Raw genomic sequence first — 115343 nt, forward strand, 5'->3', positions numbered from 1 at the left:
TCTAAGTAATGGTTAAAATTTAATGTCGTATTTAATGCCAAAATTATTCAGCACTAAATTTAATTGTTCTTTGAGGTTTTTAAAGCATTTATAAGCATCGAAATCTAGCCATTGATATTTTATTCTTCGCCACAGTATTTCTATTAAGTTTAATTCTGGAGAGTACGGTGGCAAAAAGTAAATAAAGACATCTTTTTCTTTCCATTCTTGAATTTTAGCCATAAACTTCTTTGATTTATGGATTGGCGAATTATCGAGAATTACAATCGTTTTTTTAACGGTTTGTTCTACAAAACGATTCATAAAACAGATAATTCTGTCAGAATTAAAGGTAGTTTCAAGTACTTCGAAATAAAGCTTGCTTTTACGTGTCATCAATCCAACTACATTAAGATACTTGCCTTTAGCAGCTGGCAATAACATTGGATTTTCCTTTGTTTGCCAAGCATAAGGCACATTAGGGGTAAGCCCAAAATGACTTTCATCGCCAAAATACAAATCAATATATCCGCTATCTTCCAATTTTTTAAGGGTTTCTATTTGTCCTTGTTTAAATTCAAATTGCTCTTGATTGCGTTTGCCTTTTAAAGAGAGCCGAGCCCTTTTCCAGCTATAGCCCAGTATCTTTTAAAAAATTCTGCAATGTCTTTTTGCAGATTATAATATTATGTTGCTCTTCAAAGTAAACCAATACATTTTTTAAGTTTCGATTATGAAGTTCTAATTGCTCGGAAACCTCTTTAGAATAGCTTTTTAAACGAGTTTTCGCCCCTCTTCCTTCAGCTATGGCAAGAGAATCGACCCCAATTGAATCCCAACTATTATACCAACGTTCAATCGTTCTTCTGCTGACATTAAAAATAGAGACCAAGTCCTTAATCTTATGTTTTTGATGCGATAAAACAAGGCATTGGCTACGTTTTCTTACGGTAGCATTAGGGCTATTCCGATGAAGGTATTCCAATACCTCAATCTCTTCATTTTTAAGTGTTATATATCTCATAATGAGATAAATATACGAAAATTATTATATATACGCAATAAAATACGACATTATTTTATTCTTATTACTTACAATGTCGATTCTTATTTCAACATTGATATATTTTTTGATTCTTTTACGATTGACTATACTAGAACCTAAATGGATTATTGAATTTGATTTAACACAATATTCGCAACTAAAAATAATAGGATTGGTATTTGTTTCTGTCGGATTTATTTTAGGAATTTTAGCTTTGATTGCTATGAAAAATTCTTGGAGAGTTGGAATTAGATATGACCAAAAAACCGATTTGGTTACAACAGGAATTTATAGCGTTAGTCGTAATCCTTATTTTTTATCCTATAACATTCTGATTTTTGGATACATTCTTATTTTTCCGTCATCTATCTTGATGGTTTTGTATTTAATGCTTGTTGTAGTTTTTCATAAAATGATTTTAGAAGAAGAAAAGTATTTACTATCTGTTCATAATACAGCATATATGGATTACAAAAGAAAGGTTAATCGATATTTAACGATTAAGTAAGAAATGCACGAAAGTGCAACAATGGTAAAAAAATGCTCAATTATACTAAATAGAAAAATTGCATTTTCAAGCCCTTAATTTTCTATAGCCTATACAGCTAATCCAAATCAACATTATAGAATCCACCCCGATTTTCTTTTCTTACTTTAGAAAACCGTGTGATTAAAAAAGCGGTTGTAATCAAGTTTCTGAGTTCACATAAATCGACCGAAAGTTCTGAATGGTCGTAAAGGCGTTTGTTATCTTCATATAAAATTTTTAATTTTCTTTCTGCACGCAACAAACGCTCATTAGAGCGAACGATTCCAACATAGTTACTCATAATAGTTTTTACTTCATTTCTATCATGAGTTATTAAAACTTTTTCCATATTTTTTACAACCCCGCTATCATTCCAATTTGGTATATTCTTTGGAGCCTTAATTTTGTCAAATCGTATTGCAATATTTTCAAATGCATTATGGGCATATACAATTCCTTCTAATAAAGAATTAGATGCTAATCTATTGGCGCCATGAAGTCCAGTTCTTGTTACTTCACCACAGGCATATAAATTTTTAATGGTGGTTTTTGCTTTTTTATTAACATTTACACCACCGCATATATAATGTTGTGCCGTACAAACGGGGATATAGTCTTTTCGAATATCGATGCCCAAACTCAAACATTTTTCGGTAATGTTTGGAAAGTGTTTTTTAAATGAATCATAATCTAAATGAGTGCAATCTAGGTAAAGATGCGGCATTCCACTTTTTTTTAACTCGTGGTCAATGGCTCTAGCAACGATATCACGTGATGCTAATTCTTCCCTTTCATCGTAATTTTTCATAAAACGATTACCGTAATAATCTCTTAAAATAGCACCTTCACCACGAACAGCTTCCGATATTAAGAACGCAGGGTATTCGCCTGGGTTGTATAATGCTGTTGGGTGAAATTGAATAAATTCAACATCAGAAACTTCGGCCATTGCTCTATAAGCCATTGCAATACCATCTCCAGTGGCCACGGTTGGATTGGTTGTTGTAATATATACTTGACCAATTCCTCCTGTAGCGAGCATAGTAACTTTAGCTGTTATTGTTTTTACTATTTCTTTTTGTTCATCTAAAACATAAGCCCCATAACAAGTAAATTTTTCAAGACGCTTAGTTTGTTTCTTTTTAACCTGATGCTCTGTTATAAGATCAATGGCAAAATGATGTGATAAAAAGTGTATATTTTTGGTTTTTTCTACTTGTTCAATAAGGGCATTTTCAATAGCAGCACCAGTAATATCTTTATAATGTAAAATCCGATCGTGCGAATGACCACCCTCTCTCCCTAATGAATAATTTCCGATGTTGGTTTTATCAAATGCTACCCCCCAATCAATTAATTCTTGCAATCGGGCTGGTGCATTTTCAACCACCATTTTTACAACATCTTCATCACATAATCCATCTCCTGCAATTAAAGTATCTTTTATGTGTCTTTCAAAAGAATCTACTGTATTATCCCAAACCGTTGCAATTCCACCTTGAGCATATTTGGTGTTACTTTCACTTTTTTCGCTTTTGGTGATAATGGTAACAGAAGCATCCTTGAAATGAGTTGCAATTTTAAGGGCATAGGACAAACCTGCAATTCCAGAACCTATAATTAGAAAATCAGTTTTTATTATTTTTTTATCAGCATTCATTTTAAAACAAAATAATTAGGATAATTCTAACATTCTTTCAATAGAAACCAATGCTTTTTTGCTTAATTCTTCCTCAACTTCAACAAATGGAAGTTCGTGTTTTAAACATAAATATAATTTTTTCATGGTATTCATTTTCATGTAAAAACACTCACTACAATTACAATTATCATCATCCACAGGAGCCGGAATTAAAATTTTAGTAGGTGCAACTTGTCTCATTTTATGTAAAATACCTACTTCTGTTGCAACAATAAATGTATTTGCTTTACTTGTTTTAACATAGTTTAAAAGTCCAGAAGTTGAGCCAACATATTTTGCTACTTTTAATAAATGAGCTTGAGATTCGGGATGTGCAATAATTTCTGCACCTGGATTTTCGGCATATAATTTCAATATTTTATCTATTGAAAAAGCTTCATGAACCATACAAGCACCATCCCAGAGCAACATGTCTCTCCCAGTTTTTTTGATGAGCCAAGCCCCTAAATTACGATCGGGAGCAAAAATAATAGGTTGTTCTTTTGGAATGGAATTTATAATTTTTTCAGCATTTGATGAAGTGCAAACAATATCTGTAAGTGCTTTTATTTCAGCCGAAGTATTAACATAAGAAACTACCAAATGGTTTGGATATAATTTTTTAAAAGCTGCAAACTCATTTGGCGGACAAGAGTCTGCCAACGAGCAACCCGCTTTTAAATCGGGTAATAATACTTTTTTACTAGGATTTAAAATTTTAGCAGTTTCTGCCATAAAATGTACACCTGCAAAAACAATAATATCTGCCGATGTTTTGGCTGCTTCTTGTGCTAATGCCAAACTATCTCCAACAAAATCTGCAATATCTTGTATGGCATTTTCTTGATAATAATGTGCTAAAATTATGGCGTTTTTTTCTTTTCTAAGTTTGTTTATTTCTTCTATGTAGTCAATATTTTTAGAAGTTTTAACATCTAAAAATCCTTTTTCTTGTAAGTTTTTTTTCGCTTTTTCTAAAGTAGTCATAGGATTTTTTTTGTTTAATACGACCAAATATTATACCAAACAATCGGATGAAAATCCGATTGCTTAAGTAGTTGCAAGATATAATTTCTTCTAGGGTTAGACAAAAATTCTGTTATAAATTATTCAACTTTAAATCTCCATCCAAATTTATCTTCTGCTTTATTGGTTTGAATATCTGTAATGCCTTTTTTAATAACAGAAGCATAGCTATTTTCAAGTTTTGGTAATTCAAAGGTTTCTTCTTTGTGAGAAAATCCTAATATTGGGCTAATAACAGCTGCTGTTCCAGCACCAAACATTTCTAACAATTCGCCTTTTCTAGCCGCGGCTAAAATTTCTGTAACACTAACTCTTCGAACATCTACTTTTATTCCTAGACTTTCGGCCAATTGAATAATACTTTTTCGCGTAACTCCATCTAAAATTCTGTCGCTAGTTGGCGCAGTCAATAAGGTGTCATTTACTCTAAAAAACACATTCATTGTACCAGCTTCTTCCAAATATTCGTGTGTAGATGCATCAGTCCAAACTACTTGTTGAAATCCTTTTTCTCGCGCTAATTTTGCAGGATAAAAAGAGGCGGCATAATTTCCGGCGGCTTTTGCAAAACCAACACCACCGTCAGCAGCTCTACTAAATTTATCTGCAAAAACTACTCTAACTTCACCTGCGTAATACGATTGCACAGGTGAACAAATAATCATAAATTTATAATCTGTTGAAGTTGATGCAGATACACAATTTTCTGTTCCTATAATAAATGGTCTAATGTAAAGTGAATTTCCTTCTCCTTTTTGAACCCATTCACTATCCATTTTTAATAATGTAGTAAGGCCTTCAAAAAAATACTCTTTTGGAAAAGCTGGCATATCTAAACGTTCTGCACTTATGTTAATTCTTTTTTGGTTTTGATCGGGTCTAAACAACCAAATTTGATCATCATCATCCTTATATGCTTTCATTCCTTCAAATACTGCCTGACCATAATGAAATACTTTGGAAGATGGCTCAAACAAAATTGGCTGATAAGGTCTAATTTTTGGTGTTTGCCATTCGCCATTAATAAAATCACATTCAAACATGTGATCTGTAAAAACTTGACCAAATTTTAAGTTGTTAAAATCAACCGTATCAATTTTGGATTTTGTTATTTTTTCAATTTTTAAAGCCATGCTTAATCCATATTTAGTTTGAGCAAAATTACTTAAATTTTTTAATAATGAAATTTTAATTTAGAAGTGAGCCTTACTAACTTTTTAATACATTTGTCTAAAATCATTGATATAAACAAATTATAAAATAAAATGTTGCTTAATTGTTAAATTGCCAGACAGTTATTATTATAAAATGTAAAAAAAATGCTTTTTAAAGTGAAAAAATTAACATGAAACGGGAAATACTTATAACGTCTGACGGTTCTTCTACCATACATTTACCCGAATGGGACGAAAATTATCATTCAAAACACGGCGCTATTCAAGAAGCAAAGCATGTATTTATAAAAAGTGGATTTTCATTATTCAAAAATGAAAATATTTCAATTTTAGAAATCGGATTTGGAACGGGATTAAATTGTTTTATTACTTTTTTAGAAGCAATTAAATCTAATGTTTCAGTTAATTATGCTGGAGTAGAAGCATACCCAGTTAATAATCTTGAAATTGATGCTATGAATTATGTAACTCAGTTAAATGCTAAAAATTTTGAAAATCAATTTTTAGAAATGCATCGTTGTAATTGGGAACAAAAAAACGAAATTTCATCTAATTTTCATTTAACAAAAAGGAAACAATTTTTTAGTGATATTTCTGATAATGAGTCATTTGATTTAATTTATTTTGATGCGTTTGGGGCTCGTGTTCAACCTGAACTTTGGACTGTTGATATGTTCAAAATAATGTACAATGCGCTAAAGAAAAATGGTATTTTGGTTACGTATAGCGCCAAAGGAAGTGTTAGAAGAGCACTATTAGAAGTAGGGTTTTTGGTTGAAAAATTGCCAGGGCCACCTGGAAAAAGAGAAATGTTAAGAGCTATAAAAAAATAAAAAATATGGATTTTACAAGATTTAAAAAAAGGAAAAAGCCAAGTTTTAAACGAGGTTTATTTTTAGTGGTATTGTTATTTTTGATAATTTACCTATTGCTGAATGTGGATAGTATTATTGCAAACTTGTTTGGATAAAAATAGTATTATTTAAATTTTCTTCCCTTCCATTCGTAGTTTTTAAATTGTGAAAAAAGACCAATATAAACTATAAAAAAAGGGTATACTAAACTAATTATTAAAAAATATCGCAACGATTTTTTGTTGTTCAAAAATTGTGCTGTTTGGCGAATAATTAAAAAATCGATTAGTAGTTTTGAAAAGTAGATAAATAATGCAGCTATTAAATAGTAGTGATTACTAAAAGATAAAAGAAGCAGTAAAATAAGTGAAAAATTAATTGTAAAAACAAGTAATCCAACTCCTTTTGAAAAAATACTTTGATAAGAAGATGTTTTACTGGCCCATCTCAATTGCTGATTTATAAATTTATTATAACTAATTTCAGCATTAGTTTGCACCATTGAGTCTTTTGATTTTAAAAACTTCGTTTTTAATGGATAAACTGCATTGATTTTTTCCATTAAAAAAACATCATCGCCGCTTACAGTTTTTAAGTTTCCTTCAAACCCGTTTATTTTTTGAAAAATATATTTATTGTAACACAAATTTGCCCCATTGCACATTAATGGTTGCTGAACCCCAAAACTTCCAATAGAGCTTCCAATTAAACTTAAAAAATGAAGGTTTTGAAAATGAAAAAGAAATGAAGTTTTTGCAATAAAATTAACTGGTGCGCTTATAAAATAGGGTTGTTCGTCTATTATAAACTGATTAAATAATTGAAGCCAATTTTCAGGAACAATGCAATCAGCATCTGTAGTAACAATCCATTGATGGCTAGAAACAGTTATTGCGTTATTAATAGCATCTTTTTTAGGAGATGTTGAAAACCGTTTATTATCAATAATTTTAATTTGTAATATCGAATTTTCTTCAGCAAAATGATTAAGAATTGATTTAAAATTATCTGTTGAATCGTCATTCACAAAAATGATTTCAAATAATGAGAAAGGATAATTTATACTTTTAAGTGATTGAAGAATGGTTGGTAAATTTTCTGCCTCATTTCTAAAAGGAATTATTATAGAAAAAGAAGTTAAGGGAGCGTACTTTTTATTTATAACTTTTTTAACCTGTAAAAAACCATATAAATAATAAGATATTAACCCAAAATACAGGATGGTTATAAGCATAGCTACGGCTATCATACTTCTTTATTTAATTTAAAATTCAGCACAAAAACACTTCCAATTAGTGCAGGAATAGCAACATTTAAAATCCACATTAGAGTGGTTACAAAAATAATTGTAAGCTCACTAACTGAAGAAAAACTAAAAACATATAATGCTACAGAGCCTTTTATGGCCCAATCAAATAATGCAATACTAGGAATAATCGAAGCTAAAAAATACATACAAAAAATAAGGAATATCAATGTAAAATAACTTGCTTCGACATTAAATAATAGTAATAAAAAATAAAATTGATGAGAAAATATAATATAACGTAATAGAGAATAACCAAAAATGGTATATATGGTTTTGGAATCTATCTTTTTAATAAATAATGCAATTTTATCAATATAAAATCTGCCAATTTTTATAAGGCCAATTTTCTTTCTGAATAAAAAAAGAACAAACAAAAAAATAGCTAGATAGAGCCATAATTCATAGTTCAAAAAAGGGATGGAAGTATCAAAATAATTTCTGAAATAGCGCATTCCAATGATACCAAAAAGAACGGTAACAAACATTTGCATCAAGTTTCCTATAAGGTTTAAGAAGAGAATTTTTTTTCTTTCATTTTTCGAAAAATAGATGGCTTTTACACCATATTCTCCAATGCGGTTTGGAGTAATTATTGAAGCGGTTAAAGATGCTAAACATTGTTCATACGACTCTAAAAAGGTAATTTTTTTTATTACCGCTACTAATTTTTGCCATTTTAAAAACTCAAAAATTAAATTAAAATCGGTGAGTAATAAAATAAATAACAAATACCATAAGTTGGTGCCAAATGCCAAAACTAATTGTTCTTTTAGTTGAGATAATGAGGCAGTAGGGTTTTGTGCCAATTTTTGGTATATAAATAAGATAGCAATTAAAACAATTGCAAACTTAATTAACGTAAATAGCAGATGTTTGTATTTGTTCAAGTTATTGTACATTTGGTTTTACAAATTAACAACTAATTGAGTTCAGAAAAAATCATATTAGGAATTGATCCTGGAACCACTATTATGGGTTTTGGATTGATAAAGATCGTGAATAAAAACATGGAATTGATTCAGATAGGTGAATTAATTCTAAAAAAATATGACGATCACTATATGAAACTCAAAGTTATTTTTGAACGAACCATTCAAATTATTGAAGAATATCATCCTGATGAAATTGCTATAGAGGCACCTTTTTTTGGTAAAAATGTGCAATCCATGTTAAAACTAGGCAGAGCACAAGGTGTTGCTATGGCAGCAGGACTCTCTCGTGAGATTCCAATAACAGAATATTCTCCAAAAAAGATAAAAATGGCTATTACTGGCAATGGAAATGCAAGTAAAGAGCAAGTTGCAAAAATGTTGCAAAACTTATTAAAATTAAAAACCTTGCCCAAAAATCTTGATGCAACAGATGGCTTAGCTGCGGCTGTTTGCCATTTTTACAATAGTGGCAATATCTCAACCGATAAAAATTACACAGGATGGGATGCCTTTGTAAAACAGAATGGGAAAAGAGTAAATGGTTAATTAAATGAGCACGTCACACTCATAGGTTTCAAATTTTTTCTCGATGAGAATATCCCTATGTTCATGAAATAGATGATGCTCTTTTGATGCTTCCATTTTCAATTTATCTTCTCTAGAATTCCAATATTCTAATAAATAATATTTTTCCTCATCATTTCGGTCTTTAAAAATGTGGAAATGGTCCAAACCAGCAGGTTTTGCTTCTGTTAATTCTTCAAAGGTTTGTAACTCAACAAATGAGATTCCTTCACCTTTTTTTACCTTGAATGATACAATGTGTACGTACATATTATGTCTATTTTCTCAAAGTTACAAATCAATTCAATATAAAATAGTAACAAAAATCACTTTTTAAAGAATAATTAAAAAACGTACATTTATCACTTAAAATTCAGTAAAAAATGGCAGGCATATATATCCATATTCCTTTTTGCAAACAGGCTTGTTATTACTGCGATTTCCATTTTTCCACTTCGTTAAAGAATAAAAATGGCATGCTTAACGCCATTAAAGCTGAACTTTTAATGAGGAAATTGGAATTTGAAAGTGAAATAGTTGAGTCAATTTATTTAGGCGGAGGAACACCATCTATACTAACGATTGACGAATTAAGATTGCTGATTGCTACTATTTATGAAAATTATAATGTTTCAAAAAATGCTGAAATAACATTGGAAGCCAATCCAGACGATTTAACCGCTGATAAAATAAAAGCATTATCCCATTTACCAATAAATAGGTTAAGCATTGGAATTCAATCTTTTTTTGAAGATGATTTAAAATTTATGAATAGGGCACATAATGCCCAAGAATCAAAAAAATGTTTAACAGAAGCCATCAAGTATTTCGATAATATTACCATCGATTTAATTTATGGCGTTCCAAATATGACGAATGAAAAATGGCTCGAAAATTTAAAAATTGCATTTGAATATAACGTGCCACATATTTCGAGTTACGCTTTAACAGTTGAAGAAAAAACAGCTTTACATAATTTTATATTGAAAGGAAAAGTTTCCCCATTGGATGAAAATGTAACATTTGAACATTTTAATATTTTAGTTGAAGAAACTGAAAAACAAGGTTTTGTACAGTATGAAATATCTAATTTTGGGAAACCCAATTATTTTTCAAAACACAATACTTCATATTGGTTAGGTGAAAAATATATTGGAATTGGGCCATCTGCACATTCCTTTAACAGAATGGAAAGGGCTTGGAATATTTCTAATAACGCTAAATATATGGAAGCTATTGAAAAAAATAAATTACCATTAGAAGTTGAAAAACTCACTTTAAATAATAATTTTAATGAGTGTATTATGACTGGACTTAGAACTATTTGGGGGATTTCATACCAAAAAATTGAAACAGAATTTGGAGCGTGTTATTTACAACAATTAAAAGAAAATGCGCAGCCCTTTATTGAAAAAGGATTGTTAGAAGTTCAAATGCATTCTTTTTCAAGTAGCACTTTAGTTACCACTAAAAAAGGCAAATTTTTAGCTGATGGAATTGCAAGTGATTTGTTTATAATTTAATTTTTGAATAATGAACATCGAAGAATTTAGAGAATATTGTTTGTCAAAAAAATATGTAACGGAATGTTTTCCTTTTGATGAAAAAACCTTAGTGTTTAAAGTGGCTGGAAAAATGTTTGCGCTTTCCGGTTTAGAACATCAGCCTGCTACAGTTAATTTAAAATGTGATCCGGAAAGAGCTGTAGAGCTAAGAGAAGAATACAGTGATATCATTGAGGGATTTCATATGAGCAAAATTCATTGGAACACCATAACTATTGAAGGAGGTTTGTCAAATAAATTAATTATAGAATTAATAGACCATTCTTATAATTTGGTTGTAAAAGGAATGACTAAAAAAATGCAAAAAGAATTGGGTTTTTTATGGTGCTGAAAGGTTAAAGGTAAAAGTTTAAAGGTGAAAAGTAAAAGGTAAAAGTCTAAGAATAGAAATTCCCCTCTTGAGAGGGGTTAGGGGGTGTGTTTACTACGACTAAGACTTTTTTAACCCATTTCTTTTTTTTTCTTTCCTCTTTCCTCTTTTTTGGAATATGGAATTTATAACTGCTTTTTTCTAAAATCTGAAGGAGTGATTCCTTTAATAGATTTAAATTTACGGTTAAAATTGGCTAAATTGTTAAATCCAGATTTGTAAGAAACTTCTGTAATATTTAAGTCGTTGTTTTTGGTAAGTAATTTACAAGCACTACCAATTCTAATATCAATTAAAAAATTTACAAATGTTTTATTGGTACGCTGTTTAAAATACCTGCAAAACGCATTGGGAGTCATATTTGCAATATTTGAAACATCTTGAAGTGTAATTTCTTTATGATAATTGTTCATGGTATATTGAAAAATATCACTCATTCTTTTTCCTTCATCACCATTATATTTTTTTAAATTAATTAGGGAGGAAAGCGTTCTACGCTCACTATCGGCAATTAAATTCAATAGTTCTAAGAATGAAATAAATTGATCGTATTTTGTTAACTCGTTAATTTTTGCAATTTGGTAAGTTAAGGTAGATCTATTCGAAATTACTTCAAAACCAAGACCAATGTCATTAAAAAAGGATTGAAAATGTTGAAATTCGGGTAAATTAAAAAATACTTCGCCAAATGAATTTTTTGTAAAAAATAATGATATCATCTGAGTTTCTTCAACAAACGTATAGTCTCTTTTAAAAATGTGGGGTAGGTTTTCGCCTATTACAAAAACGTCATTTTCTTTAAATTCGCCAATGCAATCTCCGATAAAATAGGTGCCTTCACCTTTAAGAATTGCACAAATCTGAATTTCATCATGCTGATGTAATTTTTCGTAAAACGAATCGCCAATATATTCTTGAACGTATAAGGTTACGTTTGCTGGCTTTGGAATTTTAAATGGTAATACCTTCATTTTAATAATATTTAAATCAATATTATTCTATTATTTTGTAAAAGTATAATAAATAAGGTAATATAATACTACTAATTGTTAAAAAATCAGAACGATAGCCATTAAACTTATTCTAAATTTGTTAAAAGTACATTATTATGAGCATACTATGGGAGGGTGTAATGCCAGCGGTTACTACAAAATTTACGAAAAGTGATGAATTAGATATACCAAATTTTGAAATTAATATACGAGCGCAAATAGCGGCAGGAGTTAATGGAATAGTTCTTGGGGGAACATTGGGTGAAGCAAGTACATTAACAAATCTTGAAAAAAGGACACTTATTTTAAAAACGATTGAACTAGTGGAAGGTAAAATTCCTGTAATTATAAACATTGCGGAACAATCTACTAAAAGTGCAATTGAAGCTGCTAAAAATGCTCAAGAATATGGAGCTAATGGTTTAATGTTATTACCACCAATGCGCTATAAAGCAGATGCACACGAAACCGTAACATATTTTAAAAGAGTTTCTGAATCTACAAATCTACCAATTATGATTTATAACAATCCGGTAGATTATGGTATTGAGGTTACCTTAGACATGTTTGCAGCATTGGAAGAGTGCGAAAACATTCAAGCTGTTAAAGAATCTACTAGAGATATTTCAAATATTACCAGAATGAGAAATCGTTTTGGCAACCGTTTTAAAATTTTATGTGGGGTAGATACACTAGCCTTAGAAAGTTTAATAATGGGGGCAGATGGTTGGGTTGCCGGGTTGGTTTGTGCTTTTCCTGCCGAAACCGTTGCTATTTATAAATTAGCAAAAGCAGGAAAAATAAAAGAGGCAATTGCAATAAATAGCTGGTTTTTACCATTGTTAGAGTTAGATATAAACACTAAATTAGTGCAAAATATTAAATTGGCAGAAGTTGCTACTGGTATTGGAACCGAAAATGTTCGAGAGCCACGTTTGCCATTAATTGGTAAGGAAAGATCGCATGTTTTGTCAATTATTGAGAGAAGTTTAAAAACCAGACCAATACTACCAAACTATAAAAATTTGTAGTTTTTAAATTTGGGTGTTACCGCAAGCGGTCGTGCTTTTGGCTTTATCTTTTTACTATGTAAAAAGGATATCGCCGCAATCACTATCACAATACAAGTTAAAAGAATGATTTAATTGTCATAATAGAGCGTTAATTTTAATATACATCCGTAATAAATATCAAATTATGAAAAGAAGAAACTTTGTAAAACTAGGTGGTGCACTAGCTGGTAGTTCTCTAATTCCTATAAATGCCTACTCTTTAGGAAACGGATTAAATAAGGAAACGGCAGGAAATCAAATCGATTTTATTTATGATGGGATTAGATTATCTCCGATTGAATATACCCAATTGTTGTTGAGGTTGGTTGATGAAGGAAAAGTAAAGACTGATGATTACTCTAATGGTGGGGTTGTAGAAGAATTAGAAGAAAGTTTTGCTAAACAGTTAGGAAAGGAGGCTGCTGTTTTTATGCCCACGGGTACTTTAGCCAACCATATAGCAGTGCGAGAATTGGCTAAAGAAAGACGAAAGATAATTGTTCAGGAGCAAAGTCATTTATACAACGATTCAGGAGATTGCTGTCAAACACTAAGTAACCTAAACTTAATTCCTTTAGGAAAGGATACTGCAAATTTTACCATTAATGAAGTTGAACAAGTAATTACCAAAATTCAATCTGGAAGAGTAGAAACACATGTTGGGGCAATAGTGATAGAATCACCAGTGAGACGAAAAAACGATGTTATGTTTGGAATTGATAATATTAAGACTATTGCTTCGTATGCTCAAAAAAACAATATCAAAATGCACATGGACGGTGCTCGTTTATTCGTGGAGGCAGCACATACAGGAGTTAAGCCAGAGCTCTATAGTCAATATTTTGACACAATATATACTTCAATGTATAAATGCTTTAACTCCCCTTCTGGTGCAATTTTGGCGGGTTCAAAAGAATTCACTGAAAATCTTTTTCATACCAGGAGAATGTTCGGTGCAGGTTTACCGGCTTCATGGCCATTTGCAGCGATTGCTTTACATTATGCCGATTATTTTGAACATGAATATAAAAAAAGCTGGGATAATGCGCAGTTATTTTTTGAGGAAGTCACAGCGGATGAGCGTTTCAAATTAGAAAAATATGAGAATGGAACACATATGGTGCGTTTAAATATTAACCATTCTAATCTTAAAGGATTTATTGCCAAATTGAAAGAACATAATATATTTTTAACATCACCTGATGACAAAGGTGTTACGTTGAAAATTAATCCTACAATTAATAAAGAAGACCCCAAAGAATTAGCCTCGGTTTTTATTAAGTGTTTAAACCAAACCAATTAATACTAAAGACAACAATAACTAAAAAATATTTTGAGATTCAATAAAATGTTTTAAAAATAAAAATTTTAAAAACCTGATAAAACGAATAGAAGAACAACACATGATTACAGGGAAAAATTACATAGGAAATTTATTATCATCCATAGGAAATACAACTTATAAAACATTTAATCCACAAACAAATACCGAAAATGGCGTTCTATTTCATGAAGCATCAGGTATAGAAATTGAACAAGCAATTGAATTAGCTTCTGAAGCATTTGTAACATTTAGAGATGTTTCAGGAACGAAAAAAGCTGAATTTTTAAATGAAATAGCCAATGAAATAGAAGGCTTAGGAGATGAGTTAATTAAAACGTATTGTTTAGAATCTGGTTTGCCCGAAGGTAGAGCCATAGGAGAAAGAGGAAGGACAGTTTTTCAATTAAGATCGTTCGCTAATTTGGTAAAAGAAGGCTCTTGGGTTGAAGCAACTATTGATACTGCCGATTTAAACCGACAACCAATTCCAAAAGTAGACATTCGTAAAATGTTAATACCACTTGGGCCAGTGGTGGTTTTTGGAGCAAGTAATTTTCCGTTAGCCTATTCAACTGCAGGAGGTGATACTGCTGCGGCATTTGCAGCGGGCTGTCCAGTAATCGTAAAATCGCATCCAATGCATGCTGGAACAGGTGAATTAGTTGCTTTTGCAATTATAAAGGCAGCTTCAAAAACAGGAATGCCAAATGGCGTTTTTTCGAATTTAAATAGTAGTGGCATTGAAGTTGGAGCAAAATTAGTAAAACACTCAGGCATAAAGGCAGTTGGATTTACAGGAAGTATTCGTGGAGGTAGAGCCCTTTATGATATGGCTTCACAACGAGAAGAACCAATTCCAGTTTTTGCCGAAATGGGAAGTGTTAATCCAGTAATAATTTTACCAGAAGCAGCCAAAAGTAAGGGTGCTGAATGGGCAAAAACCTATGCGGGTTCAATTACATTAGGATCCGGACAGTTTTGTACAAATCCAGGTTTAATTTTAGGAATAAAAGGGAATGAATTAATAAATTTCATTGAAGTTTTATCTGAAGAAATTGTGAAAATAGAACCAACCTGTATGCTTCATCCTAACATTATTAGTGCTTATGAAATACATAAAGCAAAAATGTTAGCTCAAAAAGGATTACAAACAACCGCAACTTTTGAAAAAGAAGTTCCAAAAAATTATGGTCGTCAGGCAATTACAACTGTTGAAGGTATTACGTTTTTAAAAAATACAAATTTGCATCAAGAAGTTTTTGGGCCTTTTTCCATGATAGTTCAATGTGAAAACGTAGCTCAATTAGAAGAAATTATTTCAAAATTAGAAGGGCAATTAACAGGTACTATTTTAGGAGAGAATGATGAGGTTAAAAAATACACCAAAGTTGTAAGTGCACTTCAAAATAGAGTTGGACGCATTATTTTTAATGGGGTGCCAACAGGAGTAGAAGTTTGTGCTGCCATGGTTCACGGTGGACCTTATCCTGCTTCAACCGATAGCAGATTTACGGCTGTTGGAACTGAATCTATTAAACGTTGGGTTAGACCTTTTAGTTTTCAAAGTTGGCCAAATGAGTTGCTTCCAAACGAATTAAAAAATGAAAACCCACTTGGAATTTCAAGAGTTGTTGATGGCAAAATAACGACTCACAAACTATAAAAAAAACTCGCTTATGAATTATTTAAAATCGTTTCTACTACTAGGTTTCATTTTAATAATAAGTTGTAATTCAAAAGATAATTCATCAGAAGAGTTAACGAAAATTATTGCAATTATTGAAAATCATGAAGGTTATAATAAAAAGGAATATCCTTTAGGGTTATTTACAAAGGAATATTATAAAAATGAAGCTGATTTTGCACAAAGTCAACTAAATGAGTTGAGCGAAATTAAACTGGATAATTTATCAGAATCCGAACAAATTACGTTGGAGTTATTGCAATTTACGTTACAAGAAACAATTGATTTTTATAAGTTTGAGGCCTATTTGAATCCACTGTTATCAGATGCTGGTTTTCATACAAGTTTACCTTATGAAGTACGAAATTTTTCTACCCATAAACAATATGTAGATTATTTAAATAAATTAAATGCCATTCCTACATTTGTTTCTCAGCACATAGCGTTAATTCGTGAAGGATTGGAGAAAGGAATTTCACAACCTAAAATAATTTTCAACAATTTTGAAGATACTTATAATAGTCAAATTATTGAAAATTTTGAGGATAGTTTTTATTATTCACCATTTAAAAATATGCCTTCTATTATTTCTGTTCAACAAAAAGACTCGTTGTTAATGGCTGCTAAAATTGCCGTTGAAACCAATGTTATTCCACAGTTTAAAGTCATCAAATATTTTTTTGAGAATGAATATTTTGTAAAAACTAGAGCAACAGGAGGTGTTTCTAATCAGACTAATGGTAATGAATATTACCAAAACCGAGTAAATTATTATACAACTTCAACTATTTCAGCCGAGGAAGTGCATCAAATTGGCTTAAAAGAAGTTGCACGAATTAAAGCAGAAATGCAAAAAATAATCGACACATTAAATTTTAAAGGGTCATTTGAAAATTTTTTAGCTTTTTTAAGAACTGATGAACAGTTCTACGCAAAAACAGGAGATGAATTGTTAAAAGAAGCTCGAAATATTTCTAAAAAAATTGATGCTCAATTACCAAAATATTTTATCACATTACCTCGTAAACCTTATGGTGTTGCTCCAGTACCTGAAGTTATTGCTCCAAAATACACTGGAGGAAGATACAATCCACCAGGAGATAATAGTACAGAACCGGGGTATTATTGGGTAAATACTTATAATTTAAAAAGCAGACCACTTTATATTTTACCTTCATTAACATTGCACGAAGCCGTTCCCGGACATCATTTGCAAATGAGTTTGAATAGTGAATTAGGTGATGAAATTCCTAAATTTAGACGCAATTTATATTTATCTGCGTATGGAGAAGGCTGGGGATTGTACTCAGAATTTTTAGGTAATGATATGGGAATTTACACAACACTTTATGAAAATTTCGGAAAATATACCTACGAGATGTGGCGAGCCTGTAGATTGGTTGTTGATACCGGAATTCATGTTAAAAATTGGACACGAGAACAAGCAGTAGAATATTTAAAATCTAATACAGCGTTATCTCTTCACGAAGTTAATACTGAAATTGATCGTTATATTTCTTGGCCTGGACAAGCATTATCGTACAAAATTGGAGAATTAAAAATTCGAGAACTTCGAAAATTAGCTGAAAAAGAATTAGGCGAAAAATTCGATATTCGTCAATTTCACGAAATTATTTTAGAACAAGGTACTGTTACGTTGGCCATTTTAGAAAAAAGAATTCATAACTATATTGAAAAAACAAAAAATGGGTAGAGAAACTTTTTTTTGTATTGATGCCCATACTTGTGGAAATCCGGTTCGTGTAGTAACTGGTGGAGGTCCAAATTTAGTTGGTGCAACTATGAGTGAAAAACGACAACACTTCTTAAAAGAATTTGATTGGATTCGAAAAGGATTGATGTTTGAGCCTAGGGGGCACGATATGATGAGCGGGAGCATTTTATTTCCGCCACATAACAAGGAAAATGATTTTTCTATTTTATTTATTGAAACTTCCGGTTGTTTGCCAATGTGTGGTCACGGAACTATTGGGACAATAACAATTGCAATAGAAGAAGGTTTGATAATTCCAAAAATTCCTGGAAAAATAAAAATGGAAGCACCAGCTGGACTTGTCCAAATTGAATACCAACAAACAGGCAAAAAAGTAGATTGGGTTAAATTAACCAATGTAAAATCCTATTTGGCAGCTGAAAATTTAACCGTTGAATGTCCAGAATTGGGTGAACTAACTTTCGATGTTGCTTACGGAGGAAATTATTACGCCATTGTTGATCCACAAAAAAACTTTAGTGGGGTTCACAATTTCAGGGCAAGTAAATTAGTACAATATTCACAAGTTATCAGAACACTTATCAATGAAAAATATCCAAATATGTTTATTCATCCTGAAAATGACACTATTAGAGCTGTGAGTCATATTATGTGGACAGGAAATCCAATTGATCCAACTTCTTCTGGAAGAAATGCTGTTTTTTATGGTGACAAAGCCATAGATCGATCGCCTTGCGGCACAGGAACATCGGCGCGAATGGCACAATTGTATGCGAAAGGCAAATTAAAACTTGGAGAAGAATTTATCCATGAAAGTTTTATTGGCTCTAAATTTATTGGAAAAATAGTAGAAGAAACAATCTTGGATAATAAAATAGCTATAATTCCAAGTATTCAAGGCTGGGCAAAAATATATGGATATAATACCATCATTATTGATGAGGAAGATGATCCTTATGCACACGGATTTCAAGTATTATAAATAGATAAGATTGAAAGTTAGAAAGTTGAAAAGTCAAATAAATAATTATACGATTAAATAAGAAAAAATTGAAAAAGATCATTATTATTGGGGGTGGAATTATAGGATTGAGTTCTGCCTATTATTTATTAAAGGAAGGTTATACCGTTACTGTTATAGATCAGTATGATATTTCTTCAGGGGCTTCTTTTGTAAACGCAGGCTATGTTTCTCCAAGCCATGTAATTCCGTTAGCAGCACCAGGAATGATATCAATGGGTATTAAAATGATGTTTAATGCTGCAAGTCCGTTTTATTTAAAACCGAGAATTAATCTAGATTTATGGAAATGGGCGTGGGCGTTTAATAAATCATGTACCATTGAAAATGTTAAAAGGGGAGCGCCAGTAATTAAAGATATAGCCGTTTTCAGCAGAACTCTTTTTGAAGAAATGAAAGAAAATAAAGTGTTCGATTTTCATTTTGAAAAAAAAGGAATTTTAATGTGTTACCAATCTGCAAAGTTTGAAGACAAAGAAGCATATTTAGCTGAAGTTGCAACAGAACAAGGACTTGAAGTGAAGCATATTTCAAAAGATAAATTAAAGGAAATGGAACCGGAAATGGAGGCAAATGGCGCATATCATTATTTGTGTGACGCTCATACAATTCCAGATGATTTTATGTTAGAATTTAAAAACTATTTAACGAAACAGGGTGTGAAGTTTTATCTGAATCAACCCGTGTTGGGATTTGATAAAAAAGGTACTAAAATTAAAAATGTAAAAATAGAAAATAAAAACATTGATTGTGATGAAATTGTTATTGCCGCAGGAAGTTGGAGTCCCGCTTTAGTAAAAATGTTAGAAATTAATTTATTGGTTCAAGCTGGTAAAGGGTATCGAATAAATGTTGCTAGAGAAACAAATATTAAGTATCCTTCTATTTTAACCGATGTAAATACTGCTGTTACACCAATGAATGGTTTCACAAGGTTTGGTGGTACTATGGAAATTGTGGGTATTTCATCTCATATTAATAAAATAAGAGTCCATCAAATTGCGAAAAACGCAAAAATATTTTATCCAAATGTGAATATTAATAGAGCTGAAATGGAAAATGCAGCTTGTGGATTAAGACCTGTTTCACCAGATGGTTTACCATTTATAGGAAGAACAAAAAAATATTCAAATGTTTGTATTGCTACGGGGCATGCCATGATGGGCTGGACTATGGGACCAGCAACAGGTAAGTTAATTTCAGAAATTGTTTCAGAAAAACAATCAACTTTAAATTTAGAACCTTTTTCTGTTGACAGAAAATATTAAATAGAACGATGAAATTTTATAAACCCCTTATTTTATTTATTGCAATATGTTTTTCAATGGTTTCTTGCCGAGTTGTTAAGCTAGATTCCATTGAAATTTTAACTTTTGAGCAAAAATTGGAGAATCTTTTTCCAAATGCTGAAATTACTAAAATAGAATCAAAAGATCATTTTGTTCAGGATTTTCAGTTGGTTTTAAATCAACCACTAGATCATAAAAATATTGCTGCTGGAACTTTTAAACACTATGTTTATATTTCGCACCATAGCGAAAAGTCACCAACTGTTCTTGTAACTGAAGGGTATAATGCTGTTCCTCATACCTATGAATTATCTAAAATATTAAAGTCTAATCAGGTTCAGGTTGAGTACCGTTTTTATGGAAAATCTAAACCAGATTCCATTCCTTGGAACTTTTTAAAAAATGATTTGGCTGTTGAAGATTATCATCAATTGGTTACAAAAATGAAAGAATTATATACCCAAAAATGGATTTCAACTGGGATTAGTAAAGGAGGTGAAACCGTTTTAATTTATAAATCTAAATATCCGTATGATATGGATGTGGCTGTGGCCTACGTTGCGCCATTAATTAATACTCAGGAAGATGAGAGAACTCAAAATCATATTGAGACCATTGGAACTGAAGAATGTAGGGATAAAATACGTCAATTTCAACGATTGGTTTTAGAACAAAGAGTTGTAGTTTTAGATGAAATAATGCAATATGCTTCAGATAATAATAGGTTTTTTACAGAACTTTCCATAGATGAGGCTTTAGAATATGCAGTACTAGAATTTCCATTTTCTTTTTGGCAATGGGGTGGCAATTGCAATGAAATTCCTACAAAAAATGATACATCAAAAAGGTTTTTCGACTATTTAAATTCAATTGTTGGAATCGATTTTTATAATGATGCTACATACTTGGAGTTACTACCTTCTTATTACCAGCATTGGACAGAATTGGGTTATTATGGGTTTGATATTACTCCAGTTATAGATTTATTAAAAGTGGTTCATCATCCAACAAATGTGCGTTTTGCACCAAAAAATGTAGATTTAACATATAATCCAAATTATATAAAAGAAGTTCGAGATTTTGTTGAAAATAGAGGAAATAAAATTATTTATATTTATGGCGAATTGGACACATGGAGTGCTTGTTCACCAACAATAAAGCCACATGTTAATGCGTTAAAAATGGTTTTAAAAGGAGGATCCCATAAAACAAGAATTGCCGATTTTCCTGAAGAAGATCAGCAATTAATTTATGATAAATTACAAACTTGGTTGGGATATAATGTTACTATATACCCTTTACAATAGGATTATAAAAACAGAATTTAGTCTAACCTAAAGGCGTTTTTTATTTGATTTATATAATCTAATTTTTCCCACGTAAATAATTCAACGTTTACTATTTTTTCGGTACCATCTACATTGGTAAAAGTTTTTGTGACAGTTTCATTTTCACGACCCATATGACCGTATGCGGCAGTTTCTAAATACATTGGCTGACGTAATTTTAAACGTTTTTCAATGGCTGATGGTCTCATGTCAAATAGTTGCTCCACTTTTTCTGAAATTTCACCATCAGAAAGATTCACATTAGAAGTTCCATAAGTATTAATATAAATTCCCATTGGCTTAGCTTCACCAATAGCATATGAAACCTGAATTAATATTTCATCAGCAACACCTGCAGCAACCATGTTTTTTGCAATATGGCGTGTTGCATAAGCGGCACTTCTATCAACCTTGCTTGAATCTTTTCCTGAAAATGCTCCACCACCATGAGCTCCTTTTCCACCATAAGTATCTACTATAATCTTCCGTCCTGTTAAACCAGTATCTCCATGAGGTCCGCCAATTACAAATTTCCCAGTTGGATTTACGTGATACACAATAGAATCATTAAATAATGCTTTAATTGAAGCCGGTAATTTTGAAATAACTCTTGGAATTAAAATAGTAATTATATCACTTTTAATTTTAGCCAGCATTGCTTCATCGGTTGGTCCAAAATCGTCATGCTGAGAAGAAACAACGATGTCTTTAATTCTAAAAGGCACATTATCATCTGTATATTCAATGGTAACTTGGCTTTTAGAGTCTGGACGCAAATAGGTAATTTCGTTATTTTCACGTCTTAATTCAGCGAGTTCTTGTAATATTTTATGACTTAAATCTAATGCCAAAGGCATATAGTTTTCAGTTTCTCTGGTCGCATAACCAAACATCATTCCTTGGTCACCAGCTCCTTGATCTTCTTTGTTGGCTCTGTCAACTCCTTGATTTATATCCTGAGACTGTTCGTGAATTGCAGAAAAAACACCACAAGAATTTCCATCGAACATATATTCACTTTTGGTGTAACCAATTTTATTGATAACATCTCTGGCTATTTTTTGAACGTCTAAATAAGTATTCGATTTAACTTCACCAGCCAACACAACTTGACCAGTAGTTACCAAAGTTTCGCAGGCAACCTTAGAATTTTCATCAAAAGCTAAAAAATTATCAACTAAAGCGTCAGAGATTTGATCGGCTACTTTGTCTGGATGTCCTTCTGAAACGGATTCAGATGTAAATAAATATGGCATATTAATAGTTTTATTTTAAGATGAAAAACATATTAATTGATTTGCTAAAAGGCTAAAAGAAGTAAATACATTACTGCTTTAGCATTTTTTTATGAGGTTGCAATCAGTTCAAATTTTTCCTCTAATTATTTCGTGTGCAAAGTTATAAAAATTTAAAAATTAAATAGCCATTTAATGCTAAATAATTTATAATATTTTTTATAATAGGTTGATATAAGTTCCGACAAAGAGAACTAAAAGTAGATTTGAAATAAAAAAAATAGCAGTAATATTAATAAGTACAGTACTGTTCTTCAGTTGCTCAAATAGTGATGATATGGAAAATACAGATATGATAAATACTTTGAATCCTGGGTTTTTTGTAATGGGTGACTTTATTGCCGAGTTCACCCAACTTCTGGAAAAGCATCGGTTAATTCGGACAAAACAATACTAACTTTTACAAATTTTAAAACTGATAATGGGCCAAAATTACTAGTTTATTTAGCAACAGATACCAATTCAACCCAATACATTAATCTAGGCGATTTAAAAGGAATTTCAGGAAACTTTTCCTATACGATTCCTGCCAATACAGATTTCGAAAAATATAAAATAGTAAATATTTGGTGTGTGGATTTTTTAGTGAGTTTTGGTACTGCTGAATTAAAATAATTACTTAATTTTTTGGAAATTAAAAAAATGTGTTTACATTTGCCCTAACAAAACAAGTAAAAAATGAAATTTAATTTAAACATAATGTGTTGTTTGATGTGTAAAATTTACACAGAGGCTACTATTGTTTAAAATTTAATAATTTAAAATATATGTAAAAACCTCTGAAATTTCAGAGGTTTTTTATTTTCAAAAAAGAGGATAAAATGGATATTATTTTCAAAAAAAATAAAGTTAACTGTTGTTGTATGGCAATGCAAATGATGCATAACACAATGCAATGGTATTACCTAAATTGAATGGAGTAAATAAATCAATCCTGATTAAAGTCCCTTTGGTAATATCGAAACCAAAGGGACTTTTTTTACTTCAAAAACTTAAAATTTAAACAATAAAAAATAAAAAAATGAGCACACAAAAATTTTCAACAAAAGCGTTACACGCAGGACACGATACAACTAAAACAGCAGGAACAAGAGCAGTTCCAATTTATCAAACAACTTCGTATGTTTTTAACGATACGGAACATGCTGCAAATTTATTTTCATTAAAAGAATTAGGATTTATTTATACACGATTAAACAATCCAACAAATGATATTTTACAGCAGCGTTTGGCTGCCATTGAAGGAGGAATAGGAGCAGTGGTTTTTGCTTCAGGAACTTCAGCAATTTCGACAGGATTATTAACGTTATTAAAAGCAGGTGATCATATTGTAGCTTCAAGTAGTTTATACGGAGGAACGTTTACCTTGTTAAATGTTACGTTGCCAAGATTAGGAATTACAACTACGTTTGTAGATGCATCAAATCCTGAAAATTTTAAGAATGCTGTTAAAGATAATACAAGAGCCTTTTTTGTGGAATCTTTAGGAAATCCAAAATTAGATGTGTTAGATTTAGAAGCAATTGCTAAACATTCTAAAGCAGCTGGAGTGCCATTTATTGTCGACAATACTGTTGCAAGTCCGGCTTTATTAAACCCAATAAAACATGGGGCAAATTTGGTGATTCATTCATTAACAAAATATATTGGCGGACAAGGAAATTCGTTAGGTGGTGCTATTATTGATGCGGGAACTTTTGATTGGACAAATGGAAAATTTCCAGAGTTTACAGAACCTTCTGCTGGTTATCACGGACTTGTTTACAGTGAAGCTTTAGGTGCTGCAGCTTTTATATTTAAATTAATTTTAGAAGGATTACGAGATTTTGGTGGCGCTTTAAGTCCATTCAATGCATTTCAAATTATTCAAGGTTTAGAAACTTTACCAGTTCGTATCAAACAACATAGCGCAAATGCCTTGGAATTAGCGCATTGGTTAGAAAGCAGAGAAGAAGTAGCTTGGGTAAATTACCCTGGGTTAGAAAGTAGCAAATACAATACTTTGGCGAAAAAGTATTTACCTAATGGGCAAAGCGGATTAGTTACTTTCGGCGTAAAAGATGGTTTTGAGGCAGCTAAAAAAGTGACAGATGCGACTCAACTATTTTCGCTACTGGCAAATATAGGTGACACAAAATCTTTAATTATTCATCCAGCAAGTACCACGCATCAACAATTAAGTGTTGAGCAGCAATCAGCTGCAGGTGTAACTCAAGATTTAATCAGACTTTCTGTTGGGCTCGAAGATATTGATGATTTAAAGCAAGATTTACAAGAGGCTTTTAAAAATGTTAGAGAATTAGAGAATTAAATTTTGAAGAAAAGTATTGTGAGAGAAATTATTTAAACGTTAATTTGCCACTTAGTTCATAAACTTATTGACTATTGTTATCAAGAAAGGCAGAGGGATTAGACCCATTGAAGCCTTAGCAACCCTTTATATTGTAAAGAAGGTGCTAAATTCTACCCATTTTGGATAGATAACTAAACGTAATTACTTAGTTGTAATTTCTGCCATTTCTCATAACACTATTTTTTAAGAATTAACAAGCCAAAAATTTGATTATTGATCAATTATATTGTAAAAAATGAGTAAGCTTAAACATATAAACATTGCCAGTTTTATTCCTGAAAAAGGAATCAATAGTCAGGAAATTAACCTCTCGTACCAACTTTTTGGAAGAGAATTACATACAGCACCTATAGTTTTGGTTAATCACGCCCTAACAGGAAACAGCAATGTAGCTGGTAATAATGGTTGGTGGCAAGATTTGGTAGGTAATAATAAAGTAATAGATACTGAACAATATACCATTTTATCGTTTAATATCCCTGGCAATGGATTTGATGGTTTTGTAGTAGATAATTACAAAGATTTTGTTGCTAGAGATATTGCAAAACTTTTTTTAATAGGTTTACAGGAACTCCAAATAAATGAATTATTTGCAATTATTGGTGGCTCATTAGGTGGTGGAATTGCTTGGGAAATGGCAGTTTTAAACCCGCCTATTACAAAGCATTTAATTGCAGTTGCAACCGATTGGAAATCGACCGATTGGTTAATTGCAAATTGTCAAATTCAAGAACAATTTTTATCGAACTCTTGTAATCCTGTGCACGATGCGCGTATGCATGCGATGTTGTGTTACAGAACTCCTGAATCGTTTAAAGAAAGATTTCAGAGGTCAAAAAACGAGGAGTTAGAAATTTTTAGTGTAGAAAGTTGGTTGTTGCATCACGGTAAAAAATTACAAGAACGTTTTCAATTATCTGCGTATAAATTAATGAATCAATTATTAAAAACAATTGATGTAACCACAGGAAGAGAAGCGACCATTTTAGATACAATAAAAGCAAGTATTCATATCATTGGCGTAGATTCTGACCTGTTTTTTTCTGCTGAAGAAAATAAAGAAACACACAAACACTTGGCTTTAACAAATCCAAAAGTTACTTATAACGAAATAAATTCGGTTCACGGGCATGATGCTTTTTTAATGGAATATGAACAATTAGAAAAAATTATAGAACCAATATTTAAACAGAGTTCTAAAAAAAATAAGATGAAAGTAGTAAAATTTGGAGGAAAATCATTAGCAAATGGTATTGGAATAGAAAGTTCATTAAAAATCATTTCTAATAATATAAAAAAGGGTGAAAAAATCACAGTTGTTGTTTCTGCAAGAGGTGAAACAACAGATCATTTGGAATCTATTTTAGAAAAAGCAAAAAATAGTTTACCCTATATTGAAGAGTTTGAAGCGCTAAAAAAATATCAACTAGAAGTTGATGAAACGGCAAATTTATCTGTTGAATTTCAATTGCTTGATGAAATTTTTAGAGGGGTAAATTTGTTAGGAGATTATACTCCAAAAGTGAAAGACCAAGTTTTGGCCCAAGGCGAAATTTTATCAGGAAAAACAATTACTCATTTGTTAAATAAACAGGGGGTAAAAGCAAATTTTGTAGATTCTCGCACCTTATTAAAAACCAATAACCAGTTTGGAAAAGCATTACTTTTTGAAAGTATTTCAGAAGAAAATGTAATTGAGCACTACAGAAAAAATAATGGGGATGTAACTCAAATTATTACTGGTTTTATTGCATCAAATTTAAACGGGGAAACCACTACTTTGGGGAGAAATGGAAGTAATTATACAGCTTCTTTATTAGCAAATTATTTAAATGCAGCGGAATTTCAAAATTATACGCACGTAAGCGGAATTTATACTGCAGATCCTGCTTTGGTTGAGAACTCCAAAAAAATCGAGAAGCTTTCCTATCAGGAAGCCAATGAAATGGCAAATTTTGGAGCCAATATTTTACATGCGAAAACAATTATACCTTTAATTGAAAAAAATATTCCACTTAGAATCTTAAATACTTTCGACCCAGATAATCCAGGAACTTTAATTGGTTCAGAATCAGAAATAGGAGGGATAAAATCATTGTCGGTTGATGAAGATGTTGCTTTGGTGAATTTAATTGGGCGTGGTTTATTAGGGAAAGTTGGTGTAGATGGACGAATTTTTACAGCATTAGGAAAAGAAAATATTAGCGTAAGCATTATTTCCCAAGGTTCATCGGAAAGAGGAATTGGATTTATTGTGGATGCTAAAAATGGGTATAAGGCAAAAATAGTATTGGAAAATGAGTTTAAAAGTGAATTTGAAAGTAAAGATGTAAGTCAGATTTATGTTACCGAAAAAGTTTCAGTAATTTCAATTATTGGACAAAGTCTTCATTCTTTTAATCAACCTTACAGTGCATTAATTAAAAATAATATTACACCAATTTTAATCAATAATACGGTAACAGGAGAAAATGTTTGTTTGGTTGTAAAACAATCGGATCTTCATAAAGCGGTTAATGTAATTCACGGTGAAATTTTTGGAATTTCTAAAAATATTAACATCGCTATTTTTGGGAAAGGATTGGTTGGTGGAACACTAATTGAGCAACTATTAAAAAGTAAGGAGAATATAATTAAACGAAAAAACATAAATCTTAATGTATTTGCTATTGCAAATTCTTCAAAAGTTTTGCTGAATAAAAATGGTGTTTCCATAAAATGGAAGAAAGAATTAGAAAAAAGTGAAATAAATAATAATATTCAAAATATTATTGATTTTGCAGAAAAAAACCACTTAGAAAACTTAATTGCAATAGATAATACTTCAAGCGGTGAGTTTGTAAAAAATTATATTGATTTAGTTGAAAACGGCTTCGATTTAGTTTCTTCAAATAAAATAGCCAATACGTTAAGTTATTCATTTTATAATCAATTGAGAGGTAAATTAAAGGAGCATAAAAAAACATATTTATACGAAACTAATGTTGGTGCAGGCTTACCATTAATAGACACTATAAAGTTATTGCACGATTCTGGGGAAAATATTACACGAATTAGAGGTGTTTTTTCTGGTTCTTTAAGTTATTTGTTTAATAATTATTCGATTCAAAATAGACCATTTAGTGAGGTTTTACAGGAAGCAATAGATAGTGGATTTACGGAACCAGATCCGAGAGAAGATTTATGTGGTAATGATGTTGGTCGCAAATTATTAATTTTAGCCAGAGAACTTGATTTACAAAATGAATTTGAGGATGTAATTATTGAAAATTTAATTCCAACAAATTTACAGGAAGGTTCTATAAATCAGTTTTTAAATAAATTAGATAAAATGAATACCTTTTATCAAAATATAAAAGACAATCAAAAAGACAATCATGTGTTACGTTACATAGGCGATTTGTCTGGAAATTTGCAAGAAGACAAAGGGATTTTAGAAGTAAAATTAATTTCTGTTTCAGCAAATAGTGCTTTAGGGCAAATACAAGGAGCTGATGCTATTTTTGAAATATTTACAGAATCGTATGGAGAAAAACCAATTGTTATTCAAGGTGCTGGAGCAGGAGCTTCAGTAACAGCAAGAGGTGTTTTTGGAGATATTTTACGATTAGCGCAGAAAAATTAGCCCCCTAACCCCCGAAGGGGGAATGAAGTCGGGAGACCAAAGACAAAAGATTGATGGCTGAGCGTAGTCGAAGCCGAATACCAAATACAGGATACCAGATACTAAATACATAAAAAAATGAGTGATAAAAATTTTGAAACCAAAGCAATTAGAACGCAAATAGAGCGATCACAATTTCAAGAGCATTCAACTCCCTTATACTTAACTTCAAGTTTTGTGTTTGAAGATGCGGAAGATATGAGAGCTTCATTTAGCGAAGAAAAAGAACGAAATATTTATTCTCGTTTTAGCAATCCAAATACATCTGAATTTGTAGAAAAAGTTGTAAAAATGGAAGGTGCTGAAGAAGGTTATGCGTTTGCAACTGGTATGGCGGCTATTTTTTCAACATTTGCGGCTTTGTTAAATAGTGGAGATCATATTGTTTCAGTTCGTGCTGTTTTTGGCTCTACACATACCTTATTTACAAAGTATTTTCCAAAATGGAATATTGAAACATCGTATTTTGATATTAATAATCCTTCAGAAATTGAAGCTTTAATAAAACCTTCAACAAAAATTTTATATGCAGAATCACCAACAAATCCCGGAGTCGATATTATTGATTTAGAATTGTTAGGTGAAATTGCTAAAAAACATCATTTGTTACTGGTAATAGATAACTGTTTTGCTACACCTTATATTCAGCAACCTATATCGTATGGAGCCGATTTGGTGATTCATTCAGCAACAAAATTAATGGACGGTCAAGGTCGTGTTTTGGGAGGTGTGGTCGTTGGAAAAGCAGATTTAATTCGAGAAATATATTTATTTTCTCGTAATACGGGTCCGGCATTATCACCTTTTAACGCATGGGTTTTATCAAAAAGTTTAGAAACACTTGCTGTTAGGGTAGACCGGCATTGTGAAAATGCACTTAAATTAGCAGAATTTTTAGAAAATCATAAGCAAGTTTCAACAATAAAATACCCATTTTTACCATCACATCCACAGTACAAAATTGCAAAAAAACAGATGAAATTAGGTGGAAATATTATCGCTATAGAAGTGAAAGGTGCATTGGAAGCAGGAAAAAAGTTTTTAAATGCTATTAAAATGTGTTCGTTATCTGCTAATTTGGGAGATACGCGTACTATTGTTACGCATCCGGCATCAACAACACATAGTAAATTAACTACAGATGAACAATTGGCTGCAGGTATAACTCCTGGTTTAGTAAGAATTTCAGTTGGTTTAGAGAATGTAAATGATGTAATTAATGATATCAATCAAGCCTTAAATAGTTAAAAATATTAATGAATTTTACGAATATGTGAATTATGTAACGATAAGTGTTTTATAAGTCTACCAAATTAGTAGACTAATAAAAAAATATGTAATTTTGGTGATTATAAATCGTAGATTATTTAGTGTGATTGATCAGATAATACAATCAACAAACGAAGAACGTTTTGAAAATGCAATCAAATCAGAAAAACCAATTCGCAGTGTTGTTAAAGCAATAAGTTGGAGAATAGTTGGTACAATAGATACTATTTTAATTTCGTGGATAATAACAGGTGAAATTTCAATGGCATTAACAATAGGTTCAATAGAAGTAATCACTAAAATGATTCTGTATTTTTTTCACGAACGATTATGGAACATTATAAAATGGGGTAAATAATGAAAGAATTAGATATTGATAAATTAAATGAAGAATTAAAGGGGAAGTCACCTTTTGAAATTATTTTAAAGGTTTTAGAATTTGCTAAAAACCCTGTGGTAACTACCAATTTTAGGCCTTACGAAGTTGCAATTTTGCATGCATGTGTTCTAATTAAAAAGGACCTTAAAGTTATTTGGTGCGACACAGGCTACAACACCCCACAAACCTATAAACATGCATTTGAGCTTATTGAAAAGTTAAAATTAAATGTTCATTTGTATGTACCAAATGAATCATCAGCGTATAGAGATGCTTTTATGGGAATACCAGGTATTGAAGATCCTATGCATAAAATATTTACGTATCAAGTTAAATTAGAGCCTTTTAATAGAGCAATGAAAGAACATAAACCCGATGTTTGGTTTACAAATTTAAGAATCGGACAAACCGAATTTAGAAATAGTATTGATGTAGTTTCATTAAGTAGAGAGGGCGTTTTAAAAGTAAGTCCGTTTTATAATTGGACAGATGAACAACTTGATATCTATTTAGATCAACACAAACTACCAAACGAATTTAAATATTTCGACCCAACAAAAGTATTAGGAAATAGAGAATGTGGGTTACACAATTAAACAAAAATGACAGAGAAACTACATATTAACGCCCTCGAAAACGAGGCAATTTACATTTTTAGAGAAGTTGCCGCACAATTTGAAAAACCAGTATTATTATTTTCTGGCGGAAAAGATTCCATAACATTGGTTAGACTTGCTCAAAAAGCATTTTATCCGGCTAAAATTCCGTTTCCTTTGATGCACATTGATACAGGGCATAATTTTCCTGAAACTATTGAATTTAGAGACAGATTGGTGGAAGAATTAGGCCTTGAATTGATTGTTAGAAATGTACAAGATAGCATTGATCAAGGAAAAGTAAAAGAAGAATCGGGAAGATATTCTAGCCGAAACACTTTGCAAACTACTACACTTTTAGATGCAATTGAAGAATTTAAATTTGATGCGTGTATTGGTGGAGCCAGAAGAGATGAAGAAAAAGCGAGAGCTAAAGAACGAATTTTTTCAGTTCGTGACGATTTTGGACAATGGGATGAAAAAAACCAACGACCTGAATTATTTGATATGTTAAATGGTCAAATTCATTTAGGGCAAAATGTACGTGTTTTCCCTATTTCGAATTGGACTGAATTAGATGTTTGGACGTATATTCAAAATGAAGATCTTGAAATTCCTTCCATTTATTTTTCTCATAAACGCGAAATCTTTGTAAGAGATGGTCTTATTTGGTCGGCTTCGGAACATGTGTATAAAGATGAAGATGAAGAAATTGAAGAACGGATGGTTCGTTTTAGAACAGTTGGAGATATGAGTTGTACAGCAGCAGTAGATTCTTATGCAGCAACAATAAGTGAAGTTGTTTCAGAAATTAGAGATTCGAGTATTTCAGAACGTGGCGCACGAATTGATGATAAAAGATCTGAAGCTGCTATGGAAAAACGTAAACAACAAGGGTACTTTTAAGCCCCCTTACCCCCGAAGGGGGGATTTGTTAGTGGGTAGTAAAAAAAATAAAAATAATAATAAAATATTCCTCCCCTTTGGGGAGGTTAGGTTGGGTTTATGGAAGTTTTAAAAATAGCAACAGCAGGAAGTGTTGATGATGGAAAGAGTACTTTAATTGGACGATTATTGTACGATACAAAATCGTTAACCGATGATAAATTAGAAGCTATAGCACATAGTAGTAAGAAAAAAGGATATGATTATTTAGATTTTTCTTTGGCTACAGATGGTTTAGTAGCTGAACGTGAGCAAGGAATTACAATAGATGTGGCTCATATTTATTTTTCTACCAAAACAAGAAGTTACATTATTGCAGATACGCCTGGTCATGTTGAATATACCAGAAATATGGTTACGGGAGCATCAACTTCTCAAGCAGCTATTATTTTAATTGATGCAAGACATGGTGTTATTGAACAAACCTATCGTCACTTTTTTATCAATAATTTATTGCGAATTAAAGATGTAATTGTTGCCATAAATAAAATGGATTTGGTCGATTTTTCAGAAGAAAGATATAACCAAATTAAAGCAGATTTTGAAGTTTTAGTGGGTAAAAGTGATTATGAAGATCAGCACATTACCTACATTCCTGTGAGTGCATTAAAAGGAGATAATGTAGTTGAAAAATCAATTAATATGGATTGGTTTAAAGGGCAAACATTATTGGAACATTTAGAAAAATTGGATGCTATAAATATTTATAATAGAGGAAAAATGCGATTTCCGGTTCAGTTTGTCATTCGACCTAAAAAAGAAGAATTTCACGATTTTAGAAGTTATGCTGGTAAGGTTTATGGTGGAGAAATAAATGTTGGCGATGAGGTTATAGTGCTGCCCTCAGAAACAAAAACAAAAATTAAAGAAATTTACTTCTACGATCAAAAATTTGATACAGCGGCTCGAAGATCTTCCATATCTGTAACACTTGAAGATAATGTAAATGTAAGCAGGGGAGATATGATTGTAAAAGTAAATGAATTACCAAAAATTCAAAAACAGTTTACAGCAACGGTTTCTTGGATGGATGCAAAGGATTTGGTAACCGGTTCAAAATATGTATTACAACATGGAGTAAATAAAGTGTTGGCTAAAGTAAGTGCGATAAACAATAAAATTGAAACCGATTTTTCGGGTATAGAAACCAATGTTTCAAGTTTAAAAATGAATGATATTGCTTCAGTATCATTTCATTTAAATAAACCAATTTTTTTCGATTCCTTTAAAGAACATCGCACAAATGGAGCCTTTATTTTAATAGATCCACAAACAAATAATACAGCAGGGGCTGGATTTATTGAATAAGGAAATATCTTATTTTTTTAATTAACAATATCTATTTTATGATATCACCATTGCTAAGCCATTTACTAATTCCTTTTATAATTGCTATGTTTTTAGCAATTACCATGGGAGGAAGTGGAACAGGGCCAGCTTTTTCTGTAGCATATGGTTCAAATGTTATAAAAAGAAGTTTAATACCTGGGCTTTTTGGTGTCATGGTGTTTTTGGGAGCATTAATAGCAGGTAAAAATACGGCTTCAACTGTTGGAGGTGAGATTCTTCCTTCAGAATTTATGACTTTTACAATTGTTTCAATAATTCTTTTTTCTGTTGCGATTTCGTTATTAATTGCAAACTTAGCGGGTATTCCTCAATCCACAAGTCAATCAACAGTGTTCGCAGTAGTTGCTCCCGCTATCTATTTTAATGAGTTGAATACTGAAAAATTATTTACCGAAATTATACCCACATGGTTTATTTTGCCAATAATTGCCTTTGCTATTTGTTATTTATTTGGGAAATATTTGTACGAACCCATAAAAAACAATGGATTTATAAAATCTCGTTCCGAAAAAATAAATTTAAATCCAGTTTGGAATACCATAATTGTAGTGATGTCTTTATATGTTGCTTTTTCAATTGGCGCTAATAATGTAGCTAATGCTTCAGGACCAATAGCATCAATGACAGCAAATGAATTAAATGTTGATTCAGAAAGTAATTTCACGTTAATTTTAATATTATCAACACTAGTTATTGCTCCAAGTTTTGCAATTGGAAGTTCCATATTTGGAGATAAAATTGTTAAAAATACAGGTAAAGAAATATATTTATTTGGAAAATCAGAAGCTGTTTTAATAGCTTTTGTTTCAGCAAGTTTATTGATACTTGCATCGGTAGTAAAGGGAATCCCAACATCGTTAGTTCAATTAAATGTTGCAGCTATTTTAGGAATTGGAGTTTCAAAATTAGGAGCTAAAAATATTTTTAATAAAACAAAGGTTAAAAAGTTTTTTGTGATGTGGATAATTGCTCCAGTTATTGCATTTTCATTGTCTTTTTTACTGATATTTTTAACAGATAAATTTAAAATTTTATAAATAAAATAGGAAGATGCAAAATATATTTTGCGGATATATATACAATCAAAAACATACAACTAATTAAAAATCATGTTTCTATATGAAGTGGGAATTCTTTTTTACTAACTAAAAAAAATCAAAATCAATGCAAAGTTTTAGAACCGAGATCGAAAATCCGATCGTCGAAAAGGATATTATTGACTTAGAAAATAAAATAAGTCTTTATTACGAAGGTAAAATTGACGAACAACGTTTCAGAAGTTTACGTTTAGCGCGTGGTGTTTATGGCCAACGTCAGTTTGGTGTACAAATGATTCGTATTAAATTACCTTACGGAAAATTAACAAGCGAACAGTTGCACAGAATTGCAAATGTTTCTGATGAATATTCTAGAGGAAGATTGCACATTACTACCCGACAAGATATTCAAATTCATCATGTAAGTTTAGATAGAACCCCTGAACTTTGGGCCGAATTAGAAAAGGATAATATTACCTTACGTGAAGCTTGTGGAAATGCCGTAAGAAACGTGACAGCTAGTGAAACTGCAGGAATTGATCGAAATGAGCCATTTGATGTTTCACCGTATGCACATGCCGTTTTCGAATTCTTTTTACGTAATCCAATTTGCCAGGAATTAGGACGAAAATTTAAAATTTCGTTTTCTGGAACCGATGAAGATACAGCATTGAGTTTTATGCACGATTTGGGTTTTATTGCTAAAATTGAAAATGATGTAGTTGGTTTTAAAATAATGATTGGTGGAGGTTTAGGCTCACAAGCTCGTTTGGCAGATACTTTATTCGAATTTGTTGATGCTGCTAAAATTATTCCTGTTACCGAAGCTGTTTTACGCGTTTTCGATAGATTTGGAGAAAGAACTAAAAGAGCCAGAGCTCGTTTAAAATTTTTAGTAAAAGAAATTGGATTTGATGCATTTGTGCATTTGGTAGAAGAGGAACAAAAAGCGATTTCAAATTCAACCTATAAAATTGATGTTTCTAAATTTGAAAATGAAATTAATCTTCCAGTATTTGAAACTCCTGAAGTACTACTTAAAGATGAAAATCAATTCAACCTTTGGAAAAATTCAAATGTAATTCCACAAAAACAACAAGGATTTGTTGCAATTGGTATTAAAGTTCATTTAGGTGATTTTTATACTGATAAAGCTCGATTGTTGGCAGATTTAGTCAAAAAATATACAGGAAATGACATTCGATTAACATTAAGACAAAATATTTTAATTCGTCATGTGAAAGAGGAATTATTACCTTTTTTTTATGTTGAACTGAATAAATTAGGATTTGCGGAAATAGGGTATAATAGTACGTTGGATATTACTTCTTGTCCAGGAACCGATACGTGTAATTTAGGAATTGCAAGTAGTACCGGAATTACTACTGAATTAGAAAGAGTTTTAAAAACTGAATTTTCACAGTACGCAAATAATAAAGATATTACCATAAAAATTAGTGGATGTATGAACAGTTGTGGACAGCATTCAATGGCTCATATTGGTTTTCAAGGAATGACTATAAAATCAGGCAAATTGGTTGCACCTGCATTGCAGGTGTTATTAGGAGGAGGAATTTTAGGAAATGGTGAAGGAAGAATTTCAGATAAGGTAATTAAGATTCCAAGTAAAAGAGGGCCCGAAGCATTAAGAACGATATTAAATGATTACCAATCAAAAGCACTAGTTGAAGAATCATTTTTGAATTATTACGACCGCCAAGGTGAAATGTATTTTTATAATTTACTAAAATCGTTAAGCAACTCAACAAACTTAGTGCAAAGCGATTTTATAGATTGGGGTGCTGAGGAACAATTTGAAATGGCAGTTGGCGTTGGAGAATGTGCAGGTGTTGTAATCGATTTAATTGCAACCTTATTATTGGATAGTGAAGAAAAATTGGAAAACGCATCAGAATCATTGAAGTTAAATCAATATTCAGATAGTATTTATTATTCCTATACAAGTATCGTAAATACAGCAAAAGCATTATTAATTTCAGAAGGGAAAAATACCAATTCACAGGCTGTTATTATATCAGATTTTGAGGAATATTTTGGGTCTAGAATTGAGTTGGAAAGTTCATTTTCAGATTTTATATACCAGATTCAAAAGAATGAACCAACTAAAGAATTTGCTCAAAAGTATTTAGCCGATGCCCATCGATTTTATAAAAAAGCAACTGAATATAGATTAAATGCACTTACTAATGAATCCTAAATTAAATCATAAAGTTACGTTGATTGGTGCGGGTCCAGGCGATCCCGATTTAATCACAGTAAAAGGAGTAAAAGCCCTCGAAAATGCAAATGTTGTTTTATTTGACGCTTTGATAAATAGAGAGTTGTTGAAATATGCGCCAAATGCAAAACGAATTTTTGTTGGAAAACGAAAAGGAATGCACAGTTATTCACAAGATGAAATTAATGAACTAATAGTAAAAAGTGCTTTTGAATATGGAAATGCGGTTCGTTTAAAAGGCGGAGATTCATTTGTTTTTGGAAGGGGAGCTGAAGAAATAGAATATATTGAATCTTTTGGAATTGAAACGGAAGTTATTTCAGGTATTTCTTCTGCAATAGCGGTTCCCACAAGTATAGGAATTCCTTTAACAAAAAGAGGTGTTTCAGAAAGTTTTTGGGTATTAACAGGCACAACATCTGAGAGGAAACTTTCTAATGATGTTTATTTAGCGGCACAATCTACCGCAACTGTTGTAATTTTAATGGGGATGAGTAAGTTAAGTGAGATTGTTTCAATCTTTAAAAAATTTAACAAAAATGATGTTCCAACTGCCATTATTCAAAATGGAACAACGGCAAATGAAAAAATAGGAGTTGGAACCATCGATTCAATTTTGGAAGTTGTTGCGCAAAATAAATTATCTTCTCCAGCAATTATTGTTATTGGTGAGGTGGTAAAAGAGAGTAATAAATTACGTTTTTTCTATGAGAATATCATTCTAGAAAGCAAACAATTTCAACCAGTTTAAGTTTATTGTCATTTCTGCAAAGGTAGGAATAACTACAAAATTAAATTAGAACAAAAATAAAAACGTGTATTGAATTCTGGGTAGAAAAAACAACAAAGTAAAATGAATCAAAACGAGTTATATCCAATTTTTTTAAAAGTTTCTCAATTAAATGTGCTAATTGTTGGAGGAGGAACCGTGGCTTTGGAGAAATTATCATTTTTGTTAAAATCGAGTCCAAACGCAAATGTTATGGTTGTTTCCATTGATTTTGACGAAGCGTTGTTGGAACTTATAGCTAAATTTAATATTTCAATTGTTAAATCAAGTTACAATAAATCGCTGCTAAAAGATATGCAATTAATAATAGCCGCGACCAACAATCCCCACATAAATAAACAGATTTATGTCGATTCTAAGGCTGAGAATATTTTAATAAATGTTGCCGATACACCGAAATTGTGCGATTTTTATTTAGGCGGAATTGTTACTAAAGGAAATATTAAAATCGCGATTTCAACAAACGGAAAATCGCCAACGTTAGCAAAACGATTGCGTCAGTTTTTTGAAGAAGTTATTCCTGATAATATTGAAGAATTAGCCGAAAACCTGAATTTATATAGAAATACCATAAAAGGAGAATTTTCGAATAAAGTTTCAAAATTGAATGAATTAACCAAGAGTTTACTTTCAAAATAGATATAATTTGGAATTCACTTGTAATTAAACATCTTATTCCGTTTATTTGCAGTTAAGTTCATAAACACATTGATATTAGTTATTAAGAAAGGCAGAGGGAATAGACCTGTTGAAGCCTTAGCAACCCTTTAGAAATAAAGAAGGTGCTACGTTCTACCGCAAAATTTATTGTGGGAAGATAACATAAGAAAAACTTCATAAAGTAGATTCTTCTTTTTTAATAATTATTTGAGCGTTACCACAAGTGGTCGGGCTTTTTGCTATATCTTTTTTTCAAAAAGGATGTCGCTACAATCCCTAACGCAAAATACATAAGCTTAAAAAAATAAGAATGAGTAGTATACAAGAAGAAATAAAAAAGAGAATTTTAGTGTTAGATGGTGCAATGGGTACTATGATTCAGCAATATAAATTTTCGGAAGAAGACTATAGAGGAACACAATTTAAAGATTTTCATATTTCGGTAAAAGGAAATAATGATATGCTTTCCATAACTCAACCCGATTCTATCAAAGAAATTCATAGAAAATATTTAGAAGCTGGAGCTGATATTATTGAAACAAATACTTTTTCAAGCACAACCATTGCAATGGCCGATTATGAAATGGAGCAATATGTATATGAAATTAATTATCAATCAGCGAAAATAGCAAAAGAAGTGGTAGAAGAATTTACAAAATTAAATCCTTCAAAACCACGTTTTATTGCAGGTTCTATCGGTCCAACAAACCGAACAGCAAGTATGTCGCCTGATGTAAATGATCCTGGTTTTAGAGCGGTAACTTTTAACGATTTACGGATAGCTTATAAACAACAAGTTGAAGCATTAATTGATGGCGGAGTAGATGTGTTATTGGTTGAAACGGTTTTTGATACTTTGAATGCAAAAGCAGCACTTTTTGCGATTGAAGAAGTTAAGGATGAAAGAAATATAGCGATTCCAATTATGCTAAGTGGAACAATTACTGATGCTAGTGGAAGAACATTATCTGGTCAAACTGCTGAAGCATTTTTAATTTCAGTTTCTCATATTCCATTGTTAACTATAGGTTTTAATTGTGCATTAGGAGCAAGTCAGTTAACGCCTCATTTAGAAGTATTGGCTCAAAAATCTGATTTAAGAATTTCGGCGCATCCAAATGCGGGTTTACCAAATGCTTTTGGAGAATATGACGAAACGCCACAACAAATGGCAAGTCAAATTAAAGAATATTTAGACAAGAATTTGATAAATATAATTGGTGGTTGTTGCGGTACAACACCTGCACATATTAAAGCAATTGCAGATTTAGTGAAAAATTATAAACCAAGAAGCCCCCTAGCTCCCGAAGGGGAATTTAACGGTGTTTAAAAAGTTTTATTTGTTTAAAAAAGACACAATTAATGCAAGACGATATAAAAAATAATAAAAACAATTTTGTTCCCCCTTTGGGGGCTAGGGGGCTAAAACTTTCTGGATTAGAACCTTTGGTAATTACTCCTGAAAGTAATTTTATAAATGTTGGTGAGCGCACGAATGTTGCAGGCTCTCGTAAATTTTTACGTCTAATAAAGGATGAAAAATTTGATGAAGCCTTGGCAATTGCACGTCATCAAGTTGATGGTGGGGCTCAAATTATCGACATTAATATGGACGATGGTTTGTTAGATGGAAAAGAATCGATGGTTCGTTTTATGAACTTAATTGCTGCAGAACCTGATATTGCTCGTGTTCCTATAATGATTGACAGCTCAAAATGGGAAATAATTGAAGCCGGTTTACAAGTTGCTCAAGGAAAATGTGTGGTAAATTCTATTAGTTTAAAAGAAGGAGAAGAACAATTCATTTATCATGCAACATTGATAAAAAGGTACGGAGCAGCAGTAATTGTGATGGCTTTTGATGAAGTAGGGCAAGCCGATAATTATGAAAGAAGAATTGAAATTGCAAAACGTTCGTATAAAATATTGGTGGACATTGTCCACTTTCCTTCCGAAGATATTATTTTCGATTTAAATATATTTCCTGTAGCAACCGGAATGGATGAGCATAAACGAAATGCCATCGATTTTATTGAAGCCACACGTTGGGTTAGAGAAAATTTACCAAATGTTAGTGTGAGTGGGGGCGTTAGTAACGTTTCGTTTTCATTTAGAGGAAACGATGCAGTTAGAGAAGCAATGCATTCGGTTTTTTTATATCATGCTATAAAAGCAGGTATGAATATAGGAATTGTAAATCCTGCACTATTAGAGGTTTACGATGAAATTCCGAAAGATTTATTAGAACGTGTTGAAGATGTTATTTTAAATAGAAGAGACGATGCAACAGAACGTTTATTAGATTTTGCAGAAAGTGTAATAAGTACTTCGAAAGAACGCAAAATTGATTTGTCATGGCGTGAAAAACCATTACAAGATAAAATTACACATTCTTTGGTAAAAGGATTGGATGAGTTTATTGTTGAAGATGTTGAAGAAGCCAGAAAACAAGCTAAAAAGCCAATTGAAGTTATTGAACAAAACTTGATGATTGGAATGAATGTAGTTGGAGATTTGTTTGGTTCAGGTAAAATGTTTTTGCCACAAGTTGTGAAATCTGCTCGCGTTATGAAAAGAGCTGTGGCTTATTTGTTACCGTTTATTGATGCAGCAAAAAGCCCCCTAACCCCCAAAGGGGGAATTAAAACTACGCAACATTGGGAAACTGCCGATCCTTTGAATTACGGATTGTTAAAAGAGTTTGCCTTTAAGATGCGTAATGAACCGACTGATGCGGAAAGGATTTTATGGGGTGTTTTAAGTGGAAAAAAACTAGATGGTTATAAAATAAGAAGGCAACATATAATTGGGAATTACATTGCAGATTTTATTTGTTTAAAAACGAATTTAATTATTGAAATTGACGGATTAATTCATCAATTGCCAGAAAACAAAGATAAGGATGAGGTTAGGCAAAAATGGTTAGAAGATGAAGGATTTAAAGTTATACGTTTTACAAATAAAGAAGTTTTACTTAATCTTGATTTTGTATTATCAGAAATAACAAAAGCTTTAAAAGCTTCCCCTTCGGGGACAGGAGGGGCTGGTAAAATTTTATTAGCTACGGTTAAGGGTGATGTGCACGATATTGGTAAAAATATTGTTGGTGTGGTTTTAGCTTGCAATAATTATGAGATTATTGATTTGGGTGTGATGGTCTCTCCACAAAAAATAATTGAAACAGCAAAAGCTGAAAATGTAGACATAATTGGGTTGAGTGGTTTAATTACTCCGTCATTAGATGAAATGGTTTATTTAGCGAAAGAAATGGCACGGCAAAATTTTGAAGTTCCGTTATTGATTGGTGGTGCAACTACTTCAAAGGCACATACTGCTGTAAAAATTGACCCTCAATATAAAAACGCCGTTGTTCATGTTCACGATGCTTCAAGAGCTGTAACTGTAGTTGGTGATTTATTGAATAACAAAATAAATAAAAAATATATTGGTGATATTAAAGCGGATTATGTAAAAGTTCGTGATGGATATTTAAATCGGTCTAAACAGAAAGAATATTTATCGTTAGCTGATGCAAGAAAAAATAAGTTTAAAATTGATTGGAAAAACACAAATATTCCAACACCAAAGTATATTGGAACACAGGTTTTTGAAGATTTTGATTTAACTAAGTTAGTTGATTATATAGATTGGAGTCCGTTTTTTAGAACGTGGGAACTGGCAGGAAAATATCCTGCTATTTTAACTGATGAAGTTGTAGGTGAAGAGGCTACTAATTTATTTTCAGATGCAAAGTTGTTATTGGCAAAAATTTTAGACGAGAATTTACTAACTGCAAAAGCTGTTTTTGGAATTTTTCCTGCAAATACTGTTGAAGATGATATTGAAGTGTATGTAGATTCAACAAGAAGCGAGGTAAATGTTAAGTTTGTAACGTTGCGTCAACAACTAAAAAAGAAAGAAGGAATTCCGAGTATTGCATTGTCCGATTTTATAGCCCCAAAGGAAACGGGAATCAAAGATTATGTAGGCGCTTTCTGCGTATCAACAGGTTTTGGAACGGCAGAATTAGCTTCAGAATATGAAAAAGATCACGACGATTATAACTCGATTATGATAAAAGCGTTGGCCGACAGGTTAGCAGAAGCTTTCGCAGAATATTTGCATAAAAAAGTAAGAACCGAATATTGGGGCTATACTTCAAAAGAAAAATTATCTAACGAAGAATTAATTAAAGAAAGTTATAAAGGAATTCGTCCTGCCCCTGGTTATCCTGCTTGTCCAGATCATACAGAAAAGTTGACAATTTGGAAATTATTGAGTGTAAAAGAAACCATTGGAGTTGAGCTAACAGATAGTTTAGCAATGTGGCCTGCAGCATCAGTCTCAGGCTATTATTTTGCAAATGAACACGCTAAATATTTTGGTTTAGGAAAAATAACAGAAGAACAGGTTAAAGATTTCTCAATTAGAAAAAAGATGGTTTTAGCAGAGGCGAAAAAATGGTTAATGCCTAATTTGGCTGAATAAGCCCCCTAACCCCCGAAGGGGGGACAGAGCGTAAAAGAAATGTTCAGTGAACATTTTTAGCGATAGGGCAGCTGGCGAGATGGGTTTTAAAAGGCAAAAGAATGAATTCCCCTCTTGAGAGGGGTTAGGGGTGTGTTTTTATTGAAAGTTTTTAAGATTAAATGCAAGTATAAAAAAATAGGTTGCGTTAGCGATTGAAGTGGCATCCTTTTTAAATTTGACAAACGTCATTACGAGGAGTGTGTGACGAAGTAATCTTTTGATTTAAGCAGATTGCCACAAACTTAAAAAAGTTTTCGCGATGACAATTTTAAAAATAGTATTGGAAATCGAAGCCGTTGCAAATCATAATTCGTAATTATAAAATTTAAGATTAGTTTGCATTAGCGATTGAAGTGGCGTCCTTTTTTGGAGTGCAACAGAAAAAAAGATATAACGGAAAGCGCGACCTGAAAGGGAATGCCCAAAATAAATTATCAAATGATAATTAAAAATTTAAAACGTATTAATTTCCTTCCTCATTGGAAGGATTAAGGATGGGATAAAAATGAAAGTAACAGAACATATAAAACAAGCAAACGGAAAAACATTGTTTTCTTTTGAAATTGTACCTCCTCAAAAGGGGCAGAACATACAAGAATTGTATAATAACATCGATCCGTTAATGGAATTTAAACCTCCATTTATAGATGTAACTACATCGAGAGAAGAACATATTTATATTGAAAAAAGCGGATTGTTGGATCGGAAAATAACAAGAATGAGACCTGGAACTGTAGGAATTTGCGCATCATTAAAATATAAATATAATGTAGATGCAATTCCTCATGTATTGTGTGGAGGTTTTACCATGGAAGAGACTGAATATTTGTTAGTCGATTGTCATTATTTAGGATTAGATAATGTAATGGCTTTACGTGGTGATGCCATGAAACACGAAACGTATTTTACAGCAACAAAAAATGGTCATCAATATGCTTCTGAGTTGGTTGGTCAAATTAAAGATTTAAACCGAGGAAAATATTTGCATGAAATTATTGAAACACCTTATAATTCTGATTTTTGTGTTGGAGTTGCAGGGTATCCAGAGAAACATATTGAATCTCCTAGCTTAGATTCAGATTTGAGAAGATTGAAAGAAAAAGTTGATGCAGGAGCCGATTATGTGGTAACTCAAATGTTTTTTGATAATAAAAAATATTTTGATTTTGTTGAAAAAGCTCGTGCTATTGGTATAACAGTACCAATAATTCCTGGAATTAAACCTATTGCAATTCATAGACATTTACAAGTGCTTCCTCAGGTTTTTAAATTAGATTTACCTGAAATATTGGTAAATGAGGTTGAGAAATGTGAAACAAACAAACAAGTGAAAGAAGTTGGCGTTAGATGGGCAATAGAGCAATGCAAAGAATTGATAGCTAATAATGTGCCCGTGGTTCATTTTTATTCAATGGGCAAGTCAGATAATATTAAGGAGATAGCTTCAGCAATTTTTTAAGATTACTTTTGTTAATAGAATTATAAATAAAAGTAATGTTTAGTCGATGAAATTGGTTAATTATTTGTTTACTTTTGTATCAATTAAAATCGAAATAATAATTAAAAACATATAGTATGGCTTTAGAAGTTACAGATGCAACATTTGAAAAAGAAGTATTACAAGCAACTACACCAGTAATGGTCGATTTTTGGGCAGCTTGGTGTGGACCTTGTAGAATGGTTGCTCCAATCATGGATCAATTAACAGCTGAATATGAAGGTAGAGCTTCAATTGTTAAGGTTGATGTTGATGCTAATCAAGAATTTGCTGCAAAGTACGGTGTAAGAAATATTCCAACTGTTTTAGTGTTTAAAAATGGTGAAGTTGTTGAAAAACAAGTTGGAGTTGCTCCAAAAGCTACATACGCACAAAAAATAGATGCACATTTGTAAAATGTAAAATTTTACTAAATTTTTTAAGGCTTGGCAATTTGTCAAGCCTTTTCTTTTAAAATAGTATATTTACAATTAGTTGTCCGTTTAAATGAAAAGCATAGAAACTAAACATATATCTGATTTTAATAACTTAGAATTGCTTGCAAAACAGGTAGTTGAAGGGTTTATTACCGGAATGCACAAAAGCCCTTTTCACGGTTTTTCTGTTGAATTTGCTGAGCACAGATTGTATAATAACGGAGAAAGCACCCAACATATTGATTGGAAATTATATGCTAAAACCCAAAAGAAGTTTGTAAAACGATTTGAAGAAGAAACCAATTTACGCTGTCATTTAGTTATTGATAATTCGGCATCAATGAATTTTCCTATTATTAAAAATCAATCGATTAAAAACCTGTCTAAAATTAGTTTTTCAGTGCTAGCATCTGCGGCTTTAATGGAAATATTAAAAAGACAAAGAGATGCCGTTGGATTGAGTATTTATACCAATAAAAATGATTATTTCGCTGCAGCAAAAGGAAGCGACAGGCATCGGAGAATGTTATTGGCTCAATTGGAAGTGATATTAAATGAAACTTCAAAATTAACTACCGATACTTATAAAGCGTTGCATGAAATTTCTGAAAAAATACACAGAAGGTCATTAATTTTTTTATTTACCGATATGTTTCAATCAGATAAAAAAGAGGAAGAATTATTTGAAGCATTAAGGCATCTTAAATACAACAAACATGAGGTTGTTTTGTTTCATACATACGACGGAAAATTAGAATTGGAATTTGATTTTGAGAATTCACCGAAAAAATTCATCGATGTTGAGACTGGTGATGAAATAAATTTATACGCACATTCGGTTCAAAAGGAATATAAAATAGCTGTAGAAAACTATTTTAAACATTTAAAACTGAAATGCTTGCAATATAAAATTGATTATGTGCCAGTGGACATTCATAAAGGGTTTCATCAAATTTTAAGTGCCTATTTAATTAGTAGAAAAAGATTTTTATAATTAATTTTGAAATCTCTTTGCAAATACAAAAAACACAGTTATATTTGCATCCGCTAACAGCAACGGTTTGGTAGTTCAGCTGGTTAGAATACCTGCCTGTCACGCAGGGGGTCGCGGGTTCGAGTCCCGTCCAGACCGCTTTTAAGAGTAAATTAAAACCTTAACAATCTTGTAATGAGAACGTTAAGGTTTTTTTTATTTTAAATGAATATGTTATTGTATATGCCTTTATTGTGTAATTAATTGATAACTAAAAATTCCACCTATCAGGAATAGAATTAAAATTTAATGTGGAATTGTTTTAGTTATTACCCAATAATGCGCTGTTGACTTTTGTAAAAAGCATCTGCTTGCAATTGTAAAATTTCACGTGCTTTTTGTTTTTTATAGTTGTATAATTCTTTCTCTTCGGCTAAATCATTATAAATTGCCTGATTAACAGCGGTGTCTGTTGCTAGAACTTTTTCGCGCTGATTTTCATTTTGTGTCATCCAGGTTTTTACTGCATTTTCTATATCTTGTAATTTATAATCATACTCACCTTTAGGAGCAATTAATTTTGAAAAAATAGGTGATGTTTCAATTGCTAAGAACAATAAGAAAATAAAAAATGAAGGCAGCCAAGGCAATTTATTCAAGGCATTTATTCTTGCCATTAATCCATCAAAACTATCAATTATAGGTTGTGTGGAAACCTCTTGTTTTGATTGTTGCGTTGTTAATACAAGTATTTGACTTTCTTTTGCTGCAATTTTGACTTTGTTTTCAGTTTTTATTTGTTGTAAAGCGGCTAATGCAGCATCATGCTTTTCACGTTTTTCTTTGTAAACGGGTCCTTTTCCTAACAATTTAGTTCCTTTTCTTCCTTCTGCTTCAGCAATATAAGTTTCATATAATACATTTGTTTCTGCTTCTTTAGTGTCAATTTCCTTTTTTAGGCTTATTATTTCATTTTGCAGTGATGTAATTCCAGGGGTGAATTGGTTTGCTATTTGTTCGTTATTTGCCAGCGTTAATTTGTTTTTTTGGGTTAACAAAACGTGATTGATTTCTTTTTCAAATAGTTTCATTTCTAAAGGTTTTGATATAACCACCGCAATAATAATAGCCAACAAAATTCTAGGCGTTGCTTGCCAAATTTCTTTCCATTTAGAATCACTTTTTTTGATGGTAGACACAATAAATCGGTCTAAATTAAAGATTAACAATCCCCAAACCAAACCAAATGCTATGGCTACAAAGTAATTGTCAAATACAGTAAATAGGGCATAACTTGAAGCTATAAATGCCATAACTGCAGTAAAAAAAACAGTTCCGCCAATGCCAGCGAATTTAGTTTGTTCAGCTTTTGAGCTGTTTTGTAATATATCGGTATCCGCGCCTGAGCACATCCAAAAGAATTTTTTAAGCATAACATAGTAGTTTGTAATGCAAATAACGTAAAATATTAAATCTTATTTTATTAGAGTAGTGTTAAAATTTATAGAGTAAATAATTAATAACTTGTTTTATGATGGTTTATTGCGTTAGGGTTGGAAGTGAAAAGTTCACAGCAATGTACGAGAACATGCAACGAACAGCTCGCCTGAAGGGAACGCCCATATTTGAAGAAAGGCATTAAATTTTTAAAATGTAATTTTGTGCCTTAAAATAAATTCAATGAGTTTATCTAAAGAATTAGAAACAAGAAGCGGGGCTAAATGCGAATTATGTAGTTGTGCAGAAAGTTTAAATGTTTATATGGTTGAAGCTCCAAATGGAAGTGAAGGCATTGTTGCTTGTACTATTTGTGTGGCTCAAATTGATAATGAAAATAAGATTGATGTAAACCATTGGCGTTGTTTAAATGATAGTATTTGGAGCACTGTTCCTGCGGTTCAGGTAATTGCTTGGCGAATGTTAATCCTTTTAAAAGCTGAAGGTTGGCCGCAAGATTTATTGGATATATTGTACTTAGATGAAGAAACATTGGCTTGGGCAAAGGCAACGGGTATTGGTGAAGATAAAAGTGATAATGTGATTCATAGAGATTGTAATGGCGTTATTTTGGAGGCAGGAGATTCTGTTGTTTTAATAAAAGATTTACCAGTTAAAGGATCGAGTATGGTAGCAAAACGAGGTACTGCTGTTAGACGGATTTCCTTAGATTACGAAAACGCTGAATATATTGAAGGTAAAGTTGATGGCATGCAAATAGTGATAATTACAAAGTATGTGAAAAAACTGATTTAATTATTCTTCTTTTTACAATAGAAAATAAAAAAAAACTCCTCAATTTTGAGGAGTTTTTAACAAATAAAGTGTTTTAATAAAAGTTAAAAAATGGAACTAATTATAAATCCAAAAAAGGAATGTTAGCACGCCAAGCGCAACTGGAAATAGCGGTACGTTGTTTGCTAGTTATTTGTCTGTCTAATTTCCAATAATAGGTTAGTTGGGCAACACGAGTTACAAATTCACTATGAAGTTCTCTGTAATTATCACCATTGTATTGTGCATTAATTTCAGCAATTAAGGCATTTATTTCATCTGCCATAGTAGCCCCACAATTACGCGTTAATTTATTTTTTACACCTAAATTACAACCACCAAATTCAAGGTATTGTGAAAAATCAGAATATTGGTATGGATCTTTTGAATCTGGGCAACCGTCACAATCTGAGTCTAAATTAACTATTTTGATATCATCAAATTCTATTTGAGCAGGTCCTGAAAAATTTTGTGGAATTGATTCTAAAAAATAAATTCTAACAGTTGAATTAACATAACTTGAAAGATTAACAGTATGTTGCTGCCAACCGGTATCTCCAGTTGGGTTTTCATTTTCATCACCAGTAGAAAAACTATAAAGGGTTTCTAAAAGATTATTGTTTTCAGGATCTCTAATTTGCACTTCTAGTGTTCTAGAGATGCTAAATTGCTCTTCTAGATTTATATAATCCCATTGAATTCTATCCATCCAACTTAAACTAGGCTCACAACCATCTATATAAACATCTTGATACATAGTAAAAGTCATAGGTCCGCTACCATCAAAACCATTCATTGCCACATAATTACCATCTTGAGGCTGAGTTTCCTCAAATCCAAAACCTACTCCATTTTCATATCCAGTTACAACCCATGGGTAAAATGGTTCAGAATCTACATCCACATTCCAACCTGAAAAATCTCCAGATTCAAAACTTCCATTATAAATTTGATTGGAAATTTCAAAGATATTTAACAAATTGTTTGAAGTCATTTTTTTTCCAAGAATTTCTTTGGAATTTGTAGGTGGGTAATTAAAATTCTGCTCATTGAGTTTTGAATTTTCAGGCAAGGTAGTTGTTTCTTTTTCACAACTTACCATAATAGCTGCTATAAAAAGCAGGTAATACATTGTTTTAAAATGTTTCATAGTGTTTAATTTTTGTTAATATTAATTTTAATAATAATTGATACAAATTAGAATAAATTAAAAACAGTACTATTGTTATTTAACAATAGCAATTGAAAAAAATATATGGGGTTTAATTTGGGGTTAAAAAAATCAGGTAAAATAAAATTTTCACAAAGAAAATAAAAGCAATTATTTATATAAATAACTTAAATATACAATTATTTTATGAATTACAAAAAAAAACTCCTCAATTTTGAGGAGTTTTTAACAAATAAAGTGTTCTAATAAAAGTTAGAAATGGAACTAAATTTCCTCCCAAAAAGGAATGTTAGCACGCCAAGCGCAACTGGAAATAGCGGTACGTTGTTTGCTGGTTATTTGACGGTCTCTTTTCCAATAATAGGTTAGACCAGCTACTTTTTTAACAAATTCTTCGTGTAGCTCTTTGTAATTATCGCCATTATATTGTAAATTAATTTGTGCAATTAAATCTTCAATTTGATCCATCATTGTTGAACCGTTTTTAACCAGTACATTTTTAACATTAGGGTAGCAACCTCCAATATTTATAAATTCGCTCATATCAGAGTTTGGATGCGCATCATTTTCATTCAATACGCCATCACCGTCAAAATCAGTATTATTTACAAACATTAAATCTTTAATGCTTGAATAAGAGCCTGTTGGGTGTAATAATAAATTAGTTTCCTCAGTTGCTAAATCTATAGTATAAATAATATTACTTCCAAACGTTCCAGATGCTATTAACTTATCGTTCCCAACATATTCTATTGCTTGCCCATTGTAACCACTAAAAACAGGTGTGTCATATGAAAACATTTCGGTTACCAAACCTGTAGGGATGTCAATTGAAAACAATCTAACTGGACTGTTACCCAATGCATAAATTAATTGGTTGTTGTCATAGTCATAAGTTAAACCTACAGAACCACCTGATAGAACCGTGCTAAATGCGCTCATTGATTGAGATGTTATATTATAAGCATTAACTTCTCCATTTTTAAATACAAAATAGAGTGTGCCATCATTACCAAAAGTTAAATCTTGCGGTAAGCCATTAACGCCCACCGAAACAATTTGCCTAATTAATGTTGAAGCATCCGTGTTTTTATTATATGTATAAAGATACCTGCCTTCACCTGGTCTATCAGCTAATAAATAAATTAACCCATCTCTATAATTGAAGTCAAAACCATAGTTATTCGCAATACCGGTACTCCCTGTAAAATCTGAATTTAAAATAATCTCGTCAGTGGTTGGATTATAATTATATAAAGCAATATTGTTACTTGAATCCCAGGGGGCCAATGCATATAAATCACCTGCAGGAATATCTAATGACCTTGCACTTAAATTTCCTTTTAAGGAAGATTGAATAGAAGATTCCGAATTTTCAAGTAACGTAATTGTTTCTTTTTCACAACTTACCAAAATTACTGCTATAAAAAGCAGGTAATACATTGTTTTAAAATGTTTCATAGTGTTTAATGTTTGTTAATATTAATTTTAATAATAATTGATACAAATTAGAATAATTTAAGAAATGTACTATTTTTATTCAACATATAAATTGTTCTAATATAAGTTTAAAAATGGAACTATTTATCCTCCCAAAAAGGAATATTAGCGTTCCAAGCTGCGTTCGAAATTGTAGTTCGTTGTTTACTGGTTATCTTTCTTTTTAGTCTCCAATAATAGGTAATTTGAGCAACACCAGATACAAATTTTTTGTGCAAAGAATCATAATTATTACCTGTATATTCAGCATTAATGCTACGTATTAATACATCAATTTCATCTGACATAGTACTGCAAGATTCAAGTTTGTTTAAAACACCAGTATTAATACCTCCAATAATTATTGTTTCGGTCATTATCGAATGTGGAGAAGGATCTTCTTCGTTTAAGCAACCATCTCTATCAAAATCGGTGTTATTACATGTACCAAAAGATAAATTATCAAGAACTTCTGCATCTCCAGTTTGCGAGTTTAATGTTATTTTAGTAATTGGCTCAATAGATTGAACCCCAAAAAAAGCTTCTTCTCCAAAATGCGTATAAGGAGCTGAAATTGTAAATGAACCTATAAGTCCTGAATTTCCAAAAATTTGAATATCAATATTTCCAGAACCTGACCATAAGGATAAATTCATACTTACTGTATAAATGTATGGCAAACTAATGTCAATATTTAAATAATCGACATAGTAGTTTGCTACAATTTTAAAAGTAGAATTTATTGAAGGTATATATAAGGAATTTTCACGATTAACATCAGTATAAATTGAAATGCCAGATTGAATCTCACCAGGAGAGTACAAATCATTATCAGTATTTTCATTTAAGGGATTGCTAATTGTATTAATACCAAAAGGGTTTGTAGGTTCAAAATTTTCTAAAGTTAAATTGTCACAGCCATCGTTTAAAAATTCTTCACGATCTGTATAAAAAATAAGACCAGATTCTTCGTCAATGATTTTTGAATTCAGTTGATCGTTGCTGCTTTTTTGAGTTGGCAGAATCGCTCTGTGAGCATTAAAATCAAATCCAGCGTCAACCATTTCGCTCACAGATTTAAATTCTAAAATGTCTTTTTCCTGCTCATTGAGTTTTGAATTTTCAGGCAAGGTAGTTGTTTCTTTTTCACAACTTACCATAATTACTGCTATAAAAAGCATGTAATACATTGTTTTAAAATGTTTCATAGTGTTTAATGTTTGTTAATATTAATTTTAAAAATAATTGATACAAATTAGAATAAATTAAAAAAAGTACTATTGTTATTTAACAAATAAATTGTTCTAATACAAGTTAAAAAGGGCACTATTTATCATCCCAAAAAGGAATATTAGCGTTCCAAGCTGCGTTCGAAATTGTAGTTCGTTGTTTACTGGTTATCTTTCTTTTTAGTCTCCAATAATATGTAATTTGAGCAACACCAGTTACAAATTTTTTGTGCAAAGAATCATAATTAGCACCTGTATATTCAGCATTAATACTACGTATTAATACATCAATTTCATCTGCCATAGTACTGCAAGATTCAAATTTGTTTAAAACGCCGGTATTAATACCTCCAATAATTATTGTTTCGGTCATTATCGAATGTGGATAAGGATCTTCTTCGTTTAAGCAGCCATCGTTATCAAAATCGGTGTTATTACATGTACCAAAAGAAATATTATCTATTCCAATTGAACTATAAGGTATTTCAGAATGTAATATAATTTTTGAGATAGATTGGTTGGAAGAAACAGCCCAATAAAAACCATAATTAGTGGTAGGAAATACAGAAAATTCACCAATTAAGTTATTAGTTATCCCATAAATTTCAATAAACACGTTGCATTCATATCCATTAAAAACATACATGCTCGCTTCAGTAACATTATTTTCAGTAAAATTAATTACAAAATTTGTATCTAAATAGCCATCACCATTAGATCTTAGTATATAAGATGGACCGTATTGCGTAAAATAAGAATTTACATACAATCCCCAATTTGGTACCCAATTTATGTTTGGAGCTATTTCAAAAGTAACTCCAGAAATAATTCCTCCAGGTGAAAAGCCAGAATTAGAATATTGATTTAAGAAGTTGCTAAATCCGCTTTCTAAAATTAAAGCATCTTCAAAATCTTCAGTTGGTAAGTCATTACAACCAAACTCTTCTTGAGTAAAATAAAATTGCAATCCATCATTTGTTACCCTCTGAAAAAGTGGTTGTGAATTGTTGTTTATTTCTGAATTTTCTGGTAATAAAGTTGTTTCTTTCTCACAGCTTGTATGAAAAGTTACCATTAATAAAATGGCACAAAAAAAGGATAATCGTTTCATAGTACTTAAATTTAAAGTTTATATAGATAATTCTAGAACTTCGTAAGAAATAGAGGCTACAAAAAGAATTTTTGTGATAGAAAGTGATAATGGAAGTAAAATCTTTTTCAAAACAAACATAATCTTATTTTTTTTAATAATAATAATTTTAATAAAAACAGGGGTACATTACTAATTTCGATTTATTTCAATAACTAGTTAAATGAAAATTCAAAGGAGTTGTATTACAAATGTAATGTTGGAATTATTCATCGTAACATAGCTTAAATTTAGTTAATTATTTTCAGATTATTGTAACTTAAGGCACATATTTTTTTGGCTTTAAATTAGATTTTTTTATACTTGGTTATTAAAGTATATTCAAAATTGTTGATATTTTAACAGTCAAGCATTAATGCAACATCAAGCAATTGCCATTACATAATAATTAGTTATTTTCGCATATAATTATACAACAACATATTTTAGCAAATGAAAGGAATAATATTAGCTGGAGGTTCTGGTACTCGTTTATATCCAATAACAAAAGGCACTTCTAAACAGTTATTGGCAATTTACGACAAGCCAATGATTTACTATCCACTTTCTGTTCTTATGTTAGCTGGCATACGCGAAGTGCTTATTATTTCAACACCACAAGATTTGCCTAATTTTAAAAAATTATTTGGTGATGGAATAGCTATTGGAATGCAATTTAGTTATGAAGAACAACCTTCACCAGACGGACTGGCACAAGCTTTTATTATTGGAGAAAAATTTATAGGGGATGATGATGTTTGCTTAATTTTAGGTGATAATATTTTTTACGGTGCAGGAATGGATAAATTGTTAGAAAGTGCAGTTAAATCTGTAAAGGAGGAACGAAAAGCATCCATTTTTGGCTATTATGTGCAAGACCCGGAACGTTATGGTGTTGCGGGGTTTGATGCCAATGGAAATGTGAATAGTATTATTGAAAAGCCAACAAAACCAAAAAGTAATTATGCCGTGGTAGGATTGTATTTTTACCCTAATAATGTTGTTGAAGTCGCCAAAAGTATAAAACCTAGTAAAAGAGGCGAATTAGAAATAACATCTGTTAATCAGCATTATTTAAATGAAGGAAATTTAAAAATGGAAATGATGGGCCGAGGATATGCGTGGTTAGATACGGGTACACAAGATTCCTTATTAGAAGCCTCAAACTTCATTCAAACCATAGAGAAACGTCAAGGGTTAAAAATAGCTTGTATAGAAGAGGTTGCATATCAAAATAAATTTATTTCTAAAAAACAATTACTAACCTTAGCGGAAGCGTATAAAAGTAATGAGTATGGTGTTTATTTAAGTCGAATCGCAAAATCTAAATAAGTGAAATTTAAAAAAACAAACATACCCGACGTAATTTTGTGTGAACCAAAAGTAATTTTAGATGAAAGAGGTTACTTTTTCGAATCATTTAAAATGGATATTTTTGAAGCATTTATTGGTTATAAAGTAAATTTTTTGCAGGATAACGAGGCTAAATCTTCAAAAGGAGTTTTAAGAGGTTTACATTACCAAGACGAACTATTTTCTCAGGCAAAATTGGTAAGAGTAGTTCAAGGCAAGGTTTTAGATATCGCTGTAGATATTCGAAAATTTTCGCCAACATTTGGTAAGTACATTGCACTAGAATTAAGTGGAGAAAATAAATTACAATTATTTATTCCAAGAGGATTTGCTCACGGTTATTTAGTTTTAGAAGATGATACAATTTTTAGTTATAAAGTTGATAATATGTATAATAATTCCTCTGAAAAAGGAATAATATACAATGATAAATCATTAAATATTGATTGGAATTTCCCTGAAAGCGAAATGATAATTTCAGAAAAAGATAAAATTTTACCTTCATTTTTGGAGGCCACTTATTCTAAATAGTTTGAAAGAAAGAATAAACTTACTTGTAACGGGTTCAAATGGTCAATTAGGACAAGAAATTAGAGAATTGGCTTCAAATTTTCGAGGTTATAATTTCTTTTTTACTTCAAAAGCCGATTTAGATATTACTGATTTTCATGCTGTTGAAAATTTCATTTCTCAAAATAAAATAAAAGTTATTATAAACTGCGCTGCCTATACTCATGTGGATAAGGCGGAAGATGAAGCGCATTTAGCTCAAAATATAAACCACTTTGCAGTTAAAAATTTAGCTCAATTAGCTCAAAAAAATCAAATCAAGCTCATTCACATTTCTACAGATTATGTATTTGATGGAAATTCTGAAATTCCATATACGGAAAGTGCAGCAACAAACCCACAAAATGAATATGGTAGATCTAAATTGAACGGTGAAAATGCCATTTTAGAAATAAACCCAGCAAATTCTGTAATTATAAGAACTTCATGGCTGTATTCTAGTTATGGAACTAATTTTGTGAAAAACATCATTAAATTGGCAAAGGAGAAGGATGAATTATCGGTTGTTTCAGACCAAATTGGTTCTCCTACTTACGCAAAAGATGTAGCAAGTTTTATTTTAAAAATTCTTCCAACGATTTCTAATAATAACGTTGAAATTTATCATTACACCAATTATGGGAGTTGTAGCTGGTTCGAATTTGCATCAGAAATTGTAAAAAATACAGCTTTGAAATGTGTAATTGTGCCAATTTCAACAGTAGAATTTAATGCAAAAGCCTATCGCCCAAAATTCAGTTTATTAGCAACAACTAAAATTAAAAAAATAGGCAAAGTCTCTATTCCAAATTGGGAAACTTCTTTAAAAAATTGCATAAAAAAATTGAATTTAAGGTAGTGTCTTTTGGAGATTAGGATACTAATTACCTAACTGGTTTTTTGTATATTTGGAACTTTAAAATTAATAATCTGTAAATTAATACTCAAAACACTATGAAATCAATTTTAATTACAGGAGGTGCGGGATTTATTGGTTCAAATCTTGTTGAATATTTGGTTGAAAAATATCCAGATTATCAATTTACAGTGATTGATTCTTTAACATATGCAGGAAATTTAAAAAATTTGAAAGCTGTTAAAAAAGCACCAAATTTTACTTTTGTAAATGGCGATATTTGTGACAGAAGTTTGGTAGAGCGTGTATTTCAACATTATTACATTAATGGTGTAATGCATTTAGCGGCTGAATCTCACGTAGATAACTCAATATCTAATCCAGGAATTTTTATTGAAACAAACGTAAATGGAACGTTTAATTTGGTTGATGTTGCTTATAAATATTGGATGGAACAGCCATTTATGTTTAAAAGAGGATTCGAAAACAGCATGTTTTTGCATGTTTCAACAGATGAGGTGTATGGAACTTTAGGTGAAACAGGCTTATTTACTGAAAACACACCTTACGCTCCAAATTCACCATATAGTGCTTCAAAAGCAAGTAGTGATTTTATTGTAAGAAGCTATCACCACACGTATGGAATGAATACTGTTATTACAAATTGTTCAAATAATTACGGACCAAAACAACATAATGAAAAATTAATTCCAACGGTAATTAGAAAAGCATTGGCTGGTGAAGAAATTCCTATTTATGGAGATGGAAAAAATGTGAGAGATTGGTTATATGTTTTAGACCATTGTGTAGGTTTGGACTTAGCATATCACAAAGGAATAAGTGGAGAAGTTTATAATATTGGCGGAAATAATGAGCAAAATAACAATTACATTGCCAATAAAATTTGTGAGTTGTTAGATGAATTGGCTCCATTATCTAAAACGAGTTATAAAAATCAGATTAGTTATGTGAAGGATAGAGCTGGTCACGATTTTAGATATGCGATTGATGCTTCTAAAATTGAAAGTGATTTGGGATGGAAAGCAAATGAAAACTTCGATTCAGGTATTAAAAAAACAGTAGAATGGTATTTGAAAAAATATAAAAAATAGTTCTAGAAATCTATTAAGTTGAATATACTCTTGCTGATAAAAGGAGGTAAATTAATTTGTTTGTTAAAAGTAATTATTAAAAATGAAGTTTGAAATATAAAATGTCAAAAGAAATTAAAATAGCAATTATAGGTTTAGGATACGTTGGCTTACCTTTAGCACGTTTGTTTGCAACTAAATTCCCAGTTATTGGGTATGATATAAATGATGGACGTGTTGTTGAATTAAATAAGGGAATTGATAAAACTTTAGAGGTTGAAAAAGAGATGCTCTTGGATGTTTTGGTGCATAAACTCTCAAATGAAAATGGACTTTTTTGCACAACTGATATAAATGATATAAATGAATGTAATTACTTTATAATTACAGTTCCGACCCCAGTTGATAAAAATAGTAAGCCAGATTTAACACCTTTAATTAAATCTAGTGAGGCTGTTGGAACCGTTTTAAAGAAAAATGATATTGTAATTTATGAATCTACGGTTTACCCTGGGGCAACCGAAGAAGTGTGTATTCCAATATTAGAAAAAATTTCAGGTTTAATTTTTAATAAAGATTTTTTTGCAGGATACTCACCGGAACGTATTAATCCTGGTGATAAATTGCACACTGTTGAAAAAATTAAAAAAGTGACTTCAGGCTCAACAGTTGAAATTGGTAAAAAAGTAGATGCATTATATGCATCAGTAATTATTGCAGGAACTCATTTAGCGCCTTCCATTAAAGTAGCTGAAGCCGCCAAAGTAATAGAAAATTCACAGCGAGACATAAATATTGCTTTTGTAAATGAATTAGCTAAAATATTTAATATTTTAAAAATTGATACACAAGCGGTATTAGAAGCGGCAGCCACTAAATGGAATTTTATGCCATTTAAACCTGGTTTGGTGGGCGGTCACTGTATTGGGGTTGATCCATATTATTTGGCGCAAAAAGCTCAAGAAGTTGGCTATCATCCAGAAATTATTTTGGCTGGTCGTAGAATGAACGATAGTATGGGGCAATATGTGGCAAGTGAAGTAATTAAATTATTTGTAAAACACGATGTGAAAATTAAAAATGCAAACGTGTTGGTTATGGGTATTACTTTTAAAGAGAATTGTCCAGATGTTAGAAATACAAGGGTAGTTGATGTTATAAATTGTTTAAGAGGTTTTGAAACTAATGTGACCATTTTTGATCCATGGGCAAATCCTGAGGAGGTTAAACAAGAATACAATGAAATTACTGTACAACAAATGCCTTCAAAAAAGTTTGATGCCATTGTTATAACAGTTGCACATCAAGAATTTTTAAATATGGACTTAAATAAATTCTTACATAAAAACGGAATAATTTACGATGTTAAAGGAGTGTATGAAGGAGAGATTCACGGAAAATTGTAGTTAATTAAATAAAAAATCAACTAGAATTTTAAGAAAAGCACCAAAAATATTTTAAAATTAAGATTAAATAATATTAAAAGAAATGAACATTACAGTTGTAGGATCAGGATATGTTGGATTAGTATCAGGAACATGTTTTTCTGAAATGGGCAATAAAGTAACTTGTGTAGATATTGACGAAACAAAGATATTGAAGCTAAAGGAAGGTATAATTCCAATTTATGAGCCTGGTTTGGAACCAATGATATTGAAAAATGTAGCAAGTAGCAATTTATTTTTTACAACAAATATTAATGATGCTATAAAAAATGCCGAAATTGTTTTTATAGCGGTAGGCACACCAATGGGAGATGATGGCTCTGCAGATTTGCAATATGTGATTTCCGTTGCAATTTCTATTGGTAAAGTGTTGGAACATAGTATTGTGGTTGTAGACAAGTCAACGGTGCCAGTAGGCACAGCAGATAAAGTAAAAGCTGCCATTCAAAATGAATTGGATAAAAGAGGTAAAAACATTTCTTTTGATGTAGTTTCAAATCCAGAATTTCTAAAAGAAGGTGCTGCGATTATTGATTTTATGAAACCAGACCGTGTTGTTATTGGTGCCGATAGCGACCATGCAATTCAAAAAATGAAACAATTGTATGCGCCATTTTGCATGTCACATGATAGATTTATAACAATGGATGTTCGTTCAGCGGAAATGACTAAATATGCCGCAAATGCAATGTTAGCTACAAAAATTTCATTTATGAATGAGATCGCAAATATTTGCGAAAAAGTAGGTGCAGATGCAAATCAAGTTCGTATTGGAATTGGATCAGACAGTAGAATAGGGTACAGTTTTATTTATCCAGGCTGTGGTTATGGAGGATCTTGTTTTCCAAAAGATGTAAAAGCGTTGAAAAAAATAGCATCTGAACATAATTATAATGCTAAAATAATTACGGCTGTTGAAGATGTTAATGATACACAAAAACTTGTAATTGCAGAAAAAATTATAAAGCGGTTTGGAGAAAACTTGAACGGATTCACATTTGGTATGTGGGGATTAGCTTTTAAACCAGGAACCGATGATATGCGTGAAGCACCAGCCATTTATGTGATTAATGAACTTGTAAAGCGTGGCGCTAAAATTATTACTTTTGACCCAAAAGCTATGGATGAAGCAAAAAGTTTTTATTTAAAAGGATTAGAAAAAGTTGAATATGCAACTTCAAAATACGAAGTCTTACCAAACTCTGATGCCTTAATTTTACTTACAGAATGGAAAGAATTTCGGTCACCAGATTTTGATGAAATTAAAAAATTATTAAAAAATCCAATTATTTTCGATGGTAGAAACCAGTACAATGCGTTCAATTTAGAGGAAAAAGGATTTGAATATTATCAAATAGGTAAGAATTAAAAATTTGATTTAGTTTGTAATTAAAACTTAAACTAAGTCAATTTCAAAAAAAAACATAAAAATGAAAAATTTTGCATTAATAGGAGCAAGTGGGTACATAGCGCCGCGCCATATGAAAGCCATTAAAGAAACCAATAACAATTTGGTGGCGGCTTTAGACAAGTTTGACAGTGTTGGAATAATTGACAGTTATTTTCCCAATGCTGATTTTTTCACCGAATTTGAACGTTTTGATCGTCATATTTCTAAATTGAAGTACGATAAAAATCAGCACTTAGATTATGTGAGTATTTGTACCCCAAATTATTTGCACGATGCACATATACGTTTTGCTCTTAGACAGGGAGCAGATGCCATTTGTGAAAAACCATTGGTTTTAAATCCTTGGAATATTGATGCCTTGTCTAAAATTGAGCAAGAAACTGGGAATAGAATCTATAATATTTTGCAGTTAAGGGTTCATCCAAGTATTATTGCATTAAAAGCAAAAGTTGAGAATGGTCCAAAAGATAAAATGTACGATGTTGATTTAACTTATTTAACATCACGCGGTAATTGGTATTATACCTCTTGGAAAGGAGATGTTTCAAAATCGGGAGGGATTGCAACTAATATTGGAGTTCACTTTTTTGATATGCTGTCTTGGATTTTTGGAGATTTAAAACAAAATGTGGTTCATGTGAATACACATGATAGATGTGCAGGATATTTAGAATTTGAAAAAGCTCGAGTACGTTGGTTTTTATCTATAAATCCAGATACGTTACCAGATGATGTGAAAGCGAAGGGTCAATCTACTTATAGATCTATAACCATTGAGGGTGAAGAGTTAGAATTTAGTGGTGGTTTTACCGATTTACATACAGTTTCATATCAAGAAATTATTGCAGGAAATGGTTATGGTTTAGAAGCTCCAAGGCAAGCTATTGAAATTGTTCATTCGGTACGACATTCAGTTCCAATTGGGGCAAAAGGTGAATATCATCCTTTTGTAAAAAAACCGTTAGCCAAGCACCCTTTCGAGAAATAATTGGCATCTATTTGACTTTTGAAATTGATTAAAAAGAGTCTAAATTTGTGTTCTTTCTTTTAGGCTTCATAATATCAATCTTTAAATTTAGATTAGTCGCATGTAGTTATTAAATTGACAATTATAAGATTGGTTAAAACGTTAAAATTATTTTTATTTTAATTGTGTTATTAATTTTTACAACCTATTTGTCAAAAATAGTAGATACCTAGCTTTTAATTATTTATAAATTGAGAATAAAACGAAGTATTTATTATTGATTTATAAATAATTAAACCATTTTTATGAAAATTACTTAAACTTTCTCTTTTTTTTCTTTTTTTTCTTTTTTTATTAAAATTAATGTATAGATTTGTGCTTTTATAAACAGAAAACAATGTCGAACAACATTTGGAATAGCTTCTATTTTTACTTTTATTTTAGCAATAAAGGATGAGGCTTTGCATGTGTAATTTAAAAATTTATAATCACTGAGTCTCGAAAAATTTCGAGATTTTTTTTTGGATAAAAATGAAAATAATATAATAAAAAATATGAAAGTTGCAATTCAAGGAATCAAAGGTTCTTTTCATCATATAGTTGCCGAAAAATATTTTGGGAAAAACATAGATCTAGTAGAATGTTTGTCGTTTAGCGAAATGCCAAATTTGTTAGAAACTAACAAAGCAGATGTTATTGTGATGGCAATTGAAAATTCTATTGCTGGTAGTATACTACCAAATTACGCTCTAATTGATGCTCATAATTTAGCTATATCTGGGGAATATTATTTACCAGTGCATCATAATTTAATGGCGTTAAAAGGACAAGGTATTTCTGATATTCAAGAAGTGTATTCGCATCCTATGGCGTTATTGCAATGTCATAATTTCTTTAAAAATCATCCTCACATAAAGCTTATTGAGGATAAAGATACCGCTTCAGTTGCGCAAAGAATTCAGGTAAATAAGTTAAAAGGAGTTGGGGCTATTGCTAGTGACTTGGCTGCAAAAACTTACCAATTAGATATCTTGGCACCTAAAATTCAAACGATAAAAGATAACATGACACGTTTTTTTATTTTAACAAATTCGAAATCTAAAAATAGTGTTTCAGCTAATAAAGCATCGATTAAATTCACAGCAAGTCATAAAACAGGTAGTTTGGCAGAAATTTTAACCATTTTGGCAAGGCACGAATTAAATTTATCGAAAATTCAATCAATGCCTGTGATAGAAACCCCTTGGAAATATGCTTTTTTCTCTGATTTTGTTTTTAGTAGTTATGCCAATTATTATAATGCAATTAATGAAATTAAAGATAAAGTTGAAACGCTTCAAATACTTGGAGAATATAGCAATGGAAAGTAATATGATTAAAAAAGCAGACAGATTAAACAGTGTTTCAGAATACTATTTCTCAAAAAAATTGAGGGAGGTTGATCAATTGATTCAACAAGGCAAACCTGTAATTAATATTGCCATAGGTAGCCCCGATTTAAATCCTTCTAAAGAGGTAATTGACGCTCTACATGAGGCAATGGTTTTGCCAAAAGTAAACCAATATCAGAGTTATAAAGGGATTCCAGCATTAAGAGAATCTATGGCCAATTTTTACCAAAACTTTTATGAAGTCGCATTAAATTCCAATGAAGAAATTTTACCATTAATGGGTTCTAAAGAAGGAATAATGCAAATTTCATTGGCATTTTTGAATAAAGGTAATCAAGTTTTAATTCCAAATCCTGGCTATCCAACCTATACTTCTGTAACCAATTTGGTAGAAGCAAAACCACTTTTTTATAATTTAAATGAAGAAGAAAATTGGTTGCCTAATTTTAATGAAATTGAAAAAAATGATTTGTCGAATGTTAAATTAATGTGGATTAATTATCCTCATATGCCTACAGGAGCAACTGCAACGCTAAAAAATTTCGAAAAAATTATTTCCTTTGCAAAAAAGCATCAAATATTAGTTGTAAATGACAATCCGTATAGCTTTATATTAAATGAAAATCCCTTGAGTATATTACAAGTTGATGGAGCTAAGGAAATTGCTATTGAACTTAATTCGTTAAGTAAATCGTTTAACATGGCTGGTTGGCGTGTTGGAATGGTTGTTGGGAATTCTGAATTTATGAATACAATTTTACAAGTAAAAAGTAATATGGATTCTGGAATGTTTTTAGGAATTCAAAAAGGAGCAATTGCTGCTCTAAATTTGTCTAATAACTGGTTTAATGAATTAAATGCTACCTATTTAAGAAGGAGAGAAATTCTTTGGAAAATTTTTGATTTGTTGGATTGTGTTTATCAAAAAGAAGCAGTTGGATTATTTGTTTGGGGAAAATTACCATCTGAAATTAAATGTGAAAATTTTACAGATCAATTATTATATGAAAATAATATTTTTATAACCCCAGGTACGGTTTTTGGAAGCAATGGTGAAGGATATATTAGAGCCTCATTATGTGTTTCAGAAGCTATTTTAGAAGAGGTATTACAACGCTTAATTGAAGCAAAAAAGTAGTTATGGAAAAATTAGTAATTATCGGTTTGGGATTAGTAGGTGGTTCTTTAGCTCTTGATTTAAAAAAGAGATTGGGCTATCAAGTTTTTGGAATTGATCATAATCCGGAACATATTAAAAAAGCGTTGGAATTAGGAGTTATTGATGCTGAAATAAATCTTTCAGATCTTAAAGATGCATCAGTTGTTGTAATAGCAGTTCCAGTTGATAAAATTGCGAAAATTACTGCTACTGTATTAGATGAAATATCTGAAAATACATTGGTTTTTGATGTTGGGTCGGTTAAAAATGAAATTTGTAAAGCACTTAAAAACCATCCGAAAAGGAAAAATTATGTAGCTGCTCATCCGCTTGCTGGAACAGAATTTTCGGGCCCGGAAGCTGCAATTTATGATTTGTTTGATGAAAAAGTAAATATTATTTGTGAAGTTGAAAAAACGGATTGGAAAATTTTAGATAAAGCCCTAGGAATTTTTAAAAAATTGAATATGCGAATTAAAATGATGAACCCTGAGGAGCACGATAGACACATTGCCTATGTTTCTCACTTATCACATGTTAGTTCCTTTATGTTAGGAAAAACGGTGTTGGGAATTGAAAAAAACGAACAATATATTTTTGATATGGCAAGTACTGGTTTTGCTTCAACGGTTCGTTTGGCAAAAAGTTCTCCAGCAACATGGGCACCAATTTTTTTAGAGAATAAAGAAAATATAATCAGTTCTTTAGAGGAGTATATTAAAAATTTAGTGGAATTTAAAGAGTTAATTGCAGCCAATAATGGTGATGCAATTAAGGAGATAATGAGTGATACTAATTATATAAAATCAGTTTTAAAAGGAATTAAATAATAGTGAAATATTAAATAAAATGGAAATAAATAAGGAAAACAGAAAGTGGTTAGACAGCATGAATTTAACACATCCGATTGTTATTGCTGGTCCATGTAGTGCAGAAACAGAAGAGCAAGTGTTAAAAACAGCTCATCTTTTGAAAAACACAGATACAAATGTGTTTAGAGCTGGTATATGGAAACCAAGAACGAGACCAGGCGGATTTGAAGGTGTTGGTGAAATTGGATTGCCATGGCTTCAAAAAGTGAAGGAAGAAACAGGTTTGTTAGTTACAACAGAAGTAGGTAATGCAGATCACGTAGAAAAAGCACTTAAACATAATATTGATATTTTATGGGTTGGCGCAAGAACTACGGTTAACCCATTTGTAGTGCAAGAAATTGCTGATGCTTTAAAAGGTGTTGATATTCCTGTGTTGATAAAAAACCCTGTTAATCCAGATTTAGCACTTTGGTTAGGAGCCGTAGAGCGTTTTAAATCAGTTGGAATTTCGCAATTAGGTGTAATTCATAGAGGATTTTCAGAATATAACCCACTTCATTATAGGAATAAACCGAAATGGCATATAGCCATTGAGCTTAAAAAGGAATTTCCGGATTTACCATTAATTTTGGATCCTTCACACATTTGTGGAAGACGTGATACTATTTTTGATGTTTCTCAAACTGGTTTGGATTTAAATTATGATGGATTTATGATTGAAACGCATTTTGATCCAGATAATGCGTGGAGTGATGCTAGTCAGCAAATTACACCTGCACAATTAGATCAAATTACCAAGGATTTAAAAATTCGTCAGAAGTATAGTTATAGAGAAGATTTTCAAAGTAATTTAAATCGTTATAGAAAAGAATTGGATTTAATCGATCATCATATAATTGAAATATTGACAAATAGAATGCAAGTTTCAGAAAAAATAGGTCGCTTAAAACATCAGGAAAATGTTGCTATTTTGCAAAGTGCTCGCTGGTCTGAAATATTAGATGAAATGACTAAAGTGGCAGAAAAAAATGGATTAAACAAAGAATTTGTTGAAAAAATATTTAAAACAATTCATGTGGAATCAATAAATATTCAACATAACGTTAAGTAATTAAAAGGAGGGAATTTATTCCCTCCTTTTTTTTGTTAATTTGCAGTGATAACTGTTTAAAAACAATATGTTTAAATTTCTAATCAAAACTTAAAAAAACTACTACTTTTGTATTATCTATGAAAACAGTAGAATACATAAAGCAACCCATCCTTCAAGAAATGGAACTCTTTGAAAGTAAATTCAAAGAGGCAATGGCAACACAAGTTCCACTTGTTAATAGAATTACCCAATATATTGTAAGAAGAAAAGGAAAACAAATGAGACCAATGTTTGTTTTTTTGGTTGCAAAAATGGTTTCAAATGGAAATTTTAGTGAAAAAACGTATAGAGGTGCTGCGCTTATTGAATTAATTCATACCGCTAGTTTGGTGCACGATGATATTGTAGATGATAGCAACCAGCGAAGAGGGTTTTTCTCAATAAATGCACTTTGGAAAAATAAAATTGCAGTGCTCTTTGGAGATTATTTGTTATCAAAAAGTTTATTGCTTTCTGTGGATAATGAAGATTTTGATTTATTAAAACTCATTTCGGTTGCCTTAAAAGAAATGAGCGAAGGTGAATTATTACAAATTGAAAAAGCAAGAAAACTTGATATCACCGAAGATATTTATTTCGATATTATTCGTCAGAAAACTGCCACTTTAATTGCTGCTTGTTGTGGAATTGGTGCAGCTTCAGTTGGTGCTTCAAATGAAGAAATTGAAAAAATGAGGTTGTTTGGACAATTAATTGGAATTGCTTTTCAAATTAAAGATGACTTGTTTGATTATTCTGAAGAAAAAATTGGAAAACCTACAGGAATAGATATTAAGGAGCAAAAAATGACGTTACCACTTATTTATACGTTGAATAATTGCGATAAATCAGATAAAAAGTGGCTCATAAACTCAGTTAAAAACCATAATAAGGATAAGACAAGGGTAAAAGAGGTTATTAATTTTGTGAAAAAAAAAGGTGGTATTGAGTACACTTCAATTAAAATGAATGAATATCATAAAAGGGCTTTAGAAATTTTAGAAACCTACCCAAATTCTCCCTACAAGGAATCTTTATTAACCATGGTTAATTACGTAATTGATCGAAAAATTTAATTTTTGGACAATAAGCAATAGTTGAAAAGTCTAAAGTTTTGAGTTTGTTGAACATAGTTGAAGTATTTATTATTGGAATTAATAATCAACAACTTAAATTACGGCATTAACTCCAATTCTAACAATTCTTCAAAATATTTTCTTGAATTTGAAAGTCGAGGTATTTTGTGTTGTCCACCTAATTTACCTTTTTGTTTCAACCAATTATAAAACAATCCGTTCGAAGCTATATTGATTATAGGTAATGCTAAGGTCATATCATTATATCTTTTAGCTTCATAATCACTATTAATATCTTTTAAGGCATTGTCCAAAACTTCGGTAAAATAGACTAAATCTTCAGGTTGTTTTTTAAATTCAATCAACCATTCGTGCCCACCATTTTTAGAGGCATGCATAAAAATGGGAGCAACCGTATAATCGGCAACTTCAGCATTGGTTTTCAAACAGGCCTGTCTCAACCCTTCTTCTGCATTTTCAATAATTAATTCTTCACCAAAAACATTGATAAAATGTTTGGTTCGACCGGTAATCTTAATTCTAAAGGGGTTTAAGGAAGTAAATTTAATGGTATCTCCAATTAAATAACGCCATAAACCTCCATTGGTTGTAATTACTAGGGCATAATTTTGATTTAGTTGTACTTCAGAAAGTGGAATTGCTTTTGATTTTTCTCCTTCAAATAAATTCATTGGGATAAATTCATAAAAAATACCATAATCTAACATCAATAACATTTCTTGAGAATTATTCTGATCCTGAATTGCAAAAAAACCTTCAGAGGCATTGTAGGTTTCATAGTATTTAAAATCTTCTTTTGGAATAATTTTTTTAAATTGTTCTCTGTAAGGATTAAAATTAACGCCCCCGTGAAAATATACTTCAAGGTTTGGCCATACTTCTAAAATATTTTTTTTTCCTGTTTTTTCTAGCACTTTATGTAATAAAACTAGCATCCAAGATGGAACACCTACTAAACTGGTAATATCTTCGTTAACAGTTTCATCAATAATTTTGGTCATTTTACTTTCCCATTCACTCATTAATGCCGTTTCTAGTTTCGGGGCACTACTAAAATCGGCCCAAAAAGGAAGGTTTTCAATAATAATGGCAGAAAGATCTCCAAAAAAACTATTGTTATCTTCATATACAGCGCTGCTACCACCCAATCGCAGCCCTTTTCCTATAAATAATTGAGTTTCTGGGTTGTTATTTATATATAAACAGAGCATATCTTTCCCGGCTTTTAAATGACAATGTTCTATTGCTTCGTCGCTTACCGGAATAAATTTGCTTTTTGCATTAGTGGTTCCACTAGATTTTGCAAACCATTTAATACTCGTAGGCCAAAATACATTTGGTTCTCCTTTTCTTGTTCGTTCAATTAAAGGTTCTATGGATTCATATTGCTGAATTGGAACTTTTTCAGAAAATTGTTGATAGTTTTTAATCTTGTCAAATTCATATTTAGTGCCTAATTCAGTCCATTTTGCTTTAGAGAGTAATTTAGAAAGTAATTCCTGCTGAACTTCAATAGGATATTTTAAAAATAATTCGATTTGGTGTTTTCTTTTTTTAAGAAACCAAGAAATTATTGAGTTTACAAATGTAAAAGGCATCTTTATTTAGCTATATTTAGAGTGTTAAATTTAATAAACTTTTCTATGCAATACCAAACTATCTTAAAAAAAATGATAACTGAACTTAATGATGAAGTTGATTATTATTTGAATGTTGAAGATGATTTTTTAAATATGAATCAACTTTTAGGCAGAGAACTGGAAATAAGTTTTGAAGGATACCATTGTTTGTGTTGTGAAAAAGAAAAGAAAATATTTAGACAAGGGTTTTGTTACGATTGTTTTTATACCAGTGCTCAAGTAGGGGATTGGATAATGAGGCCTGAATTAAGCACTGCTCATTTAGATATTGAAGACAGAAATTTGGAATATGAAAAGAAAGTGCAATTGCAACCACATATTGTTTATTTGGCCGTATCGAGTAATGTAAAAGTTGGAGTCACAAGAAAAACACAGGTGCCATATAGATGGATTGATCAAGGTGCAACAGAAGCAATTGAAATTGTTGAAGTTCCAAACAGATTTTTAGCAGGAATTACCGAGGTTGCCTTAAAAGAGTATGTGGCCGACAAAACAAGTTGGCAAAAAATGTTAAAAAATGAGGTTTTGGATGTTGACTTATTTGAAGAAAGAGAAAAATTAAAAATATACATTCCAGAAGAAACTAAACCTTATTTTTTAGAGAATAACGGAAAAATTACTAAAATTAATTACCCAGTTAAGAGCTATCCTATAAAAATAAAATCGTTAAGTCTGGAAAAAACTCATGTGTATAAAGGGGAATTAAGTGGAATTAAAGGGCAATATTTAATGTTTAAAGATGGCACTGTTTTTAATGTAAGAAATAGTGAAGGTTATAAGGTAATTATTACTATTTCATAGGGAAAAGTCTAAAGTTAGAAGTAAAAAAAAGGCGAATTAAAAAAATAATACGATTGATTTCAATTTTTAATTAGTCATTTTCAATTAATTCAATTTCTTCACCAATTTTTAAATTGAATCTTCTTCGGAATAAATGAACTACAAAATATAGAACAGGGGTGTCAAAAAGAGCAATAATTATTTTAAATAGGAATCCGCTAATTAATAATGTTGAAAACAATTCCCAAGGTAAAACGCGAAAGGTACATAATAAAAATAACACGGTTAAAGTATCAATGAACTGTGATGAAAATGTCGAAAAATTATTTCTAAGCCATAAATGTTTTCCGTTGGTTCGCTTTTTCCAATAATGATAAATTCTAATATCGATGAACTGTGCAAATAAATAAGCAAACATAGATGCTAGAACAGCCAGAGGAGATAATCCAAAAACTTTGGTAAACAATTCATTATTTATTGGAGAATCTGAAATTGCGGGTACATAATTAGCTAATAAAATAATTCCCATTGAAAAAGCAGAGGCGAATATGCCAGCAATTACTATTTGATTGGCCTTTTTTTTGCCATATATTTCTGAAACAATATCGGTAATTAAAAAAGTAATTGGATAAGGTAAAATTCCTACAGATAATTCAAAGCGAAATAATCCAAAAGGATTCCAATAAAAAAATTTCTGAAAAATTAAATTAGAAACTACCAGTGCGGCAATAAACATGGAGCCTAAAATTAAATAAATTATAAAAGCTTCTGATTTTAATTTGGAATTCATAGTTAGTGGATTAATACGAATATAGTAATTTATTCTTATTTTTGCATTTTAAAACAAATTAAAGAAACTACATGAAGGCATACATATTTCCAGGTCAAGGCGCACAATTTTCAGGAATGGGATTTGATTTATATGAAAAATCAGAACAAGCGAAAGAACTTTTTGAAAAAGCAAATGAAATACTTGGGTTTTCAATAACCGATGTAATGTTTAAAGGTACAGCGGAAGAATTACAACAAACTAAAGTAACACAGCCAGCAATATTTTTGCATTCAGTTATTTTGGCAATAGCATTGGGAACAAATTTTAAACCAGAAATGGTTGCTGGTCACTCTTTAGGAGAATTATCTGCGTTAGTTGCAAATGGTGTTTTAACTTTTGAAGATGGACTAAAGTTAGTTTCAAAAAGAGCACTAGCAATGCAAAAAGCATGTGAAGCTCAAGAATCAACAATGGCTGCTGTGTTGGGGTTAGATGATGTGGTTGTTGAAGAAGTTTGTGAAGAAATTGATGGTGTTGTTGTTGCAGCAAATTACAATTGCCCTGGTCAATTGGTAATTTCTGGTGAAATTTCTGCAATTGATAAGGCTTGTGAAGTTTTAATAGCAAGAGGAGCGAAAAGAGCATTGAAATTACCTGTTGGCGGCGCTTTTCATTCACCGTTGATGGAGCCGGCACGAGAGGAATTAGAGAAGGCAATAAAGAATACAACATTTAGCGAACCTACATGTCCAGTTTATCAAAATGTTGTTGCAAAAGCTGTTACAAATCCAGAAGAAATTAAAGAAAATTTAATAGCACAATTAACGGCTCCTGTTCGTTGGACACAATCGGTTGAACAAATGATTGCTGATGGCGCCACAGAATTTATTGAAGTCGGTCCTGGAAAGGTGTTACAAGGTTTGGTTAAAAAAATCGATAAAAGTGCGGTTGTAATTTCAGCTGTGGTTTAGTTTAATAGAGATTGAACGTTATTTGAGCATTGGAATTTTATAAAAATTCAATTTATGGAAGGAAAATGGTTTTGATGCATTTATCAAATAAGTATAAAAGTTTGATTTAAATCTTGATTTAAAAAGCTAATTAGATAAACGATTTGTAAATTGAATTTTTTGACTTTTACAGATGTGACAGAACATTTAAACCTTAGTTTAAAAATGTACATCCAATGAATTTTAGTAAAAATATTTCCTCTTTTTATACTTGAAATTTGTTAGTATTTATACCATTGCCATAACGAAGCAGAAACAAGACCCAAGGTATGTCGTTCAACTTTTTCAGATAGTTCTAACTTTCGAATAGCATGTAATAACCTTTTGATAATTTCGCTTGATATTTTTTCCGCATGTTTTGATTGTTTCCAAATACTTAGTAAGTGACTATCCATAAAAGCATCACGTTTCTTTGTAAAAATAAGAGGATCCTCTGAAGCAGCAAGATGAAGGAATAAATTCCATTGTTCGGCCTCAAGGTCAATCCATACATCCTTGGCATCATCAATTAACCAATAACAATACCCCACGGCTTTTCCGATAGCCCGAGCATTTTTTAAAAGTGACTGATCATTTGAGTGTCCCATACGAGCCGTATATTCAGCCATCATTCGGAATGGTTCAGCCGACTTAAGATAAAGTGCTTTTTTAATTTTATTCAGGTCTGCGTGATCAGACAGTCTTTCTTTTGAAAGAAAATTTTGTGCTTCAAATAGTTGCTTCATCACTTTAAAAAGCACATCTGTTTTCTGAGATCCTTCTTTTTTTATCGCAGTTTTTTCCAAATCGAGTAATACACTCCCGGCTAGATTACTTAGGAGTTTTTGGGCTGGATTAAGGATGCTAGTTTTAGAATAACTTTTATTAATAAAGGGCTGAAATACTTTTAGAGAAGTTACTTCGTCTAAATCATCCATCTCGTCACAAATATAATCGAACAGACTAATTCCTAAGTTAAATCGACCGCACCAATCTGCTGCAGCTTCAGTGGAGGATTTATTTAAGCTAAACCATACGGCAAAAATTTTACCCATTGTAGCTCCAAAACCATATACAGAGTGAAGCTGTGAACCATTAATAACTGAAGAGATGGCAGCGGAATTTTTAATCCAATCTGATTTGGAATTCCCATGTTCCCGAGTTTCAATATATTCAATTAAAAACTCCTGATGATGGGGTAAACCGGCCTTTTGCCAGGTTTCGAAAAAAAATGTCCCAAAGTGGTCATTCCAATCCATTAAACATTTGTGGTTTTAGGCTTTGAGCTCTTATATTCAAGTGATTCGGATTTTCTCCAGCAATCTAAGGCATAACAGGCCATGGCGGTAGCAAAAATTCCGTCTTGATCGGAAACAAATGAATTTCCTCCTCCATGGGCGTTGTTCCATGAAGCAATCTGGCTGGGGTCTATCACATCAGGAGCAGGGATTCGCAAAATAAAACTTCCAGCCCAACTTCCATCTTGCAGTTGAGATTTTAGCAAGGCGTTCCCACACCTTGCTCTTTCTTGATTATAGCCCAAGTACGATAAATGAACAAAAGATTCAAGTGCCAGTGCAGAAGTAAAAGGATCTAAAGTTTCTGATGAATCTTGTCCGAAACCACCATTTAGAAGTTGTTGGCGAATCAGCCCCTCGGCAATCTTTCTAGAATTTTCTTCGGGTAAAAACTCTTGTTGCAATGACAACGCTCTTAGCAAAAGCGTTGATGTATAATATGGACCTCGCCACCAATACGAATTGATAAAGCCTTCACTTGTTTGACTATTTATAAGCCAGTTTAGAATTCCTGGCACTTTTTCATTATTGATATCTGCAAGTACCGCTGCTATGGAAACATCAGGGTGGGCAGATGTCCAGCCGGCAATAAAATCATCGCTAGGTGCAGAAATAAATTGACGAATACCAGATTCTATTCGGTAGGTTGAAACACCTTTGTTTATAAAATGACTCCACAAAAAAACTTTAGCCTTCTCTAAGGCTAAGCCTGTCAATTCAGGGCTAGATTTTAGGGCCAATAAAGACCATGCACTTGAATCTGCATCTGGAGGAACCATGACACTATATGACCAGCCTCCGGAAGAGTGGCGGGATTTTAAAAGAAAATTTTGTGATTTTTTTATGGCCTCGGCGTCTTCACAAAGGGTATAAATATGTGCTAATACAAAACCAGTGACCCATATATCAGATTCCCCTGCCATAGTTGGGAAACCTCTCCAATTCCCGTTAACAGCTTTAGACAGAAGATATTTTATTCCTTTTTCAATGGCGTTGTCTACAGCCTCAAAGTCAAATTCATGTTTTAAATTCATTCACTATTAGTTAAAAATAGGTTTTGAAATATACGGAAATTTTCTCGTTCCTTAAAAATTTTGATTATCTTTAAATTATGATTGAAACTCAATCATAGTATTATTAACTACTTAAAACTAAAAAATGGATAGAAAAATCACAATCGAAAAAGGAAATCCAGATGGGACACTAACCCTATCTGATAAGGATGATACTAATGGTATCTCCGGCGACCAAATTACTTGGGTTATTGCCCCTAATTCTGGTGTCGCAAGCATTACTAAAATTCATGAAAAAGATGACTCAAATAATGTTTTCATTGGTGAGCCATCACTGCAACCAGATGGTTCTTGGATGGGAACCTTAATTAATGTTGAAGTTGTAACTATTGAGAAATACTATATAAATTGGACAACAGCTGGTGGTGGTTGGCTTGGTCAAGATGGTAAAGGCCTACCTATGACCTACGATCCAAAAATTACGGTTAACCCGAAATAATAATTATGCTGTTTGAAAGAAAAGCTTGTTACTTGCTAATAGGCTTTTTTTACCTACTAACTAATATTTGTTCTGCCCAAGATCAAAGAGTGGCAGATAGTCTGGCAGTTATCTATAAAGCGGATTCTTTAAAGGGCGAAGCTAAATTAGAATTGCTAAGAAACCTGTGTTTTAATGAGGTTAATGACCTTAAAAAGGCCTTACAATTTGCAGAGGAGTTAATCAACTTGTCCGAACAAATAGACAATAATTATTATAAGGCTCACGGTTATTTTCAAAAGGGAACTAAAAATGCACGGTTAGGAGATTTGGAAGAAGCTGTAAAGGCTTTTTTTAGGGGTGCAGAAATTGCAAAGAAAGATAAAAATATTAATCTTGAAGGCAGTTCCTATGGAGCTTTAGCTGATATTTATTCCATTTCTGACAATCACAAAAATGCGATGCTTTACTATAATAAGGCTATTGCTACCCTACGAAAATCAGATGACACGATTGCCTTGGCGTCCTACATTTTAAATGCGGGTGACGCCTTGCTCGCTAACAAAGAATATGATTCGGCCCTAGTGTACTTTAAAGAATCAGGAGCAATTTTTGAACGAGTCAATTACGCAATTGGGAAAGCCTATAACTTAGGTAATATAGGGATGGTCTATGCCAATATTGGGAAAAATGAACTTGCTGAAAAAAACATCAATGAAGCAATCCGAATATTGGAAGAATCTGGCGATTACCATCCTATTTGTGTCTATCTTATCTACATGTCCGATATCTATTTAGAAAAGGGAGATCATGGCGCTGCATTAAAGTATGCTCAAAGAAGTTTAGAATTAGGAGAAAAATATGGATTAAAAGAACAGATCGGTGATGCCAATCTCAAATTATCTGAACTGTACGAAAATGCAGGGAACACAAAAAAATCCTTAAAGCATTATAAGGATTACATTGTCTATCGGGATAGTTTGAACAATATCAAATCGGTACAATACATGGCCGATCTACGCACTAATTACGAAGTATCTCAAAAGCAAACTGAAGTAAACTTGCTCAGCCAACAAAAAAAGAACCAACGAATAGTTGTAATTGCTACAGTAATTGCAATGTTTTTGATAGGTTTAATTGCCATTGGACTATTCAGACGAAATAAATTTATTCAAAAGACCAAACAAATCATTGAGAAAGAAAAAGAGCGTTCCGATAATTTATTGCTGAATATACTACCTGAAGAAACAGCTCTTGAGTTAAAAGAAAATGGGAAAGTACTGGCTAAAAAGTTTGAATCTGTTACCGTTTTATTTTCTGACTTTAAAGGTTTTACAAAGTATTCAGAAAACTTATCTCCAGAATCTTTGGTAGAAACTATTGGTTTTTATTTTTCAAAATTTGATGAAATCACAGAAAAGTATGGCCTAGAAAAAATTAAAACCATTGGAGATGCTTATATGTGTGCCGGAGGTTTGCCTTTCCCAACAGAAGATCATGCCTACAAAATGGTAATGGCAGCCTTTGAAATTGCTGAATTTGTAGAAAAGACCAAAAAAGATGTAGAAGCCAGTGAAATGACTTTTGATATTCGTATTGGTATTAATACTGGTACTGTTGTAGCTGGTGTAGTGGGAAGTAAGAAATTTGCCTATGATATTTGGGGAGATACTGTAAATGTTGCCTCTCGAATGGAATCTATGTCTGAACCGGGAAAAATAAATGTATCAGAAAATACTTATGAGTTGATAAGGAACGAATTTGACTGTGAGTATAGAGGTGAAATTGAGGTTAAAAATAGAGGGATGATGAAGATGTATTTTGTAAATAACATTAAAATTGGGAAACTTCGAGTTTTTTAAGATGAAAAAAAGTTAGAATAATAAACACTTTTTTAGATAAAATATGTTCATTGATTGCAAATTAAGTTTTGGCTATTTAATTAAATTCAAACTGTAAGACAACCCTTATTTTACTATTTCCATTATTTATATCATTAACAGCTTTGTAGTTTATTGGACTTTGTTTGATTTTGTTGTTGTGGCAGATCGATTTCTTGGCACAGGGTTTATGTGTGAGCTTGTAATAAGGAAGTTAAATTTAATAACAAAATAAAATCTAAGGTCTTTTATAAATTCAGAACAACTTTTTCATCAAATTAACATTAAACTATTTCAATGTTTGTTGCCATTTCCACGCAGAAAGTAATGCATCATCTAAAGATAATTTTGCAGTCCAACCTAATTCGGTTTTGGCAATAGTTGTATCGGCATAAGCAGCAGTAATATCACCTAATCTTCGCTCAACAAATTTGTAATTTAGTTTTTTACCTGTTACTTTTTCAAAAGAATGAATAATTTCTAATACGGAGTTTCCAGTTCCAGAACCAATATTAAAAACTTCAAAATTAGAGTTGTTTTTAGCATCAATTAATCTTTTTAAAGCCACAATATGAGCTTGTGCCAAATCAACCACATGAATATAATCTCTTATGGCTGTTCCATCTGGAGTTGGATAATCATTTCCAAAAACAGACAGTTCTTTACGAATACCAGCAGCAGTTTGTGTTACAAAAGGGATTAAATTTTGTGGAGTACCAATGGGTAATTCTCCAATTTTTGCAGATTCGTGTGAGCCAATTGGATTAAAATAGCGCAAGGCAATTGCTCTTATATTTGAAACTTTAGTGGTATCTTTTATAATTTCTTCCCCCATTTTTTTTGTGTTTCCATAAGGTGATTCCGCTGGTTTTACAGTTGCATTTTCTGTTATTGGCAACTCATCGGCTTGTCCGTATACGGTGCAGGATGAACTGAAAATAAAATTCAACACATTAGTTGCTTTCATTTCTTGCAATAGATAAATCAAAGTGCTAATATTATTTTCATAATATTCTAAAGGTTTTTCAACGCTTTCACCAACTGCTTTTGAAGCTGCAAAGTGAATTACACCATCTATTTTATTGGTTGAAAAGAAATTTTGAACAGCCTTTTTATCTTTTAAATCAAAATTAAAATAACTTGGTTTTATAGCAGTTATTGAAGTTATTTTATCTAAAACGTCTAGTGTTGAATTAGATAAATTGTCAATTATTAGAACTTCAAAACCTTCGTTTTGAAGTTCTACAACTGTATGAGATCCAATAAAGCCTAATCCACCAGTTACTAAAATTTTCTTCATCAATTAGTTACAAAATTTAAGATAGTATTTATAATAAAATCTTGTTGTTCTTTATCCAATTCGGTATGCATTGGTAACGAAATTACAGTATCTATCAACTCATTTGTAACTTTAAAATCTGCTTCGTTATAACGATCATCTACATACGCTTTTTGGCTGTGTAATGGCACAGGGTAATAAATAGCATTTGGAATTCCGTTATCTAATAAATGCTGATGCAATTCGTTGCGTTTTCCATTGGTGATTTGCAAGGTATATTGATGAAAAACATGTGTTGTAAATAAACTTGTGGCAGGTGTTATAATGTTTTTGTTTGTTGAAAAAGCAGTTGAATAATAAGCTGCTGCTTTTTGTCGAGTATTGCAATAGTTATCTAATTCGCGTAATTTAATTCTTAAAATGGCAGCTTGAATACTATCTAGACGAGAATTTACTCCAACTACATCATGGTAATAACGTTTGTACATTCCGTGATTTACAATGCCTCTTAATGTATGAGCAAGTTCATCATCATTGGTAAAAATAGCACCTCCATCTCCATAACAGCCTAAATTTTTAGATGGGAAAAATGAAGTTGTGCCAACAATACCGATAGTGCCAGCTTTCTTTTTTGTGCCATCACTAAATATATAATCTGCACCAATTGCTTGCGCGTTGTCTTCTATAACATATAAGTTGTGTTTTTTAGCAACTTTTAAAACAGCTTCCATATTTGCGCATTGCCCAAATAAATGAACAGGTACAATTGCTTTTGTTTTTGTGGTTATCGCCTTTTTTAGGGCTTCAATATCCATGTTAAACGTATCTTTTTTCACATCAACCAAAACAGGAGTTAATTGTAATAAAGCAATAACTTCAACAGTAGCAGCAAAGGTAAAATCTGCAGTAATAACTTCATCACCAGGTTTTAAATTTAAACCCATCATGGCAATTTGAAGCGCATCTGTACCGTTTGCACAAGGAATTACATGTTTTACTCCTAAATAATTTTCTAGCTCTTTTTGAAATTGTTGAACTTCAGGACCATTTATATAAGCCGAAGATTCTAAAACAGCAATAATATTTTTATCAACTTGGTCTTTAATTTTGATATATTGACTTTGTAAGTCAACCATTTGTATTTTTTTCATTGAAAGTGATTAAGTAATATACTGAACAAAAATACAATAAAAGGGATTGCAATACAATCTAATAATTAGATAACCGCAACAACGTTTTATTCAAATAAATTGGAAGATAAATAACGATCACCTCTGTCTGGAATAACAGTGACAATAACTCCTTTGGTTAAAGTAGAGGCAATTTTGAGTGAAGCAACAACAGCACCTCCGCCACTCATTCCTGCAAAAACACCTTCTTTTTTAGCAAGTATCTTTGTCATTTCACTAGCTTCTTCCTCACTAATTTCCACAATAGAATCTACTTTTGAAGCATCAAATATTTTAGGTAGAAATTCTTTCGACCATTTTCTAATTCCAGGAATTCTTGAATTATCAGTTGGTTGAGCGCCAATAATTTGAATGTTCTTGTTTTTTTCTTTCAAAAAAGTTGAAGTTCCCATAATAGTTCCGGTTGTTCCCATTGCAGAAACAAAATGCGTTATTTCTCCGTTGGTATCTTTCCAAATTTCTGGCCCAGTAGTTTTATAATGTGCTTTCCAATTATCGTTATTGGCAAATTGATTTAACATATAATAGCCTTTTTCAATTACTTGTTTTTCGGCATAAGTTCTTGATCCTTCAATTCCAATTTCAGCATCTGTTAACGTAACTTTTGCTCCATAAGCCCTCATCGTTTGAATACGTTCTTTTGTGGAGTTTTCGGGCATTACTAATTCAATGTTTAGTCCAAATTGTTGAGCAATCATAGCTAAAGCAATTCCAGTATTTCCGCTTGTTGCTTCAATTAAGTAATCGCCTTTTTTAATTTCATTTCTATTAATAGCTTCGTTAATCATATTAAAAGCGGACCTATCTTTTACGCTACCAGCAGGATTATTACCTTCTATTTTCAAAAATATTGACACGTCTTTTTTGTCGAAAATATTTTTAATTTTTACTAAAGGTGTATTACCTATGAAATCACATATAGAATGCCGTATCATTTTTTTTTATTTAGTTTTAACTTAATTTCATTTGTATGGTAAACGATTGAGTTTTTTGGAACCGATGAGGTAATCCAAACATTTCCACCAATTGTACTGTTTTTACCTATAATAGTTTCACCTCCAAGTATTGTAGCATTTGCGTAAATGGTTACATTATCCTCAACAGTTGGATGACGTTTCGTGTTTTTTAATTCCTTTGAAACTTGCAAAGCACCTAAAGTAACACCTTGATAAATTTTCACGTGGTCTTTAATTATACAGGTTTCACCTATAACCGTTCCAGTTGCGTGATCAATAAAAAATGATTTACCAATAGTTGCCCCTGGATGGATGTCGGTTCCAGTTTTACTATGGGCATATTCGCTCATTAACCTTGGAATTAAGGGTGTATTTAATAGTAATAATTCATGACTAAATCTGTAAATAGCTATGGCATAAAACCCTGGGTATGCCAAATAAACTTCTTCTATACTAGTGGAAGCAGGATCGTTATTTACCAATTCTTGAGCGTCTAAATTCAAATTTTCTAAAATAGTTGGTAATTTTAATAAGAAACTTGTCCAAATTTTTTCACAAGAACCATCTTTAATTAAGCAAGCAAGTTTATAAATTTCTTTAAAATCAGTTTCTAATTGTTCAATGTTACTTTTTACACAAGCTTCCGCATCAAATAAAGTATAGAATAAGTTGTTCGTAAATTTTTCAGTTTTATGTTTTAAACTGAAATTTAAATGAGGTCTATTTTTATTTGCAATAATTTTATGAATTATTTCTTCTTTTGTTGTCATGTTTTTTGTTGACGATTTTAATTTTTGGTCGTAAAAATGTTTAATAGATTACCAATGTTTGTACACCTCATTAAAGGGAATTCTAAAACGATCGCCATAAACGCCCTCCGGTTTTCTAATTCCACAAGAAATAATCATATTTATTTCTGAACTAGTGGGAAGTTTCAGTATTTTTTTAACTCTTAATGAATCAATTCCTTCCATAGGGCACGTGTCGTAACCTTCTGCAGCCATGCTTAACATAAAAGTTTGTGCCGCTAAACCTGCACTTTTATGGGCAACTACTCGCATATCTGATTTTCGGAGTTGGCGATAAGTTGGTCTAAATAAACCAGTTATCCACGAGCCAAAATATTTTAAATAACCAAAAATTCCTAAAAACTCGCTATAAGCAAATGGCATAATTTTTTTATAATAATTTAATGCAAATTTTTCGCGCTTTGAATATTCTTGTGCTTGTTTTTTACCAAATAAATGAGTTAAATAAGTTTTATGAGATTTAACTCTATTTTTCCATAAATCTTTTCTAACCACCACAACTACCATTTCTTGGGCTGTTGATGCTGCACTCTGGCCTAAACATGCAACAGCTAATTGATCTAAAACATTTTTAGAGGAAATATGGTGAAACTCCCATAATTGCATATTGCTGCTGTTAGGTGCAAGGGTGGCTTGTTCAATACATTTTTTAACTAATTGGGTATCAATTTGTTTATCATTATCGTACACTCTCACAGATCGACGATAATTTAATGCCTCTAAAAAGGCTGTTTTATTTTCCATAAGTGTAAAACTAAACAAAAACTTTTGACTTTAAACTTTTCAAAAATGAAGATTTAACTCTGCTCGCTCACCTGTAATAGTTTACTGTTTTTTCTTCTTGCTTAAAGATTTCTAATTTTTAAAATTAATTTTTGCCTGTATTACTATTTTCTCTAAATTACTTTTAAACTATAAACTTCATTTAAATAATAGTTGATTGTCCCAAGTCAATATTGTGTTTATTGTAAAAAGTATTGTCATTATCTAAAACAAAATCTCTTATAAAGTTTCCAACACTTGAAGTAGAAAAATGATTAATTTCGTTTAAATCTGGAGTGCAAATATTTAATTCAATAGATTTTTCAACTGCATTTTTTATTGTTTCTGCTTCATAAAATAGTCCAAAGTGGTCCAAAAGCATTGCGGCTGATAGTACTGCTGCCAATGGATTTGCAATATTTTTTCCTTTTGCTTGCCGATACGAGCCATGTATAGGTTCAAAAAGTGCCGATTTATTTCCTATTGAAGCAGAAGCCAATAAGCCTATAGATCCTGAAATTACACTGGCCTCATCTGATAAAATATCACCAAACATATTTTCAGTTAAAATAACATCAAACTGTTTTGGATTCAAAATTAATTGCATTGCAGCATTGTCTACATATAAAAAATCCAATTTTACGGTTGGATACAATTTTTTAATTTCTTGTACTCGTTTTCTCCATAATCTAGATGTTTCCAAAACATTTGCTTTGTCTACAAGGGTTAATTTTTTTCTTCTATTTTTTGCTGCAGCAAAAGCCATATGTGTAATTCTATCTATTTCTGCACTGGTATATGTACAAGTATCTGTTGCCGAATTTCCGTCTTCACTTAGTGTTTTTTCTCCAAAATAAATGCCTCCGGTAAGCTCTCTATAAATTATAAAATCGACTCCTTTAATCACTTTTTCCTTTAAATTTGATTTATGAATTAAAGGGGTATACGTAGTAATAGGTCTAATATTAGCAAATAAATCTAATTCTTTTCTCAGTTTTAATAGACCCTGCTCAGGTCTAATTTTGGAATTTGGATTGTTATCAAATTTTGGATCTCCTATTGCTCCAAACAACACGGCATCTGCTTTTTTACATATTTCAAGTGTTTTTTCGGGTAGTGGGTCTCCATAAGTGTCTATTGCAATACCCCCTACTAATTCGGTTTGATATAAAAATGTATGGTCGTATTTTTCAGCTATAGCATTTAACACTTTCAATGCTTGTTGAATAACCTCTGGACCAATTCCGTCTCCAGCCAAAACAGCTATGTTTAGTTTCATAGAAAATAGATTTAAAAAAAAGTAACCAAAATTATGGTTACTCTAAATTATGAAATATTTTTTGTTTTTAAATAAACTTAAACAGCAATTTTAGATTTGTTAATATGGTTAAGTTCCATTAAATGATTTAAATCCACATCATTTACCTCTTTATGTCTATCAGCAAATTTTAAAAATTGAGGATACAAATCGTCTAATTCTATTTTTGTAAGGTTATAACCAATGTTTTTAGCTCTATAAGCCAAGGCAGCTCTACCACTTCGGGCAGTTAATACAATAGAGGATTCGGTTACGCCAACATCTGCGGGGTTAATAATTTCGTAGGTTTCTCTATTTTTAATTACACCGTCTTGATGAATACCAGAGCTATGCGCAAAAGCATTTTCTCCAACAATAGCTTTATTTGGTTGTACTACCATACCCATACTTTGTTGCACTAATTGACTAGTGCTATACAATAATTTAGTGTTAATTCGGGTGTCTAAATTTAAGTAAGGATGCTGTTTTAAAATCATAACAACTTCTTCTAACGAAGTATTTCCGGCCCTTTCTCCAATACCATTAATCGTACATTCAATTTGACGAGCTCCATTTTGTACACCAGCAATTGCGTTGGCCGTAGCCAAACCTAAATCGTTATGGCAATGGCATGAAAGAATCACGTTTTCTATTCCCTTTACATTTTCTTTTAGGTATTTTATTTTAGCACCATATTCATTGGGTAAGCAATAGCCGGTTGTATCAGGAATATTTAACACTGTAGCTCCTGATTTTATAACTTGCTCACAAACTTTAGCTAAAAATTCATTAGAAGTTCTTCCTGCATCTTCGGCATAAAACTCAACATCTTCTACATATTTTTTAGCATAGGCAACGGCTTCTTTTGCACGTTCAATAATTTTAGCTTGAGTGGAATTAAATTTATATTTTATATGAGAATCAGATGTACCTATTCCTGTGTGGATGCGTGGACTTTTAGCATATTTTAAAGATTCTACAGCAACATCAATATCTTTTTTGTTTGCTCTTGTTAACCCACAAACTATGGCGTTTTTAACTACTTTGGATATTTCAACTACAGAAATAAAATCACCTGGACTCGATATCGGAAACCCAGCTTCAATTACGTCAACTCCTAATTTATCTAGTTGCTTAGCTATAATTATTTTTTGATTAGTATTTAATTTGCAGCCAGGGACTTGCTCCCCATCTCTCAAGGTTGTGTCAAAAATTAATACTCTATTTTTACTCATTTTTAATTTTTTTTATCACTTTTGAATGTTCAAAAATAGAAGTATAGTATTTTTACATACATTAGTAGTTAGATTAGATTACAGTACTCAAGTAATTCAACAACTATTTAAAATGCACAAAATCAATACAATAAAAATAATATTGTTACAATGGCTATAGATCAAAAAGATTCACTTTTCACCTTAGTTAAGGCACTTACGAAATCTGAAAAAAGACAATTTAAGCTATATGTAGGAAGATTGGGTGGGAATACCGATGCTAATTTTATGGCTTTATTTAATTTATTGGACAAAGTAGAGGAATATGACGATGACTTAATTGTTAAAAAAACCAATATAAAAAAACAACAAATTTCAAATACAAAGGCTCATTTATATAAACAAATATTGGTGAGTTTACGGTTTAACCCTGTGCATCACAATGTAAGAGCCCAAATTAGGGAGCAATTTGATTTTGCTGCTATTTTATATAATAAAGGTTTGTACAACCAAAGTTTGAAGATTTTAGATAGAGCAAAAGAATTGGCATTAAACAATGGCGAAAATAACTTGGCATATGAAATTGTTGAATTTGAAAAGGTGATTGAGTCGCAATACATTACAAGAAGTATGAGCAACCGAGCCGATGAACTTGCTGTTCAAGCAAAAAAATTAAGCTTAAAAAATGTTCAAATAAGTAAATTATCCAATTTATCATTGCAATTATATAGTTTACTGTTAAAAGAGGGGTATGCTAAAAATGATACTGATGCTCAAAGGGTTAGGCTGTATTTTGAAAAAAAATTGCCAAAAATAAAATTGGATGAAATGGGTTTTCGAGAAAAATTGTTTTTGTACAAAGCCTATTTGTGGTATAGTTTTATAACACAAGATTTTGTTTCGAGCTATAAATATTCTCAAAAATGGGTAGATTTATTTGAAAATAATCCAGATATGAAAATTCAGAATCCTGTTTTTTATTTAAAAGGAGTTAATTATTTACTGGAATCACTTTATTTAATAAAATACAAAACAAGGTTCAATCAAACTTTAGAAAAGCTGCGGTATGATATTTTAAATGAAAACGTTGCCATAAATGAAAACACAAGTACATTAGCTTTTTTATACGTAAATCAAAATAAACTTAACTTATATTTTTTAGAAGGAAATTTTACGCTTGGGTTAACCTATGTTGAAACATTAGTAAAAGACATAAAATTACATGAAACGAGTATAGATGCACATCATATTATGGTTTTTTATTATAAAATAGCTTGTATGTATTTTGGTGCTGGTAAAAATGAAGAATGTATTTTTTATTTAGATAAAATAATTAATAATAAAGATTTAAAAATGAGAGAGGATTTATTGTGTTTTTCTCGCGTTTTAAATTTGGTAGCACATTATGATGCTGGTTTAGATTATAATATAGAAGTTATTATTATTTCAACATATAAGTTTTTATTGAAAATGAACGATTTGCATCAAGTGCAGCGTAAAATGATTTCATTCTTAAAAAATTTAAGTGAGGTTTATCCACAAGATATTAAAAAGGCTTTTATAAAATTACATCAAGAATTGAGTGAATTTGAAAACCACCCATACGAAAGAAGATCTTTTTTATATCTAGATATTTTGTCATGGTTAGAAAGTAAAATTCAAAATAAAACTGTCGAAAAAATTGTACAAGACAAAGCGAAATTGTTAGTGAAACATTAATTTTAAGTTTAATTGGTGATTTATTAAATTTTATTTTTAATATTTGCTTTTCAATATGAAACTAAAAAACAACATCATTTCTATTTTAAACGTCGTAATTATTTTACGGTATAGATAGGAACGTTTGTATATTTAAAAAATAAAAAAAACCTTCCTAATACTATTTTAGGAAGGTTTTTTTATGGTGTTATCATTGTAAAAAATAAAACTGTAACTATCTTGTTTGTAGATAAATAAGTTCGATATAGAGGTATTGACTGTTGTAAAAGAAATGAACATAAACCATTTAATAGAAATGACTCAATTAAATTTGTGCCCTATTGTAAAAAAGTAACAAAAAACAGATTGTTTTAAAAATAATTTAAAATAATTTAAAAAGTACTAAATTAAATGCAACTAAATAAATATAGCAAAAGAGTAACCCAAGATCCAACCCAACCTGCTGCACAAGCTATGTTATATGGTGTTGGTTTATCTGAAGAAGATTTAAAAAATCCTCAAATTGGTATTGCAAGTACAGGTTACGATGGTAATCCGTGCAATATGCATTTGAATAAATTAGCCTCTCAAATTAAAGAGGAAGTTAATAAACTTAACCAAGTTGGTCTAATATTTAATACTATAGGTGTTAGCGATGGAATTTCTATGGGAACATCTGGAATGAACTATTCTTTACCTTCTCGGGATATTATAGCCGATTCTATGGAGGTTGTAATGAATGCTCAAAGTTATGATGGCATGATTGCAATTGTTGGTTGCGATAAAAATATGCCAGGTTCTATAATAGCAATGCTTCGCTTAAACCGTCCATCTTTAATGGTTTATGGGGGAACCATAGCTTCTGGAAGGTATAAGGGCCAAAAATTAAATATTGTTTCGGCTTTTGAAGCATTAGGACAAAAATTATCTGGAGCAATTTCCGAAGAGGATTATAAAGAAATTATAAAAAATGCGATACCAGGAGCTGGTGCTTGTGGAGGAATGTATACTGCAAATACGATGGCTTCATCTATTGAAGCAATGGGATTTGCCTTGCCGTATAATTCTTCAATTCCGGCAGAAAATCCTTTTAAAGAATTAGAAAGTGAGCGCATCGCCGCAGCAATTAAAAACTTATTAGAACTCGATTTAAAACCATTAGACATTATCACAAAAAAATCGTTAGAAAACGCAGTGACTTTGGTAAACGCTTTAGGTGGTTCTACCAATGCAGTATTGCATTATTTAGCCATTGCGTATGCAGCAGGTATCGAATTCACGTTGGAAGATTTTCAACGTGTTAGTGATAGAACACCGTTAATTGCTGATCTAAAACCAAGTGGTGAATATTTAATGGAAGATGTTCATGGTGTTGGAGGAACACCAGCAGTTATGAAATACTTATTAGAAAAAGGATACCTGTATGGCGATTGTATGACTGTCACTGGTAAAACCCTTGCTGAAAATTTGGCCAATGTAAAACCTTTAAGTTTTGAAGAAGATCAACAAGTAATTCATCCAACTGAAAAAGCGTTGAAGGCTTCAGGAAATATTCAAATTTTGTATGGGAATCTGGCAACTGAAGGTGCTGTTGCCAAAATTAGCGGTAATGAAGGGAATTTATTTAAAGGGAAAGCAGTTGTTTTTGATGGAGAAGACCAAGCGAATGCAGGAATTGGAGCTGGTAAAGTTTCTAAAGGAGATATAGTTGTAATTAGATATGTAGGCCCAAAAGGTGGACCAGGAATGCCTGAAATGCTAAAACCTACTTCAATGATTATGGGAGCTGGGTTGGGGAAATCTGTTGCATTAATCACCGATGGACGTTTTTCTGGAGGAACTCACGGATTCGTAGTTGGTCATATAACTCCCGAAGCTCAAAATGGGGGCGCAATAGCATTGATCTATAATGATGATATTATTGAAATTGATGCGCTTAAAAGAACAATTAATGTCCTTATTTCTGATGAAGAACTTGAAAGGAGAAAAGCGCTATGGACAGCACCAGAATTGAAACATAAGAAAGGAATATTATATAAATATGCAAAAACTGTTGCATCGGCTTCTGAAGGTTGTGTAACTGATAAATATTAAATTTATGGAAACATTAAAAAGAGAAGTTGAAAAAGAAATAGCTGAAAAATCGATAAGAATTACGGGTGCCGAAGCCGTTATAAAATGTTTATTAGCAGAAGGTGTTAATTTGGCCTATGGGTATCCAGGAGGTGCAATTATGCCAGTGTACGATGAAATATACAAATATCAAGATCAATTTCACCACGTATTAACACGTCACGAACAAGGAGCAATACACGCTGCACAAGGATTTGCAAGGGTATCTGGAAAAGTTGGGATGGTTTTTGCAACATCGGGTCCAGGTGCAACCAACTTGGTTACAGGTATTGCTGATGCTCAAATAGATTCTACACCGTTGGTTTGTATTACTGGCCAAGTTGGATCGCATTTATTGGGCTCTGACGCTTTTCAAGAAACAGATATTATAGGTATTTCAACTCCAGTTACTAAATGGAACTATCAAATAACTAAGGCTAGTGAAATACCTGAAATAATTGCGAAAGCATTTTATATTGCAAAATCTGGTCGTCCAGGCCCGGTTTTAATTGATATTACCAAAGATGCACAGTTTGGTGAATTGGATTTTTTATATAAAAAATGTGAAAAAGTAAGAAGTTATAGAGCGGTTCCAATATTAAATATAGATAAGGTTAAAGAAGCGGCTGCATTAATTAATAGTGCTAAAAAACCATTTATTGTTTGGGGACAAGGTGTTATTCTTGGCAAGGCAGAGCAAGAGTTTAAAAAATTTATTGAAAAAACGAATATTCCTTCTGCTTGTACGGGTTTAGGCCTTTCCGCTTTAGAAACAGCACATCCATTACACGTTGGTATGGTTGGTATGCACGGAAATTATGCGCCAAACGTTTTAACCAATTCTTGTGATGTTTTAATTGCTATTGGAATGCGTTTTGATGATCGAGTTACTGGGAATTTAGCAACCTATGCAAAACAAGCCAAAGTGATACACTTTGATATTGATCCTGCAGAAGTTGATAAAAATGTAAAGACTGATATTGCTGTTATAGCTGATGTTAAAGAATCTTTAGCTGAAATTATGCAGTTTGTAAATAAAGCTGATCATAAAGAATGGATGCAAGAATTTAATAAATTATATGATGTTGAACTTAAAGCTGTAATTAATGATCAGTTAAATCCTACAAAAGAAGGATTAACAATGGGTGAAGTTATTAGTGGAATAAACAAAGAAACCAATGGCGATGCTATTATGGTTTCAGATGTTGGTCAGCATCAAATGTTTGCTTGGCGCTATGCTAATTTTAAAAAAACAAGAAGTAATGTAACTTCAGGAGGTTTAGGAACTATGGGATTTGCATTACCAGCAGCTATTGGTGCGAAAATGGGAGCGCCAGAACGTGAGGTTGTTGCAATTATTGGGGATGGAGGTTATCAAATGACTTGTAACGAGTTGGGTACTATTCTTCAAACAAAGGCAGCAGTTAAAATTGTAGTGTTAAATAATAGTTATTTAGGAATGGTTCGCCAATGGCAAGAATTATTTTTTGACAAGCGATATGCCTCCACAGAAATGGTAAGTCCAAATTTTGTGAAGCTTGCAGAAGCGTATGATATTGAAGCGGTTAGAGTTTCAAAACGTGAAGATTTAGCAGGAGCCATAAAAACAATGATTGCATCTAAAGAAGCATTTTTTTTAGAAGTGGTTATAGAACAAGAAGATAATGTATTTCCAATGATACCAACAGGAGCAAGTGTTTCAGATATAAGATTAAGTTAATTATGGAAGAAAATAAAAATTTTACAATTTCGGTATATACCGAAAATAATATAGGAATATTAAATCGGCTTTCAGCAATATTTTTAAAACGTCATATCAATATTGAAAGTATGACAGTTTCTAAATCTGAAATAGATCGCGTTCACAGGTTTACATTTGTAGTAATTGTGCCAGAAACGCTTATTAGAAAAGTTGTTCTTCAATTAGAAAAACAAATTGAAGTGATTGGTGCTTTTTATCATACTGAAGATGAAATTATTTATCATGAAACGGCCTTATTTAAAATTTCTTCGGAACACTTGTATGATGAACAAATTCAAGATAAAATGAAATTTAGAAGAGCACATATTATTTCAATAAATGAACGTTGGTTTGTTATTGAAGCAAGTGGTTTAAAAGAAGATATTGATAGGATGTATGATAAATTAAAGCCTTATGGGTTGTTGCAATTTGTGCGTTCAGGACGTATTGCAATTACAAAACCTAAAATGGCAATATCAGAATTATTAGCAGAAATTAATTAAGCCCCCTTTACCCCCGAAGTGGGAATAGGAGTTTATTAAAAACATATAAAAATTAGCTTAAAAAATAAAGACTTAAAACTTAAAACTAAAGACATAAAAATGGCAAATTATTTTAACTCACTTCCACTACGTTTACAATTAGAGCAATTAGGACAATGTGAATTTATGGACAGCTCTGAATTTGGTGAAGGTGTATCAGCTTTAAAAGGAAAAAAAATTGTAATTATCGGTTGTGGAGCTCAAGGGTTAAACCAAGGTTTAAATATGAGAGATTCAGGATTGGATATTTCTTATACTTTAAGACCAAATGCAATTTCTGAAAAAAGACAATCGTTTTTAAATGCTTCTGATAACAAATTTAAAGTTGGTACGTATGAAGAAATGATTCCAACGGCTGATTTATTAATCAACTTAACGCCAGACAAGCAGCATACAAGTGTGGTAACTGAAGTAATGCCTTTAATGAAAAAAGGATCAACACTTTCGTATTCTCATGGTTTTAATATTGTTGAAGAAGGAATGCAGGTTAGAAAAGATATCACTGTAATTATGGTGGCGCCAAAGTCACCTGGTTCAGAAGTAAGAGAAGAATATAAAAGAGGATTTGGTGTGCCAACATTAATTGCAGTTCATCCTGAAAATGATCCTGAAGGAAAAGGTTGGGACTATGCAAAAGCATATGCAGTTGCAACAGGTGGACATACTGCAGGAGTGTTAAAATCATCATTTGTTGCTGAAGTAAAATCTGATTTAATGGGTGAACAAACAATTCTTTGTGGATTGTTGCAAACAGGTTCTATCTTATGTTTCGATAAAATGGTTGCTGAAGGTGTGGATGCTGGCTATGCTTCAAAATTAATTCAGTACGGTTGGGAAACCATTACTGAAGCGTTGAAATATGGAGGAATTACCAATATGATGGACAGATTGTCTAATCCTGCTAAAATTGCTGCTTTCAATACATCTGAAGAATTAAAAGAAATTATGCGTCCGCTTTTTCAAAAGCATATGGATGATATTATGTCTGGACATTTTTCTAAAACAATGATGGAAGACTGGGCAAATGATGATATTAACTTATTAACATGGAGAGCTGCAACTGGCGAAACTGCGTTTGAAAAAACGCCTGCCGCTGATGTTAAAATTTCAGAACAAGAATATTTTGATAACGGAGTTTTAATGGTAGCAATGGTAAAAGCGGGTGTTGAATTGGCTTTTGAAACAATGACCGAAGCGGGTATTATTGAAGAATCTGCTTATTATGAATCTTTACATGAAACTCCATTAATTGCAAATACAATTGCTCGAAAAAAATTATTCGAAATGAACCGTGTAATTTCTGATACTGCAGAATATGGATGTTACTTATTTGACCATGCTTGTAAACCATTAATTGCTGATTACGTTAAAAAAGCGCCGAGCAATTTAGTTGGAAGACCATTTAATGATGGATCAAACGGAGTTGATAATAAAGAGTTAATTGAAGTGAATTCAGTAATTAGAAATCATCCAATTGAAGATATTGGTGCGTATTTACGTGAGTCTATGACTGCAATGACTAAAATAGTATAGATTTTTGTGAATACAAAAACCCAAAATAGCATTTCTTTAGAGAAAATATATAAAGCTCAACATAATATTAAAGGAGTTGTTGAACAAACTCCTTTGATTTTTATGAAGAATTTTTCTGAACGGTATCATGCTAAAATTTACTTCAAAAGGGAAGATTTACAAGTGGTTCGTTCTTATAAAATTAGGGGAGCTTATAATAAAATTCAAGGGTTAACAAATGACAAATTAAAAAATGGGATTGTTTGTGCAAGTGCTGGTAATCACGCACAAGGAGTTGCATACGCTTGTCAGAAATTAAAAGTACAAGGAACTATTTTTATGCCTGTAACTACACCACATCAAAAAATTGATCAGGTTAGAATGTTTGGTGGCTCATTTGTAGATATAAAACTTTTTGGTGATAGTTTTGATGATAGTCAGAAGGCTGCTGTTGAATTTTGTGAAAAAACTAAGACCACATTCGTGCACCCTTTTGATGATTTGGAGGTAATTGCTGGACAAGGAACTGTTGGATTAGAAATTTTAAATGATAGTGAAAATCCGATTGATTATTTATTTCTTCCTGTTGGAGGTGGAGGTTTAGCAGCAGGAGTTTCAAGCGTGTTTAAAACCTTAAGCCCAAAAACAAAAATTATTGGGGTAGAGCCAATAGGAGCACCTTCGTTAACAACTTCATTAGAAAAGGGTGTAAATACAACCTTAGATGAAATTGATAATTTTGTTGACGGAGCTGCCGTAAAGCGTATTGGAGAATTAAATTTTGAGATTTGTAAAGAATTATTAGATGGAACTGATACCATTTGTGAAGGACTAATTTGCTCTACTATTTTAAAATTGTATAATGAAAATGCATTGGTAGTTGAACCAGCTGGGGCTTTGTCTATCGCTGCGCTTGAAAATTTCAAAAACGAAATTAAAGGAAAAACCATTGTGTGTGTTGTGAGTGGAGGTAATAACGACATTACCCGAATGGAAGAAATGAAAGAACGAGCGTTATTTTACGAAGGTTTAAAACATTATTTTATCATTAAATTTCCACAAAGAGCAGGTGCTTTAAAAGAATTTGTGGTAGATGTTTTAGGTCCAAATGACGATATTGCTTATTTTGAATATACCAAAAAACACAACAGAGATAAAGGGCCAGCAGTAGTTGGTATAGAATTAGAATCGAAAGAAGACTTTGAACCATTATTAACTAGAATGAAGCAAAAAGGATTTTTAAGTGAATATTTAAATGAAAAACCAGAACTTTTTCAGTTTTTAGTGTAAAATAACAAAAAACAAAAAATGTGTTAATTATTTAACATACAAAATGTTAATGAATTAATTTTTGTACTATTGTACCGTGAAAATAAATAAATTAAATAATACTGTTAAAACTCCCAGTCACACTTTCGACTTGCGCCGCTGTATGCGCTAATTATTAGTTTTAGATAACACAGTTTTAATCATTTTATATTTCAATTTTGCAACAATCAATTTTTAAATCACTTCATTATAAATTACCAATACAATTGTTAGTTTTTATAGTTGTACGCAGTTTTTCACCTCGTCGTCCCTTAGGGGCGTAAATTTCTTTTGAAAACGATGCGTTCGTTTTCCCCTTAAAACATCATAAATTAATTTTTCAACATTTAAAAAGTAAACAATGGAAATTGTTATAGCCAATACAACGCATTTAAAATATGCAGAAATCATATGCGAAACTATTAAGGAGTCCGCAAAAGTTAGAGGAACCGGAATTGCAGAAAGAACTCCCGAATATATTTCAAAAAAAATTACCTATGGAGATGCTATTATAGCCGTTCAAAGCAATGAATTTGCTGGTTTTTGCTATATTGAAATTTGGGATAATAAAGAATTTGTGGTCAATTCGGGTTTAATTGTACATCCAAATTTTAGAAATCAAGGACTTGCCAGAAAAATTAAAGAAAAGATTTTAGAACACTCTAAAAATAAATATCCAGAAGCTAAAATATTTGGTATTACAACAGGACTTGCGGTTATGAAAATTAATTACGAATTAGGATACCAACCAGTAACTTTTTCAGAATTAACATCCGATGAAGCCTTTTGGAATGGTTGCAAAACTTGTAAAAATTATGATGTATTAATTAGAACCGATAAAAAAATGTGTTTATGTACAGGAATGTTGTACGATCCTAAACACGAGAAAAATATAAAACAACACGGCTATAATTTAAAAGTATTAAGCAGATTAAAAAAAATAAAACAATCATTATTTCTGAAAAAAAATAATAATGAGTAAAAAGTAAAGAGGATAGTATGAGGTTATGGTTGCTTTAAATTTTTTAATACCAGATTTCAAACACTTTATACCAAATTCTTGACACTAAATACAAAATATAACAAAATGGAAAAAGTAGTATTAGCATATAGCGGAGGTTTAGATACTTCCTACTGCGTAAAATATTTAATAAATGAGTTAAATTTAGAAGTACATAGTGTACTTGTAAATACAGGAGGTTTTTCAACTAGCGAATTGGAAGTTGTTGAGAAAAAGGCTTATGAAATGGGAGTTACTTCTCATACAAATAAAAATATATTAGAAGAATATTATAACAAGGCTATAAAGTATATGGTTTTTGGTAATGTGCTTAAGAACAATACATACCCACTTTCAGTAAGTGCTGAACGAGTTTTTCAGGCGATAGAAGTGGTGAAATACGCAAAACAAATCGGTGCAAAACACATCGCTCACGGAAGTACAGGCGCTGGAAATGATCAGGTACGTTTTGATATGATTTTTCAAACGCTGGCTCCAGGTATTAATATTATAACACCAATTAGAGACTTAAAATTATCTAGACAAGAAGAGATTGCTTATTTAAAAGAAAATGGCGTAGATTATTCTTGGGATAAAGCAAAATATTCTATTAATAAAGGAATCTGGGGAACAAGTGTTGGAGGTGTAGAAACGTTAACATCACATCAATCATTGCCTGAAGAAGCATACCCAAGTCAGTTAGAAAAAATAGAGCCTTCTAATGTGAGACTTCATTTTAAAAATGGAGAATTTATTGGTTTTAATAATGAATTTGATTCACCAGTAAATAATATTCTAAAGTTAGAAGCTATAGCTTCAAAATATGCTATTGGAAGAGATATTCACGTGGGAGATACAATTGTAGGGATTAAAGGAAGAGTCGGTTTTGAAGCAGCAGCAGCAGTTGTTACCATAAAAGCACATCATTTATTAGAAAAACATGTATTGTCTAAATGGCAACAAAACTTAAAAGATCAATTAGGTAATTGGTATGGAATGTTATTGCACGATGGTCAATATTTTGAACCAGTAATGAGAAATATCGAATCATTTTTACAAGATTCTCAAAAAACAGTTACTGGTGAAGTATTTGTAACTTTAAAACCATATCATTTTAGTTTAAATGGAATTGAATCTGAGCACGATTTAATGAAATCTAAATTTGGTGAATACGGAGAAACTAATAAAGCATGGACAGCAGATGATGCGAAAGGTTTTATTAAAATTTTAGGAACTCCAAATAAAATTTATCACAGTGTAAATTCAGAATTATGATAAAAGTTGGAATAGTTGGTGGTGCAGGTTATACGGCAGGCGAGTTAATTAGATTGGTAATGAACCACTCGAAAGTTGAATTAGATTTTGTGTACAGCACTTCAAATGCAGGAAATTATATTTATGAAGTGCATCAAGATTTATTGGGTTTGCTTGACTTAAAATTTACAGAAACCATAAATTCAAATGTAGATGTACTTTTTTTATGTTTAGGGCATGGAAATTCTAAAAAGTTTTTAGAACAAAACCAGTTTTCGAATACTACTAAAATTATTGATTTAAGTAACGATTTCCGGTTAGAAAAAGATGCTGTTTTTGAAGGAAAAGAGTTTATATATGGATTGCCTGAACTTCAAAAAAATAAGATTGAAAAAGCTAATTACATTGCAAATCCAGGATGTTTTGCAACAGCAATTCAGTTGGCTTTATTGCCATTGGTTCAACATAATTTGATAAAAAGTTCGGTGCATATTAATGCCACAACAGGTTCAACGGGTGCAGGAGTTTCTCCAAGTGAAACCACTCATTTTAGTTGGAGAGATAATAATTTTTCAATTTATAAAGCATTTACGCATCAACATTTAGGAGAAATAAATGAAAGTTTAGCATCGCTTCAAATGGGATTTTCTGAGAAATTATTTTTTATACCAAATAGAGGAAATTTTAGCAGAGGAATTTTTGCTTCCATTTATTTAGAATTCGATAAAAGTATTGAAGTTGCTTTTGAATTGTTTGAAGATTTTTATAAAGATGCGTCATTTACTCATATTTCAAAAATTCCGGTGCATTTAAAGCAAGTTGTAAATACCAACAATTGTTTTATTCATTTGGAAAAAAACAACAATACATTATTAATTACTTCAGTATTAGATAATTTATTGAAAGGGGCATCTGGACAAGCAATTCAAAATATGAATTTGATGTTTGGATTTAATGAAACAGAAGGATTGCAATTAAAAGCAAGTTCATTTTAAAAAACAAACACAAATGAAAATAGCCATTATAGGTACAGGAAATTTAGGATTATCAATCGCCAATGGAATATTGAATAGCGATTTAAATATAACTTCATTATATGTTACAAAACGAAATATTGCTGAATTAAATAGCTTGAATTCAAGCGAAAAGATTAAAATAACAACCAATAATATTGAAGCAGTTCAACATTCAGAAATAATTATTTTAGCAGTACAACCGAAACAACTATCGTTGGTATTAAATGAAATAAAAGGGTATTTAAAGAGCAATAAACACGTTTTAATTTCTACAGTAACTGGAAGAAAAATTGAAGAAATGGAACAACTAATTGGAGCTAATATACCAATTATAAGAAGTATGCCAAATACGGCTATTTCCGTTTCACAATCTATGACTTGTTTGTGTGCAAATAAAGAAGGAGAATCAAAGTTAGAAATTGCAAAAAATATTTTTAATGCAGTTGGTACAACATTGGTAATTGAAGAGAAATTAATGCAAGCAGCAACAGTAATTTGTGCAAGTGGAATTGCTTTTTGGATGCGTTTGATAAGAGCAACTACACAAGGCGCTATTCAATTAGGATTCGATGCAAAAGAAGCTCAAAATTTAGCAATGCAAACGTGTTTAGGAGCGGCCAGTTTATTAAAAGAATCGGGCAACCATCCAGAACAAGAAATTGATAAAGTAACTACGCCAAGTGGCTGTACCATCGAAGGTTTAAATGAAATGGAACATCAAGGTTTAAGTTCGTCGTTAATTAAAGGTTTGGTAACTTCATATGAAAAAATTAATCAGATTTAATACTTTTAAAAATGAAATTATTTGATGTATATCCACTATATAATGTTACACCTGTTAAAGCAGAGGGTGTTTATGTTTGGGATGATAAAGGAACAAAATATTTAGACTTATATGGAGGTCATGGTGTTATTTCCATTGGACATTCACACCCTAAATATGTGGATTCTTTAACAAATCAATTAAAAGAAATTGGATTTTATTCCAATTCAATTCAAAATCCGTTACAAGTTGAATTAGCTCAAAAATTAGGAAAGCTTTCAGACTGTGAAAATTTCAATTTATTTCTTTGTAATTCTGGTGCAGAATCGAATGAAAATGCGTTAAAATTAGCTTCGTTTGTAACTGGAAAAAGTAGAATCGTTTCTTTTACAAATTCGTTTCACGGAAGAACTTCAGCTGCTGTTGCTGTTACCGATAATATGAATATAAATGCACCAATAAATTTGCAGCAAAAAGTAACCTTTTTACCATTGAATGAGATTGATTTAGTGTATCACGAAATTGGAAAAAAAGATGTTGCAGCAGTTATTATTGAAGGAATTCAGGGTGTTGGAGGCTTAGATGAAGGAACATCAGAATTTTTTAAAGAGGTTCAATCAGTTTGTAATAAAAATGGAGTGTTGTTAATTTTGGACGAAATCCAGTCTGGTTATGGCAGAAGCGGACAATTTTTTGCATTTCAACAACACAACATTCAGCCAGATATTATTACAACAGCAAAAGGAATGGCAAACGGATTTCCAATTGGAGGTGTGTTGATTTCAAATAAATATGAAGCAAAATATGGAATGTTGGGAACAACTTTTGGTGGAAATCATTTGGCTTGTGCTGCTGCAATTTCAGTATTAGATAGTATTGAACAAGAGAAATTAATTGCCAATGTAAATGAAGTTTATCACTATTTTTTAGAAGAAATAAAATCGGTTTCAAAGGTTAAAAAGGTAAAAGGAAGAGGTTTAATGTTGGGTTTAGAATTTGATTTTGAAGTTGGAGAATTAAGAAAGAAATTGATTTTTGACAAAAATATTTTCACAGGCGGGTCTAACAATAAATACTTGTTGAGAATTTTACCGCCATTAACTATAAAAAAAGAACAAATAGCTTTTTTTATAAATGCATTGAAAGAATTATTAGCATAATGAATAAGGCATTAACCATACAACAACGAAACGATGTTTTACTTTCAATGGCAAACATAATTGCTGCTGAAAAAGTAGAAATATTGAATGCAAACAAATTGGATGTAAACAATTACAATGGTGAAGATTTAGCCATGTATGACCGCTTAAAAGTAGATGAAGAAAAAATTAGTGGAATGATTTTGTCATTGCAACAATTAATTGCTGATATTGATCCTGTAGGAAAAGAATTATATCATTTCACACATGAAAACGGATTAAAAATCACGAATAAATCAGCATCGTTTGGTACTGTTTTAATCATTTATGAATCAAGACCCGATGTTACTGTTGAAGCTGCCGGAATTGCATTTAAATCTGGAAATAAAATTTTATTAAAAGGTGGTAAAGAATCGATAAATTCAAACTTAAAAATTGTGAATTTATGGCACAAAGCATTAACAGAAAATGATATTTCAACAAATTGGGTGGAATATTTAAATTATAATAGAAATAAAACTCAAGCGTTTTTAGAAAATCCTACGCAAAAAGTAGATTTAATTGTACCACGTGGTGGTGAAAAATTAATTGCTTTTGTAAAACAACATGCAACTTGCCCAGTAATTGTAAGTGGACGTGGGAATAATTTTATTTATGTAGATAATGAAGCTGATTTAGATATTGCTTTAAAAGTAATTATCAACGGAAAAACCACAAAAATATCAGCTTGTAATGCAGTTGATAAGGTGCTTATAAATTGTAATTTACCAACTTTAGAATTATTTGTTAAAAGATTGATATATAAATTATTAGCATCGAATATTGAAATTTTAGTTGATGAGAATTTATCAGTTTATGAAAATGTTTCAGCCTATGAAAATGAGGATATTTGGTATGAAGAATTCCTAGATTATAAAATTGTAATTGGAAGTGTAAATTCTTCGGAAGAAGCTATTGCTAAAATTAATAAATATGGAGGCGGACATTCAGCAGTAATTATTTCAAAAAATGATAAAACTGCAACTGCTTTTATGGAATCGGTTGATTCAGCTGCGGTATATCAAAATGCTTCAACTCGTTTTACTGATGGAGGACAGTTTGGATTGGGAGGAGAATTGGCAATCAGTACAGATAAATTACATCATAGAGGTCCAATGGGATTACAACATTTAGTAACAAACAAGTGGTATATATATGGGAATGGGCAAATTAGATAAAAAAAGAATATTACTTAAAATTGGTACAAATGTGCTCACTAAAGGAACGAACAATATTTCTAGAGGCAAAATTGAAGATATAGCGCAACAAATTGCCTTTTTGAAAGATGATTATGAATTTGTAATTGTAAGTTCTGGAGCTATTGCAGCAGCCAAACAATTTGTAAATTTAGAAACTAATGGAAAAGAAATTAACGTTAAACAGGCATTAGCATCTATTGGTCAACCACATTTAATGCGAATTTTTCAGGAAAATTTCAGAGAATTGGGATTGCTAACATCACAATGTTTATTATCGTATTCAGATTTTGAAAGAGAACAATCGAAAATAAACATTGTAAACACCATTAATGTGTTGGTTGAAAATAACTATATTCCAATTATAAATGAGAATGACACAGTGGCAACAGATGAAATAAAATTTGGTGATAATGATAAATTATCTGCGTTAACTGCAGCATTGTTAAATGTTGATTTGTTAATAATTGCAACAAATACAGATGGCATTTACACCAAAGAATCTATAGATGCAAATAGTGTAAAAACAATTAAAGAAACTTCAAATGTTCTACTATTGCGTGAGCAAATAAAAAACTCAGTTTCTATACATGGAACTGGAGGAATGACTACTAAAATTGAAGCAGCTGAAATAGCTCAAAAAGCGAATATTGAAACATGGATTGTTAATGGTTTAATTGATAATTTTATGATCAATGCGATGAATAATAAAACAGAATTTACAAAAATAACAATACAATAAAATGCAACATTACACAAGCTTGAATGATCTTGATAGTTTGCTAATAACAGTGCAAGAAGCTATTGAGTTAAAGAAAAACCAATTACAGTTTAAAACTCTTGGAGAAGGTAAAACTATTTGTTTATTGTTTTTTAACAATAGTTTAAGAACACGTTTAAGTACCCAAAAAGCAGCTCAAAATTTAGGAATGAATACTATTGTAATGAATTTCGGCAGCGAAGGTTGGGAATTGGAATTTGAAGATGGAGTTGTAATGAATCAAAATAAATCTGAACATGTAAAAGAAGCCGCTAAAGTAATTGCGCAATATTGTGATATTGTGGCTATTAGAGCTTTTGCATCGTTAACGGATAAAGAAAAAGATAAGGATGAAATGGTTATCAATAGTTTTAAAAAATATGCAGGAATACCTGTTGTAAATATGGAAAGTGCTACGGGTCATCCATTACAGGCGTTGGCCGATGCAATTACTATTGAAGAATTTAAAACAGTTAAAAAACCAAAAGTGGTATTGTCTTGGGCACCGCATCCAAAAGCCTTGCCACATGCGGTTGCAAATTCTTTTGTGGAAATGATGCTGTTACAAGATATGGATTTTGTGATTACACATCCAAAAGGTTATGAGTTAAATCCTGAAATAACTAAAAATTCAACAATAGAATACAATCAGGAAAAGGCCTTTGAAAATGCAGATTTTGTGTATGTTAAAAACTGGAGTTCGTTTAATGATTATGGTAAAGTTGTAAATACAGATGTAAATTGGATGATCACTACCGATAAAATGAAAATAACAAACAATGCTAAATTTATGCATTGTTTACCAGTTAGAAGAAACGTAATTGTGGCTGATGAGGTGTTGGATTCAGAAAATTCAATTGTAATTCAACAAGCAAATAATAGAACTTATTCAGCACAAATTGTCTTGAAAAAAATATTGGAAAACCTATAGTATTTAATGATGTCACACTGAGCCTGTCGAAGTGTTTTCACAAATAGTAAAAGGAAGAAAGTAAAAAAAATGAAAAACAAAACATTACAAATCATTAAAATTGGAGGTAATATCATCAACGATGATAACGCGCTGACTTCCTTTTTAAAAGATTTTGCATTATTAGAAGGGCCAAAAATACTAGTTCATGGTGGTGGGAAAAAAGCGACTGAAGTTTCCGAGGCAATGGGGTTAGAACCCAAAATGATAGACGGTAGAAGGGTAACAGATGAAGTTAATTTAGAAGTTGTAACCATGGTATATGCAGGTTTATTAAATAAAAAAATTACGGCGCTTTTGCAACAATATAATTGCAATGCAATTGGATTATCTGGGGCTGACGCTAATTGTATTGTAGCTCATAAACGCATAGTAGAAGATGTTGATTTTGGTTTTGCAGGTGATGTTGATACTGTAAATTCAGAATTTGTTAATGTGTTAGTGCAAAATAAAATAACTCCAGTTTTTTGTGCAATTACCCATGATAAAAAAGGACAATTATTAAATACAAATGCTGATACAATTGCTTCTGAAGTTTCAATTGCGATGAGTGAACTATACAATACAGAATTAAATTATGTGTTCGAATTTAAAGGAGTATTGTTAGCAATTGAGGACAAAAATTCTGTAATAACTGAAATTAATTTGGCTAAATATGAACAATTAATAGAGCAGGGTATTATCTCCGAAGGAATGATTCCTAAACTTCATAATTGTTTTATCGCGTTAAAAAAAGGAGTTCAAAAAGTGAAAATTGGTGATGCTTCATTAATTAAAAAAACTAATAATTTATATACAACATTAAGTTTAAAATAATGACAAATCAATTAACCAAAGAAGCTATTGAATTGCTTAAAAATTTAATTTCAAAGCAATCATTTTCAGGTGAAGAAAATGAAACTGCGATGTTAATAATGCAGTGGTTTTCTAGTCACGAAATAAAATTTGAAAGTGATAAGCATAATGTTTGGGCAAAAAACAAACATTTTGATGCTTCCAAAAAAACAATACTATTAAACTCACATCATGATACGGTAAAACCAAATAAAAACTATACAAAAAACCCGTTTAACCCTGAAGTTAGTGATGGAAAATTATACGGTTTAGGCAGTAATGATGCTGGAGGTTGTTTGGTTTCATTGTTAGCAACATTTACTTATTTTTATGATAGAAGTGGTTTAAAATATAATTTTGTTATAGTAGCTTCTGCAGAAGAGGAAAGTTCTGGTCAAAACGGATTAAATAGTATGTTAGACATTATTCCACCAATAGATTTTGCTATTATTGGTGAGCCAACACTAATGCAATTAGCCATCGCGGAAAAAGGGTTGTTGGTGTTAGATTGTGAAGCAAAAGGAACTTCGTGTCATGCAGCACACGGAATGGGCGATAATTCTATCTATAATGCCATTGAGGATATTAATTGGTTTCAAACATACGAATTTCCAAAACATTCTGAAACCTTAGGGAAAGTTAAAATGACGGTTACTCAAATTGAAGCAGGGAACCAACATAATGTAATACCTGCAAGTTGTAAATATGTTGTGGATGTTAGAGTAACAAATGCATATAACAATGAGGAGGTTTTGGAAATTATACAATCAAATGTAAAATCGGAAGTAGTAGCAAGGTCACTTCGATTAAATTCTTCATCCATACCAAAAAATCATCCAATTGTACAAGCGGGTATTAAATTAGGAAGAGAAACATATGGTTCGCCAACACTTTCTGACCAATCGGTTTTAAGTTGTCCTTCTTTAAAATTAGGGCCTGGACAAAGTTTACGTTCGCATACTGCTGATGAATTTATTTACATTAAAGAAATTGAAGAAGGAGTAGATTTGTATATTAAAATATTAAATGAAATAGTGTAAAATTAATGTCATATTGAGTGTAGTCGAAATATCTCATAGTTAATATTGAGATTCTTCATTTCATTCAGAATGACAAAAAACAATAATTATGAAACTTTGGGATAAAGGATTTTCAACCGACAAAAAAATAGATTTATTCACTGTTGGTAACGACAGAGAACTCGATTTAATTTTAGCAAAATACGATGTTATTGGAAATGTTGCACACGCAAAAATGTTGCACAGCATGGGATTATTAACTGCTGAAGAATTAAAATCACTAGAAATAGTTTTAGAATCAATTTTAAAAACTATTGAAGAAGGAAATTTCATAATTGAAGATTCTTTTGAAGATGTACATTCTAAAGTGGAGTTTTTATTAACAGAAAAGTTAGGTGATATAGGAAAAAAAATTCATACGGCGCGGTCAAGAAACGATCAGGTTTTGGTAGATGTTCATTTATATATTAAAGATGCTTTAACTGAAATAAATGGTGAAGTTGATGCGTTATTTGACTTGTTAATTTTATTGGCTGAACAGTATAAAAATGTATTATTGCCAGGTTATACGCATTTGCAAGTGGCGATGCCATCATCGTTTGGATTGTGGTTTTCTGCCTACGCCGAAACGTTGATTGATGATATTTATTTTTTAAAAGCTGCTTATAAAGTTGCAGATCAAAATCCGTTAGGTTCTGCTGCTGGTTATGGTAGTTCATTTCCAATTGATAGGGATTTTACAACCAAAGAATTAGGTTTTAAAACCTTAAAGTTTAATTCGGTGGCTGCTCAAATGGGTAGAGGGAAATTAGAGAAATCAGTTGCGTTTGCTATAAGTTCTGTTGCGAGTACTTTATCGAAAATGAGTATGGATATTTGTTTATATATGAGCCAGAATTTTAGTTTTATTTCATTTCCAGATGAATTAACAACAGGTTCAAGTATTATGCCTCATAAAAAAAATCCAGATGTTTTTGAATTAATTAGAGGGAAATGTAACAAATTACAAGCACTTCCTTTCGAGTTTACGTTAATTACAAACAACTTACCAAGTGGTTACCACAGAGATTTACAATTGTTGAAAGAAGGTTTAATTCCTTCGTTTTCAACCTTAAAATCATGTTTAGAAATGTTAACATATTCATTAAAAAATATTCGTGTAAGGACTGATATTATTGAGGAAGAAAAATACTTGTATTTGTTTAGTGTTGAGGAGGTTAATAAGTTAGTTCAAACTGGTGTTCCGTTTAGAGATGCTTATAAAATAGTTGGAAAAAGCATTAATGAAGGCACTTTTAATCCTGACAAAAAAGTGGTGCACACGCATAAAGGAAGTTTGGGTAATTTATGTTTGGATGAAATCGTAAACAAGAAAAATAAGGCATAATAACAATTGACAATTGATAATTGACAATTTTGAAATCGGCTATTGCCTATCTGCCTATTGGCCGCTCTGCGAAGTCTTCCGACTTCGAAACGCTGATTTTGATTTTTAGATTCTTAGTATTTTAGATTTTACTGGGAACTGAACACTAAGAACACCACACTGCGAAGCCACGATATAAGCTGCAAAGTCGGGAGACTTTGCAGAGCTGTACTTTTGGAAATTCAGAACAATCAATTATTAATTTTTCATCATTAATTTTTAATTAATTACAAGCATCCCAAATTATATCATCTGGAGTTGGTGCAATTAAGGCTATTTTTTCATTTGTTACTGGGTGAATAAATTCAATTTTACGAGCGTGTAAATGAATACTTGCATCTTTGTTGCTTCGGTCAAAACCATATTTTAAATCGCCTTTAATTGGTGAGCCAATAGCTGCTAACTGACACCTAATTTGATGGTGGCGACCTGTTTCCAAATCAACTTCTAACAAATGATAATTTTCTAAAGACTTGAGAAGTTTATAATGAAGAATTGATTTTTTACTGCCTTCAATTTCTGTACTATATGATGTAGATTTATTGTTTTTAGGATTTTTCTTCAAATATCCAACAAGAGTGTCTTCTTCTTTGTTAGGTTTATTTTTAACAACAGCCCAATAGGTTTTATCAACTTTTTTTTCGCGTAGCATTTTGTTAAAGCGCTCTAAAGATTTTGATGTTCTGGCGAAAACAACAACGCCGGTTGTAGGTCTGTCAAGTCTGTGAACTACACCCAAAAAAACAGCGCCAGGCTTGTTGTATTTTTCTTTGATGTATGTTTTAACAATTTCACTTAATGGTGTATCACCGGTTTTATCACCTTGAATAATATCACCTGATTGTTTATTAATAATAAGGAAGTGATTGTCTTCAAATAAAATGTTTAAATTGTTTTTGGTAGAAGGCATTTTAGTTCTTTTTTCCTACTTCTTGATTGATGTTATCAATAAACTCAAGTATTTCTTCTCTTCCAGTTGCCTGGGTTGATGATGACACAAAGTGTTGAGGCATAGTTTCCCAAAGTGTTTGGGTCATAATTTTACTATAAACCTGAATATTTCTATTTAACTGAGATAATTTTAACTTGTCGGCTTTTGTAAAAATTATGCAAAACGGGATTTCATTTTCACCTAAAAACTGCATAAATTCTAAATCAATTTTCTGAGGTTCTAATCTTGAATCTAATAAAACAAAAGTACAAATCAGTTGCTCTCGCTGCAAAAAATAAAGTTTGATAAAGCTTTGAAATGTTTCTTTAGTAGATTTTGAAACTTTAGCGTAGCCATAGCCAGGTAAATCGACTAAAAACCAATTATTATTGATTTTAAAATGATTAATTAGTTGTGTTTTTCCAGGCTTACCAGATATCTTTGCGAGTTTGCTATGGTTTGTAATCATATTTATCAAAGACGACTTGCCAACATTGGAACGTCCAATAAAAGCATACTCTGGTAATTGTTCTTTTGGACATTTGGTCACATCAGAATTGCTAATAACAAAATCGGCCGAAGTAACCTTCATAATATTATAATTTTCTTTTTTTCAGCCAGTTATGTAAAATATGATTGAAATCATCTGGGAGTTCCATCATTGGGGCATGTCCACATTCATCCATCCAAAATAAGTCTGCATCAGGTAATAATTTTGCAAAATCGATAGCTACTTCTGGAGGAGTAACGGTATCTTGTTTACCCCAAATAACACAAGCAGGAGTATCCATTTTTGGTAAATCTTTCGCCATATTGTGTCTTATAGCACTTTTAGCGATTGCCAAAATTCTGATAGCCCTATGCCTGTCGTTTACCGCGGCATAAATTTCGTCAATAACTTCTTTTGTAGCAACCTCTGGGCGGAAAAATACGTTTTGAGTTTTTGCTTTAATGTACTCATAATCACCTCTTTTTGGGTAGGTATCTCCCATTGATTTTTCATATAGACCAGAACTTCCTGCTAAAACAAGACCAGACACATTTTTTAAATTCATTTTGGTGAAATATAAACCTACATGCCCACCTAAAGAATTTCCCAACAAAATAACATTGTCAATCTTTTTAAACTTCATAAATTCTTTTAAGAATTTCGACAGGTTTTTTACATTAGTTTTAAGAATGGGTAAAGTGTAAATGGGTAACTCAGGAATTAGAACTTTATAACCATTTTGAGAAAAATAGTTAAACACACCTTCAAAATTACTTAAGGTGCCCATAAGGCCATGTAACACTATAATTGGTTGACCTTCTCCTGCTTCTATATAACTAAATTTTCCTTCTGTTATAAGTTGATTGCTCATTAAATCTAAAGTTTTAAGCTATGTCACAAATGTAATCTTTTTTTCTAAAAAATACTTTTTTTATTAAGTAGCCTGCATAATACGGTTTATTAAGTTGTTTTCCAATTTCTTATCCTAAAAATGGATAAATGTGTAAAAGTTATCAACAAAGTGGGGTAAAGTGGTAAATTGTGGGAAAAAATTTATATTTTTGAATACTCACAAATAAATAATGGTAAATCTAATTGGGACATATGAATGTAAAGCTGATGCCAAAGGGCGTTTAGTGCTTTCGGGTGCTTTAAAAAAACAACTTGCCCCAATGTTACAAGATGGTTTTGTTTTGAAACGTGCTGTTTTTCAGCCATGTTTGGAGTTGTATCCAATGGCTGAATGGAATATTTTAATGACTAAAGTAAATAAGTTAAACAGATTTATTAAAAAGAATAACGACTTTATTAGAAGGTTTACGGCAGGTGTAAAAATTGTTGAATTGGATGCCTCAGGGCGACTTTTAATCCCGAAAGATTTACAAAGTTTTGCAAACGTTTCAAAAAATATTGTTTTGAATGCGGCAGTTAATATAATAGAAATTTGGGATAAAGATAATTACGAAAAAGCAATTGATGGTGACCCAAGCGAGTTTGAGGCACTTGCTGAAGATGTTATGGGAAATGTAAAAGAAGATGAGAATGGAATATCATAATCCAGTTTTATTGACAGAAAGCGTTGATGCTTTAAACATAAAACCAGATGGCATATATGTGGATGTTACTTTTGGCGGCGGTGGGCATTCCAAAGAGATTTTAAAAAGATTAGGAGAAAAAGGAAAATTATTTGCATTTGATCAAGATGAAGACGCTCAACAAAATAGCATTAACGATGAAAGGTTTGTTTTAATTCAACAAAATTTCAGATTCATAAAAAGATTTTTAAAGTTTTACGGCGTTACAAAAGTAGATGGTATTTTTGCCGATTTAGGGGTTTCTTCCCATCAATTTGATGAAGCGGATAGAGGTTTTTCTACAAGATTTGATGCTAAGTTAGATATGAGAATGAGTAAAGCAAGTAAAATTTCTGCTTTTGATGTAGTAAATAAATATGAGGAAGATAAAATCAGTTCATTGCTTTTTCAATATGGTGAACTTCGCAATGCAAAAGCCATTGCAAAAAAAATAGTAGCTAGCAGAGCTACCAATCTAATTACTACAAGTTTTGAATTAAAACAGGTTTTGGCCGAATTTGTTCCAAAAAAAGTTGAACATAAAATTTTAGCCCAAATATTTCAAGCAATTAGAATTGAGGTTAATGAAGAAATAACTGCCTTGAAAGAATTTTTACTTCAAACTCCAGACTTGCTTACAAAAAGTGGGAGACTTAGTGTGATTTCCTATCATTCATTAGAAGATAGGTTAGTAAAACGGTTTATTAGAGATGGGTTGTTTGAAGGGGAACCTGTAAAAGATATGTATGGTAATTTTCAAGTTCCACTAAAAAAAGTAGGTTCCTTAATTACTCCAAAACCAGCTGAAATTAAAGAGAATAATAGATCACGAAGTGCTAAGTTACGAATTGCAACACTCAGTTTATAATGGCTTTTAAAAAAAACATATTCGATCTATTAAAAGGTAACTTTTTAATAAATGAAGACTCGTTGCAAAATTGGAGGTTCATTTTTTTTATAGTGGGTTTAATGCTTTTAATGATTGCCAGTTCTCATAGTTCAGATAAAAAGGTTATGGAGATTACCAAATTAAATAAAGAAATTAAAGAATTAAGAGCAGAGTTTGTTGACACCAGATCGATTGCAATGAAGCTAAAATTAGAATCTGCAATTAAAGAAAAAGTGGTTGATTTAGAATTAAAGCCTAGTGAAACACCACCTCAGTTAATAACAGTAACATCAAAAAACAAAAAATAATTGGCTATTACAAAAAAGAGCATATTGAACAAATTGTATGTTGTATTTACAATTATGACATTAATGTTACTGGCGATTATTGTTAGGTTAACTGATATTCAATATGTTGATGGTGATAAGTATAGAAAATTATCTGAAGAAAATACATTAAGAAACGACACTATTTTTGCGAATAGAGGGAATGTATTTTCGGCTGACGGCAGTTTGTTAGCCACTTCTATGTCTCAATATGAAATTAGAATGGATGCCTATACTATTGACTCAGAATATTTTGAAAAAAATATAAATAAGCTATCCATAGAATTATCTAAAATGTTTGGAAATTCTGTAACACATTGGGAAACTAAAATTAGAAAGGCAAGAACAAATAAAAACAGGTACTTATTTATTGTTAGAAAATTAGGACATAATGATTATTTAAAAGTTCGAAAATTTCCAATTTTTAATTTAGGAATGTATAAAGGAGGTTTTATTGCCGAGCAATCAACGGTCAGAGCACATCCTTTAGGGAAAGTTGCTGAACGAACTATTGGGTATGATGATTATAGAGGAGCTCCGGGTATAGAAGGTGCATACAAAGATTATCTAAATGGTAAAAATGGTTGGAGAATGAAACAAAAAATAACTCAAAACCAATGGAAACCAATTAATGATACCAATGAAAAAGAACCAATTGATGGAAAAGATATTGTTACTACAATTGATGTAAATATCCAAGATATTGCCCATCATTCATTATTAAGACAGTTAGAGTTTTATGAAGCAGATCACGGTTGTGTGGTTGTTATGGAAACTAAAACAGGTGAAATTAAAGCAATTTCAAATTTGGGAAAAAATGATGATGGAAAATATTACGAACGGTTAAATTATGCGGTTGGAGAATCTCACGAGCCAGGTTCTGCTTTTAAAGTAATGTCATTTGTTGCCGCTTTAGAATCAAAAGCTATTGATACGAATACCGTTGTAGATACTGAAGGAGGGAAATATAGGTTGTACGGTAGATTTATAAATGATTCACGAAGAGGTGGCTATGGCAAAATTTCAGCTGCCAGAGCACTAGAAGTTTCATCAAATATTGGATTTGCTAGATTAATTGAAGAAAATTTCGGAAAAGACCCAAATAAATTCATCAACATATTAAAAGGAATGAATTTAAACGATCAATTAGGATTGCCTATAAAAGGAGAAGGTGTTCCAGAAATACCTGCACCGGGAGAAAAAAAATGGAGTAAAAATGCGTTACCTTCAATTTCATACGGATACAATTTAAGCTTAACGCCACTTCAAATTTTAACTTTTTATAATGCAATTGCTAATAATGGAGAAATGGTAAGACCTCGTTTTGTTAAAGAAATTAGATCAAGAGATAATTCAGTAATTCATTTTGAAAAAGAAATTATAAATCCAGCAATTGCTTCTAAAGAAACGTTGGCGAAAGTACGCGAGGTATTGAAAAATGTAGTTGTACACGGCACAGGTCAAAAATTGTATAATCCGAATTTCTCAATGGCAGGAAAAACAGGAACTGCCAGAACAGAGTATTGGAAAGAAGATTGGAATGAGAATAAAAAATACATTTCATCATTTACAGGTTATTTCCCAGCAGATAATCCAAAATATTCCTGCATAGTTGTTATTCATAAACCTAAAGTGCAAACGGGATATTATGGTGCCGATGTGTCAGGACCTGTATTTAAAGATATTGCCCAAAAAATTTACACTTCTAATAGTGTACTTAGTAAAGTTGGTAATAAAATGCCAAAATTCAAACAAATTCAGAAAAACTTTAATTCTTACTATACCATTTCTAATAACGAAAATAAGTCAATCCCAAATGTACTAGGAATGGCGGCAATGGACGCCATTCCTTTATTGGAGAATATGGGCTTAAAAGTTACTTACGAAGGAATGGGTAAGGTAAGAGAACAATCGATAAAACCAGGTGATTCTATTGCGAAAGGAGTAACCATTATTTTAAAATTATCATAAGTGAATTTAATTAAAGACATTATTTACAAGGTTAAAATAACCGCTGTTATTGGAAATACCAATAAACGGGTAAATGCTATTGTTTTTGATTCAAGAAAAATCAAAGAAAACAATTTATTTGTTGCTCAAAAAGGGTTGAATTTTGATGGTCATTTTTTTATTGAACAGGCCATAAAATTAGGAGCAACTGCAATTGTTTGTGAATTATTACCAGCACAAATTAACCCTAACATCACCTATATTCAGGTTGAAGACTCTAATTTAGCTTTGGCTGTAATGGCTTCTAATTTTTACGATAACCCTTCGTCTAAGTTAAAATTAATAGGAGTCACTGGAACAAATGGTAAAACTACCATTGCGACGCTTTGCTATAATTTGTTTCAAAAAGCAGGTTACAAAGCAGGATTACTTTCAACGGTTAAAATTATGGTGGCTAATAAACAGTATGATGCCACACATACAACACCAAATTCAGTTGCAATAAATTATTATTTAAATGAGATGGTACTAGCTGGAGTTTCATTTTGTTTTATGGAAGTAAGTTCACACGGCATACATCAAAAAAGGACTGAAGGTTTGCATTTTGAAGGAGGCGTGTTTACCAATTTAACACACGACCATTTAGATTATCATAACACTTTTGCAGAATATAGAGATGTAAAGAAATCTTTTTTTGATTCACTACCAAAATCAGCTTTTTCTTTAACCAATATCGATGATAAAAATGGGTTGGTAATGATTCAAAATACCAACGCCTCAAAAATGACATACGCTCTTAAAACAATGGCTTCATTTAAAGCCAAAATTATAGAGAATGGGTTTTCTGGTTTACTGCTAACTATAAATGATAATGAAGTTTGGGTAAAATTAATTGGAAGTTTTAATGCTTATAATTTGTTAGCAGTTTTTGGTGTGGCAAAATTATTAGGATTGGAAACTAACGAGACGTTAAGGTATTTGAGTGAGTTGGAAAGTGTGGATGGTAGGTTTCAATTTGTTGTTTCAGAAAATAAAATTACCGCAATTGTAGATTATGCACATACTCCCGATGCCTTAAAAAATGTATTGGAAACTATAAATGATATTAAAAAAGGAAATGAACAAATTATAACCGTTGTGGGATGCGGTGGAGATAGAGATAAAGCTAAACGTCCTGTTATGGGACGTATAGCTTCTCAATTGAGTTCTCAAGTAATAGTTACATCAGACAATCCAAGAAGTGAAGATCCTCAAGCAATTCTGAATGAAATAATTACAGGTGTTGAACCAATTCATAATTATAAAACACTTGCAATTTTAGATCGTGAACAAGCAATAAAAACTGCAGTTAAATTGGCTCAAAAAGGAGATATTATTTTAATCGCTGGAAAAGGGCACGAAACATATCAGGAAATAAAAGGGATAAGAAGTCATTTTGATGATTTCGAAATAGTTACAAAATTATTATAAGAAATAACCAAAACCTATGTTATATTATTTATTCGATTTTTTAGAAGCAGAATACGACTTTTTAGGAGCTGGTTTATTTCAGTACATTTCTTTTAGGTCTGCTTCGGCATTTATAGTATCCTTGTTAATTTCAACCATTTATGGAAAACGAATAATAAATTATTTACGTGATCAACAGGTTGGAGAAACGGTGCGTGATTTAGGGTTGGCTGGACAAACTGAAAAATCTGGAACCCCAACAATGGGGGGAATTATTATTATTTTATCAACCTTAATTCCAGTATTATTATTTGCAATCTTAGATAATATTTATATAATTATATTAATTGTAACTACCATATGGATGGGAATTATTGGTTTTATTGATGATTATATTAAAATATTTAGAAATAATAAAGCTGGGTTAAAAGGAAGATTTAAAATTTTAGGGCAAATAACTTTAGGAATATTTGTTGGAAGTATGCTTTACTTTCATCCGAGTGTAACTTTGAAAGAAAAACTTCCAGTAAAATATCAATATATAACCCAAGATGGAACGCCAATTCTATTTGGTGAAGCAAAAAAATCGACAAAAACAACCATTCCTTTTGTTAAAAATAACGAGTTCGAATATGCAGAGGCAATGGAATTATTTGGCAAGGGTCTTAAAGAATATTCTTGGATACTTTTTATAATTGTTGTAACATTTATTATAACTGCTGTTTCAAACGGAGCAAATTTAACCGATGGAATTGATGGATTAGCAGCAGGTACATCTTCAATTATTGTGCTCACCTTAGGAATTTTAGCCTGGGTTTCTGGTAATATTATTTTTGCGAATTATTTAGATGTAATGTATATACCCAATTCTGGTGAAATGACTGTTTTTATTGCTGCATTTGTGGGCGCATTGGTTGGTTTTTTATGGTATAATACTTATCCAGCTCAAGTGTTTATGGGAGATACAGGAAGTTTAACCATTGGCGGCATCATTGCTGTTTTGGCAATTTCGGTACGAAAAGAATTATTAATTCCAATTTTAGCAGGTGTATTTTTTATAGAAACTTTATCGGTTATGATTCAAGTGCTTTGGTTTAAATACACAAGAAAAAGATTTGGTGAAGGGAGAAGAATTTTTAAAATGTCGCCATTGCATCATCATTATCAAAAAGTAGGATATCATGAAAGCAAAATAGTAACTCGATTTTGGATTGTTGGAATAATGCTGGCAGTGTTAACAATAGTAACCTTAAAGTTACGATAATATTAGAATTTTGAATTATGATTAACGAATTACGATTTGTTAAATAAATGAAAGAATTATTAAAAAATAGAACAAAAAGATTTGCAATTGATTGCTGGAAGTTGTCTAAGAATTATACAGTATCTAGGGATTATGATGCTTTTTGCAGACAATTAATAAGGTGTTCAAGTTCTGTTGGCGCAAATTACAGAGCAGCTTGCAGGGCTAAATCAAATGCCGATTTTATAAATAAGTTGAAGATTGTTGAGGAAGAAGCAGATGAAAGCATGTTTTTTTTAGAAATATTTTTAGAAATAAGTGAAGTGAATCATGATGAAATAAAGCGATTACATGTAGAAGCTAATGAATTAGTATCCATTGTTGTGGCTTCAATTAAAACAATTCGAAACAAAAATGATAATTGATAATGGAAAGCGAAAGTAACCGTCAATCGTCAATCGTCAATCGTAATTTAAAGCAACTTGTTGTTTTAGGTGCTGGAGAAAGTGGAGTTGGAACAGCATTATTGGGAAAAGAAAAAGGGTACAACGTTTTTGTTTCAGATAAAGGAACAATTTCACAAAAATATAAAGAAGTTCTTTTAAATAATGAAATTCAATTTGAAGAAGGTGGTCATACCGAATCTAAATTGTTTGAAGCTGAAATTATTATGAAAAGTCCAGGTATTCCTGATACAGTTCCATTAATTATAAAATTAAAAGAACATGGAATACCAGTAATTTCTGAAATTGAATTTGCTTCAAATTATACCGATGGTTGCATTGTTGGAATTACAGGGTCAAACGGAAAAACAACCACAACCATGTTAATAAATCACCTTCTTAAAAAAGGAGATTTAAATGTAGGAATGGGTGGGAATATTGGGATAAGTTTTGCGCAACAGGTTGCTCAAGAAAAATTTGACATTCATGTATTGGAAATAAGCAGTTTTCAATTAGATGGAATTATAAATTTTAGACCTCATATTGCAATAATTACCAATATTACTCCAGATCATTTGGATAGGTATAATTACAATTTTGAGAATTACATTAATTCAAAATTTTTGATTACAAGAAATCAAACTGAAAATGATTTTTTAATTTATGATTTTGATGATGAGGTAATTACAAATTGGTTAAATAAAAATAAAGTAAAAGCAATCTTGCTTCCTTTTTCATTAAAAAATGAATTAACACAAGGAGCATTTTTAAGAAATAATGAAATAGTACTAAAATATAAAACAGAAGAAACCATAATGAGTATTTCAACTTTAGCATTAAAAGGGAATCACAATACAAAAAACGCAATGGCGGCCGCCATGACCGCTTCTTTATTAAGAGTTAGAAAAGACACCATTAGAGAGAGTCTAGAAGATTTTGAAGGGGCAGAACACCGACTGGAATCAGTTCTAAAAATAAATGGAGTTCAATACATAAATGATTCTAAAGCAACCAATGTTAATGCAACTTTTTATGCTTTAGATAGTATGCAAACTCCTACAGTTTGGATCGTAGGTGGTGTTGATAAAGGAAATGACTACTTGGAGTTAATGCCATTGGTTAGAGAAAAAGTAAAAGCGATTGTATGCTTGGGTCTAGATAATCAAAAAATTGTTCAAACATTTTGTAATGTGATTGACTTAATTGTTGAAACTGCAGGTGCAGAAGAAGCTGTAAAAGTTGCATATAAAATTGCCGAAAAGGGCGACACAGTATTGTTGTCTCCTGCCTGTGCAAGTTTTGATTTGTTTGATAATTATGAAGATAGAGGGAATAAATTTAAACAAGCCGTAAGAGAATTATAAAAAAATGAAGGAATTCCTTAAAAATATTGAAGGCGATAGAGCCATTTGGGCTATTGTAACGGTAATGGCATTATTGTCGTTTTTACCAGTTTACAGTGCAAGCACCAATTTGGTTTATGTTTCTAATAATGGGACTCCAATTTTCCATCTATTTAAACATTTTATATTACTTTTTTTAGGGTTTTTAATAATTTATGGAGTTCATAAAATTCCGTTTAGATATTTTAGTGGAGGTTCTATAATCATGTTTCCATTTGTGATTATACTTTTAATTTTCACACTATCGCAAGGAACTACTATTGGTGGTTCTAATGCTAGTAGATGGCTTGAAATACCAATAATTGGAATTGGGTTTCAAACATCAACTCTAGCAGGGCTGGTTTTAATGATATATGTAGCCAGATATTTGGCTAAAAACAAGGAAAACGATATTACATTTTCGCAAAGTTTTTGGCAATTATGGTTGCCAATTGCAATTACACTTTTATTAATTTTACCAGCTAATTTTTCGACAACAGCTATTTTATTTTTAATGATTTTGCTGTTATGTTTTATTGGTGGTTATCCAAAAAGATATATAGGAGTTATTGTTGGGATAGCCGTAGTAATGTTGTTTTTATTTATTTTAATTGCTAAAGCATTTCCTGATGCAATGCCAAATAGGGTTGACACATGGGGCAATAGAATTGAAAGTTTAACTGATAAAAATGCCGTAGAAGGGTATCAAATTGAAAAAGCGAAAATTGCTATTGCAACTGGAGGTTTATATGGAAGAGGCCCTGGGAAAAGTGTTCAAAAAAACTTTTTACCTCAATCTACATCCGATTTTATTTTTGCTATTATAGTTGAGGAATACGGCCTAATAGGAGCGTCAATGGTTATATTATTGTATTTTTTATTATTGCTAAGAATTTTAATTGCTGCAAAAAAAGCAACATCTATATTTGCAACCCTTTTAATTATAGGTGTTGGAATCCCCATTGTTTTTCAGGCAATTATTAATATGCTAGTGGCTGTTGATTTTGGCTTAGTTACAGGTCAAACATTGCCTTTAATAAGCAGTGGAGGAACATCCATTTGGATGACATGCATGGCATTGGGAATAATTTTGAGTGTAACTTCAGAAAAAATAGCTGCACCAACTAAAACAGATGAAGAAAATCCTTTAGATATTTTACATGAAGCAATCGGTTAACATCATATTAAGTGGAGGTGGCACCGGTGGGCATATATATCCTGCAATTGCCATTGCAAATGAGTTGAAGAAAAAAAAATCTTCTGCTAATTTTTTGTTTGTAGGTGCAAAAGATAGAATGGAAATGGAGAAAGTCCCTCAAGCTGGCTATGAAATTAAAGGATTATGGATTTCAGGTATTGAAAGAAAACTATCGCTAAACAATTTAATTTTCCCTTTTAAATTACTAAGCAGTTTATTCAATGCATTTAAAATAATTCGAAAGTTTAAACCAAATGTAGTTATAGGTACAGGTGGTTTTGCAAGTGGCGCAACTTTATTTGTAGCTAGTTTAATGGGCAAAAGAACATTAATTCAAGAGCAAAATTCATATCCAGGGTTAACTAATAAATTATTAGCAAATAGAGTTGATAAAATATGTGTTGCGTATGATGGTTTAGATAAATTTTTTCCATCAGCGAAAATAATTAAATCTGGAAATCCTGTTCGACAAGATTTATTAAATGTGGCTTCAAAAAGAGATGAAGCTGTCGATTTTTTTAAATTAAACGCTTCAAAAAAAACCTTATTAATTCTTGGTGGAAGTTTAGGTGCAAGAGCCATTAATAAATTAATTGAAGAACATATTGATTGGATTGTTGATAGTGAAATTCAGGTGATTTGGCAAACAGGTAAATTGTATTACAACGATTATAAAAAATATGGTGATATGCCAGGAGTTCAGGTTTTCGATTTTTTATCAAAAATGGATTTAACCTATGCTGCCGCAGATTTTATTATAAGCAGAGCAGGAGCAAGTTCAATTTCAGA

The 115343-nt window shown here is 31.4% G+C and carries 101 protein-coding genes, 1 tRNA gene, 1 pseudogene and 2 riboswitches (1 of these 105 running past the window's edge); of the genes and pseudogenes, 74 read left to right on the forward strand and 29 right to left on the reverse strand.

Going from position 1 to position 115343, the window contains the following annotated elements; translation table 11 throughout:
* Window positions 1-12: 12 nt before the first annotated feature.
* Together Q8S45_RS07915 and Q8S45_RS07920 are read right to left on the reverse strand one after the other, a co-directional pair.
* Window positions 13-624: an IS630 family transposase gene (locus Q8S45_RS07915; RefSeq protein WP_371133003.1), complete on the reverse strand. Its 612-nt coding sequence runs from the start codon at window positions 622-624 to the stop codon at window positions 13-15.
* A complete protein-coding gene (locus Q8S45_RS07920) occupies window positions 611-1003 on the reverse strand; it encodes a helix-turn-helix domain-containing protein (RefSeq protein WP_305603342.1) in 393 nt (130 codons plus the stop codon). Before Q8S45_RS07920 ends, Q8S45_RS07915 begins: the two co-directional genes overlap by 14 nt.
* Window positions 1004-1124: 121 nt before the next feature.
* Between Q8S45_RS07920 and Q8S45_RS07925 the strand changes: the two genes are divergently transcribed.
* A complete protein-coding gene (locus Q8S45_RS07925) occupies window positions 1125-1532 on the forward strand; it encodes an isoprenylcysteine carboxylmethyltransferase family protein (protein WP_305603344.1) in 408 nt (135 codons plus the stop codon).
* Window positions 1533-1629: 97 nt separating this feature from the next.
* On the opposite strand, the gene nadB is transcribed toward Q8S45_RS07925, so the two are convergent.
* The 3 genes from nadB to Q8S45_RS07940 form a co-directional block, all read right to left on the reverse strand.
* Window positions 1630-3213, reverse strand: a complete 1584-nt coding sequence (gene nadB / locus Q8S45_RS07930; protein ID WP_305603347.1) for an L-aspartate oxidase — start codon at window positions 3211-3213, stop codon at window positions 1630-1632.
* Window positions 3214-3228: 15 nt separating this feature from the next.
* On the reverse strand, window positions 3229-4221 hold the full coding sequence (gene nadA, locus Q8S45_RS07935; protein ID WP_305603350.1) for a quinolinate synthase NadA: 993 nt from the start codon (window positions 4219-4221) through the stop codon (window positions 3229-3231).
* A gap of 119 nt (window positions 4222-4340) precedes the next feature.
* Entirely contained in the window at window positions 4341-5393 is a 1053-nt protein-coding gene (locus tag Q8S45_RS07940) for a branched-chain amino acid aminotransferase (protein WP_305603353.1), read from the reverse strand.
* Between the two features lie 212 nt (window positions 5394-5605).
* Between Q8S45_RS07940 and mnmD the strand changes: the two genes are divergently transcribed.
* On the forward strand, window positions 5606-6268 hold the full coding sequence (gene mnmD, locus Q8S45_RS07945; protein WP_305603355.1) for a tRNA (5-methylaminomethyl-2-thiouridine)(34)-methyltransferase MnmD: 663 nt from the start codon (window positions 5606-5608) through the stop codon (window positions 6266-6268).
* Between the two features lie 145 nt (window positions 6269-6413).
* Here mnmD and Q8S45_RS07950 read toward each other — a convergent pair whose 3' ends face one another.
* Both Q8S45_RS07950 and Q8S45_RS07955 read right to left on the reverse strand, forming a co-directional pair.
* Window positions 6414-7538 (reverse strand): glycosyltransferase, encoded by a 1125-nt coding sequence (locus Q8S45_RS07950; RefSeq protein ID WP_305603358.1) that lies wholly within the window; start codon window positions 7536-7538, stop codon window positions 6414-6416.
* Entirely contained in the window at window positions 7535-8485 is a 951-nt protein-coding gene (locus Q8S45_RS07955; RefSeq protein WP_305603361.1) for a lysylphosphatidylglycerol synthase domain-containing protein, read from the reverse strand. Before Q8S45_RS07955 ends, Q8S45_RS07950 begins: the two co-directional genes overlap by 4 nt.
* 36 nt (window positions 8486-8521) lie before the next feature.
* On the opposite strand from Q8S45_RS07955, the gene ruvC reads away from it, so the two are divergent.
* A complete protein-coding gene (gene ruvC / locus Q8S45_RS07960) occupies window positions 8522-9076 on the forward strand; it encodes a crossover junction endodeoxyribonuclease RuvC (RefSeq protein ID WP_305603363.1) in 555 nt (184 codons plus the stop codon).
* Here the strand turns inward: ruvC and Q8S45_RS07965 are convergent, their stop codons facing one another.
* Window positions 9077-9364, reverse strand: coding sequence for an antibiotic biosynthesis monooxygenase (locus tag Q8S45_RS07965; protein ID WP_305603366.1), 288 nt, complete (start codon window positions 9362-9364; stop codon window positions 9077-9079).
* A gap of 113 nt (window positions 9365-9477) precedes the next feature.
* On the opposite strand from Q8S45_RS07965, the gene hemW reads away from it, so the two are divergent.
* Window positions 9478-10617, forward strand: coding sequence for a radical SAM family heme chaperone HemW (hemW, locus tag Q8S45_RS07970; protein WP_305603368.1), 1140 nt, complete (start codon window positions 9478-9480; stop codon window positions 10615-10617).
* A gap of 10 nt (window positions 10618-10627) precedes the next feature.
* Window positions 10628-10990 (forward strand): MmcQ/YjbR family DNA-binding protein, encoded by a 363-nt coding sequence (locus tag Q8S45_RS07975; RefSeq protein ID WP_305603369.1) that lies wholly within the window; start codon window positions 10628-10630, stop codon window positions 10988-10990.
* Between the two features lie 164 nt (window positions 10991-11154).
* Here the strand turns inward: Q8S45_RS07975 and Q8S45_RS07980 are convergent, their stop codons facing one another.
* Complete coding sequence (locus Q8S45_RS07980) at window positions 11155-12000, reverse strand: AraC family transcriptional regulator (RefSeq protein ID WP_305603371.1); 846 nt, start codon at window positions 11998-12000, stop codon at window positions 11155-11157.
* Window positions 12001-12137: 137 nt separating this feature from the next.
* Here Q8S45_RS07980 and Q8S45_RS07985 point away from each other — a divergent pair, with 137 nt between their 5' ends.
* The 7 genes from Q8S45_RS07985 to Q8S45_RS08015 all read left to right on the forward strand — a co-directional run bounded on the left by Q8S45_RS07985 (window position 12138) and on the right by Q8S45_RS08015 (window position 21433).
* On the forward strand, window positions 12138-13052 hold the full coding sequence (locus Q8S45_RS07985) for a dihydrodipicolinate synthase family protein (RefSeq protein WP_305603374.1): 915 nt from the start codon (window positions 12138-12140) through the stop codon (window positions 13050-13052).
* 166 nt (window positions 13053-13218) lie between these two features.
* On the forward strand, window positions 13219-14376 hold the full coding sequence (locus Q8S45_RS07990) for a low specificity L-threonine aldolase (RefSeq protein WP_305603377.1): 1158 nt from the start codon (window positions 13219-13221) through the stop codon (window positions 14374-14376).
* A 100-nt stretch (window positions 14377-14476) separates the two neighbouring features.
* Window positions 14477-16060, forward strand: coding sequence for an aldehyde dehydrogenase (NADP(+)) (locus tag Q8S45_RS07995; RefSeq protein ID WP_305603379.1), 1584 nt, complete (start codon window positions 14477-14479; stop codon window positions 16058-16060).
* 13 nt (window positions 16061-16073) lie between these two features.
* Window positions 16074-17795 carry a DUF885 family protein gene (locus Q8S45_RS08000; RefSeq protein ID WP_305603382.1) on the forward strand — a complete coding sequence of 574 codons (1722 nt, stop codon included), beginning with the start codon at window positions 16074-16076 and terminating at the stop codon, window positions 17793-17795.
* Window positions 17788-18798 carry a 4-hydroxyproline epimerase gene (locus tag Q8S45_RS08005; RefSeq protein WP_305603384.1) on the forward strand — a complete coding sequence of 337 codons (1011 nt, stop codon included), beginning with the start codon at window positions 17788-17790 and terminating at the stop codon, window positions 18796-18798. Before Q8S45_RS08000 ends, Q8S45_RS08005 begins: the two co-directional genes overlap by 8 nt.
* A 68-nt stretch (window positions 18799-18866) precedes the next feature.
* Window positions 18867-20105, forward strand: a complete 1239-nt coding sequence (locus Q8S45_RS08010) for an FAD-binding oxidoreductase (RefSeq protein WP_305603387.1) — start codon at window positions 18867-18869, stop codon at window positions 20103-20105.
* A gap of 56 nt (window positions 20106-20161) precedes the next feature.
* Window positions 20162-21433 (forward strand): S28 family serine protease, encoded by a 1272-nt coding sequence (locus Q8S45_RS08015; RefSeq protein WP_305603390.1) that lies wholly within the window; start codon window positions 20162-20164, stop codon window positions 21431-21433.
* Window positions 21434-21450: 17 nt separating this feature from the next.
* Here the strand turns inward: Q8S45_RS08015 and metK are convergent, their stop codons facing one another.
* Entirely contained in the window at window positions 21451-22710 is a 1260-nt protein-coding gene (gene metK, locus Q8S45_RS08020; protein WP_305603392.1) for a methionine adenosyltransferase, read from the reverse strand.
* Between the two features lie 399 nt (window positions 22711-23109).
* On the opposite strand from metK, the pseudogene Q8S45_RS13975 reads away from it, so the two are divergent.
* The 18 genes and pseudogenes from Q8S45_RS13975 to Q8S45_RS08105 form a co-directional block, all read left to right on the forward strand.
* Window positions 23110-23364: pseudogene (locus tag Q8S45_RS13975) on the forward strand (DM13 domain-containing protein); the annotation flags it as partial.
* A gap of 406 nt (window positions 23365-23770) precedes the next feature.
* Window positions 23771-25060, forward strand: coding sequence for an O-acetylhomoserine aminocarboxypropyltransferase/cysteine synthase family protein (locus Q8S45_RS08025; RefSeq protein WP_305603394.1), 1290 nt, complete (start codon window positions 23771-23773; stop codon window positions 25058-25060).
* 74 nt (window positions 25061-25134) lie between these two features.
* Window positions 25135-25236: riboswitch (SAM riboswitch) on the forward strand.
* 101 nt (window positions 25237-25337) lie between these two features.
* On the forward strand, window positions 25338-28727 hold the full coding sequence (gene thrA / locus Q8S45_RS08030; protein ID WP_305603397.1) for a bifunctional aspartate kinase/homoserine dehydrogenase I: 3390 nt from the start codon (window positions 25338-25340) through the stop codon (window positions 28725-28727).
* A 117-nt stretch (window positions 28728-28844) separates the two neighbouring features.
* On the forward strand, window positions 28845-30014 hold the full coding sequence (locus tag Q8S45_RS08035; RefSeq protein ID WP_305603400.1) for a PLP-dependent aspartate aminotransferase family protein: 1170 nt from the start codon (window positions 28845-28847) through the stop codon (window positions 30012-30014).
* Window positions 30015-30138: 124 nt separating this feature from the next.
* Window positions 30139-30393, forward strand: a complete 255-nt coding sequence (locus tag Q8S45_RS08040) for a DUF2061 domain-containing protein (protein WP_305603402.1) — start codon at window positions 30139-30141, stop codon at window positions 30391-30393.
* Window positions 30393-31010: a phosphoadenosine phosphosulfate reductase family protein gene (locus tag Q8S45_RS08045; RefSeq protein WP_305603404.1), complete on the forward strand. Its 618-nt coding sequence runs from the start codon at window positions 30393-30395 to the stop codon at window positions 31008-31010. The genes Q8S45_RS08040 and Q8S45_RS08045 overlap by 1 nt, the downstream gene beginning before the upstream one ends.
* A gap of 6 nt (window positions 31011-31016) precedes the next feature.
* Window positions 31017-31916 (forward strand): sulfate adenylyltransferase subunit CysD, encoded by a 900-nt coding sequence (gene cysD / locus Q8S45_RS08050; protein ID WP_305603407.1) that lies wholly within the window; start codon window positions 31017-31019, stop codon window positions 31914-31916.
* 99 nt (window positions 31917-32015) lie between these two features.
* Window positions 32016-33263: a sulfate adenylyltransferase subunit 1 gene (locus Q8S45_RS08055; RefSeq protein WP_305603410.1), complete on the forward strand. Its 1248-nt coding sequence runs from the start codon at window positions 32016-32018 to the stop codon at window positions 33261-33263.
* Between the two features lie 38 nt (window positions 33264-33301).
* Complete coding sequence (locus Q8S45_RS08060; RefSeq protein ID WP_371132999.1) at window positions 33302-34342, forward strand: anion permease; 1041 nt, start codon at window positions 33302-33304, stop codon at window positions 34340-34342.
* A gap of 127 nt (window positions 34343-34469) precedes the next feature.
* Window positions 34470-36560: a HEPN domain-containing protein gene (locus Q8S45_RS08065; RefSeq protein ID WP_305603413.1), complete on the forward strand. Its 2091-nt coding sequence runs from the start codon at window positions 34470-34472 to the stop codon at window positions 36558-36560.
* Window positions 36550-37332 (forward strand): uroporphyrinogen-III C-methyltransferase, encoded by a 783-nt coding sequence (cobA, locus tag Q8S45_RS08070; RefSeq protein WP_305603416.1) that lies wholly within the window; start codon window positions 36550-36552, stop codon window positions 37330-37332. The genes Q8S45_RS08065 and cobA overlap by 11 nt, the downstream gene beginning before the upstream one ends.
* A 102-nt stretch (window positions 37333-37434) precedes the next feature.
* Window positions 37435-38010 carry a bifunctional precorrin-2 dehydrogenase/sirohydrochlorin ferrochelatase gene (locus Q8S45_RS08075; RefSeq protein ID WP_305603418.1) on the forward strand — a complete coding sequence of 192 codons (576 nt, stop codon included), beginning with the start codon at window positions 37435-37437 and terminating at the stop codon, window positions 38008-38010.
* Window positions 38011-38086: 76 nt separating this feature from the next.
* A riboswitch (SAM riboswitch) is annotated at window positions 38087-38195 on the forward strand.
* Between the two features lie 146 nt (window positions 38196-38341).
* Window positions 38342-39361 (forward strand): homocysteine S-methyltransferase family protein, encoded by a 1020-nt coding sequence (locus Q8S45_RS08080; protein WP_305603421.1) that lies wholly within the window; start codon window positions 38342-38344, stop codon window positions 39359-39361.
* A gap of 32 nt (window positions 39362-39393) precedes the next feature.
* On the forward strand, window positions 39394-42519 hold the full coding sequence (locus Q8S45_RS08085; protein WP_305603423.1) for a vitamin B12 dependent-methionine synthase activation domain-containing protein: 3126 nt from the start codon (window positions 39394-39396) through the stop codon (window positions 42517-42519).
* Window positions 42520-43066: 547 nt separating this feature from the next.
* Window positions 43067-44020, forward strand: coding sequence for a methylenetetrahydrofolate reductase [NAD(P)H] (gene metF, locus Q8S45_RS08090; RefSeq protein ID WP_305603426.1), 954 nt, complete (start codon window positions 43067-43069; stop codon window positions 44018-44020).
* Between the two features lie 116 nt (window positions 44021-44136).
* Window positions 44137-44454, forward strand: a complete 318-nt coding sequence (trxA, locus tag Q8S45_RS08095) for a thioredoxin (RefSeq protein WP_305603430.1) — start codon at window positions 44137-44139, stop codon at window positions 44452-44454.
* A 91-nt stretch (window positions 44455-44545) separates the two neighbouring features.
* Window positions 44546-45469, forward strand: a complete 924-nt coding sequence (locus Q8S45_RS08100) for a DUF58 domain-containing protein (protein WP_305603432.1) — start codon at window positions 44546-44548, stop codon at window positions 45467-45469.
* A gap of 64 nt (window positions 45470-45533) precedes the next feature.
* Window positions 45534-45607: transfer RNA gene (locus Q8S45_RS08105), tRNA-Asp, on the forward strand.
* A 170-nt stretch (window positions 45608-45777) separates the two neighbouring features.
* Here Q8S45_RS08105 and Q8S45_RS08110 read toward each other — a convergent pair.
* A complete protein-coding gene (locus Q8S45_RS08110; protein WP_305603434.1) occupies window positions 45778-46881 on the reverse strand; it encodes a DUF4407 domain-containing protein in 1104 nt (367 codons plus the stop codon).
* Between the two features lie 247 nt (window positions 46882-47128).
* Here Q8S45_RS08110 and Q8S45_RS08115 point away from each other — a divergent pair, with 247 nt between their 5' ends.
* On the forward strand, window positions 47129-47701 hold the full coding sequence (locus Q8S45_RS08115; RefSeq protein ID WP_305603436.1) for an alkylphosphonate utilization protein: 573 nt from the start codon (window positions 47129-47131) through the stop codon (window positions 47699-47701).
* Window positions 47702-47801: 100 nt separating this feature from the next.
* Here Q8S45_RS08115 and Q8S45_RS08120 read toward each other — a convergent pair whose 3' ends face one another.
* The 4 genes from Q8S45_RS08120 to Q8S45_RS08135 all read right to left on the reverse strand — a co-directional run bounded on the left by Q8S45_RS08120 (window position 47802) and on the right by Q8S45_RS08135 (window position 52709).
* Window positions 47802-48869, reverse strand: coding sequence for a hypothetical protein (locus tag Q8S45_RS08120; RefSeq protein ID WP_305603438.1), 1068 nt, complete (start codon window positions 48867-48869; stop codon window positions 47802-47804).
* Window positions 48870-49154: 285 nt separating this feature from the next.
* Complete coding sequence (locus Q8S45_RS08125) at window positions 49155-50351, reverse strand: hypothetical protein (protein ID WP_305603441.1); 1197 nt, start codon at window positions 50349-50351, stop codon at window positions 49155-49157.
* A gap of 119 nt (window positions 50352-50470) precedes the next feature.
* Window positions 50471-51577 (reverse strand): hypothetical protein, encoded by a 1107-nt coding sequence (locus Q8S45_RS08130; RefSeq protein WP_305603444.1) that lies wholly within the window; start codon window positions 51575-51577, stop codon window positions 50471-50473.
* A 118-nt stretch (window positions 51578-51695) separates the two neighbouring features.
* Window positions 51696-52709: a hypothetical protein gene (locus Q8S45_RS08135; RefSeq protein WP_305603447.1), complete on the reverse strand. Its 1014-nt coding sequence runs from the start codon at window positions 52707-52709 to the stop codon at window positions 51696-51698.
* A gap of 471 nt (window positions 52710-53180) precedes the next feature.
* Between Q8S45_RS08135 and rfbA the strand changes: the two genes are divergently transcribed.
* From rfbA to Q8S45_RS08195, 12 genes are all read left to right on the forward strand, one after another.
* Entirely contained in the window at window positions 53181-54059 is an 879-nt protein-coding gene (gene rfbA, locus Q8S45_RS08140; protein WP_305603449.1) for a glucose-1-phosphate thymidylyltransferase RfbA, read from the forward strand.
* Window positions 54060-54611, forward strand: coding sequence for a dTDP-4-dehydrorhamnose 3,5-epimerase (gene rfbC / locus Q8S45_RS08145; protein ID WP_305603451.1), 552 nt, complete (start codon window positions 54060-54062; stop codon window positions 54609-54611). It begins immediately after the preceding gene.
* Between the two features lies 1 nt (window position 54612).
* On the forward strand, window positions 54613-55488 hold the full coding sequence (rfbD, locus tag Q8S45_RS08150; protein WP_305603454.1) for a dTDP-4-dehydrorhamnose reductase: 876 nt from the start codon (window positions 54613-54615) through the stop codon (window positions 55486-55488).
* Window positions 55489-55583: 95 nt separating this feature from the next.
* Window positions 55584-56597, forward strand: a complete 1014-nt coding sequence (gene rfbB / locus Q8S45_RS08155; RefSeq protein ID WP_305603457.1) for a dTDP-glucose 4,6-dehydratase — start codon at window positions 55584-55586, stop codon at window positions 56595-56597.
* Between the two features lie 101 nt (window positions 56598-56698).
* Window positions 56699-57982 carry a nucleotide sugar dehydrogenase gene (locus Q8S45_RS08160; RefSeq protein WP_305603460.1) on the forward strand — a complete coding sequence of 428 codons (1284 nt, stop codon included), beginning with the start codon at window positions 56699-56701 and terminating at the stop codon, window positions 57980-57982.
* Window positions 57983-58064: 82 nt separating this feature from the next.
* Entirely contained in the window at window positions 58065-59390 is a 1326-nt protein-coding gene (locus Q8S45_RS08165) for a UDP-glucose/GDP-mannose dehydrogenase family protein (protein ID WP_305603463.1), read from the forward strand.
* Between the two features lie 61 nt (window positions 59391-59451).
* Window positions 59452-60420, forward strand: a complete 969-nt coding sequence (locus Q8S45_RS08170) for a Gfo/Idh/MocA family protein (protein WP_305603466.1) — start codon at window positions 59452-59454, stop codon at window positions 60418-60420.
* Between the two features lie 533 nt (window positions 60421-60953).
* The gene (locus Q8S45_RS08175; protein WP_305603468.1) at window positions 60954-61769 is read left to right on the forward strand and encodes a prephenate dehydratase; all 816 of its coding nucleotides are present in this window, start codon (window positions 60954-60956) and stop codon (window positions 61767-61769) included.
* A 1-nt stretch (window position 61770) separates the two neighbouring features.
* Window positions 61771-62928: a pyridoxal phosphate-dependent aminotransferase gene (locus tag Q8S45_RS08180; protein WP_305603648.1), complete on the forward strand. Its 1158-nt coding sequence runs from the start codon at window positions 61771-61773 to the stop codon at window positions 62926-62928.
* A gap of 2 nt (window positions 62929-62930) precedes the next feature.
* Window positions 62931-63779, forward strand: coding sequence for a prephenate dehydrogenase (locus Q8S45_RS08185; protein ID WP_305603471.1), 849 nt, complete (start codon window positions 62931-62933; stop codon window positions 63777-63779).
* A 19-nt stretch (window positions 63780-63798) separates the two neighbouring features.
* A complete protein-coding gene (locus Q8S45_RS08190; protein ID WP_305603474.1) occupies window positions 63799-64875 on the forward strand; it encodes a bifunctional 3-deoxy-7-phosphoheptulonate synthase/chorismate mutase type II in 1077 nt (358 codons plus the stop codon).
* Between the two features lie 119 nt (window positions 64876-64994).
* On the forward strand, window positions 64995-65972 hold the full coding sequence (locus Q8S45_RS08195) for a polyprenyl synthetase family protein (RefSeq protein WP_305603477.1): 978 nt from the start codon (window positions 64995-64997) through the stop codon (window positions 65970-65972).
* Window positions 65973-66070: 98 nt separating this feature from the next.
* Here Q8S45_RS08195 and Q8S45_RS08200 read toward each other — a convergent pair whose 3' ends face one another.
* Window positions 66071-67591 (reverse strand): GH3 auxin-responsive promoter family protein, encoded by a 1521-nt coding sequence (locus Q8S45_RS08200; RefSeq protein WP_305603480.1) that lies wholly within the window; start codon window positions 67589-67591, stop codon window positions 66071-66073.
* A 45-nt stretch (window positions 67592-67636) separates the two neighbouring features.
* Here Q8S45_RS08200 and Q8S45_RS08205 point away from each other — a divergent pair, with 45 nt between their 5' ends.
* Window positions 67637-68434, forward strand: a complete 798-nt coding sequence (locus Q8S45_RS08205) for a DUF2797 domain-containing protein (RefSeq protein ID WP_305603483.1) — start codon at window positions 67637-67639, stop codon at window positions 68432-68434.
* A gap of 70 nt (window positions 68435-68504) precedes the next feature.
* Here Q8S45_RS08205 and Q8S45_RS08210 read toward each other — a convergent pair whose 3' ends face one another.
* Entirely contained in the window at window positions 68505-69203 is a 699-nt protein-coding gene (locus tag Q8S45_RS08210) for a queuosine precursor transporter (RefSeq protein WP_305603486.1), read from the reverse strand.
* Window positions 69204-69274: 71 nt separating this feature from the next.
* Between Q8S45_RS08210 and fabD the strand changes: the two genes are divergently transcribed.
* Window positions 69275-70156 carry an ACP S-malonyltransferase gene (gene fabD / locus Q8S45_RS08215; protein ID WP_305603489.1) on the forward strand — a complete coding sequence of 294 codons (882 nt, stop codon included), beginning with the start codon at window positions 69275-69277 and terminating at the stop codon, window positions 70154-70156.
* A 260-nt stretch (window positions 70157-70416) separates the two neighbouring features.
* On the opposite strand, the gene Q8S45_RS08220 is transcribed toward fabD, so the two are convergent.
* Together Q8S45_RS08220 and Q8S45_RS08225 are read right to left on the reverse strand one after the other, a co-directional pair.
* Window positions 70417-71433, reverse strand: coding sequence for a hypothetical protein (locus Q8S45_RS08220; protein ID WP_305603491.1), 1017 nt, complete (start codon window positions 71431-71433; stop codon window positions 70417-70419).
* A complete protein-coding gene (locus Q8S45_RS08225) occupies window positions 71433-72506 on the reverse strand; it encodes a prenyltransferase/squalene oxidase repeat-containing protein (protein ID WP_305603494.1) in 1074 nt (357 codons plus the stop codon). Before Q8S45_RS08225 ends, Q8S45_RS08220 begins: the two co-directional genes overlap by 1 nt.
* A gap of 124 nt (window positions 72507-72630) precedes the next feature.
* On the opposite strand from Q8S45_RS08225, the gene Q8S45_RS08230 reads away from it, so the two are divergent.
* On the forward strand, window positions 72631-72984 hold the full coding sequence (locus Q8S45_RS08230) for a hypothetical protein (protein ID WP_305603497.1): 354 nt from the start codon (window positions 72631-72633) through the stop codon (window positions 72982-72984).
* An 89-nt stretch (window positions 72985-73073) separates the two neighbouring features.
* On the forward strand, window positions 73074-74825 hold the full coding sequence (locus Q8S45_RS08235; RefSeq protein ID WP_371133000.1) for an adenylate/guanylate cyclase domain-containing protein: 1752 nt from the start codon (window positions 73074-73076) through the stop codon (window positions 74823-74825).
* A 307-nt stretch (window positions 74826-75132) separates the two neighbouring features.
* Here Q8S45_RS08235 and galE read toward each other — a convergent pair whose 3' ends face one another.
* From galE to Q8S45_RS08270, 7 genes are all read right to left on the reverse strand, one after another.
* Window positions 75133-76143, reverse strand: a complete 1011-nt coding sequence (gene galE, locus Q8S45_RS08240) for a UDP-glucose 4-epimerase GalE (RefSeq protein ID WP_305603502.1) — start codon at window positions 76141-76143, stop codon at window positions 75133-75135.
* Window positions 76143-77273 carry a DegT/DnrJ/EryC1/StrS aminotransferase family protein gene (locus tag Q8S45_RS08245; protein WP_305603504.1) on the reverse strand — a complete coding sequence of 377 codons (1131 nt, stop codon included), beginning with the start codon at window positions 77271-77273 and terminating at the stop codon, window positions 76143-76145. The genes galE and Q8S45_RS08245 overlap by 1 nt, the downstream gene beginning before the upstream one ends.
* Window positions 77274-77359: 86 nt before the next feature.
* On the reverse strand, window positions 77360-78247 hold the full coding sequence (gene cysM, locus Q8S45_RS08250) for a cysteine synthase CysM (RefSeq protein ID WP_305603507.1): 888 nt from the start codon (window positions 78245-78247) through the stop codon (window positions 77360-77362).
* Window positions 78244-79038 (reverse strand): serine O-acetyltransferase EpsC, encoded by a 795-nt coding sequence (epsC, locus tag Q8S45_RS08255; RefSeq protein WP_305603510.1) that lies wholly within the window; start codon window positions 79036-79038, stop codon window positions 78244-78246. Before epsC ends, cysM begins: the two co-directional genes overlap by 4 nt.
* Window positions 79039-79086: 48 nt before the next feature.
* Window positions 79087-79821 (reverse strand): nitroreductase family protein, encoded by a 735-nt coding sequence (locus Q8S45_RS08260; RefSeq protein ID WP_305603512.1) that lies wholly within the window; start codon window positions 79819-79821, stop codon window positions 79087-79089.
* 181 nt (window positions 79822-80002) lie between these two features.
* The gene (gene leuB / locus Q8S45_RS08265) at window positions 80003-81118 is read right to left on the reverse strand and encodes a 3-isopropylmalate dehydrogenase (protein WP_305603516.1); all 1116 of its coding nucleotides are present in this window, start codon (window positions 81116-81118) and stop codon (window positions 80003-80005) included.
* Between the two features lie 77 nt (window positions 81119-81195).
* Window positions 81196-82371: a 2-isopropylmalate synthase gene (locus Q8S45_RS08270; protein ID WP_305603524.1), complete on the reverse strand. Its 1176-nt coding sequence runs from the start codon at window positions 82369-82371 to the stop codon at window positions 81196-81198.
* Between the two features lie 150 nt (window positions 82372-82521).
* Between Q8S45_RS08270 and Q8S45_RS08275 the strand changes: the two genes are divergently transcribed.
* From Q8S45_RS08275 to argH, 17 genes are all read left to right on the forward strand, one after another.
* Window positions 82522-84069 (forward strand): hypothetical protein, encoded by a 1548-nt coding sequence (locus Q8S45_RS08275; protein ID WP_305603533.1) that lies wholly within the window; start codon window positions 82522-82524, stop codon window positions 84067-84069.
* Window positions 84070-84459: 390 nt separating this feature from the next.
* Window positions 84460-86142: a dihydroxy-acid dehydratase gene (gene ilvD, locus Q8S45_RS08280; RefSeq protein WP_305603536.1), complete on the forward strand. Its 1683-nt coding sequence runs from the start codon at window positions 84460-84462 to the stop codon at window positions 86140-86142.
* A 4-nt stretch (window positions 86143-86146) separates the two neighbouring features.
* Window positions 86147-87880, forward strand: coding sequence for a biosynthetic-type acetolactate synthase large subunit (gene ilvB, locus Q8S45_RS08285; RefSeq protein ID WP_305603539.1), 1734 nt, complete (start codon window positions 86147-86149; stop codon window positions 87878-87880).
* A 2-nt stretch (window positions 87881-87882) separates the two neighbouring features.
* Window positions 87883-88404: an acetolactate synthase small subunit gene (ilvN, locus tag Q8S45_RS08290; RefSeq protein ID WP_305603543.1), complete on the forward strand. Its 522-nt coding sequence runs from the start codon at window positions 87883-87885 to the stop codon at window positions 88402-88404.
* Window positions 88405-88503: 99 nt separating this feature from the next.
* Window positions 88504-89976 carry a ketol-acid reductoisomerase gene (gene ilvC / locus Q8S45_RS08295; RefSeq protein WP_305603546.1) on the forward strand — a complete coding sequence of 491 codons (1473 nt, stop codon included), beginning with the start codon at window positions 88504-88506 and terminating at the stop codon, window positions 89974-89976.
* Window positions 89977-89982: 6 nt separating this feature from the next.
* Window positions 89983-91245 carry a threonine ammonia-lyase IlvA gene (gene ilvA / locus Q8S45_RS08300; protein ID WP_305603549.1) on the forward strand — a complete coding sequence of 421 codons (1263 nt, stop codon included), beginning with the start codon at window positions 89983-89985 and terminating at the stop codon, window positions 91243-91245.
* A gap of 379 nt (window positions 91246-91624) precedes the next feature.
* The gene (locus tag Q8S45_RS08305; RefSeq protein WP_305603551.1) at window positions 91625-92245 is read left to right on the forward strand and encodes a GNAT family N-acetyltransferase; all 621 of its coding nucleotides are present in this window, start codon (window positions 91625-91627) and stop codon (window positions 92243-92245) included.
* A gap of 105 nt (window positions 92246-92350) precedes the next feature.
* Window positions 92351-93538, forward strand: a complete 1188-nt coding sequence (locus Q8S45_RS08310) for an argininosuccinate synthase (RefSeq protein WP_305603552.1) — start codon at window positions 92351-92353, stop codon at window positions 93536-93538.
* The gene (gene argC / locus Q8S45_RS08315) at window positions 93535-94512 is read left to right on the forward strand and encodes an N-acetyl-gamma-glutamyl-phosphate reductase (protein WP_305603555.1); all 978 of its coding nucleotides are present in this window, start codon (window positions 93535-93537) and stop codon (window positions 94510-94512) included. Before Q8S45_RS08310 ends, argC begins: the two co-directional genes overlap by 4 nt.
* 13 nt (window positions 94513-94525) lie before the next feature.
* Window positions 94526-95317, forward strand: a complete 792-nt coding sequence (proC, locus tag Q8S45_RS08320; RefSeq protein WP_305603558.1) for a pyrroline-5-carboxylate reductase — start codon at window positions 94526-94528, stop codon at window positions 95315-95317.
* An 11-nt stretch (window positions 95318-95328) separates the two neighbouring features.
* Window positions 95329-96456, forward strand: coding sequence for an aspartate aminotransferase family protein (locus tag Q8S45_RS08325; RefSeq protein WP_305603561.1), 1128 nt, complete (start codon window positions 95329-95331; stop codon window positions 96454-96456).
* A complete protein-coding gene (locus tag Q8S45_RS08330; RefSeq protein ID WP_305603564.1) occupies window positions 96456-97652 on the forward strand; it encodes a glutamate-5-semialdehyde dehydrogenase in 1197 nt (398 codons plus the stop codon). Before Q8S45_RS08325 ends, Q8S45_RS08330 begins: the two co-directional genes overlap by 1 nt.
* Complete coding sequence (gene proB / locus Q8S45_RS08335) at window positions 97636-98412, forward strand: glutamate 5-kinase (protein WP_305603567.1); 777 nt, start codon at window positions 97636-97638, stop codon at window positions 98410-98412. Before Q8S45_RS08330 ends, proB begins: the two co-directional genes overlap by 17 nt.
* A gap of 1 nt (window position 98413) precedes the next feature.
* Entirely contained in the window at window positions 98414-99361 is a 948-nt protein-coding gene (locus tag Q8S45_RS08340; RefSeq protein WP_305603570.1) for an N-acetylornithine carbamoyltransferase, read from the forward strand.
* Between the two features lie 69 nt (window positions 99362-99430).
* Window positions 99431-100216 carry an acetylglutamate kinase gene (argB, locus tag Q8S45_RS08345; protein ID WP_305603572.1) on the forward strand — a complete coding sequence of 262 codons (786 nt, stop codon included), beginning with the start codon at window positions 99431-99433 and terminating at the stop codon, window positions 100214-100216.
* Window positions 100216-101274, forward strand: a complete 1059-nt coding sequence (locus Q8S45_RS08350) for a M20 family metallo-hydrolase (RefSeq protein WP_305603575.1) — start codon at window positions 100216-100218, stop codon at window positions 101272-101274. The genes argB and Q8S45_RS08350 overlap by 1 nt, the downstream gene beginning before the upstream one ends.
* 88 nt (window positions 101275-101362) lie before the next feature.
* Window positions 101363-102640, forward strand: a complete 1278-nt coding sequence (argH, locus tag Q8S45_RS08355; RefSeq protein WP_305603577.1) for an argininosuccinate lyase — start codon at window positions 101363-101365, stop codon at window positions 102638-102640.
* 262 nt (window positions 102641-102902) lie between these two features.
* On the opposite strand, the gene Q8S45_RS08360 is transcribed toward argH, so the two are convergent.
* From Q8S45_RS08360 to Q8S45_RS08370, 3 genes are read right to left on the reverse strand one after another with little or no spacing between them, the layout of a single operon-like run.
* Entirely contained in the window at window positions 102903-103589 is a 687-nt protein-coding gene (locus Q8S45_RS08360) for an RluA family pseudouridine synthase (protein WP_305603580.1), read from the reverse strand.
* Window position 103590: 1 nt separating this feature from the next.
* Window positions 103591-104202, reverse strand: coding sequence for a ribosome biogenesis GTP-binding protein YihA/YsxC (yihA, locus tag Q8S45_RS08365; RefSeq protein ID WP_305603584.1), 612 nt, complete (start codon window positions 104200-104202; stop codon window positions 103591-103593).
* Window positions 104203-104206: 4 nt separating this feature from the next.
* Window positions 104207-104971, reverse strand: a complete 765-nt coding sequence (locus tag Q8S45_RS08370; RefSeq protein WP_305603587.1) for an alpha/beta fold hydrolase — start codon at window positions 104969-104971, stop codon at window positions 104207-104209.
* A 211-nt stretch (window positions 104972-105182) separates the two neighbouring features.
* On the opposite strand from Q8S45_RS08370, the gene Q8S45_RS08375 reads away from it, so the two are divergent.
* The 10 genes in view from Q8S45_RS08375 to murG are tightly spaced (at most 47 nt apart) and all read left to right on the forward strand, a layout consistent with a single transcriptional unit that may run on beyond the window.
* Window positions 105183-105656 (forward strand): division/cell wall cluster transcriptional repressor MraZ, encoded by a 474-nt coding sequence (locus tag Q8S45_RS08375; protein ID WP_305603590.1) that lies wholly within the window; start codon window positions 105183-105185, stop codon window positions 105654-105656.
* Entirely contained in the window at window positions 105643-106542 is a 900-nt protein-coding gene (rsmH, locus tag Q8S45_RS08380; RefSeq protein ID WP_305603593.1) for a 16S rRNA (cytosine(1402)-N(4))-methyltransferase RsmH, read from the forward strand. Before Q8S45_RS08375 ends, rsmH begins: the two co-directional genes overlap by 14 nt.
* Window positions 106542-106871, forward strand: coding sequence for an FtsL-like putative cell division protein (locus Q8S45_RS08385; protein ID WP_305603596.1), 330 nt, complete (start codon window positions 106542-106544; stop codon window positions 106869-106871). The genes rsmH and Q8S45_RS08385 overlap by 1 nt, the downstream gene beginning before the upstream one ends.
* Window positions 106872-106895: 24 nt before the next feature.
* Window positions 106896-108860 carry a penicillin-binding protein gene (locus tag Q8S45_RS08390; protein WP_371133002.1) on the forward strand — a complete coding sequence of 655 codons (1965 nt, stop codon included), beginning with the start codon at window positions 106896-106898 and terminating at the stop codon, window positions 108858-108860.
* On the forward strand, window positions 108861-110309 hold the full coding sequence (locus Q8S45_RS08395; RefSeq protein ID WP_305603598.1) for a UDP-N-acetylmuramoyl-L-alanyl-D-glutamate--2,6-diaminopimelate ligase: 1449 nt from the start codon (window positions 108861-108863) through the stop codon (window positions 110307-110309).
* A gap of 16 nt (window positions 110310-110325) precedes the next feature.
* Window positions 110326-111552 carry a phospho-N-acetylmuramoyl-pentapeptide-transferase gene (gene mraY / locus Q8S45_RS08400; protein ID WP_305603601.1) on the forward strand — a complete coding sequence of 409 codons (1227 nt, stop codon included), beginning with the start codon at window positions 110326-110328 and terminating at the stop codon, window positions 111550-111552.
* A gap of 47 nt (window positions 111553-111599) precedes the next feature.
* Window positions 111600-111956 (forward strand): four helix bundle protein, encoded by a 357-nt coding sequence (locus Q8S45_RS08405; protein ID WP_305603604.1) that lies wholly within the window; start codon window positions 111600-111602, stop codon window positions 111954-111956.
* A 2-nt stretch (window positions 111957-111958) separates the two neighbouring features.
* Complete coding sequence (murD, locus tag Q8S45_RS08410; RefSeq protein WP_305603607.1) at window positions 111959-113338, forward strand: UDP-N-acetylmuramoyl-L-alanine--D-glutamate ligase; 1380 nt, start codon at window positions 111959-111961, stop codon at window positions 113336-113338.
* 4 nt (window positions 113339-113342) lie between these two features.
* Entirely contained in the window at window positions 113343-114533 is a 1191-nt protein-coding gene (locus Q8S45_RS08415; RefSeq protein ID WP_305603609.1) for an FtsW/RodA/SpoVE family cell cycle protein, read from the forward strand.
* On the forward strand, window positions 114517-115343 hold the 5' portion of the coding sequence (gene murG, locus Q8S45_RS08420; RefSeq protein WP_305603612.1) for an undecaprenyldiphospho-muramoylpentapeptide beta-N-acetylglucosaminyltransferase. 268 nt of this gene lie beyond the right edge of the window; only the first 827 of its 1095 coding nucleotides appear in the window; its start codon is at window positions 114517-114519; the stop codon falls past the right edge of the window. Before Q8S45_RS08415 ends, murG begins: the two co-directional genes overlap by 17 nt.

Origin of the sequence: Lutibacter sp., from assembly GCF_030692605.1 — a bacterium.
Lineage (GTDB): Bacteria > Bacteroidota > Bacteroidia > Flavobacteriales > Flavobacteriaceae > Lutibacter.

Coding starts and splice junctions, on each gene's coding strand:
- Q8S45_RS07920 (WP_305603342.1), bottom strand. CDS start 1,003: ATGAGATATATAACACTTAAAAATGAAGAGATTGAGGTATTGGAATAC.
- nadB (WP_305603347.1), bottom strand. CDS start 3,213: ATGAATGCTGATAAAAAAATAATAAAAACTGATTTTCTAATTATAGGT.
- nadA (WP_305603350.1), bottom strand. CDS start 4,221: ATGACTACTTTAGAAAAAGCGAAAAAAAACTTACAAGAAAAAGGATTT.
- Q8S45_RS07940 (WP_305603353.1), bottom strand. CDS start 5,393: ATGGCTTTAAAAATTGAAAAAATAACAAAATCCAAAATTGATACGGTT.
- mnmD (WP_305603355.1), top strand. CDS start 5,606: ATGAAACGGGAAATACTTATAACGTCTGACGGTTCTTCTACCATACAT.
- Q8S45_RS07950 (WP_305603358.1), bottom strand. CDS start 7,538: ATGATAGCCGTAGCTATGCTTATAACCATCCTGTATTTTGGGTTAATA.
- Q8S45_RS07965 (WP_305603366.1), bottom strand. CDS start 9,364: ATGTACGTACACATTGTATCATTCAAGGTAAAAAAAGGTGAAGGAATC.
- hemW (WP_305603368.1), top strand. CDS start 9,478: ATGGCAGGCATATATATCCATATTCCTTTTTGCAAACAGGCTTGTTAT.
- Q8S45_RS07975 (WP_305603369.1), top strand. CDS start 10,628: ATGAACATCGAAGAATTTAGAGAATATTGTTTGTCAAAAAAATATGTA.
- Q8S45_RS07980 (WP_305603371.1), bottom strand. CDS start 12,000: ATGAAGGTATTACCATTTAAAATTCCAAAGCCAGCAAACGTAACCTTA.
- Q8S45_RS07985 (WP_305603374.1), top strand. CDS start 12,138: ATGAGCATACTATGGGAGGGTGTAATGCCAGCGGTTACTACAAAATTT.
- Q8S45_RS07990 (WP_305603377.1), top strand. CDS start 13,219: ATGAAAAGAAGAAACTTTGTAAAACTAGGTGGTGCACTAGCTGGTAGT.
- Q8S45_RS07995 (WP_305603379.1), top strand. CDS start 14,477: ATGATTACAGGGAAAAATTACATAGGAAATTTATTATCATCCATAGGA.
- Q8S45_RS08000 (WP_305603382.1), top strand. CDS start 16,074: ATGAATTATTTAAAATCGTTTCTACTACTAGGTTTCATTTTAATAATA.
- Q8S45_RS08005 (WP_305603384.1), top strand. CDS start 17,788: ATGGGTAGAGAAACTTTTTTTTGTATTGATGCCCATACTTGTGGAAAT.
- Q8S45_RS08015 (WP_305603390.1), top strand. CDS start 20,162: ATGGTTTCTTGCCGAGTTGTTAAGCTAGATTCCATTGAAATTTTAACT.
- metK (WP_305603392.1), bottom strand. CDS start 22,710: ATGCCATATTTATTTACATCTGAATCCGTTTCAGAAGGACATCCAGAC.
- Q8S45_RS08025 (WP_305603394.1), top strand. CDS start 23,771: ATGAGCACACAAAAATTTTCAACAAAAGCGTTACACGCAGGACACGAT.
- thrA (WP_305603397.1), top strand. CDS start 25,338: ATGAGTAAGCTTAAACATATAAACATTGCCAGTTTTATTCCTGAAAAA.
- Q8S45_RS08035 (WP_305603400.1), top strand. CDS start 28,845: ATGAGTGATAAAAATTTTGAAACCAAAGCAATTAGAACGCAAATAGAG.
- Q8S45_RS08045 (WP_305603404.1), top strand. CDS start 30,393: ATGAAAGAATTAGATATTGATAAATTAAATGAAGAATTAAAGGGGAAG.
- cysD (WP_305603407.1), top strand. CDS start 31,017: ATGACAGAGAAACTACATATTAACGCCCTCGAAAACGAGGCAATTTAC.
- Q8S45_RS08055 (WP_305603410.1), top strand. CDS start 32,016: ATGGAAGTTTTAAAAATAGCAACAGCAGGAAGTGTTGATGATGGAAAG.
- Q8S45_RS08060 (WP_371132999.1), top strand. CDS start 33,302: ATGATATCACCATTGCTAAGCCATTTACTAATTCCTTTTATAATTGCT.
- Q8S45_RS08065 (WP_305603413.1), top strand. CDS start 34,470: ATGCAAAGTTTTAGAACCGAGATCGAAAATCCGATCGTCGAAAAGGAT.
- cobA (WP_305603416.1), top strand. CDS start 36,550: ATGAATCCTAAATTAAATCATAAAGTTACGTTGATTGGTGCGGGTCCA.
- Q8S45_RS08075 (WP_305603418.1), top strand. CDS start 37,435: ATGAATCAAAACGAGTTATATCCAATTTTTTTAAAAGTTTCTCAATTA.
- Q8S45_RS08080 (WP_305603421.1), top strand. CDS start 38,342: ATGAGTAGTATACAAGAAGAAATAAAAAAGAGAATTTTAGTGTTAGAT.
- Q8S45_RS08085 (WP_305603423.1), top strand. CDS start 39,394: ATGCAAGACGATATAAAAAATAATAAAAACAATTTTGTTCCCCCTTTG.
- metF (WP_305603426.1), top strand. CDS start 43,067: ATGAAAGTAACAGAACATATAAAACAAGCAAACGGAAAAACATTGTTT.
- trxA (WP_305603430.1), top strand. CDS start 44,137: ATGGCTTTAGAAGTTACAGATGCAACATTTGAAAAAGAAGTATTACAA.
- Q8S45_RS08100 (WP_305603432.1), top strand. CDS start 44,546: ATGAAAAGCATAGAAACTAAACATATATCTGATTTTAATAACTTAGAA.
- Q8S45_RS08110 (WP_305603434.1), bottom strand. CDS start 46,881: ATGCTTAAAAAATTCTTTTGGATGTGCTCAGGCGCGGATACCGATATA.
- Q8S45_RS08115 (WP_305603436.1), top strand. CDS start 47,129: ATGAGTTTATCTAAAGAATTAGAAACAAGAAGCGGGGCTAAATGCGAA.
- Q8S45_RS08120 (WP_305603438.1), bottom strand. CDS start 48,869: ATGAAACATTTTAAAACAATGTATTACCTGCTTTTTATAGCAGCTATT.
- Q8S45_RS08125 (WP_305603441.1), bottom strand. CDS start 50,351: ATGAAACATTTTAAAACAATGTATTACCTGCTTTTTATAGCAGTAATT.
- Q8S45_RS08130 (WP_305603444.1), bottom strand. CDS start 51,577: ATGAAACATTTTAAAACAATGTATTACATGCTTTTTATAGCAGTAATT.
- Q8S45_RS08135 (WP_305603447.1), bottom strand. CDS start 52,709: ATGAAACGATTATCCTTTTTTTGTGCCATTTTATTAATGGTAACTTTT.
- rfbA (WP_305603449.1), top strand. CDS start 53,181: ATGAAAGGAATAATATTAGCTGGAGGTTCTGGTACTCGTTTATATCCA.
- rfbB (WP_305603457.1), top strand. CDS start 55,584: ATGAAATCAATTTTAATTACAGGAGGTGCGGGATTTATTGGTTCAAAT.
- Q8S45_RS08160 (WP_305603460.1), top strand. CDS start 56,699: ATGTCAAAAGAAATTAAAATAGCAATTATAGGTTTAGGATACGTTGGC.
- Q8S45_RS08165 (WP_305603463.1), top strand. CDS start 58,065: ATGAACATTACAGTTGTAGGATCAGGATATGTTGGATTAGTATCAGGA.
- Q8S45_RS08170 (WP_305603466.1), top strand. CDS start 59,452: ATGAAAAATTTTGCATTAATAGGAGCAAGTGGGTACATAGCGCCGCGC.
- Q8S45_RS08175 (WP_305603468.1), top strand. CDS start 60,954: ATGAAAGTTGCAATTCAAGGAATCAAAGGTTCTTTTCATCATATAGTT.
- Q8S45_RS08180 (WP_305603648.1), top strand. CDS start 61,771: ATGATTAAAAAAGCAGACAGATTAAACAGTGTTTCAGAATACTATTTC.
- Q8S45_RS08185 (WP_305603471.1), top strand. CDS start 62,931: ATGGAAAAATTAGTAATTATCGGTTTGGGATTAGTAGGTGGTTCTTTA.
- Q8S45_RS08190 (WP_305603474.1), top strand. CDS start 63,799: ATGGAAATAAATAAGGAAAACAGAAAGTGGTTAGACAGCATGAATTTA.
- Q8S45_RS08195 (WP_305603477.1), top strand. CDS start 64,995: ATGAAAACAGTAGAATACATAAAGCAACCCATCCTTCAAGAAATGGAA.
- Q8S45_RS08200 (WP_305603480.1), bottom strand. CDS start 67,591: ATGCCTTTTACATTTGTAAACTCAATAATTTCTTGGTTTCTTAAAAAA.
- Q8S45_RS08205 (WP_305603483.1), top strand. CDS start 67,637: ATGCAATACCAAACTATCTTAAAAAAAATGATAACTGAACTTAATGAT.
- Q8S45_RS08210 (WP_305603486.1), bottom strand. CDS start 69,203: ATGAATTCCAAATTAAAATCAGAAGCTTTTATAATTTATTTAATTTTA.
- fabD (WP_305603489.1), top strand. CDS start 69,275: ATGAAGGCATACATATTTCCAGGTCAAGGCGCACAATTTTCAGGAATG.
- Q8S45_RS08220 (WP_305603491.1), bottom strand. CDS start 71,433: ATGGATTGGAATGACCACTTTGGGACATTTTTTTTCGAAACCTGGCAA.
- Q8S45_RS08225 (WP_305603494.1), bottom strand. CDS start 72,506: ATGAATTTAAAACATGAATTTGACTTTGAGGCTGTAGACAACGCCATT.
- Q8S45_RS08230 (WP_305603497.1), top strand. CDS start 72,631: ATGGATAGAAAAATCACAATCGAAAAAGGAAATCCAGATGGGACACTA.
- galE (WP_305603502.1), bottom strand. CDS start 76,143: ATGAAGAAAATTTTAGTAACTGGTGGATTAGGCTTTATTGGATCTCAT.
- Q8S45_RS08245 (WP_305603504.1), bottom strand. CDS start 77,273: ATGAAAAAAATACAAATGGTTGACTTACAAAGTCAATATATCAAAATT.
- cysM (WP_305603507.1), bottom strand. CDS start 78,247: ATGATACGGCATTCTATATGTGATTTCATAGGTAATACACCTTTAGTA.
- epsC (WP_305603510.1), bottom strand. CDS start 79,038: ATGACAACAAAAGAAGAAATAATTCATAAAATTATTGCAAATAAAAAT.
- Q8S45_RS08260 (WP_305603512.1), bottom strand. CDS start 79,821: ATGGAAAATAAAACAGCCTTTTTAGAGGCATTAAATTATCGTCGATCT.
- leuB (WP_305603516.1), bottom strand. CDS start 81,118: ATGAAACTAAACATAGCTGTTTTGGCTGGAGACGGAATTGGTCCAGAG.
- Q8S45_RS08270 (WP_305603524.1), bottom strand. CDS start 82,371: ATGAGTAAAAATAGAGTATTAATTTTTGACACAACCTTGAGAGATGGG.
- Q8S45_RS08275 (WP_305603533.1), top strand. CDS start 82,522: ATGGCTATAGATCAAAAAGATTCACTTTTCACCTTAGTTAAGGCACTT.
- ilvD (WP_305603536.1), top strand. CDS start 84,460: ATGCAACTAAATAAATATAGCAAAAGAGTAACCCAAGATCCAACCCAA.
- ilvB (WP_305603539.1), top strand. CDS start 86,147: ATGGAAACATTAAAAAGAGAAGTTGAAAAAGAAATAGCTGAAAAATCG.
- ilvN (WP_305603543.1), top strand. CDS start 87,883: ATGGAAGAAAATAAAAATTTTACAATTTCGGTATATACCGAAAATAAT.
- ilvC (WP_305603546.1), top strand. CDS start 88,504: ATGGCAAATTATTTTAACTCACTTCCACTACGTTTACAATTAGAGCAA.
- Q8S45_RS08305 (WP_305603551.1), top strand. CDS start 91,625: ATGGAAATTGTTATAGCCAATACAACGCATTTAAAATATGCAGAAATC.
- Q8S45_RS08310 (WP_305603552.1), top strand. CDS start 92,351: ATGGAAAAAGTAGTATTAGCATATAGCGGAGGTTTAGATACTTCCTAC.
- argC (WP_305603555.1), top strand. CDS start 93,535: ATGATAAAAGTTGGAATAGTTGGTGGTGCAGGTTATACGGCAGGCGAG.
- proC (WP_305603558.1), top strand. CDS start 94,526: ATGAAAATAGCCATTATAGGTACAGGAAATTTAGGATTATCAATCGCC.
- Q8S45_RS08325 (WP_305603561.1), top strand. CDS start 95,329: ATGAAATTATTTGATGTATATCCACTATATAATGTTACACCTGTTAAA.
- Q8S45_RS08330 (WP_305603564.1), top strand. CDS start 96,456: ATGAATAAGGCATTAACCATACAACAACGAAACGATGTTTTACTTTCA.
- proB (WP_305603567.1), top strand. CDS start 97,636: ATGGGCAAATTAGATAAAAAAAGAATATTACTTAAAATTGGTACAAAT.
- Q8S45_RS08340 (WP_305603570.1), top strand. CDS start 98,414: ATGCAACATTACACAAGCTTGAATGATCTTGATAGTTTGCTAATAACA.
- argB (WP_305603572.1), top strand. CDS start 99,431: ATGAAAAACAAAACATTACAAATCATTAAAATTGGAGGTAATATCATC.
- Q8S45_RS08350 (WP_305603575.1), top strand. CDS start 100,216: ATGACAAATCAATTAACCAAAGAAGCTATTGAATTGCTTAAAAATTTA.
- argH (WP_305603577.1), top strand. CDS start 101,363: ATGAAACTTTGGGATAAAGGATTTTCAACCGACAAAAAAATAGATTTA.
- Q8S45_RS08360 (WP_305603580.1), bottom strand. CDS start 103,589: ATGCCTTCTACCAAAAACAATTTAAACATTTTATTTGAAGACAATCAC.
- yihA (WP_305603584.1), bottom strand. CDS start 104,202: ATGAAGGTTACTTCGGCCGATTTTGTTATTAGCAATTCTGATGTGACC.
- Q8S45_RS08370 (WP_305603587.1), bottom strand. CDS start 104,971: ATGAGCAATCAACTTATAACAGAAGGAAAATTTAGTTATATAGAAGCA.
- Q8S45_RS08375 (WP_305603590.1), top strand. CDS start 105,183: ATGGTAAATCTAATTGGGACATATGAATGTAAAGCTGATGCCAAAGGG.
- rsmH (WP_305603593.1), top strand. CDS start 105,643: ATGGAATATCATAATCCAGTTTTATTGACAGAAAGCGTTGATGCTTTA.
- Q8S45_RS08385 (WP_305603596.1), top strand. CDS start 106,542: ATGGCTTTTAAAAAAAACATATTCGATCTATTAAAAGGTAACTTTTTA.
- mraY (WP_305603601.1), top strand. CDS start 110,326: ATGTTATATTATTTATTCGATTTTTTAGAAGCAGAATACGACTTTTTA.
- Q8S45_RS08405 (WP_305603604.1), top strand. CDS start 111,600: ATGAAAGAATTATTAAAAAATAGAACAAAAAGATTTGCAATTGATTGC.
- murD (WP_305603607.1), top strand. CDS start 111,959: ATGGAAAGCGAAAGTAACCGTCAATCGTCAATCGTCAATCGTAATTTA.
- Q8S45_RS08415 (WP_305603609.1), top strand. CDS start 113,343: ATGAAGGAATTCCTTAAAAATATTGAAGGCGATAGAGCCATTTGGGCT.